The organism is Streptomyces echinoruber (genome assembly GCF_014651135.1).
In the GTDB taxonomy this organism is placed as follows: Bacteria; Actinomycetota; Actinomycetes; order Streptomycetales; family Streptomycetaceae; genus Streptomyces; species Streptomyces echinoruber.
In genome coordinates, this window is record NZ_BMWH01000020.1 from 1 (window position 1) to 108214 (window position 108214).

A 108214-nucleotide genomic window follows, 5' to 3' on the forward strand; every position below is an offset into this window, starting at 1 on the left:
ATCGTCGCCGCCCGGCACGGCGGCAGCGGCACACCGCTGACCGGCGGCACCGCACCCATCCACACCCCACACCACCCGGCCCTGTCCCACGTGTCGTAGCGGACGGCGGGGCCGGGCCGCTCCGGCTCAGCCGCGCGCGGCCTCGCGTCCGACCGACTCCACCAGGGGCAGCAGGCGGTGGGGGACCCGCTCGCGCAGGGCCACCTCGGTGCGGGTGCGGACCACTCCGGGCAGGCTGATCAGCTTCTGGATGACGTCCTCCAGGTGCGCGTTGTCCCGGGCCACGACCCGGGTGAGCAGGTCGCCGCCGCCCGTGATGGAGAACGCCTCCACGATCTCCGGCACCCCGGCCAGCGCGTCGCCGACCTCGTCCAGGTGCCCCTGGGTGACCTCGATGTGGACGAAGGCCAGCACCGGGTGGCCGAGCGCGGCGGGGGAGAGGACCGGCCCGGTGCCGGTGATCACGCCCTCCCGCTCCAGCCGGTCCAGGCGGGCCTGCAGCGTGCCGCGGGCGATGCCGAGGATGCGGGCGTACTCGCGCACGCTGGTGCGCGGCTGCTCCAGCAGCAGCCGCAGGATGCGGGTGTCGAGTTCGTCCACGGCCATGGTGCGCCGCCTCCTCGCACAGTAGTGATCATGAACGACTGTACCAATGGCTCATCCGAACGCATCCGTGCTGGGCCGGGCGAGGTGGTCCGTTGGCCCGTCGCCAGGGCCGGAAAAACCGGTGCCGTTGAGCCAATGGCACAGTGGAGCGGGCGAGACTTGAGCCAGTGACGGAAAAGATGCTGTCATGGGTGCATCGATGGCGCTGCGAAGACCGCGGCGCCTTTTTCATGCCGTGTTCGCACCGGTCCGCGCCGGTCCGCACCGACGATTTCACGCCATGAGCGGACCGGCGGACCGAGGACCTCCGAAGGGTGGGAGAGAGTGCTGAGGAAGGGGAGAGAGTGCTGCTGAAGAGGATGTTCACGGCTCCGGACCCGGGGCGGACCCGCCTCCGGTTCGCCGCCCGCGCCGTCCTCGGCATCGGCCTCGCGGTCGTCGTCTGCGGCCTGGCCGGGCACTCCCTCACGGGCGCCGTCACCGGCGGGCTCGCCGCGCTGCTCGCCCTGTTCACCGTCGCGGACGCCACCGTGCGCGGGCAGGCGGTCACCACGGCCCTGCTGCCTGCCGCCGGCCTGCCCGTGCTGACCGTCGCCACCGGGCTGCACACCCATCCGGTCGCCCGCGACCTGGCGTTCCTCGCCGTGGTCGGCGCGGGGGTGTACGCGCGCCGCTGGGGGCCGCGCGGGCACAGCCTCGGCGTGTTCGCGTTCATGATGTTCTTCGTCGCCCAGTTCCTGCAGGCCACGCCCGGGCACCTGCCCGAGCTGTACGCCGCCGTCCTGCTGTCCGTGCTCTCCGCCGCCGCGGTGCGGTTCGGGCTGTGGTGCTACGAACGGCGCCTCCCGCCGCCCGCCGCGCCCGCCCCGCCCGGCGGCACCGGCCTGGCCCGGGTGACCACCCGGCAGGCCGTCCAGGCCACCGCCGGTGCCGCCTTCGCGCTCGGCGTCGGCCACCTGGTGTCCGGGCAGCGCTGGTACTGGGCCGTCGGCGCCACCTGGTGGGTCTTCGTCAACACCACCTCCCGCGGCGAGGTCCTGGTGCGCGGCTTCCGCCGGGTCCTGGGCACCGCGCTCGGCATCGGCCTCGGCCTCGCCGTCGCCGTCCCGCTGCACGGCGCCCCCGTCCCCACCGCCGTCCTGCTCGCCGCCTGCGTCTTCGGGATCTTCTACACCGCCGCCGTGTCCTACACGTGGATGATGCTCTGCGTGACGCTCCTCGCCGAGCTGCTCTACGGCCTCCTCGGCGTCCTCCACCCCGGCCTGCTCGCGCTGCGGCTCGCGGAGACCGGCGTCGGCGCGCTCGGCGCCGCCCTCGCCGCGCTGCTCGTACTGCCCGTCACCACCCACGCCGTCACCGACGCCTGGATCCGGCGAGCCCTGCGCTGCGCGCACGCCTGCGCCGCCGAGGCCGCCGCCCGCCTGGCCGGTGACGTCCGGGCCGACCCGGCGCCCCGCGCCGCCGAACTGGAACAGCTGCTGCCCCGGGTCCGCCTCTCCGTCGCCCCGCTCGTGCACCCGCTCAACCCGCTGCGCGGCCGCGGGCGGCGCGCCCGCCGGGTGCTCGCCCTGCTCGACACGTGCGCCGACGAGATCCGCGGCCTCGTCGCCGCGGCCGCCGACCCCGGGGCCTGCCGCGACGACCGCCCGGCCGCCGGCCCCGAGGCCTCCCCCGATGGCGGCCCGGCCGCCGCCTGCCGGCGCCTCCGGGCCGCCGTCGAGGAGCTCACCGCACTGGTCGGCGACGTCCCGCCCGCCGACGGCACCGCCGCCGCGCCCCGGCCGACCGGCGAATCCGCCCCCGCCCACCCGCACGGCCACCCGCACGACCTGGAGCGGGCGCCGGCGGACCCGGCCGACCCCTCGCGCGCCCCCGCCCGGTCGCCGCTGGTGCGCGCCTGAGCGAACCTCCGTTGTGGTCTGGACCACCGGGGGAGCGGGTGGATAGCGTCCCCACGACAGGTGATCCGGCGAGGGGGCGGCGATGGCGGACGGCGGGGCGCGGCAGCGGACGGCGTACATCGGATCGATCACGGGCGCCGGCGGCCCCGGCGTGCTCGCCGCCGCCGTGGACCCCGGCAGCGGCGCCCTGACCCCGCGGGGCGCCGCCGGCGGGGTGCCCGATCCGTCGTACCTGGCGCTGTCGCCCGACGGGCGGATGCTGTACGCCGTCAGCGAGACGGCCGACGGCGCGGTCGCCGCCTACCGGGTGGACGGCGGCGCGCCGCGGCTCACCGGGCCGCCGGTGCCGGTCGGCGGCGACGGCCCCACGCACCTGAGCGTGCACGCCGGGCACGTCCTGACCGCCAACTACGGCTCCGGCAGCGTCACCGCCGTCCCGCTGCGCCCGGACGGCACCCTGGCGTCCTCCCGCTCCGGCGTCCTGCTCCACGGCGGCTCCGGCCCGCACCCGGAGCGCCAGCGCGGGCCGCACGTCCACCAGGTGCTGCCCGACCCGAGCGGCCGCTGGCTGACCGGCGTCGACCTGGGCACGGACACCGTCCGCGTCTACACCCTCGCGCACGGCCGCCCCGCGCGGCACGCCGTCTGCCGGCTGCGCCCCGGCACCGGACCCCGCCACCTCGCCTTCCACCCCGGCGGCGGATACGCCTACGTCCTGCACGAACTCGCCCCCGTCGTCACCGTCTGCCGCTGGGACGCGGCCACCGGCTCGCTGCGCCCGCTGGGCGAGACGCCCGTCCTGCCGGACGCGCCCGCCAAAGACGCCTACCCGTCGGGCATCGCCGTGTCGCCCGACGGCCGGTTCGTGTGGACCGCGACCCGCGGCCCGGACACGCTGTCCGTGTTCGCCGTGGAGGTGGGCGGGCGGCGGCTGCGGCTCGCCGGGACGGAGCCCTGCGGCGGCCGGTGGCCGCGCGCGCTCACCGCCGCGCACGGCTTCCTGTACGTCGCCCACGAGCGCTCCGGGGACGTCACCTGGTTCACGCCCGACCCGGAGACGGGGCGGCCCCGCCGCCGCGGGGCGATCGCGGTGCCGGGGGCGTCGTGCGTGGTGGTCGGCTGACCGCCGTCCCCGGCCGCCGGCTGCCGTCCGCCGCGTCCGGGCGCGGGCCCGGCAGGACGAAGGGCCCGCCCCTGCGCGAGGGGCGGGCCCGTGACGTACGGATGGTGCGGAAGGGGCGCGCGGTCAGCGGACCGGCGTGCCCTGCGGCTGCTGCGGGGTGATGCCCAGCGCCGTCGTGTACTTGGCGAGCGCCAGCTTGCCGATCGCCGGGTAGGGGCCGAGCGGCTCGGACGCGGGGCAGCCGGCCTCCTCGGCCGCCGCCTGCAGCAGTTCGGCGCTGATCTCCGGACCGATCAGGTACGGCGCGAGCGCCAGCTGCTGCGACCCGGCCGAGCGCAGCTGCTCGGCCACCGAGCTGATGGAACCCTCCTGGTCCAGGGCGGCCGCCATGACCGGCACGGCGAGCCGGGCGGCGAGCAGCATGCCGGTGATCCCGGCCGCCTGCACGGCCTCCTCGCCGCCCACCGCGGCGAGCAGGATGCCGTCGGCGGCGGTGGTCACCGTGAACAGGCGGGCGCGGTCGGCGCGCGCGAGGCCCGCCTCGGACAGGCGCACGTGCAGCGCCTCGGCGAGCAGCGGATGCGGCCCGAGCACGTCGGTCAGCTCGGCGGCGACACGGCTGTCCATGACGGCCTGGCGCACCTGCCGCAGCAGCGCGCTGTCGGGGCCGGCGAGCAGCGGCACCACGACGCCGACGGGACCCTCGGGCTCCTTGGCCTCCACACCGGCGGCGACCGCCTGCTCGTAGCGGGCGGTGCGCTCCTGCGCGGCGTTGGCGAGCACGGACCGGAGCGAGGGGAACTCCTCGTCGTCCCCGTCGAGGAACCCGATGCGGGCGTCGAGGCCGGGCAGCTCGGAGCGCGCGATGCTCACGACCTCCTCGGCGAGGCTGCGCGTGGTGGCGCTGGGCGTACCCGGGACCGCGAGGACGAGCGCGGGCGCGCCTTCGGGAGCCACCAGCGGTTCGGGGCGGCGGTGCCGCCCGGGCTGGCGGGGGCGCGGCATTCGTACGGGCAGGCCGGACGCGGGCCCAGTGGGGGAGCTCATGGCGCTGCATGTTAGTGGCTTTTGAGGCTTGCCTGTTCGGGGAGGGTGCAGGTGAGCGGTATCCGTCCGGTTTTGTCTGAGGAGTTACGGGTATCGCGTCGCCCCGCGGATCACCGCGCCTGTCCTCCTTGGGTTGTTATGCACTTTCGTGGGTGCGGTGTCGCTTTCGCGGTCATGGAGTCCCCGCCGTTCACGTCGCCCCCGTTGTCTCCGTCGCTCCCGTCGTCCCAGCCGTTCCCGTCGTGACGACGTGCAGCATCCGCTCGTCGACCGGCAGGGAGAGGGCGCCGTCGGCCAGGTCGAGCGCGAGACATACGGCGCCGTGCAGCGGGTCGCCCTCGGCGGGCGTCCGCCGCGCGTGCGGCAGCCGGGCCGTCAACTCCTCCTCCAGCGGTTCGAGGAGCGGTGCGCCGAGGCGCAGCAGGCCGCCGGTGAGCGCGAGGCCCGGCGCGCCGCCGGCCGGGCAGGCGGCGGCCGCGGACTCGGCGATGTGCCGGGCCGCCGCCCGCAGGATGCCCGCGGCGACCGGGTCGGTGCCGGCGCACGCGGCCACCTGCGGCGCGAAGGAGGCGAGCACCGCGGCGCGGTCGGCGCGCGGGTAGATCCGGCCGGGCAGCTCGGGCAGCGGGCCGAACCGCTCGCGCGCGCACGCCATGAGCGGTGCGGAACCGCCGTCCCGCCCGTCGTGGGCGCGCAGCGCGGCCTCCAGCCCCGCCCGGCCGATCCAGGCGCCGCCGCCGCAGTCGCCGAGCAGGTGGCCCCAGCCGTCCGCGCGCCGCCAGCCGGCCAGGTCCGTGCCGACGGCGATGAGGCCCGTCCCCGCGGCGACGACGACACCGGGCCGCGGGCCGAGCGCACCGACGTACGCGGTGACGGCGTCCGCCGCGAGCGCCACCCGGCGCACGCCGAACTCCCGGGCCAGGGCCCGCGGCAGCTCGGCCCGCAGCGCGTCGCCCAGCGTGGCGAAGCCGGCCGCCCCGACGACGGCGGTCGCCAGCCCCGCCGGATGGGCCGCGCCCGTCAGTCCCCGCACCAGCGGCACCAGTTGTTCCATCAGGTGACCCGGGTCGATGCCCCGCGGCCCGGTCCGCACCGCCTCCCGCGACGCGGCGTGGACCGGCCGGTCGCGGCCCGGGAGAACCACGGCGACGCGCAGTCCCGAGCCCCCGGAGTCGACGGCGAGGCAGCCGCCGGCCGGGGCGGGGGGCGCCGCGGACGGCCCGGCCCGCTGCGGCCGCCCGGGTCTCCCCCCGGTCACGGCAGGCGCCAGTCCACCGGCTGTCCGCCCTGCTGGACCAGCAGGTCGTTGGCGCGGCTGAACGGGCGCGAGCCGAAGAAGCCGCGGTCGGCCGACATGGGGGAGGGGTGGGCGGACTCGATGCAGGGGTAACCGTCCAGCAGCGGGCGCAGGTTGCGCGCGTCACGGCCCCACAGGATCGCCACCAGCGGCTTGCCGCGCGCCGCCAGCGCCCGGATGGCCTGCTCGGTGACCTCCTCCCAGCCCTTGCCGCGGTGCGCGCCGGGGCGGCGCGGGGCCGTGGTGAGCGCCCTGTTGAGCAGCAGCACGCCCTGCCGGGTCCACGGGGTCAGATCCCCGTTGGAGGGCTGGGGCAGGCCCAGGTCGCTGCCGAGCTCCCGGAAGATGTTGATCAGGCTGCCGGGCAGCGGACGCACGTCGGGCGCGACCGAGAAGGACAGGCCCACGGCGTGCCCCGGCGTCGGGTACGGGTCCTGTCCGACGATCAGCACCCGTACGTCGTCGAAGGGTTGCTGGAAGGCCCGCAGGACGTTGGGCCCGGCCGGCAGGTAGGTGCGCCCCGCGGCGATCTCGGCGCGCAGGAAGTCGCCCATCGCGGCGATCCGGCCGGCCACGGGTTCCAGGGCCTTCGCCCAGCCCGGTTCGACGATTTCATGCAACGGTCGTGGTGCCACGGGCGTCACCCTACTGCCGTACGCGGTACGGCGATCAACCGGTGACCGGGAGCGGGCGGCGACGACCGGATCGGTGCGGCGCCGACCGGATCCGGCCGGGCGGCGACCGAGTGCCGCGCCTCCTCCCCTCCTGTCCCCCCTGCCTCCCTCGCCTCTCTTGTCTTCCCTGTCTTCCCCGCCTTCCCCGCCTTCCCTGTCCTTCCCGTCTCCGCCGTGTCTCCCGCGCGCCGTGGGCCACCCGCGGGCGCCGGTGCGCTCATCCGATCACCGCGGCCCGTACGCACAGCACGTCCGGCAGGTGGGACGCCACCTGCCGCCAGCTGTCGCCGTCGTCGCCGGAGGCGTACACCTCGCCGTTGCGGTTGCCGAAGTACACGCCCGCCGGGTCCGCGCCGTCCGTGCACAGCGCGTCGCGCAGCACCGTGCCGTAGTGGTCCTCCTGCGGCAGCCCCGCCGCCAGCGGCTCCCAGCTCCGGCCGGCGTCGGACGTGCGGAAGACGCGGCAGCGCCGGCCGGCCGGGACGCGGTCGGAGTCGGCGTTGATCGGGAAGACGTAGGCGGTGTCCCCGCGGTGCGGGTGCGCGGCCGCGGCGAAACCGAACGTGGAGGGCAGGCCGGCGCCGATGTCGGTCCAGTGCGCGCCCGCGTCGTCGCTGCGGTACACCCCCCAGTGGTTCTGCAGGTACAGCCGGTCCGGGTCGGCCGCGTCCTGGGCGACCTTGTGGACGCACTGGCCGAACTCCGGGTACGGGTCGGGCAGGAAGACGGCGGAGACGCCGGCGTTGGACGGGCTCCAGCTCGCGCCGCCGTCCGTGGTGCGGAACACCCCGGCCGTCGAGACGGCGACCGTGACCGCACGCGGGTCGCGCGGGTCGGTCACCACGGTGTGCAGGCCCTCGCCCCCACCGCCGGGCATCCACTTCGAACGCGTCGGGTGCTCCCACAGCGGGCGGACCAGCTCGAAGCTCTCGCCGCGGTCCACCGAGCGGTACAGCGCGGCCGGCTCCGTGCCCGCGTACACCACGTCCTCCTCCGCCGCGGCCGGGTGCAGCTGCCACACCCGCTCCAGCGAGGCGCCCGTGTCCTTGGGGAACCTGACGGCCGGCCGGGACGGCTCGGTCCAGGTGCGGCCCAGGTCGTCCGAGTGGAACACGGACGGTCCCCAGTGCGCGCTGTCCGCGCCCGCCAGCAGCCGCGGGACGGCACCGCGGGTGTCGATGGCGACCGAGTAGACGGCCTGGGCGGGGAAACAGGGACTCTCGTAGAACTCCCAGGGGTCCCGGGCGCTCCCGCGCCGGCGCCCGATGAACAGGCCTTTGCGCGTGCCCACGGCGAGCAGTACCTCGGTCATGCCGATCACCTCCGCGACGTCCTTGTCACAGCTGGTCCTCAGATGTCGGCCAGTTTGCACCCCACCACTGACAGTCACCTCCCGCAACGGCGTCACCGCAGGTCACGGCGGTGACGTCGGCGGCCGGGCGGCGGTGGCGAGGGAGGATTCCCCCAGCGCGGTGCGCGGACGGCGGGGCCCGTGCGACCGCCGAGCCGGCGACTCGCCCTGAGCAGTGGGGTCGCCTTCCCCGTATGGGAGGGCGGTCCGGGCATGTCCGTGTGCGCGTGAGGAGGCTGCCTTCGATGGCGTTCCGTGGTCCGAAGGTGTGGCTGTGGCGATGGCGGCGCAACCCGCTCAGGCGCCGCGCCGATGCGGTGGAGGCCTGGGTGCTGCTGGGTGCCTGGCTGCTCACCGTGCTCGCCGGGTTCCTCGCCGGGGTGGCGGCGTTCCGCTCCGTGGAGCACGAACTGGCCCGGGAACGCCACGAGTGGCGCCAGGTCGTGGCCCGCCTGACGGACCGGGCGCCCGGCACCGCCGCGAGCGTCCGGAACCCCGACGCCCCGCGGGTCTGGGCGCAGGTCCGCTGGAGGGGGCCCGACGGCTCCCCGCACACCGGCCAGGTGCGCGTCCGGCCCGGCAGCGCCGCCGGCACGCCGGTCACCCTGTGGACCGACGCCCACGGCCGGCTCGTCACCCGGCCCGCCACCGTCTCCGAGGCCCGCCTGCGGGCCCTCCTCGTCGGCGGCCTCGTCGGCGTCACCGCCGCCTCCCTGCCCTACGCCGCGGGCCGCTTCGCCCGCGTCCGGCTGGAACGCCGGCGCCTGCGGCGGTGGGACATGGAGTGGGCGCGTTTCGGACCGCTGTGGGGACGCAAGACGGGCTGACGGCGAGGAAGGCGCACCGATCGCCGGTCGCGCCCCGGCACCGACCGCCGGCACCGACCGCCGGCACCGACCGCCGGCGGCGCCCCGGCAGCGGTCCGCCGAGCGGGACCGCGCAGAGGACGCGCGGGAAACACGCGGCCGGCCCGGCCGAGTTCAGCCGCGCCGCCCGGCCGAGTTCAGCCGCGCCCGCGCCGTACGGCCCCGGACGACCCCGGCGCCTCAGTCCTCGCCCGGCAGCGCCCGCTCGAGGATCGCGTCCACGTCGGCCGCGTCCGGCAGGGTCCCGAACGCGTACCCCCAGTCGCCGCCGAGCCGCGTGGCGCAGAAGGCGTCGGCGACCGCCGGCGGGGCGTGCCGGACGAGGAGGGACGCCTGGAGGGTGAGGGCCATCAGCTCGACCAGGCGGCGGGCGAGCGCCGGGGAGGCCGTGGTCAGCCGCTCTTTCAGGCGGGTCACGGCCGCGTCGAGGCGGGCGTCGGCGCCCTCGGCGAGGGCGAGCTCGGCGAACAGGGCGTCCGCGGTGGCGGGCTCGCGGCTCAGGGCGCGCAGTACGTCGAGGGCGTTGACGTTGCCGGAGCCCTCCCAGAGGGACAGCAGCGGTGCCTCACGGTAGTGGCGGGGCATGCCCGACTCCTCGACGTAGCCGTTGCCGCCCAGGCACTCCAGGGCCTCCGCGGTGAAGGCGGGGCCCCGCTTGGTGACCCAGTACTTGCCGACCGCGGTGGCGATCCGCCGGAACGCCGCCTCACCCGCGTCCCCGCGCCCGGCCCGGTCGGCGGCCCCGGCCAGCCGCAGGGTGAGCGTCGTGGCGGCCTCCGACTCCAGCGCCAGGTCGGCCAGGACGTTGCGCATCAGCGGCTGGTCGGCGAGCGGGGCGCCGAAGGCGCGGCGGTGCCGTGCGTGGTGCCCGGCCTCGACCAGGGTCTTGCGTATGAGCGCCGCGGAGGCCATCACGCAGTCCAGGCGCGTGCAGTTGACCATCTCGATGATCGTCTTGACGCCCTGTCCCTCCGGGCCCACCAGCCAGGCCACGGTGCCGTCGAACTCGGGCTCGCAGGAGGCGTTGGAGCGGTTGCCCAGTTTGTCCTTCAGTCGCTGGATGCGGAAGGGGTTGCGGCTGCCGTCGGGCAGGACGCGGGGCACCAGGAAGCACGACAGCCCGCCGGGCGCCTGCGCCAGCACCAGGAACACGTCGCACATCGGCGCCGACGTGAACCACTTGTGCCCGCGCAGGGTGTACAGGCCGGCCTCGGCGGTGGGCGTCGCGGCCGTCGTGTTGGTGCGCACGTCCGAGCCGCCCTGCTTCTCGGTCATGCCCATGCCTGCCAGCAGGCCCCGCTTCTCCGTCGGGACGCGCAGCCCGGGTTCGTAGACCCGGCTGGTCAGCAGCGGCTCGTAGACGGCGGCCAGCTCCGGCCGGCGGCGCAGCACGGGGACGGCGGCGTACGTCATCGAGACGGGGCAGCCGTGCCCGGCCTCGGTGTGGTTCCACACCAGCCCTCCCGCGGTGCGCGCCACGTGGGCGCCGGGCCGGTCCTCCGCCCAGGGCGCCCCGGCCAGGCCCTCGGCGACCGCGACCCGCATCAGGTGGTGCCAGCTCGGGTGGAACTCGACCTCGTCGATCCGGTGGCCGTACCGGTCGTGCGTGCGCAGCTCGGGCGGGTACCGGTTGGCCAGCTCGCCCCACTCCTGCGCCTCCGCGCTGCCGGCCCGCCTGCCGAGCCGCCGGATGTCCTCCTCGGCCCACCCGGCGCCCTCCCGGCGCAGCCCCTCCAGCAGGGCCGCGTCGGCGGAGGCGTCGTACGGCGCGAGCGGCGGCGGCTGATTGGTGACGTCGTGCGTGGCGTACGGCTGCGGCTGCGCGGGCGCGAGGATCGAGGTCATGCCGACCATGTTGCACTCGTGCTGCGGTCGCAGCAATAGTGCAGCACCGTGGGTGCACGTACAGTACGTGGCCATGCGCAGGAACGTGTCACCGCCGCGGCCCGACGAAACGGGCCTGCGGCCGCTGTCGGCCCGCTCGGTCGTGCTGAGCCTGCTGCTCGGCGCGGATCCGCCCGAGCTGCCGGCGCGCGACCTCGCGCGCGTGGTGGAGCCGTTCGGCGTCGGCGGCTCCACGCTGCGGGCCGCGCTCAGCCGGATGACGGCCGCCGGCGATCTGCGCCGCACGGACACCGGCTACCGCATCGGCGACCGCCTGCTGGAGCGCCGACGCCGCCAGGACGACGCCGTACGACCCCGCACGCGCGCCTGGCACGGCGACTGGGAGCTGGTGGTGATCACGGCGACGGGCCGCGGCCCGGCCGAACGCGCCGAGCTGCGCGCCCGGTTGGCGGGCCTGCGCCTGGCCGAGTTGCGCGAGGGTGTCTGGCTGCGGCCGGCCAACCTCGTCCGGCCCCTGCCCAAGGAGCTGCGGGCGGTCGCCCAGACCGGCACCGCCCGCCTCGACCGCTCGGACGGCGAACTGGCCGGGCTGCTGTGGCCGTTGGACGCCTGGTCGGCCACCGCACGCGCCCTGCTCGCCCAGGTCGCGGCCGCGCGGGACCCGGCCGGCCGCCTCGCCGCCTACGCCGCGATCGTCCGCCACCTGCTCGCCGACCCGGTCCTGCCCCCCGAACTCCTGCCCGCCGACTGGCCGGGCGCCGCCCTGCGGACCGCGTACGCCGAGTACCGGGCCGAACTGACGCGCGCGGTACGGCGGCGGCCGTGCGAGGAGGCGTGAAGTCCCCTTCGTGCGGCCGCCGTTCACCCGACCGCCGTTCACCGCGTCCGGATCACCCGGCCGCCCGCAGGATCACTCGGTCACCTGTGGGTGATGCCGGACGACGAGTACGTGCAGTGGGTGCCGTCCGGGCCGCTGCCGTACGTGGTCGGCTCCGCGCCCGTGTTGTTCCCGATGTACTTCTGGCACGGGACGATCTTCTTGCCGGTGTCTCCGACGCTCGTGATCGCCTTCAGGGTCGCGCTGTCGCCGTAGATTGGTGTTGATGCCGACGAGCCGGCTGCCCTTGTAGGTCGCCTCCACGGTGTTGAGGTTGATGGTCCGCTTGTCCTGCGTCTTGCAGTTGCCGCAGGAGCGGACGAAGGTGCCGAAGTTCCGCACCGCGAAGTCGGAGACGTTCAGCGTGTCCGCGCCGTTGACCTGGAAGACCTTGTCGCCGGCCTCCTTCGCGCCGCCGCCGGTGACCGTGCAGACGTGGGGCGACGAGGAGCCCAGGAAGCTCGCCGCGTCCTCGCCGACGTCCTCCCACCACACGTTCCGCAGCGTGCAACTGTCCAGGGGGCCCCGGCGGCCGGTACGCACCTCGTGGGGTTCCGGTGACCGCTGTGACGGACGGGCCGGGAGGCGGCGCGGTCGGTCGGTCGGGCGGAGCGGCATCGTCGCGCGCCGCCGGCCGTCCCGAACCCCCGTCCGAACCCCCGTCCGAGGCCCCGGCGACCCGCGGCCCGGCCGGCTTGCGGCGCCCGGCCCGGCACCTCGCGCTCCCGGGCCGGCGAAGCGCGGCGCGACCTACCTGAACGCGTGCGAAAACGTCGGGATGACCTGCGCGGACACGGGAACCCGGAGATGCCCGTGAAGTGAGGTCACCAACGCGAGGTGTGTCATGGCTGAGCAGAAGTCGTCGACGGCCCGGCCGCAGGAACCGAGGAGCGTGCCGCAGCCGTTGCGCGGCACGGCCTCGGTGTTGCGGCGGGTGCCGGGCGCGGGCCTGGTGGGCAGGGCCGCCGAGGGAACCCTGGACAAGGTCGGCGCGGTGTCGCCGCGGGGACGCCGGATCGCCGTGTACGCCGGCGCCGGGCTGCTCGGCGCGGCGGGCGTGGTCGAGTGGCCGGTCGCACTGACCGGCGCGGCCGTCGCGTGGCTGACGCAGCCGCGGCCGGCCAAGGAGGGCGCGGAGGCCGCGGGGAAGGCGCCGGAGGAAGCCCCGGCGGCCCCGGCGGCGGGCGCCCTGGGTGACGGCGGGGCCGCACCGGGCGCCGATGAGACCTCGCGGAACGAGAACGAGCCGTCCGGAGAGGCATCCGAGGGCGGCGCGGGATCCTCCGCGAAGGCATCGAAGTCGTCGAAGGCGACAAAGGCGACAAAGGGCTGAGGGCAGGAGCATGCTGCTTGAGTTGCTGACGAGTCCCACGGCCACCGCGGGCCGGCTGCTGGAGCGGGCGGCCCCGGTCGCCGTGGGAGCGGCCGCCGGAGCGGTGGCCGGCACGGTGCGGGCCGGGGTGCGCGGCGCGGACGGCGCGGTGCGCGCGGCCCGCGTCGCCCGGCACGCCCTGCCCGGCCCGTCGCGGCCCTGGCGTTCCGGGCCGCGTGCCCACCTCGCCCTGCGGCCCGCGTCGCCCGAGGCCGCCACGAAGACGAACCTCGCCCAGCGGGCGCGCAAGGTGGCCGCCGCGCTCGCCGAGCACCCCGACGTCGCGCTGGCCTACTGGGACGGCGGCCTGGCCCGTCTGGTGGTGACGGCGACGGAAGAGACCGCCACCGACCGGGTGATCGAGCACGCCACCGGCCTCGCCGAACGGCACGGCCTGGTCAGGGCCGACGACCTGCCCGAGGAGTTCCCGCACCCCGGTGACCCGGCCGGCGTGCGGGCCGCCGCCGCGGTCGTCGCGGCCGACGCCCTCGGCACCGCCGCCGCGCTCACCGCCTCCGCGCTGCGCCTGCCGCCCAGCCCCCGCCTGGTGACCGCGGTGGTGACGCTGCTGCGCGAGAACCCGCGGTTCCGCGCCTGGCTGAGCGCCCGTATCGGCCCCTCCCGCATGGACCTCGCCCTGGCCTGCGCCAACGCGGCCGCGCACGGCGTCGGCCAGACCTACACCGCACTCGTCCTCGACGGGACGCTGCGCACCTTCCAGCTCGCCGAGACCGTCGCCCGGGCCGCCGCCTTCGACGCCGTGCACGACCAGGTGTGCGCCCCCGACCGGATCAGCGTGCCCGCGGGCGGTGCCGAACGGCCCCCGCTGCGCACCTCCCCGGCCCAGGAGTACGCCACCCACGCCTCCGCCGGCAGCCTGCTGGGCGCGGCGGTGACCCTGCTGGTCAAGCGGAACGGCGCCGAGGCCGCGGAGGCGGTGCTCGCGGGCTCGCCCAAGGCCGCGCGCTACGGCCCCGCCGCCTTCCACGCCGTGCTGAGCGGCGCCCTGTCCCGCAAGGGCGTGCTGGTGCGCGACCCGGAGCGGCTGCGCCAGCTGGAGACGGCCGGCACGGTCGTCCTGCACCCGAGCGCCCTGTGCACCGAGGACGGGGAGGCCGATCCGTGGGTCGAGTCCGTCCTCGACGCGGCGCGCCGGGCCGGGCTGCGCGTGGTCGTCGTCGACGATCCCGCCCTGCAGGACTTCACCGGCCTCGCGGACCAGGTCGTCGATGCCCGGCGTCCCCTGGACGACGTGGTGTACGGGCTGCGCGACGACTCCGGCGGCGTCCTCACGGTCGCCCGGCCGCGCTCGGCCGACGACCACGCCGTGCTGGACGGCCTGCTCGCCGGCGACGTCGCCGTCGCGCTGGCCGACCGGGGCGGCGCGGTCGTGTGGGGGGCCGACGTGGTGGCCCTGCACGGCCTGCCCGACGTGTGGCGGCTGCTGACCGCCGTGCCCGCGGCCCGCGCCGTCGGCCGCAGGTCGCTGACCCTGGCCCGCTCGGGTGCCGCCCTGTCCGGACTGCTGGTGGCCATCGGCGAGTCCGGCCGCGGACGGCGCAGCGTCCTGCCCGGGCTGCGGCACATCCCCGTCGACATCGGCGCGGCCACCGCCCTGCTGTCCGGGGCCCGCACGGCCCTGGGCGTCGCCGCCGCCCGCGCCCCGCACCCGCGGGCCCGCGTGCCCTGGCACGAGCTGGCCCCCGAGGAGGCCAAGGAGCGCCTGGAGCACGAACCGGCCGAGCAGCAGGGCCCGGTCGAGCAGGCCACGGCCCGGATGCGCAAGGCGGTGCGGAAGGCCGGCCAACACCCCGCGGCGGCGCCGGTGCGCTGGACCTACCAGCTCGCCCGCGCCGTACGCGGCGAGCTCGACGACCCCCTCACCCCGGTGCTCGCCGTCGGCTCCACCGCGGAGGCGATCCTCGGCTCGGTCATGGACGCCCTGCTCGTCGTCGGCGCGCTCGACCTGAACGCGCTGGTCGGCGGCGTCCAGCGGCTGCGGGCCGAACGCGCGCTGTCCGGGCTGCTCGCCGAGCACAAGCAGAAGGCGCGCCTCGCACCCGGCGACGTCGGCCCGGTGGGCGAGACCCGCACCGTGGACGCCTCCCGGCTGCGGCCCGGCGACGTGATCGAGCTCAAGGGGGACGACGTCGTACCCGCCGACGCGCGCCTGCTGTGGCAGGAGGGCCTGGAGGTCGACGAGTCCGCGCTCACCGGCGAGTCCCTGCCGGTGGAGAAGCAGACCGACCCGACGCCGGGCGTCCCGGTCCCCGACCGCAGCTGCATGGTGTTCGAGGGCACCACCGTGGTCGCCGGCCACGCCCGCGCCGTCGTGGTGGACACCGGCGAGAGCACCGAGGCCGCCCGCGCGGTCGCGCTCGCCGCCCGCACCCCGCCCTCCGCCGGCGTGCAGGCCCGCCTGCAGGAGCTCACCCGCAAGGCACTGCCGCTCACCCTGGCGGGCGGCGCCGCGGTCACCGGCCTGGCGCTGCTGCGCGGCGCGCCCATCCGCGAGGCGGTCAGCGGCGGTGTCGCCGTCGCCGTGGCCGCCGTGCCCGAGGGGCTGCCGCTGGTCGCCACGGTCGCGCAGCTCGCGGCCGCCCGGCGGCTGAGCCGCCGCGGTGTCCTGGTACGCACCCCGCGCACCCTGGAGGCCCTGGGGCGCATGGACACCGTGTGCTTCGACAAGACCGGCACGCTCACCGAGAACCGGCTGCGCCTGGTGCGGGTGGCCGACGCCGACGGCACCCTCCACGGCGCTGGCGAGGCGGGCGCCGCCGCCGTCGTGCGGGACGCCGCGCGCGCCTGTCCGCGGCTCAACGGCGGCGGCCCGGACAAGCCGCGGCACGCCACCGACGCGGCCGTGCTGGACGCCGCGGGGGAGGACCCGGAGTGGCGGCAGACCGAGGGCCGGCCGTTCGAGGCGGCCCGCGGCTACGCCGCCGCCACCGGCCGGGCCGGCGACGGCCCGCACGTGCTGGTCCTCAAGGGCGCCCCCGAGACGGTCCTGCCCGCGTGCACCGGGCTGCCGGAGCACGTCGTCGAGACGGCCCACGCGCTCGCCAACGACGGCCTGCGCGTCCTGGCGGTGGCCCGGCGCGTGCTGGACGACGCCGACCAGGACGCCGACGTCCTGGACGACCCGCTGCGCGAGCTGGAGTTCGTGGGCCTGCTGGCGCTGGCGGACGTCGCGCGCGAGACGTCCACGGCCCTGGTGGCCGGACTGCAGGAGGCCGGCGTACGGCCGGTGATGCTGACCGGCGACCACCCGCACACCGCGCGGGCGATCGCCACCGACCTGGGCTGGCCGCAGGACACCGTCGTGGTCACCGGCGACGAACTGGCCGCCGCCGACCGCTCGGTGCGCGCCCGCATGCTGGCCGGCGCCGGCGTCGTGGCGCGGGTCGCGCCGGAGCAGAAGCTGCAGGTCGTCGAGGCCCTGCGGGACGCCGGCCGGGTCGTCGGCATGGTCGGCGACGGCGCCAACGACGCCGCCGCGATCCGCGCCGCCGACGTCGGCGTCGGCATCAACGCCCGCGGCTCCGCGGCCGCGCGCAACGCCGCCGACCTGGTCCTCACCCGCGACGACCTCACCGTCCTGGTGGAGGCGGTGCACGAGGGCCGCTCCCTGTGGAGCAGCGTCGCCGACGCCGTGTCCATCCTGATCGGCGGCAACGCGGGCGAGATCGGCTTCGGCGTCCTGGGCACCCTGCTCTCCGGGCGGGCGCCGCTGACGACCCGTCAGATGCTGCTGGTGAACCTGTTCACCGACCTGTTCCCGGCGATGGCGGTGGCGGTGACGCCGAAGCAGGGCGGCGAGACGGAGGAGCAGGAGGGGGTGCCCGGGACGACGGCTCGGCGGGCGGTGCCCAGCGTGCTCGGCGAGCCGCTGATCCGGCAGATCCGGCACCGCGCCCTGACCACCTGCCTGGGCGCGGTCGTCGCCTGGCTGATCGGCCGCTTCACGCCGGGCACGGCCCGCCGCTCCGGCACCATGGCGCTGTGCGGCGTGGTCGGCACCCAGCTCGCCCAGACCCTGCTGGACCGCCGCGACAGCCCGCTGGTCCAGGTCACGGCCCTCGGTTCGGCCGCCGCCCTCGTCGCCCTGATCCAGACCCCGGGCGCCAGCCACCTCTTCGGCTGCACCCCGCTGGGCCCGGGCGGCTGGCTCGGCGTCGTCGCGGCCATCGCCCTGGCCGTCGCGGGCCAGCGCGCCCTGCCCCGACTGGAGCGGACGGTGATCCGGCTGCTGCCGAAGACGGAGCAGCCGGCGGCGGCCTGACACCCGTAACCGGTCCCCGGCGGCCACCGCGGCCCGCCGGGGGCCGGGACCGAGGGCGCGCCCCGGGCCCGTCCGGGAGCCGCCCGGAGGCTCCAGGAGAACCAGGAGGTCCAGGAAAGCCAGGAGAACCAAGAGAAGGGGCCCTCCCCGTCGGCCGTTCCGGCCGTGGGAGGGCCCTTTCGGCCGTGCCCTCACACCGCCCGGTGGTACTGGTCCGGCATCCGGACCTCGCCGCCGAGCTCCCGCGCCGCCCGCCGCGCCCACGACGGGTCGCGCAGCAGTTCGCGGCCCAGCAGGACGGCGTCGGCCTCGCCGTTGACGAGGATCTTCTCGGCCTGCTCGGGCTCGGTGATGAGCCCGACCGCGGCGACCGGCATGGGTGTCTCGGCCTTCACGCGTGCGGCGAACGGCACCTGGTAGCCGGGCCCGGCGGGGATGCGGACGCCGGGGGCGTTGCCGCCGGTGGAGACGTCGAGCAGGTCGACGCCGTGGGCGCGCAGCTCGGTGGCGAAGCGGACGGTGTCCTCGGGCGTCCAGCCGCCCTCCGGAAGCCAGTCGGTGGCGGAGATGCGGAAGAACAGCGGCTTGTCCTGCGGCCACACCTCCCGTACGGCGTCGACGACCTCCAGCGCGAAGCGGGTGCGGTTCTCGTACGAGCCGCCGTAGGCGTCGGTGCGGTGGTTGGTGTGCGGCGAGAGGAACTCGTTGATCAGGTAGCCGTGGGCGCCGTGGATCTCGGCGACCTCGAAGCCGGCGTCCAGCGCGCGCCGCGCCGCCTGCGCGAACCGCCGGACGATCTCCTGGATCTGATCGACCGTCAGCTCGGTGGGCACCGGGTGCCGCTCGTCGAAGGGGAGCGGACTCGGCGCGACCGGCTGCCAGCCGTACGCCTCCGGGCCGACCGGCGCGCCGCCCTTCCAGGGCCGCTCGGTGGACGCCTTGCGGCCCGCGTGCGCCAGCTGGATGCCGGGCACGGTGCCCTGCTCGGTCAGGAACCGGGTGATCCGGCGGAACGCCTCGGCCTGCGTGTCGTTCCAGATCCCGAGGTCGTAGGGGGAGATGCGGCCCTCGGGGGTGACGGCGGTGGCCTCCACGATGATCAGCCCCGTGCCGCCGGTGGCGCGGGCCGCGTAGTGCGCGAAGTGCCAGTCGCCCGGGGCGCCGGTCAGCGGGCCCTCGGGGGCGGCCGAGTACTGGCACATCGGCGGCATCCAGACCCGGTTGGGGAAGGTCACGCTGCGCAGGGTGTACGGCTCGAAGAGTGCGCTCATGGCGAGCTGCTCCGTTCGTCGCGGGGCCGGGACAACGCTTCGTACGATATCCATCGTAGTACGGCAGGTGTCAAACTACGATGGACTTCGTACAATGGGAGTCCGTCCGCACGAACTGGAGCCACCGTGACCACCGCCCCCGCCGCCGGCAGCCGCGACCTCCCGCACCCGGCCCGTGACGAGATCCGGCTGGAGGCCGTGCTGCACGCGCTGTCCGACCCGGTGCGGCTGCGGATCGTGCAGGAACTCGCCGCCGACCGCGACGAGCTGGCCTGCTCGCAATTCGAGCTGCCGGTCACCAAGTCCACGACCACGCACCACTTCCGGGTGCTGCGCGAGAGCGGGGTCATCCGGCAGTGCTACCGGGGCACGGCCAAGATGAACGGCCTGCGCCGCGAGGACCTGGACGCCCTCTTCCCGGGGCTGCTCGACTGCCTGCTCGCCGCCGCCGGCCGGCAGGCCGCCCGGCTCGGGGACTGAACGCTCCCCGGCCGGCAGGCGGTTGAAGACCGGGGGCCCCGGGGGGCAGGGCGACCGCCGTCAGGCGGCCCGCGCCGACGCACCTGCTAGGACGCCGCCGTACGCGCCGCCGCCAGCAGCGACTCCCAGTCCGGCAGCTTGACCGTGCTCCGCCCGAGCGCGGCCCCCAGCTCCGCCTCGGCCCGCTCGATCGCACACCATCCGGCCCACTCCACCGGCTCGATCCCCGCGGCGCGCAGCGCCGCGAGCGCATCGTCCGGGACCGGCCTGCGCACGAGCGCCGGGGCGTCCGCGAGCAGCGAGGCCACCGTCTCCTTCGCGCACGGCCGGTTGGTGCCGATGACCCCGGTCGGGCCCCGCTTGATCCAGCCGGCCACGTACTCGCCCGGCGCCACCGATCCGTCCCGCAGCACGCGCCCCGCCTCGTGCGGCACCGTCCCGTGCTCGGCGTCGAACGGCAGGCCCGCCGGCGGCACTCCGCGGTACCCCACCGAACGCAGCACGAGCTGCGCCTCGATCTCCTCGTACCGGCCCGTGCCAATCACGCCGCCGTGCCCGTCCGGAGCGGTCCGCTCGAAGCGGACCGCGCCCACCCGTTTGCCGGAGGCGAGCAGTTCGACGGGCCGCAGGTAGAAACGCAGCCGGATGCGGCGGGCGGCCCCCCGGGCCGGCGCCTCGGCCCAGCCGCGCAGCACCTCCAGGTTGCGCCGCTGCGCCGCCGGCAGCCCCGACGGATCCCCGTACGCCGGATCCAGCGCCAACTCGGCCGGATCCACGACGACTTCGGCGTCCGGCAGGGTGCCCAGCTCGCGCAGTTCCTTGGTGGTGAAGCGGGCCTGCGAGGGACCGCGCCGGCCCACCATGTGGATCTCGCGCACCCGGCTCGCCGCCAGCGCGCGCAACGCCGCCTGCGGCATGTCGGTACGGCTCAGCTCCGCCGCCCCGCGCGCCAGCATCCGGGTGACGTCCACGGCCACGTTCCCCACACCGACGACCACCGCCGAGCGCGCCTCGCGCACGAAACCGGCGTCGACCGCGTCCGGGTGGGCGCTGTACCAGGAGACGAACTCCGTCGCCGACCAGCTGCCCGGCAGGTCCTCGCCGGGGATCCCCAGGTGGCGGTCGGTGGCGGCGCCCACGCAGTACACCACCGCGTGGTACAGCTCCCTGAGCCGGTCCACCGGCAGCCCGCCCGGCCCGCCGACCCGCACCCCGCCGAGGAACCGCACCCGGTCGTGCTCCAGCACCGTCCGCAGCGTCTGCTGCAGAGACTTGATCTTCTCGTGGTCCGGTGCGACCCCGTAGCGCACCAGGCCGTACGGGCACGGCAGCCGGTCCAGGACGTCCACGCGCACTGCGGGATCCTGCTCGACGAGACCCTGCGCGGTGTAGCAACCGCTCGGTCCCGACCCGACGACGGCGACACGCAGCACGGCGGAACTCCTCACCCCGGGGCCGCGGGACGGCCCGCTGCCAGGAGAGCGCTGACGCCTTCAGCATCGCACCGGCCGGGCTGCGCCGGGAGGGTGCCGCGCCGACCGGGCGCGCGTGTCCGTCCGTATGGAGTGTGATCGCGAGATTACGTTCCGTGTGTGCTCGAGGCTTCCTTTCTTCACCTTTCCGACCGGGGTCCACAGGAGGGCGCCGTGTCCGTGCGGCCCGCGTGGCGGGTGCGGGGGCGGGATGGCGTCACGGCATGGTTCACCGTCCGGCTGGACTTCCCCGACGGCGCGCGGATCGATGCGCTCGCGGTCGTCGCGGACGGCCGCGTCGGCCTGGAGGAGGTCCGCGCCAGTCCCGCGCTGACCCCGGAGGACCTGACCCTGCTCGCCGCCCGGGTCCGGGCCCGCCTCGGTGTGGCGCGCGGGACCCCGGGCGGGGAGGAGACCGCGCCCGGGCACGCGGGGGAGGACGCGCACGAGGCGGCGGGGCGGGCGGGGAACGGCGCGGAGGAGTTGACGGAGCGTACGGGAGAGGGCGCGGAGGGATCGACAGAGCGCGCGGGGGAGGGCGTGCACGGGCCGGCGGGACACGCCGGGGGAGTCGCGCAGCGCGCGCGGGAAGCCGCTCCCGGGGCGGCGCAGCGCGCAGGGGTGGCCGAGCCCAAGGCGGCGGGGCGCGCCGGAGAAACCGAACCCGAAGAAGCGGGACGCGCGGCGGGCACCGAGCCGGCGGGCGCGGACGGCGCGTCCGCCGGGGCGGGGCAACCACCGGGCGCGGACGGCGGAGCGGCGAAACCCGTGGCCGGCCGGTCCGTGACGGGTCGTTCCGTGGCCGGCGGCAGGCCCGCGGCAAGCCGGTCCGGGGCCGGCTCGCGCCGCTCCCGGGCCGGCCTGCCGCGCGGCATCGAGGGCTGTCGGCTCGTCGCCGCCGCGTACCGGGCGGCCCAGACCGCGGGCACCGACCCGGTGCTCGCGGTGATGGGCGCCACCGGCCGCAGCCGCCGCAAGTCCCTGCGGATGATCGCCCGCGCCAGGGACGCGGGCCTCCTCACCCCGCGTCACGCCCGGCGCCGCGCGGGCTGACCCCGGCGCCGGAGCCGGCGCGGCGCCGGAGCCGGCGCGGTGCCGGAACCGGCGCGGCACGGCACCGTACCCGCGCGGCCGGGGAGGCGTATCCCCGGCCACGGCGCCCGGCCCGGTCTACGGCCGCCCGGCGTCCCGCCCGGTCGCGAAGAACCGCGACAGGTCCGTGTCGCCGCCGCTGCCGGGGGGTTCCCGGTCCGGCGGCGACCCCATCTCCCAGTCGAGTCCGTAGCGTTCGAACAGTTCCGCCCGCAGCACCGGCAGCGGCATCGGCACCCCGGGCACCAGGGCCGCGTAGACCGCTCCCATGAGCAGCGCGCGCAGCCTGGGGTAGTCGGTGTCGACGTCCCGGGAGCCGTGCCGGGCGACGGTGTCGCGCAGCAGCTGGGCCAGGCGCTGCTGTTCCGGACACTGGACGAAGCCCTCGGCCTGCAGGATCCCGGCCATGTGCTGGCGCATCAGCACCGGCCGGTCGCGGGCGAGACCCAGGACGGCGTCGATGGCGCGGGCCAGCCGCTCCCGGCCGTCCTCGGTGCGCGGCTCGCGCTCCAGCGCCTCCTCCAGGGTGCGGTGCATCAGCCGGTGCACCGCCGATTGGACGAGCTGGCGCTTGCCGGGGAAGTAGTACGACACCAGTCCGCGTGCGGAACCGGCGCGGTCGGCGATGTCGGCCAGCGTCGTGGCGTCGTAGCCGCGCTCGCCGACCAGCTCGACCGCCGCCTGCAGGAGCCGCTCCCGCGATCTCCGCCGCAATTCTTCGTTGACCGAGGCGCTGCGCGGGGACATCCTGTAACTCCTTGCGTTGACTGGCTGCCAGCCAACTATACTCAGTGCGTCCGGACACGCCCCGAGCGGGCCTGTCCGGTCTGCCGTCCGCCTCGGGCGACGCGGGGGATCGTCCGGGGCGGACGTCCTTCGCTCCACAGGTTTCCTGAGGCTACTTCTTCGCCGGGTGCCCGGAGCCCTTCCGCGCGGCGACCGGGCCGGCTCCTCAGCCGCCCGATCCGCCCGCCCGGTCCACCAGGTCGAGCACCGGCCGCAGCCCGTCGGGCCGTTCGGCGGCCGGCCGGTGGTCCACGAAGTGCACCGCACAGCCCAGGTCCGCCGCACCGCCGTCCGCGTGCCGGTCGTCGCCGACCATGAGCACCTCCCGCGGGTCGGCGCCCAGCTCCGCGCAGGCGGTGGCGAACAGCCGCGGATCGGGCTTCTGGACGCCGTGCTCGTACGACAGGACGTACGTCTGCACGTACGCGTCGAGGCCGTGCGCGCGGAAGACCGGGCGCAGGTCCCAGCCGATGTTGCTGACCACGCCCACGCCGACGCCGCGCTCCCGCAGCGCGCGCAGCACCTCGGCGGCGTCGGGGTAGGGCGCCCACGCGGCCGGGGTGCGGTGCCGGTCGTAGAGGGCGTCGTGCAGCCGCGGGTCGGGGAGCGGCACCTGGCGGGAGAGGGCGGTGTAGGCGGCCCGGTGCAGCTCGGCGCTGCGGTCCCGCTCCGCCCACAGGGCGGCGAGCGGCTCCGGCACCCGCAGCGGGGGCGGCCCGCCGGGCAGCGCCCCCGCCTCCTCCAGCGCCCGCGCCTTCTCGGCCAACTCCCGCTCCGGCAGGGCGATTCCGGCCTCGTCCAGCACGGCGCGCAGCCAGGACTCGGTGGACTCGACGCGGAAGAGGGTTCCGGAGAAGTCGAAGAGGACGGCGGCCATGCGGTGATCCTAGTGATCCCGGGCGCGGCCGTGATCTCCCCGGCGGCGTACGCCGTATGCCGGACGCGGCCGCCCCCGCCCCCCTTCGTGTGCGCCGTGTGCCGGACACGGCCGCCCCGTCCGCGTGCCTCGTGCGCCGGACGCGGCCGCGGCGGTCACGTCCGCCACCGTCCGCGGGCCAGGACGGCCAGCGCCACCACCCAGGCGCCCAGCAGCCAGCCGCCGACGACGTCCGTGAGCCAGTGGACGCCCAGCCAGATCCGGGTGAACCCGACGCCCACCACACTGACCAGGGCCACCGCCAGGGCCGTGCGCCGCAGCACGGGCCCGGCGCCGTGCCGGCGCAGCAGCCACAGCAGCAGCCCGCACACCACGGTGGCGGTCAGGGCGTGCCCGGAGGGGAACGCGGCGAAGCGCGCGGAGTCCACGGGATCGGGCCACACCGGCCGGGGACGGTCGACGGCGCTCTTGAGCCCCTGCTGCAGCAGGGCGGCCAGCGCGCAGGTCGCGCCCAGCCACACCGCCGTCCCCCACTCCCCGCGCCGCCCGGCCAGCCACACCGCGACCGCCGCGCACACCAGCCGCATGGTCACCGGGTCCCACACCCAGTCGGTCAGAATCCGCAGGACCCGGGTAATCCCGGGCTCGCCGACCGCCCAGCGGTGCGTGGCGCGGGCCACGTCCCCGTCCGCGCCGACCAGGGGACCCCAGCGGACGGCGACCAGCGTCAGCAGCAGCACCGAGCAGCCGCCCAGCACCAGCGCGGCGCGGACCGCCGCGCGGTCGCCGGACGAGCGGGGCGGGGCGGGAACGTGCGGGGCGCGCATGGAGCGATCGTCCCCGACGGGCGGGGCGGGAGGCCACCACCGGGGCCCGTGAGGCCCACCGTGCCGGCGGCCGTTGTCCCAGCCAGCCCAACTATCCCGGCTATCCCAGCGCCCGCAGTCCCGGCACCAGCGCCACCAGGACCGGCAGCACCGGTACGAGGGCGGCCGCCGCGGTCAGTTGGAGACGGCGCAGGACGGGGAGGCGGTGCGGGGGAGTCAGGAGGCGGTGGACACGCTGCGGGAGGTGGGCGTGCGGGGTGGGGGCGGGGCCGAAGACGCCGCGGTCCTCGTTGAGTTCGACGAGGGCGAGGGCGGTGGTCAGGCGGCCGAAGCGGCGGGAGGCGACGTCGTCGGCGGCGAGTTCCACCAGGCGGTGCATCTCGTCGCGGAACGCCGCGAACACCGGCACCTGCGGGAACCCGGCGGCCAGCGCGGCCGAGCAGTGCAGCAGCCAGTCGTGGCGGGCCTGGGCGTGGCCCTGCTCGTGGGCGAGGACGGCGTCCAGCCGGTGTCCCCGCAGGCGGCGCAGCGCGGCCGTGGTGACCACGAGCCGCGGCGGCGTCCCGGGCAGCCACCAGGCGTCGGGCCGCTCCCCCTCCAGCACCACCAGCCGCCCGGCGCCGGGCTCCTCGCCCGGCAACAGCGGCGCCCGCAGGCGCAGTTCGGCCCGCCGCCGGCGGCGCCGGGCCTGCGCCCGGGCGACCTCGCGCACCAGCATCACCGCGCTCCACACCCCGCCGCAGGCGAGCGCCACCGCGGTGACGGCCGCCCACGGGCCGGGCGCAGCGGGCACGTAGGCCTTCACGACGGGCCGCGGCGCCGGCGCGAACACGTGGCCGCGCACCGCCTCCCAGGCGGCCGCCGCGCTCAGCGTCATCGACAGCGCGCAGCACAGCAGCACGGCCGCCACCACGCACTGCCACACCCACAGGGCCACCACCGGTTCGCGGTCCGGCCACTCGGCGCGCGCGAGCAGCCGGGGAGCGACGACGGCGGTCAGGGCGCCGAGCAGCAGCAGGACCGCGGGGACCATCATGGGCAGCAGCCTATGAGGGGCCGGCTACCCGCCGGTACGACCGGCTGCGGCAAAGTGACGCAGACCACGACGGCCCCAGCCGCGCCGCCTCACAGGGCCAGCAGCATCGCCACCGTCGCGATCCCCATCGACAGCCGGCACGCCCGCGCCAGTTCCGGCCGGTCGCCCCAGCGCACGCCGCCCCCGCCGGCCACCGCGGCGACCGGCACCAGCCGCGCCCCGGACAGCAGCACGTACCCCGAGAAGTACAGCAGCAGCACGCCCGTCAGGAGCGGGACGCCGGACGTGCCGGGCCCGTGGTGGTGGCCGGGGGAGACGGCCATCGCCACGGCCATGTAGGCCATCGCCGCCGCTCCCGCGAGGTGGTGCAGGTGGTGGGCCCCGCGCCGCGCCGACCACAGGGCGCGCAGCCCGGCCGCGCCGAACACCGCCGCGTAACCGGACCAGACCCACGCCGGCGGCGCGAACACACCCGCGGGGACGGCCATCACCGCCATCCCGAACCCCATCAGCGCCTCGCCGCCCGCGCTGCGGCGCTGCTCCTCCACACCGCTGCGCATCCGCAGCAGGCAGTACGCCCCGGTCGCCGCGCACAGCGCGACCAGCAGCCAGCCGGGTGAAGCCGGTCCGTGCACCCGTGCCCTCCTCGACGTCTCCCACGGCGGTCGGTCGGAGGGATGCCCGGGCGATGCGGCGGGCACGCGAGCGCAAGGGTGTACGCGGGGGGCTTGGAAGAGCACGGCGGAGCGCTGCGGGGTGCTGCGGAGCGCCGGCGACGGAATTTTACGTGTGAAACACCTGCTGATCTTCCTGTATGGGCAGCGCGACGATCCCTCCTTGGCTGACCGCGGACTCCGGATCCGCGGCTGACCGGACCCCGGCACGCCGGCCGCACCCTGCCTTCCTCGGGAGCCGACCGGACCACGACCCCCTCGGGAGCCACCCGGACCGCGGCCCTCTCAGATCCCCGGCCGGTACCGCAGCGGATGGTCCGCCGGGACCTCCACCAGGACGATTTGCGTGCCGTCCGGGTCGGCGATCCACATCTCGATCAGGCCCCAGGGCTCCTTCACCGGCGGCCGGACGATCTCCACGCCCTTCGCCCGCAGCTCCTCGTGGGCGGCGGTGACGTCCTCCACCTGGAGCCACAACCGCAGGGCCGGGCTCGGCGGGGTGTCGGAGCGGCCGGAGACCTCCAGGAAGCCGCCGCCGAGGAAGTAGACGGTGCCGCGCTCCGGCCCGGTGCCGAACTCGCGGTGGACGGCGAGGCCCAGCCGCTCGCCGTAGAAGACGCGGGAGCGCTCGGGGTCGGTGGGGCGGAGCAGGACGCGGCTGCTGAGTACGTGCACCATGCGGCGGAGCCTAATGGCCGCGTTAGGCTCGTCCTCGCCTCGCACGCGCCGTGAACCGCCTTGAACGGGAGAGCCGCCCCATGGACACCACCGCCACCGGACTGACCTTCCGCGACGCCACCGACGCCGACGTCGACGCGCTGGTCACGCTGATCGAGTCGGCGTACCGCGGGGAGTCCAGCCGCCGCGGCTGGACCACGGAGGCGGACATCCTCGACGGGCAGCGCACCGACCCGCAGGGCGTGCTGGAGGTCATCAAGGCGCCCGGCAGCCGGCTGCTGACGGCGGAGCGGGACGGCCGCCTGGTCGCCTGCTGCCAGCTCGAGCACCGCGGCGACCACGCCTACTTCGGCATGTTCGCGGTCAGCCCCACCGAGCAGGGCGCGGGCCTGGGCAAGGCGGTGCTGGCCGAGGCGGAGCGGCAGGCCCGCGAGAGCTGGGGCGCGGCGGAGATGCACATGACGGTGATCTCCGTCCGCGACGACCTCATCGCCTGGTACGAGCGGCGCGGCTACCGCCGCACGGGCCGCACGACCCCGTTCCCCTACGGCGACGAGCGCTTCGGCATCCCGCGCCGCCCCGACCTGCGGTTCGAACTGCTGGTCAAGGAACTCGCCTGAACGGCGGCTCACCCGAACGGCGGTCCGTCCGAACAGCGGCCCGCCCGGGCCCGGACGATGCCGATGCCGATGCCGACGCCGATGCCAACGCCGATGCCGATGTCGGTGCCGGTGCCGCCCGCGGTCACGCGGTCACGCGGTCACGCGGTGAGGCGGCCGATCCGCCTGATCTCCGGGTAGTCGGTGGTGACGCCGTCCAGTTCCAGGGCGCGGGCCAGCCGCAGGTGGTCCTGGGTGTTGACCACCCAGCCGATGATCCGCAGGTCCGCCTTGCGCGCGTACTCGGCGACCTCCAGGGTCAGCCGCCGGATGTTGAGGCACACCGTCGCCGCCCCGGCCTCGCGCGCCCGGTCGACCACGTCGGTGCCGTAGCGGCTCGCGACGAGCGCGGTGCGCACCCCGGGCACCAGCCGGGCGATCTCCGCGATCGCCTCGTCGTGGAAGGAGGACACCTCCACCCGCTCCACCAGGTCCCGTGCGCGCATCACCTCGGCCAGCGCCCGGGCCGCCGCCGTGTCCTTGATCTCCGCCTGCAGCGGGGTGCGCACCGCCTCCAGGACCTCCTCGAAGACCGGTACCCGCTCCCCGCGCCCCGCGTCCAGGGCGCGCAGCTCCTCCAGGGTCTTCTCGGCGATCGGCCCGCTGCCGTCGGTGGTGCGGTCCACCTCCGCGTCGTGCATGACGACGAGCGCGCCGTCCCGGCTCAGGTGGAGGTCCAGCTCGATGACGTCCATCCCGGCCGCCTCGGCGGCCACGAAGGAGCGCAGGGTGTTCTCCGGCTCGACACCCATCACCCCGCGGTGTCCGATGGTCAGGAAATGCAACGTTCGCCTCGCTTCCGTCGACGGCGGTGGGGGGAACACGCGATCCGGCCGCACCGCGGGCGGCGGTCCGCGCGCCGGGAGGCAGCCTAGACCCGCCGGTCCCGCCGCTCGCGCGCATCCGCCCCGCCGTGGCGCGCATACCTGTCGCCGCAACGGGGTACAGCAGGAAAAACCGCGGCTTTGGCCGGGGTGTGCAGGACGATTTCCCGATGATCCTCTTGCTGGCTGAAACCAGGGGACATACGGTGTCCTCGACGCGAGGTTCTCCCGTGGAGGATGGGACATGACGGAAATTCTTGTGCAGGAGCGCGCCGAGGGGCAGGTTTCTCCTGCGGCCAGGGTGGTGGAGCACCCGGCGTGGCCCGCGCTCAAGGATGCCGTGGAGCAGATCCGGCCGTGGCAGTCGAAGGACGGCTCCATCGACTTCGACGCCGAGGGAGCCCCCACCCGCGCCGAGGCCGAGGACGCCCTGCGCCGTGTCGTCGAGGCCGTCGAGCAGCTCTCCCCGCTGCTGCCGCACGACGCCGAGTACCACGCCGCGCTCGTGAAGGACCTGCGCCGCTGGGCCGCCGAGGGCTTCGGGGTGCCCGACTTCCTCGACTCGCTGCTCGCCTTCCAGCCCGCCGCCAACCGGCAGCACGGCCTGCAGCACCTGGTCGTCTTCCCGATGTACACGCAGAACGGCAACCCCGACCGCAACCTCGAGGCGGTCGTGCTGCGCATGGTCTGGCCGGACTGGCTGGCCGAACTGGAACGCACCCGCTACGACAACCCGCTGTTCTGCGGCATCACCTTCGAGGACTTCACCTCCGGCTACGACACCAACTCCGCCGTCCTCTTCCCGGAGACCATCGCCGTGCGCGAGGCGCCCGAGCGCTTCAGCTGGGGCGGCATCTTCTGCGACCGCGAGGCCGCCCGCTTCCGCCGGGTCACCGCCGCCGCCGTCGACATCCTGGGCCTGGAGCTGCCCGAGGACGTCGAGGCGATGATCCACGACCAGAAGCGGTGCGAGGAGGCCTTCGTGCTGTGGGACATGATCCACGACCGCACCCACAGCCACGGCGACCTGCCGTTCGACCCGTTCATGATCAAGCAGCGGCAGCCGTTCTGGATGTACGGCCTGGAGGAGCTGCGCTGCGACCTCACCGCCTTCAAGGAGGCCGTCCAGCTCGCCGCCGAGGGCGTGCCGCAGGCCCGTGACGTGCAGTACGCCGTCCTCTTCGACCGCATGTTCCGCTTCCCGGTCACCGGCGAGCGCGTGCGCAACTACGACGGCCTGGGCGGCCAGCTCCTCTTCGCCTACCTGCACCAGCACGACGTGGTGCGCTGGCGGGACAACAAGCTGTCCATCGACTTCGAGCGCGCACCGCAGGTCACCAACCAGCTGTGCGCCGAGATCGAGAAGCTGTACCGCGACGGCATCGACCGGCCCAAGCTGGTCCACTGGTTCGCCGGCTACGAGCTGGTCTCCCGCCACCTCGCCCCGCACCCCGCCTCCAAGTGGGCCAAGGGACCCGAGGCCCTCGACCTGAGCCAGCCGCCGCGCAAGCTCGTCGACGACGTGCTTCCCGACGAGTTTCCCCTGAGCATGTTCTATGAGGCGCTGCAGAAGAAGCTGAAGAAGGTGATCGCCTCCACCAAGGGCATCACCGCCGACAGCGCCGACCGGGTCGCCGCGTGAGCGACCGCGCCGGGAACACGGCTCAGGAGGAGAAGATGGCGAACGGCAACGGGGCGCTGAGCGGCGCGGTGATCGCGGTGGCCGGCGCGGGCGGGCCCGCCGGCCGCGCGACGCTGCGGCGGCTCGCGGAGGCGGGGGCGACCGTCGTCGGCTCCGACAACGATCCCGAGCGGCTCGCGGAGGCCGTCGACGCGGCGCGCTACGCCCGCGGCGGCGCCACCGTCACCGGCGACACCGTCGACCTGCTCGACCTCAGGGCGACCCGCGAGTGGGCCACCCGCGTCGAGAAGGACTTCGGCCGCGTCGACGGGCTCGTGCACCTCGTCGGCGGCTGGCGCGGCAGCGAGACCTTCACCAAGACCAGCCTCGACGACTGGGACTTCCTGGAGCTGCTGCTGATCCGCACCGTGCAGCACACCTCCCTCGCCTTCCACGAGGCCCTCCAGCGCAGCGACCGCGGCCGCTACGTCCTCATCAGCGCCCTGGGTGCGAGCAGGCCCACCGCGGGCAACGCCGCCTACGCCGCCGCCAAGGCCGCCGCCGAGGCGTGGACGCTGGCCATGGCGGACTACTTCCGCAAGGCGGGGGCCGCCGGGGAGCTCTCCTCCGCGGCTACGATCCTGGTCGTGAAGGCGTTGGTGCACGACGCGATGCGCGCCGACCGCCCCAACGCGAAGTTCGCGGGCTTCACCGACGTCAAGGACCTGGCCGAGGCCATCGCCGGAGTGTGGGAGAAGCCCGCCGCCGAAGTGAACGGGAAGCGCCTGTGGCTGACCGAGCAGCCGTGAACCCATCGAGAACCGACGCCCGTCGCCACCACGACCCCGAGGTACGGGGCTTCGCCAGCGACAACTACGCCGGCGCCCACCCGGAGGTGCTCGCCGCCCTGGCCCTGGCCAACGGCGGGCACCAGGTCGCCTACGGCGAGGACGCCTACACCGACAACCTCCAGCGGATCATCCGCAGCCACTTCGGCGCGACCGCCGAGGCGTACCCGGTCTTCAACGGCACCGGCGCCAACGTCGTCGCGCTGCAGGCGGTCACCGACCGCTGGGGCGCGGTGATCTGCGCGGAGAGCGCCCACATCAACGTCGACGAGTGCGGCGCGCCGGAGCGCATGGGCGGCCTGAAGCTGCTCACGGTGCCCACCCCGGACGGCAAGCTCACCCCCGAGCTGATCGACCGGCAGGCGTACGGCTTCGAGGACGAGCACCGCGCCATGCCGCAGGTGGTGTCGATCACCCAGAGCACCGAGCTCGGCACCGTCTACACCCCGGACGAGGTCCGCGCGATCTGCGAGCACGCGCACGCGCGCGGCATGTACGTCCACCTGGACGGCTCCCGGCTGGCCAACGCCGCCGCGTTTCTGGACGTGCCGATGCGCACGTTCACCAACGCGGTCGGCGTGGACATCCTCTCCCTGGGCGGCACGAAGAACGGCGCGATGTTCGGCGAGGCGGTCGTCGTCCTCAACCCCGACGCCGTGCGCCGGATGAAGCACCTGCGCAAGATGTCCATGCAACTGGCCTCGAAGATGCGCTTCGTGTCGGTGCAGCTGGAGGCACTGCTCGCCCGGGACCTGTGGCTGCGCAACGCCCGCCACGCCAACGAGATGGCCCAGCGCCTGGCCGAGGGCGTCCGGGCCGTGGGCGGCGTGGAGATCCTCCACCCCGTCCAGTCCAACGCCGTCTTCGCCCGGCTGCCGCAGGAGGTGAGCCGGCGGCTGCAGCGGCGGTTCCGCTTCTACTTCTGGGACGAGGCCGCCGGCGACGTGCGCTGGATGTGCTCCTTCGACACCACGGAGGACGACGTGGACGCGTTCGTGGCCGCGCTCAAGGAGGAGATGGCCCGGCAGTGACCGCCCCATGACCGGAGCACGAGCATGCGGCCACCCGGAAAGCCATTGCGACCGGGTGGCCGCATCCTTGGTGCTGCACGACGGCGGATTGCCGCACAACGACGGATTGCCGCACGACGACGGCTCCGGGCGGCGGCCGTCGTCACCGCCCGGAGCCCGGGCGGCGGGCTCCGGTCAGCGGGCCTTCGCCGCGCTCGGCTCCTCCGGGGCCGGCGCGGTGCCGCCGAGGTGGGCGGGCATCCACCAGGTGTCGTCCGGGCCCTTGGGGCGGCCCGGGTAGGCGCGCTGGGCCGCCTCGAGCAGCTCCTGGACGCGTTCGCGCAGGCGGGCGGTGAGGGCGCCGGCGTACTGGCCGCGCGGGGCCTCCAGAGGGGCGCCGACCCGGATGGTGACGGGCAGGTGGCTGCGGCGGAAGGTGCGCGGACGGCCCTTGGTCCACAGCCGCTGGGTGCCCCACAGGGCCATCGGAACCAGCGGCACGCCCGCCTCCTGGGCGAGGCGGACGGCACCCGACTTGAAGGTCTTCAGGGTGAACGACTGCGAGATCGTGGCCTCCGGGAAGACCCCGACGACCTCTCCCGACCGCAGCGAGTCCAGGGCGTGCGCGTAGGCCGCCTCGCCCTGCGCGCGGTCCACCGGGATGTGCTTCATGCCGCGCATCAGCGGACCGGCGACGCGGTGCCGGAACACGGACTCCTTCGCCATGAAGCGCACCAGGCGCTTCTGCGGGCGCGCCGCGAGGCCGTTGAAGACGAAGTCCAGGTAGCTGATGTGATTGCTCACCAGCACGGCACCGCCCGAGCGGGGGATGTTCTCCGAACCCCTGCAGTCGATCTTCAGGTCCCACACCCGGAACATCGCGAGGGCGAGACCGATCACGGGACGGTAGACAAGCTCAGCCATGGACGGGACGGACCCTTCCTGTTCTGCCTGGGAACCTTGGGAAGGGGACTCCCGGCGGGAAGTTACGCGGCCGTAGGTTTACGGCTCTCGCAGATCGTGCACGAAGAACGCCCGGCGGGCCAGTCCGGGTGCCCGCCGACGGCGAGATCCTCGTCACGTCGGTCGTGTGATCCCTCCCCGCCGCAGTCCCCGGCTGCTCCGCGCGCCCCTTGCGCGGCGCGGCAGCACGTACGTCTCACCCCGGGCAGTACCCCGGGACGGCGTTCGCGAACGCCGCGGCCGCCGCGGCCCCGGTCGCCCTTTTCCGGGGGCCGGGAATTCCCGCGGTCCCGTGGGCGCTGCACCTGCACGACGACCGGAATCGTGGTGGGTGCGGCGGCGCCGCCGGCGGCGACCGCCCGCAAAATGCCACAGCGGCGGCGGAAGGGGAGGGTGCGCGTGCGTGTGCGGGACGGGGACGAGCGGCTGGACGCGGCCGCGCTCGGCGCCGCCCTGGGCGAGCGCGCCACCCTGGTGCAGTTCTCCAGCGCCTTCTGCGCCCCCTGCCGGGCCACCCGCCGCGTCCTCGCCGAGGTGGCCGGCATGGTGCCCGGCGTCGCGCACGTCGAGATCGACGCCGAGGCGCATCTGGACCTCGTACGCCGGCTGGACGTCGTCAAAACGCCCACCGTGCTCGTCCTGGACGCCGGGGGCCGGGTGGTGCGGCGCGCCGCCGGGCAGCCGCGCAAGGCCGACGTGATCGCCGCGCTGGGCGAGGCGGTGTGAGACCCCCGGGCGGAGGTGTGAGCCGTCTCGCGGAACACCGGACGTACTTGACTGCGTGCACCACGCGTCGTCAGCCTGGCCGTATGCCTTCGGAACTCCTTCTCGTCGGGCGGCCGCACATCGATCCCGCCCGCGCCGCGAGCGCGCGCTGCCCGGCCCGGTGAGCAGCCGCCGGACCGCCCCCCGCCCCCGACGAAGGACAACTTCATGACGGCCTCGCCCGACCTGACCACGTTCCGCCTCGCCTCGCCCGACCTGCTGCGCTCCGTCTTCCGCCGGCACGCCGCCGGCGTGGCCGTGATCACCGCCCGCGGCGCACACGGCCCGGTCGGTTTCACCGCCACCTCCCTCACCTCCGTCTCCGCCGACCCGCCGATGCTGTCGTTCGGCGTCAGCACCGGCGGCTCCAGCTGGTCGGCGATCGCCGCCACGGACCACGTCGGCGTGCACATACTCGGCGAGCACCAGCAGGAGCTGGCCGCCACCTTCGCCCGCAGCGGCGCGGACCGCTTCGGCCCGGCCACCGCCTGGCGCGAGGGCCCGCACGGCGTCCCGCTGCTCGACGGCGTCCTCGCATGGGTGGTGGCACGCATCGTCACCCGGGTGCCCGCCGGGGACCACCGCGTGGTCCTCGCCGAGGTCGCCCTCGGCGACCCCGCCGGGCAGGGCCGGCCCCTGCTGTACCACCAGGGGCGTTTCACGGCCCTGCGGGACTGACGGCCCTCCGCTCCACCCGCTCCGCTTTCGTCCGCCCTCCTGCGCGGCCGTCCGGTTCCGGTTACGCTGCGTTGCACAGGTCACAGTTCAAAGCGCTTGCTTAGCGGGCAGGAACTGGATGTACTGGCGAGTAATATTTCGTTCGGAGTGCGGAGTCGCCCCGACCGGGATCGGCCGCTTCGGGCGCCTATGCTGCCTGCAAGAGGCAGCCCAGACATGACGATGCAGTAGGAGAGCCGGCGTGAGCTTGAGGATCGTTGTCACTGTGAAGTACGTGCCCGACGCCACTGGCGACCGGCACTTCGCCGATGACCTGACCGTCGACCGCGACGACGTGGACGGTCTGCTCTCCGAGCTGGACGAGTACGCGGTCGAGCAGGCCCTGCAGATCAAGGAGAACGCGGACGACGACGTCGAGGTCACCGTCCTGACCGTGGGCCCGGAGGACGCCAAGGACGCGCTGCGCAAGGCGCTGTCCATGGGCGCGGACAAGGCGATCCACGTCGAGGACGACGACCTGCACGGCACCGACGCCATCGGCACCTCCCTGGTCCTGGCCAAGGCGATCGAGAAGGCCGGCTACGACCTGGTGATCTCCGGCATGGCCTCCACCGACGGCACCATGGGCGTCGTGCCGGCGCTGCTGGCGGAGCGCCTGGGCGTACCGCAGGTGACCCTGCTCTCCGAGGTCTCCGTCGAGGACGGCACGGTCACCGGCCGCCGGGACGGCGACGCCGCCTCCGAGCAGCTCCAGGCCTCCCTGCCGGCGGTCGTGTCGGTGACCGACCAGTCGGGCGAGGCCCGCTACCCGTCCTTCAAGGGCATCATGGCGGCCAAGAAGAAGCCGGTGGAGTCCTGGGACCTGTCCGACCTGGACATCGACGCCGACGAGGTCGGTCTGGAGGGCGCCTGGACCAAGGTCGAGGAGGCGGCCGAGCGTCCGGCCCGCAGCGCGGGCACGATCGTCAAGGACGAGGGCGAGGGCGGCAAGCAGCTCGCCGAGTTCCTCGCGAGCCAGAAGTTCATCTGACCGGGAACTTCACCCCACCCCTCCTTTCCGCCCCCAGACTTCGCAATCCGCAGGAGATGCATTCCCATGGCTGAAGTTCTCGTCTACGTCGACCACGTGGACGGCGCCGTCCGCAAGCCCACCCTGGAACTGCTCACCCTCGCCCGCCGCCTGGGCACCCCGGTCGCCGTCGCCCTCGGCGCCGGCGCCGGGAACACCGCCGCCCAGCTCGGCGAGCACGGCGCGGAGAAGGTCCTCGTCCACGAGGCCGCCGAGTACGCCGAGTACCTGGTGGTGCCCAAGGTCGAGGCGCTGCAGGCCGCGGTCGAGGCCGTCTCCCCGGCCGCCGTGCTGGTGCCCTCCTCCGCCGAGGGCAAGGAGATCGCCGCCCGCCTGGCGCTGCGCATCGGCTCCGGCATCATCACCGACGCCGTCGACCTGGAGGCCGGTGACGAGGGCCCGGTGGTCACCCAGTCGGTGTTCGCCGCCTCCTACACCACCAAGTCCCGCGTCACCAAGGGCACCCCGGTCGTCACGGTCAAGCCGAACTCGGCGCCCGTCGAGGCCGCCCCGGCCGCCGGCGCGGTGGAGCAGCTGGCGGTGAGCTTCTCCGACAAGGCCACCGGCACGAAGATCACCTCGCGCACCCCGCGCGAGTCCACCGGCCGCCCGGAGCTGACCGAGGCCGCGATCGTGGTCTCCGGAGGCCGCGGCGTGGGCGGCGCGGAGAACTTCCGCCTGATCGAGGAGCTGGCCGACTCCCTCGGCGCGGCCGTCGGCGCCTCGCGCGCCGCCGTCGACGCCGGCTGGTACCCGCACACCAACCAGGTCGGCCAGACCGGCAAGACCGTCTCGCCGCAGCTGTACATCGCCACCGGCATCTCCGGCGCGATCCAGCACCGCGCCGGCATGCAGACCTCGAAGACCATCGTGGCCATCAACAAGGACCCCGAGGCCCCGATCTTCGACCTGGTCGACTACGGCGTGGTCGGCGACCTGTTCGAGGTCGTCCCGCAGCTCACCGAGCAGATCAAGGCCCGCAAGGGCTGAGCCCCGCAGGCCCGGCGAAGGCCCCCGCGACCGGCGAGGTCGCGGGGGCCTTCGCGCATGCCCGCCGCGGGACGGGCGCGCGGCCGCCCGGTGTTGACCGGGCGCGAGAGGCACGGATACCGTCCTTCTACGGATTGTTTATTCCGTAGAGCGGAAAAAGGGAGGGCGGGGATGGGGCAGAGCCGGCAGGAGAAGGTGGTGACGAGCCTCGCGGCCGGCGTCGGCGAGGAGATCGACACCTTGCTCGCGCGGGTCGACGCGGAACTCGCGCGCCGCTACCCGGGGGACCCCGGCACCCGCCAGCCCGTCCACACCGTCTACGTCCCCGGCGACGCCCTCACCGCCGGCACGGTCCGCGACTGGGGCCGGCAGGCCCGCGCCCTGCTCGACGCGCACGCCCCGGACGCCGCGGCCCTCGCCGCCGTCCTGGGCCTGGCCGACGACCTCGCCGAGCCGGTGTACGCGCGCGTGCGGGCCAAGCTGGAGCGCGAGCCGGTCGAAGACCTGCGCATCGACTTCGAGGACGGCTACGGCCTGCGCCCCGACGCCGAGGAGGACGAGCACGCCGCCCGCGCCGCCCGCCTCGTCGCCGAGGCGCACACGGCCGGCACCGCACCCCCGTACACGGGCATCCGCATGAAATGCCTGGAGGCCGCCGTCCGCGCCCGCGGCATCCGCACCCTCGACGTGTTCCTCACCGGCCTGATCGAACACGGCGGCCTGCCCGGCGGGCTGCTGCTGACCTTGCCGAAGGTGACCTGCCCCGAGCAGGTCACCGCCATGGTCCGGCTGCTGGAGGCCTTCGAGAGGACGCACGGCCTGCCGGCCGGGCGCCTCGGCTTCGAGATCCAGATCGAGACCAGCCAGGCCATCCTCGCCGCCGACGGCACCGCCACCGTCGCCCGTCTGATCCAGGCCGCCGAGGGCCGCGCCACCGGCCTGCACTACGGCACCTTCGACTACAGCGCCTGCCTCGGCGTCTCCGCCGCCCACCAGGCCGGCGACCACCCGGTCGCCGACCACGCCAAGGCGGTCATGCAGGTCGCCGCCGCCGGCACGGGCGTACGCGTGTCGGACGGCTCCACCAACGTCCTGCCGGTCGGGTCCACCCGGCAGGTGCACGACGCCTGGCGGCTGCACTACGGCCTCACCCGCCGCGCCCTGGCCCGCGCCTACTACCAGGGCTGGGACCTGCACCCCGGCCACCTGCCGACCCGGTACGCGGCCGTCTTCGCCTTCTACCGCGAGGGCTTCGAGCAGGCGGCGGACCGCCTCACCCGCTACGCCCACCGGTCGGGCGGCGCCGTCCTGGACGAACCCGCCACCGCCAGGGCCCTCAGCGGCCACCTGCTGCGCGGCCTGGACTGCGGCGCCCTCGACACCGCCGAGGTCGCCCGCCGCACCGGGCTGACCCGCGCCGACCTGGAGTCCTTCGCCGCCCCGCACCGCGGCACCCCCACCGCCTCCGCGCCCTGGCCGTCCTGACTCACCGCGTCGTGACCGGCGCCGCCCGGGGCCCGGTCACCGGCCGGCCCGGGACCCCCGGCAGGCGGCGTCCCGCAGGCCGGACAGCGTCCCGGTCGGGGTGAAGCCGGGCGCGCAGTGACGGTGGAGGGCGTAGGCGGGGCCCGTGGCCGGGCCGTCCGCCACCGGCTCCCGGACGGCGAGGACCGCGAACGTGCGCCACCGCTCGCCGGGGCCGGCGGCCCGCAGGCCGAAGACGAGCGGCCCGGCCGCCAGGGCCCGGCGCAGATGCGGCGGGCCGGCCCGCACGGGCCGCCGCGACCGGGGGAAGGCGGCCGGCACCCGCCTGCGGCCGCCGGTCCGGTACGACAGCAGCGCCGGGCAGGGCCCGCCCAGGGCGTTCGCCCGCATCCGCGGAATGTGCCGGGACAGGCGCCCCGCGCCGCTGCTGGTCAGCAGCAGGTCGACCGGCCGGCCCGGACCGGCGGCGTCCTCGACGCGCACGGCCGGCCCCAGCCCGTCCGGCAGCCGCCGCGGCAGTCCCGCCGCCCGGAACAGCCGCACCGTCGCCCGGTACGTGCCCGGGCCGTCCAGCCAGGGCACGCCCCCGGGCCGCCCGTCCGCCGGTACGACCTCGAACCGGTCGGCGCACAGCAGCCTCTCGGGATGCAGCGCGGGCGCGCGCCGCAGCCGGGCCGGCAGCCGGAACACCGCCCGAACGCCGGCGGCGAGCGCCGGCCGCAACGGCCGGGGCACGCCGGCACGGACCGGGTCCGCCGCGCGGGAATCGGTGCGCGGGAACCGGTGCGCGGGAAAGCGGTCATGGGCGCACGGGCCCCCAGAGGCGGGCGGTGACGAAACGGGGCGCCAGGGGCGGCGGGGCCGCTGCCCCCGGCCCGTGGTGCGGTGTCAGCCGCCGAGCGGCCGGGAGCGGCGTGCCGCCGCAGCTCGGCCCGGGCGTGTCCGCCGCGCCGGGGGCGGCCCCACACCGGCGCGACGACCCGGGCGCCGCGCCGCGTGACGCTGCCCCGGGCCGGGGCCGGAGCGCGCGGCCAGGGCGTCGGCGACGGCACCGGTGGCGAAGGCGTACACGGCCTTGTGCAGCAGGTCGACCGCCAGTTCCGCGCGCGGCCAGGTCTGCGGCGGGGCGCCGGCACCCGTGGCGTTCTCCAGGATCTGGTCGTTGGTCAGCCGCACCACCGCGAACTTCGCCGACGACCACGGCCCGCGCAGCCCCGCCTGCGCCATCACCGACCGCAGCACACCCAGCAGCGCTCCCTGGCCGAGGTGCATGGCCCGGTTGACCCCGGCCGGTTGCCGGCCCGCGCGCTCCCGCACCCCGGTCAGCCGTTCCAGCGTCCGGGCGGGCACGTGGGAGTCCGGCCGGCCGGTCAGCCGCTGCTCCGCCTTCTCGCCCAGCGTCATCACCAGCGTTCCGGCCGTACCGGCCACCAGCCCCTGCCACACCGCGTGCCTCATCATGGGCGGCAAGTACCCCCGGACCGGCCCGCCATCCGGCCGAGTGCTCTCCGACGAGGCGACGGGCACGTCGGGGACAGGCCCGAACCGGCACTGCGGCGCGGACGGCGGCGGGCCGGCCGGGGAGCCGGGACGCCCGCTCGCCGCGGCCGGTCCGCCGCGCCCCGGCCCCGGCGCCGGCTACGGCGGCGACGTCCCTCCCACGGGCGGCGAGGCTGCCGCGACGGCTGCCGAACGGACCACGTACTGCTCCAGCCCGCCGGCCGTCACCCACTTCTCCTCGGCGAACAGCCGGGTGCCCCGCGCGCACAGCCGGCGGTCGGCCCGGGCCCGCGCGCAGAACTCCTCCGGCGTGACGCCGAACAGCTCCCGCAACGGCCGGGAGGCGGCGAGGAACTCGGTCAGCAGGGCCCGCTGCCCCGGATGCCGGCGGGGAAGGCCGGTGCCGTCGTGCAGCACGCCGTGGCGGTTGACGTACGCGAACACGCCCGGCAGCCGTGTGCCGTCCTCCAGCTCGATGCGGAACTCGGGCGCGGGCAGCCACGCACGGTCGTAGTTGCCGCCCGGCACCGGCACGCCCTCGCTGGCGTCGATCACGGCGAGCTGCTCGGCGTCCAGCCACGTCACGAACAGCTCCCGTACCGCGTCGGGGGCGTCGAAGGGCGCGGCCGAGATGTAGCCGGCGCGGCTGACGTGCGCGGAGACGCCCACGTCGACGCCGGTCACCCGGGCCCGCACCATCGGCACGGGCGCGGTGATGCCGCACTCGTCCATCTTGTGCCGCAGTTGGCCGGGGCAGGCGTTGGAGCCGATGGCGAGGACCGGCACGCGGTCGTCGTGCACCAGGCGCTCCAGCGGCAGGTAGGCGTCGCCGGCCAGCAGCCCGGAGCGGGCCGGCCAGGCACCCGGGTAGCGCAGCGGATGGTCGCGCGGGGCCTCGGCGAGGCCGAGCGCGTGCAGGGAGTAGTCCGCCATGGGCCGCTCAGTCCGCCGGGGGCAGCTCGCCCGAGCCGCGGGTGATCAGCCGGGTCGGCAGTTCGATCCGCTCCGGGGCGGGCGGGGAGCCGTCCAGTCGGCGGAACAGGCGCTCGGCGGCGGTACGGCCGAGGGCGGCCGCGTCCTGCGCGACGACGGTGACGCCCGGCTTCAGCAGGTCGGCGAGTTCGAGGTCGTCGAAGCCGACCAGGGCGACCCGGCGGGGATGCTCGGCCAGGACGCGGATCACGGTGACCGTCACCCGGTTGTTGCCCGTGAAGATCGCGGTGACCGGGTGCGGGCCGGAGAGCATCTCCTCGGCGGCCCGCCGCACCCGCTCCGGATCGGTGGCGCCCAGCGACATCCACGACTCGGCGACGGGTATCCCCGCGTCCTCCATGGCGGCCCGGTAGCCGCGCAGCCGCTCGGCCGCGGTGTGGATGCGCGGCATGTCGCCGATGAAGCCGATGCGCCGATGGCCGTGGGCGATGAGGTGGGCGACCCCCGAGCGGGCACCGCCGTAGTTGTCCGACAGCACCACGTCGGCCTCGATCCGGCCGGGCGGGCGGTCCACGAACACCGTCGCCACGCCCGCCTTGATCTCCGGTTCCAGATAGCGGTGGTCGTCGCCGGCCGGGATCACCACCAGCCCGTCCACTCGGCGTGCGCACAGCGCCAGCGCCAGCTCCTGCTCGCGCTCGGGGTCCTCGGCGCTGGAGCCGTTGAACAGCAGCGTGCCGTGCGCCCGGGCCACCTCCTCCACGGCGCGGCTGAGCGGCCCGTAGAAGGGGTCGGCGAGGTCCTCCAGGACCAGCCCGATGCTGGAGGTGCGGCCCTTGCGCAGTACCCGCGCGCTGTCGTTGCGGCGGAAGCCGAGGGCCTCGATGGCCTCCTGGACGCGGCGCTCGGTCTCGGGGGTGACCCCCGGTTCTCCGTTGACCACGCGGGAGACGGTCTTCAGGCCCACGCCGGCGCGCGCGGCCACGTCCTTCATGGTCGGACGGTTGCCGTAGCGGGCGCCGGCGGGCTCCTCCGCTCGGCGGGCGGTGTCGGGCACGATGCGCTGTCCTGTCCTGTCGTCCATGGGTCCTGTCGTCCACGGGCCGGTCGTCCGCGAGCTCGACGGCCACGGGTCCTGCGCCCGGGGATGCGGCCGTCCATCGGGTTGTATGAGGATGTGGCGTCGAGCATAGAGGCTGGACAACGTTGTCAGATGGAGGAAAGACTGTCCAGCGCAATCTCCGGCCCTGCGCCCCCACCGCGAGAACGGCCGGTCCATCCGTACGGTTCCCATGGGGTTTCCCATGGCTGACGGGGAGATCCGACACTGATGCAGACCGACCTCGTGGCCGCGCTCGACATCGGCGGCACCAAGATCGCCGGGGCGCTGGTGGACGGCCACGGCCGCATCCTGGCGCGCGCCCAGCGTCCCACACCCGCCCAGGAGGACGGCGAGAGCGTGATGCGGGCCGTCGAGGAGGTGCTCGGGGAACTCGCCGCGTCCCCGCTGTGGACGCGCGCCTGCGCGCTCGGCATCGGCAGCGCGGGCCCGGTGGACGCCTCGGCCGGCACGGTCAGCCCGGTCAACGTACCCGGCTGGCGGGACTTCCCGCTGGTCGAGCGGGTGCGCGCGGTCACCGGGGACCTGCCCGTCGAGCTGATCGGCGACGGCGTCGCCATCACGGCCGCCGAGCACTGGCAGGGCGCCGCGCGCGGCCACGACAACGCGCTGTGCATGGTCGTCTCCACCGGTGTCGGCGGCGGCCTCGTCCTCGACGGCCGGCTGCATCCCGGGCCCACCGGCAACGCCGGTCACATCGGCCACATCAGCGTCGACCTGGACGGCGACCCCTGCCCGTGCGGTGCGCGCGGCTGCGTCGAGCGCATCGCCAGCGGGCCGAACATCGCCCGCCGCGCCCTGGACGGCGGCTGGCGGCCCGGCCCCGACGGCGACGCCTCCGCCGCCGCCGTGGCCGCCGCCGCGCGCGCCGGCGACCCGGTCGCCGTCGCCTCCTTCGAGCGGGCCGCCCGCGCCCTGGCCGCCGGCATCGCCGCCACCGCGACCCTCGTCGAGATCGACATCGCCGTCGTGGGCGGCGGCGTGGGCAAGGCGGGCGACGTCCTGTTCGCCCCGCTGCGCAGGGCCCTGGCCGAGTACGCCACGCTCTCGTTCGTGCGCGGCCTCACCGTGGTGCCGGCCCGCATGGGCACGGACGCCGGCCTGGTCGGCGCGGCGGCGGCCGCGCTGGCGCGGCGCGCCGATCCCACGGCGGCGGGGGTGTGACACGGGCCGGCCGGTGCGGGAACGTTCAGGCCGCACGGGTGGTGGCGGGGACCGGGGCGGGCGAAACCCCACCGCCCCGGCTGCCTTGGCTTTCCGCCCCGCGTCTCCCGCCGGCGGCCCCGGCCCCGGCTCAGCAGCTCAGCCGCGCGTCCGCCCAGTCCGCGTGGTCGGAGTCGATGCCGTCGCCGCCGTCGGTGACGACCAGGCGGACCACCTGCGCACCGGTGACGTCGGCGGTGAGCGGGCGGGCGGGAGCGGCGTTGGTGAGGACGCCGCTGGAGGCGACCCGAGTGTCGTCGGCCCAGACCTCGAACGCGACGGTGCCCCGGTCGCCCTTCTCGTCGTCCACGCCGATGTCGGCGGTCACCGAGGTGCAGGCCCGGCCGGTGTAGAACTCGACGGCGCTCTCGGCGTGCACGCCGAGCCCCTTGGCGTACACCGCGCCGCCGAGGGTGATCGGGCGGCCGTCGCCCGCGGCGCTCTCGCCGTTGCTGGTGTCGCGCTCGGCGGGCCCCCACCCGTTGGTGGCGGTGAGCCAGGGCAGGTCGCTCAGGTACGACGTCCCCGACGGCGGCGCCACCACCACGGAGGCCGTCAGCGGCAGCGTCTCCTCCACCCGCTCACCGGACGGGGAGGAGTAGCGGGCCCGCAGCGTCAGGCCGTGGGGGCCGGTGGGGGTGCCCGGGGGAGCGGTGACCGTCCAGCGGGTGCGCAGCGAGCCGCCCGGCGGGACGGCGACGGCGGTCGCCGGCGAGGCGGGGCGTACGGTCCAGCCCTCCGGCCCGGTCAGCGACACAAAGACGCGGGCGGCCGGGACGCGGCCCAGGTCGGTGAGGGCCGTGGTGAGGCCGGCGGGCCTGCCCGCCTGCACGAACGGGGCGTCGGCCAGGCCGAGTTCGACGGCGGGCGGGTGCGCCGCCCAGCGCCGGTCGGCGAAGACGCGGACCAGGACCGTGCCGTGGGCGGGGACGGCGGCCGCGATCGTGCCGGCGGTGTGGAGGGTTTCGTGGCGCCACAGGTCGCGCAGGCCGTACCCGGCGGCGGCGGGCAGGCCGACGGCCGCGGCGGTGGTGGCGATGCGCTGCGGCCGGCCCGACTCGTTGAAGAGGGCCACCGCCCGGCTGCCGTCCTTCATCTCCTTGGCGACGACCCAGCGCCCGCCCGCGGAGGAGACCACGGTGCCCTGCCGGCCGAGCGGGTCCTGGTCGACGGCGATGACCTCCTTGTTGCCCAGGATGTCGTACGTCGCCGCGGTGGCCCGGCGCAGGTCGGTGCCGATCAGCAGCGGCGCGGCCATGACCGCCCACAGCGAGAAGTGGCTGCGGTACTCGGTGTCCGTCATGCCGCCGTTGCCGACCTCCAGCATGTCGGGGTCGTTCCAGTGGCCCGGGCCGGCGTAGGGGGCGAGGGGCAGGTTCTGCTTCAGGATCGACAGCATCGAGCCCCAGGTGTCGCTGATGTCGCCGGTGGTGCGCCACAGGTGGCCCACGTCGGCCGCCCACTCCCAGGGCTTGTTCTGGCCCCACTCGCAGATGCTGTACACGAGGGGGCGGCCCGTCTCCCGGGCGGCGGCCTTCAGCGCGTCCCGCATGGTCGTGTAGCGCTGCCGGGCGTCGACGCCCTGGTTGTTGCAGTTGTCGTACTTGAGGTAGTCGACGCCCCAGCCGGCGAACTGCCGCGCGTCGTCGTACTCGTGGCCGAGGGCGCCCGGGAAGCCGGCGCTGTCGCAGGTCTTGGTGCCGGCGCTGGTGTAGATGCCGAGTTTGAGGCCCTTGGTGTGGACGTAGTCCGCGAGCGCCTTGATGCCGTGCGGGAAACGGGCCGGGTCCGGCACGAGCCGGCCCTCCGCGTCGCGGGACGGCAGGGCCCAGCAGTCGTCGAGGTTGACGTACTGGTAACCGGCGTCCTTCAGGCCCTTGTCGACGAACAGGTCGGCGATCCCCTTGACCATGTCCTCGTTGAACTCGGCACGGCAGTGCGTGGAGTTCCAGTTGTTGAAGCCCATGGGCGGGGTGAGGGCGAGCCCGTCGGCGAGCGCGGGGGCGGCCGAGGTCCGCGCAGGTGCCCCGGCGGCGGGGGCGGCCAGTCCTGTGGTGAGCCCCGACGCCAGCAGGAGCACGGCGGAGAGCGCTCCGGTGACTCTGGGGGTTCTTCCGGCCCTTCCGCTTCTTCCGAACCTTCCGGCTTTTTCGGTCCTTCCAGCCCTTTCGGCTTTTCGGTGGCCGAGGCCGGTGATACCGGGGAAGCCGGGCAGACCGGGGAGGCCGGGGAGGCTGCGCGGGTGACGCATGGTGGGTTCCTCCGGGCACGCGAGAGAGTGATGGCATGTGCATGCCACTTAGATCCACGGTAGAACCTGTCCGACTCTGTTGGGAACAGTCGGGAGAGACGTTCATTCATGTGCGTCTCTCGTCCGGTCGCCGGGAACACCCGCCCGGCCCGGGCGTGACCTCCGTGCCGGGCGGCCCGTTGGAGCGGGCATGAAGAAGCGCAGCATGCTCGCCATCGCCTCCCTCGCCGCCGGATTCGTCGTCGCGGCCGTCACCCCCTCCCACGCGCTGAGCGGAGAGGAACCGCCCGCCCCGCACGCCGGGGACGCCCTCAGCTCGCTCGACCACACGATCGTCGCCGACGACGGCCTGGTCACGGACGACGGCTCCGCGGACCAGCACGGCTGACGAACCGGCACGACCGGCGGACCGGCACGACCGGCGGACCGGCACGACCGGCGGACCGGCACGACCGGCGGACCGGCACGACCGGCGGACCGGCACGACCGGCGGACCGGCACGACCGGCGGACCGGCACGACCGGCGGACCGGCACGGCCGACCGGCCGAGGGCCGGGAAACACGGCGCCGGCGTCCCGCACCGCGCGGGGCGCCGGCGCCTTCGTACGCGCATTCTCCACGGGAACTGGTTTCCGGGGCAGGGTGGAGCGGGCAAGCCACAGGGGGCCAACAGAAGAGGGGGACCTGTGACCGTCGTCTGGATCAACGGCGCGTTCGGTGCGGGGAAGACCACCACCGCACAAGAACTGATCGAACTGATCCCGAACAGCACGCTCTTCGAACCCGAGGTCATCGACGCGGCACTCGCGCACCTGCTGCCGCCCAAACACCTCGCGGAGGCCGGCGACCTCCAGGACCTGCCGATCCGGCGCCGGCTGGTGATCGACACGGCGGCCGCGATGCTCGCCGAACTCGGCGGGACCCTCGTGGTGCCCATGACCCTGCTGCGCCAGGAGTACCGCGACGAGATCTTCGGCGGCCTCGCCGCCCGCCGGATCCCCGTCCTGCACTTTCTGCTCGCGCCGGCCGAAACGATCCTGCGCGAGCGGATCGCCCGACGCGGGACCCCGCCGGACCCACCGGAGGGTGAGATACGCATACGGCAGTGGTCCTTCGACCACATCGCGCCCTACCGCGCCGCCCTGGCCTCCTGGCTCACCGCCGACGCCCACCCGGTCGACACGAGCGCCCTCACCCCCCGCCAGGCGGCGGCCCGCATCGCCGAGGCCGTCGGCAGCGGCGCCGTCGCCCCGTGCGACATCGTGCAGACCCCCGAACCGACCGCGGAGACGCTGGCGGCCGGCGTGCTGCTCTTCGACGAGCAGGACCGGGTGCTGCTCGTCGACCCCACCTACAAGGCGGGCTGGGAGTTCCCCGGCGGAGTCGTCGAACCCGGCGAGGCGCCCGCCCGGGCCGGCATGCGGGAGGTCGCGGAGGAGACCGGCATCCGCCTCGACGCCGTACCCCGCCTCCTCGTCGTCGACTGGGAGCAGCCCCGCCCGCCCGGTTTCGGCGGCCTGCGCCTGCTCTTCGACGGCGGCCGCCTGGACGCCGCCGACACCGGGCGGGTGCTGCTGCCCGGACCCGAACTGCGCGCCTGGCGCTTCGTCACCGAGGAGGAGGCCGCCGACCTGCTGCCACCGGTGCGCTACGAACGGCTGCGCTGGGCGCTGCGCGCCCGGGAGCGCGGGGCGGCCCTGTACCTGGAGGCCGGAGTGCCGGTCGGCTGACCCGCCCCGGCCTCTCCGGCGGACACCGGTTCCTTCCGGCGGACACAGCTCTCCTCAGGATGACCCCGGTCCCCTCAGGAGGACCCCGGTCCCCTCCGGCGGACAGCAGGCCCGCTTCGACGGACACCGGTCGCACCCACCGCTCCCGCCGGGCCGTACGGTCACCACCGGTTCCCCACGGCCGTACGGCCACCACCGGCCCCCTACGGCCGTACCGCGCCGCCGGCCGCCCCGCGCAGCACCTCGCCGGCTCCCGCCAACACCGGGTCGCCGTGCCCGAAACAGGCCACCTCCACCGAGAGCCGCGCCAGCCGCCGGAAGGAGGCGAGCATCCGCGCCCGGTCAAGGTTGAACACCCCCGGCAGCACCGTGCCGTCCACCGGCGGGGCGGCGACCGCGTCTCCCGTGAACAGCACGCCGTGGCACGGAAGATGCAGCGCCACGCTGCCCTCGGTGTGTCCGGGGACGTGCACCACGCGCGCGCCGCCGCCGAAGCCGAGCACGTCCCCGTCACCGACCTCGACGACCCGCCGCGGCCGGACCGACTCGGCGTGCGGCAGCCGCCGCGCCCGCTCGAGCAGCGGCCGCTCCCCGTCCTGAAGCACCGGCGGCGGCCCCGGCGCCTCCCCGCGCACGTACGGCGCGTCCAGCCGGTGGGCGAGCACCGCCGCCCCGCTCAGCGCCGCGAACTCGCCCGCCCCGCCGGCGTGATCCTCGGGGAAGTGCGTCAGCACGATCCGCCGTACGCCGGCCGGCGCGTGCCCGAGCCGCCGCACCGCGTCGGCGATCGCACCCCCCCGCCCCCGGCGGTCCGGCGTCGACCAGCGTGAGTTCACCGCCGTCCCGCCCACAGGCAGGCCTGGCCGACCGGGAAACGGAGCAGGTGCAGACGGGGCGGAAGCGGTACGACGTCCATGTCCACGGGGCGACGGTAAGGGGGACGGACGGCGCGGGGCGAGGGGACTCTGCCCAGGGCAGAGGGCGGGGCGGGCGGGAGGCCGGCCCCTCAGCCCGCGTAGTTGCGCAGGAACAGCGCCTCCGCCACCGCGAGCCGCTCGAGTTCGTCGGGGGAGACGCTCTCGTCGACGGCGTGGATCTGCGCCTCGGGCTCGCTCAGGCCGATGAGGAGGATCTCGGCGGCGGGGTAGAGGGCGGCGAGCGTGTTGCACAGGGGGATGGAACCGCCCTGGCCGGCGTACTGCAGCTCCTGCCCGGGGTAGGCGACCGCCATGGCGTCGGACATGGCCCGGTAGGCGGGGCTGGTGGCGTCGGCGCGGAACGGCTGGCCCTGGCCGACCTGCTCGGTGCGTACCCGGGCGCCCCACGGGGTGTGCGACTCCAGATGGGCCTGCAGCAGCTTCGTCGCCTCGGCGGCGTCCACGCCCGGCGGCACCCGCAGGCTCACCAGGGCGCGGGCCCGGGCCTGCACGGAGGGGGTGGCGCCGACCACGGGCGGGCAGTCGATGCCGAGGACGGTCACGGCGGGGCGGGCCCAGATCCGGTCGGCCACCGTGCCGGAGCCGATCAGCCCGACGCCGTCCAGGACCTTGGCGTCCCGGCGGAACTCCTCCTCGTCGTACTGCAGCCCGTCCCACACGGCGTCGCAGGCCAGCCCGTCGACGGTGGTGGAGCCGTCCTCGGCGCGCAGCGAGTCCAGCGCGCGGATCAGCGCGGCCAGCGCGTCCGGCGCCGCACCGCCGAACTGGCCGGAGTGCAGGTTGCCGGCGAGCGTCTCGACCTCCACGCGCACCATGGTCATGCCGCGCAGCGTGGTGGTCACGGTCGGCAGGCCGGCCCGGAAGTTGCCCACGTCGCCGATCACGATCGCGTCGGCCCGCAGCAGGTCGGGATGCTCCTCGGCGTACCGCTCCAGACCGCCCGTGCCCTGCTCCTCGGACCCCTCCACGATCACCTTCACGTGCACCGGCAGCCCGCCGTTGGCCTTCAGCGCGCGCAACGCCAGCAGGTGCATGATGACACCGCCCTTGCAGTCGGCGGCACCGCGCCCGTACCAGCGGCCGTCGCGCTCCGTCAGCTCGAACGGCGGAGTGGTCCAGCCGGCCTCGTCCAGCGGCGGCTGCACGTCGTAGTGGGCGTAGAGCAGGACCGTCCTGGCGCCCTCGGGGCCGGGCAGGTAGCCGTACACCGACTGCGTGCCGTCCGGGGTGTCGAGCAGGGCCACGTCCGTGAAACCCTCGGCGCGCAGCGCGTCCGCGATCCACCGCGCGGCGCCCTCGCTCTCGCTCCTCGGGTACTGCTCGAAGTCTGCCACCGACCTGAACGCCACGAGCTCGGCGAGCTCCGCCCGCGCCCTGGGCATGAGCGAGGCGACGGTCTCGGCGACCGGATGCGACGACATGGGCACGCTCCTTGTGGGTGCGACATTGTACGGAACAGGGCGGACCGGCGCGGAGCACGGGCCCCGCGGGCCGCCCGGTGTGCGCAACGGCGCAGGAGATTGTCCTGCTTCCGGCTCTCCCCCGCCCCTTCCGGCCGATCCTCCCACAACGGCCTGCGAGGACGTCCGCCGTAGGATGCGGGGGACAGGTGCGGCAGGCGCCCTGATCGGACGTGATCGGAGCGGTGGACCAACGTGAGCGGCGAGAACTCTTCGGCGGACGACGAGCGGCACATCTGGGACGTCGTCGTGGTGGGCGCGGGACCCGCCGGGGCGTCCGCGGCCTATGCGGCGGCGGTGACCGGGCGGCGCGTGCTGCTGCTGGAGAAGGCGGAGCTGCCCCGCTACAAGACCTGCGGCGGCGGCATCATCGGCCCCTCGCGCGACGCGCTCCCGCCCGGCTTCGAACTGCCGCTGAAGGACCGGGTGCACGCGGTGACGTTCTCCCACAACGGCCGCTTCACCCGCACCCGCCGCTCCAAGCAGATGCTGTTCGCACTGGTGGAGCGGGCCGAGTTCGACCAGCGGCTGGTCGAGCACGCGCAGAAGGCGGGCGCCGAACTGCGCACCGGCGCCACGGTGGTACGGGTCGAGCAGCACGGGCCGGCGGTGCCGGACCGGCGCACGGTCGCCGTCGTGCTGCAGGGCGGCGAGACGCTGCTGGCGCGGGCCGTGGTCGGCGCGGACGGCAGCGCCAGCCGGATAGGAGCCCACGTCGGGGTGAAGCTGGAACAGGTCGACCTCGGCCTGGAGGCGGAGATCCCGGTGCCGGACACCGTCGCCGAGGACTGGCGGGGCCGGATCCTGATCGACTGGGGCCCGCTGCCCGGCAGTTACGGCTGGGTCTTCCCCAAGGGCGACACGCTCACCGTCGGCGTCATCTGCGCCCGCGGCGAAGGAGCGGGCACCAAGCGGTACTTGGAGGACTTCATCGGCCGACTGGGCCTGGCCGGCTTTGAACCCGCCCTGTCCTCCGGCCATCTGACCCGCTGTCGTACCGACGACTCGCCCCTGTCGCGCGGCCGGGTGCTGGTGTGCGGCGACGCGGCCGGCCTGCTGGAGCCGTGGACGCGGGAGGGCATCTCGTTCGCGCTGCGCTCGGGGCGGCTGGCCGGGGAGTGGGCGGTGCGCATCGCCGAGGCGCCCGACGCGGTGGACACCCGCCGCCAGGCCCTGAACTACGCGTTCGCCGTCAAGGCGGGCCTGGGCGTGGAGATGGGCGTCGGACGGCGGATGCTCGCGGTGTTCGAGCGGCGGCCCGGCCTGTTCCACGCCGCCCTCACCGGATTCCGGCCCGCGTGGAACGCCTTCCGGGACATCACCCGGGGCTCGACGTCCCTGGCCCAGCTCGTGCGCACCCACCCGATGGCCCAGCGCGCCCTGACGGCGCTGGACCGGCGGCCCGCCCAGGACGCCTGAGGGACTCCCCGGTACGGGCGACGATCAGGTGCGGGTGACGGTCAGGTGCGGGTGGCGGTCAGGTGAGAGCGGCGATCACTTGTCGTCGACCGTGATCCGGAACACCGGGTGGTCGGGGGCGACGGCCATGATCTCCTCGTCGGAGGAGGCGGCCGTGACGCCGTTGAAGAACCGGTCGACCTCCCAGCCCCAGCGCTGCAGGTAGGTGCGCAGGACGGGGAGCTTCTCGGCGTCGGGGAGCTCCACCGCGGTGAAGGTGCGCACCTTCCGCCCCACGCGCAGCTCGCCGCCGCCGGCCACGCGCATGTTGCGCACCCACTGCGAGTGGCCGCGGGCGGAGACCAGGTACTGCGCACCGGCGTACGTGTGCGGGTTGACCGGCAGGCGCTGCATCCGGCCGCTGGTGCGACCGCGCACGGACAGCTCCGCGGAACCGGCGAGGCTGATCCCGTGCCGGGCCAGCCAGCCGACGAGGCGGTTGAAGCGGGCGGTGAACGAGCCGGCCTGGGCGTAGTAGGACGACGACATGGTGACCTCCGGATGAGGGGGAGAGCGCTGCACTCCACGGCTTCGACGTGCTCTTCGAGAGCAGTGCTCTCGCTTGTTGTCAGTCTGAAGGAGGGCGGGAGGGAAATCAAGAGCAGTGCTCTCGTAAGTGTGCGCCAATCCGTTCTGCGTGCAGTGTGCTTATCCGAGTGCACCGATTCGCGACGCGTGCGCCGGTCTCTTCTGTGTGCACCGCTCGCATCCGTGGAACACTGTCACCCATGAGCAGCATCGCGCAGGGCGCCCGCGCCCGGGCCAGGAACGAGATCACCGCCGCCATCAAGGAGGAGGCGCGCCGGCAGCTCGCGGCACAGGGCGCCGCCCGGCTCTCGCTGCGGGCGGTGGCCCGCGAGCTGGGCATGGTCTCCTCCGCCCTCTACCGCTACTTCCCCAGCCGCGACGACCTGCTGACCGCGCTGATCGTGGACGCCTACAACTCCCTCGGCGAGGCCGCGGAGGCCGCCGCCGACGCGTCCGCCGACGCGGAACCGCTGGTCCGCTGGACGGCGGTCTGCGAGGCCGTCCGCCGCTGGGCGCTCGCGCACCCGCACGAGTACGCGCTCATCTACGGCTCCCCCGTCCCGGGCTACGAGGCCCCCGAGACCACCATCCCGGCCGCCGCCCGCGTCGGCAAGACCCTCATCGGCGTCGTCCGCGCCGCCCACCGCGGCCCCGGGCTGGCGCTGCTCAACCTGCCCGGCGAACTGCGCCCCGAGGCCGAGCGCATGGCCGCCGACTTCGCCCCCGACCTTCCGCCCGAGACCGTCGCCGCGCTCGTCGCGGCCTGGGCGCAGCTGTACGGGCTGGTCGGCTTCGAGCTGTTCGGCCAGTTCCACCGCGTGGTGGAGGACCGCGAGGCGTTCTTCCGGCACGCGGTGACACGGCTCGCGCAGGGAGTTGGCCTGCACTAGGCCGCAGGTCGCAGGCCGCACCGGCCGTCGGGACGGACCGCTCGGCCCGTACCGCACCGGCCGGCGGCGGCGTACTTCCCGGGGAGTACGTGTGATCACCCCGCCCGGTGGACGCCGGGCGGGGCGTCGGCGGTCTAGCGTGGCGGGCATGGAAGAGGAGCGCGGGCACCGGGACGGGCCGCCGCAGTGGTGGCGGTACGGTCCCCCGTGGCGCTCCGGTCCCTCGTGGAGCTCCGGGCTGCCCCCGTGGCGGGACCGCGCGCGCGAGCGGCGGTGGCCGTGGCCGTCCACCGCGCTGCTCACGGCGATGGTGCTGGCCGGTTCCCGGTTCGCGGCGCACGCGCAGCAGGGGGAGCGGGTGCAGCCGGACGCCTTCGCGCGGGTACTGCTGCTGCTCGCCGGGGTGCTGCTGCTGTGGCGGTGGCGGTTCCCGGTGGCGGTGGTCTTCGGCACGGCGGCCGTCACCGCCGTCTACCTGGGCGCCGGATACCCCTACGGGCCGGTCCTCCTCACCGTCGCCGTCGCCTGCTTCAGCGCCGTCGTCGCCGGGCACCGCCGGGCCGCCTGGTCGGCCGTGGGGATGCTGTGGGCGGCGCACGTGCTGGTGGCGCACTGGTTGTACCGGTGGCTGCCGCCGCGCGGGGACGGGCCGGCGCCGTACGCGCAGGAGATCGCCGTCGCCGCCTGGGTGGCGGCGATCGTGGCGGTGTCCGAGCTGGCCCGGGCGCGGAGCGAGCAGTGGGCCCGGGAGCGGGCCGAGCGCGCCCAGGCGGCCCGGCGGCGCGCCGACGAGGAACGGCTGCGCATCGCCCGCGAGCTGCACGACGTCCTCGCCCACAGCATCTCCGTCATCAACGTGCAGGCGGGCATGGGACTCGCCCTCCTCGACACCGACCCCGAACAGGCGCGCACCGCGCTGGCCACCATCAAGGCCAAGAGCAAGGAGGCGCTCGGCGAGGTGCGCCAGGTGCTCGACACGCTGCGCGCGCCCGGGGACGCGCCGCGTGCGCCGGCCCCTGGACTGGACCGGCTGCCGGAGCTGGTGGAGCAGGCCGCGGTCGCGGGGCTCACCGTGCACGTCGAGGGCGCGGCGCGCCGGCTCCCGCCCGGCGCGGACCTCGCCGCGTTCCGTATCGTCCAGGAGGCCCTGACCAACGTCGTACGGCACTCCGGTTCCCGGCAGGCGTGCGTGCACATCGAGGAACGCGACGGCGCGCTGCGGCTGCGCGTCGACGACGACGGGCCGCCGACCGGCGCGGACGCGGGCGGCAGCGGCAACGGGCTGGCCGGGATGCGGGAGCGGGCCGCCGCGCTCGGGGGCACGATCGAGGCGGGCCCGCGTCCCGACGGCGGCTTCCGCGTGCTCGCCGTCCTGCCGTTGGAGAACGCCCGGATCAGGGAGGAGGAGTGGTGATCCGCGTACTGCTCGCCGACGACCAGTCGCTGGTGCGGGCCGGGTTCCGCGCGCTGCTCGACGCGCAGCCGGACATCGAGGTCGCGGCGGAGGCCGCGGACGGGGAGGAGACCCTGCGCAGGGTCCGCGAGCTCAGGCCCGATGTCGTCCTCATGGACATCCGCATGCCCGTCCTGGACGGCCTGGCCGCCACCCGCCGCATCACCGGGGACACGGCGCTGGCGGACGTGAAGGTGGTCATGCTCACCACCTTCGAGCTCGACGAGTACGTCTTCGAGGCGATCCGCTCCGGCGCCTCCGGCTTCCTGGTGAAGGACACCGAGCCGGACGAACTCCTGCGCGCCGTACGGGCGGTGGTGCAGGGCGACGCGCTGCTGTCGCCCGGCGTGACCCGCCGTCTGATCGCCGAGTTCGCCGCCCGCTCCAAGCAGCCCGCGGCGGCCGGCGCGTTGTCCCGGCTCACCGAGCGGGAGCGGGAGGTGATGGCGCTGGTCGGCATCGGGCTGTCCAACGAGGAGATCGCCCGCCGCCTGGTCGTCAGCCCGCTCACCGCGAAGACCCACGTCAGCCGCACCATGGTGAAGCTCGGCGCGCGGGACCGGGCCCAACTCGTCGTCATGGCCTACGAGTCGGGGCTCGTACGCCCCGGCTGGCTCGGCTGATCCGGCCGGGGGCGGGAAGCCTCACCGGGGCGGCCGGCGGGAGTGGCTTCGCCGGGTCGGGGGGTGGAGGTGGCTTCGCCGGGCCGGCCGGCTCGGGACTTCACCGAGCCGGCCGCTTCGGACGGCCCGCGGGGCCGGCTACTCCGGGTGGCTCTCCCGGGCCCCGTCCCCGTGGTGGAAGCGGAGCAGCACGCTGACGACCCGGGCCAGGAACAGCACCGGTGCCACGACGGTGCCCGCCCCCAGCAGCGCCGACCGCACCGGGCGCGGCAGGTCGAACAGCAGCACCGGCCCGGCCACGGCCCCGAAGACGACGGCCGCCGCGAACGCGGCGCTGCACAGCGCGTACATGATCTCGACGGTCGCCGCGTCCTGTTCGGCTTTCGTGCGACGCCCCCGGCCGTTGGTCATGTGCCCCCCGTGACTGCTCGTGCGGCCTTCCCGACCGGTCGTACGAGCAGTCAAACAGCCCTGCGCCCGGCCGGGCAAGCGGCCCGCCGGACGCACCCGCCCGCCCCTCGCGCACCGGCACGGGCGTCGGTGGGAACTCCACCGGGTGACCGTGCGGCGCTCAGCCGGAGGCCGCCCGGCGCGTGGTGAGCGCGACGAGCGCGGCGAGGGCCGCCAGCGCGGCCACGCTGGTGAGCGCGGCGGGCAGGGAGAACCAGTCCGCCATGAAGCCGATCGCGGGCGGCCCGAGCAGCATGCCGCCGTAGCCGAAGGTGGAGGCGACCGCGACGCCGCCGGGTCCGGCGAGCGCACCGGCCCGCTCCACCGCGACGGGGAAGCTGTTGGCCAGGCCCAGGCCGGTGACGGCGAAGCCCAGCAGCACGGCCCACGTCGAGGGGGCCAGCGCACCCAGCAGCATCCCGGTCGCGGCGGTGGCGCCGCCGGCCGCCAGGGTGCGGGTGCGTCCCAGCCGCTCCAGCAGGGCCGTCCCGGTCAGCCGGCCCGCGGTCATGGCCAGCGCGAAGCACGAATAGCCGACCGCCGCCACACCCGGCGCGGCGTCCAGGTCCTGCCGCAGGTGCAGCGCGCCCCAGTCGGCCAGGGCGCCCTCGCCGTAGGAGGTGCACAGGGCGATCAGGCCGAAGGTGACCACCGGGCCGCGGGTGCCGGCGGCCATGCGGCGCACGGGCGGCGCGTCCCGTGGCACGTCTCGCGGGGTGCCCCGTGGTACGTCCTGCGGCGCGCCTCGCGGCGCGTCCCGTGGGGCGCGCTCCGGCGGGACCGGCGGCGCGTGCCGCAGCAGGGTCCGCCCCGCCGCGGCGGTGACCAGCAGCCCGATCACGGTGATCCCGAGCAGGTGCCGCACCGGCGACAGCGTGCCGGCGACCAGCGCGCCCAGCCCGGCGCCGGCCATGCCGCCGAGGCTGAAGGCGGCGTGGAAGCCCGGCATGACCGGGCGCCGCAGGGCGGCCACCAGATCGACGGCGGCGCTGTTAAAAGCGACGTTTATTCCACTCAACGTGTGCTAAACACCAATACATGCCTGTGGCCCCGCGCAGGGGCCCCACCACCGCCTGGCCTGTGCTGGAGGCCGCCATGACCTCGCTGATCCCTCAACGTCCCGCCCTGTACTGCCGCTTGTCCTACGCGCCCGACGGCTCCCTGGAGAAAGTCGAGCGGCAGGAGGAGGACGGCCGCGCCATGGGCGCGCGCCTGAAGTGGCCGGACTTCTGCTGCGTCTACGTCGACAACTCGCGCTCCGCCTGGCAGCGCAACCGCAAGCGCCCCGACTGGGACCGCATGCTGATCACCCTGGACAGCGACAGCAGCCGGCTCATCCCGTCCGACCCGAAGGCCAACCACCACCACGACGGGATCATGACCTACCACGGCGACCGGCTCATCCGGCAGCCGTACGACCTGGAGCTCCTGCTCAACATCGCCGACACCCGGCGCATTCCCCTGGCCTCCGTCTCCGGCGTCCGCGACCTGTCCAACCCCGACGACCGGTTCATCCTGCGCATCGAGGCCGCCCAGGCGTGCCGCGAGTCCGACAACACCAGCCGCCGGGTGCGCGTCGGCGTCAGGTCCCGGATGACGGGCAAGGGCGGCAAGACCCTGGCGCGTTCCCGCCCGGGAGGCCGGCGTCCCTTCGGCTGGGGAGTACCCACGGGGAAGATGCGCACCAAGGTGGACCGCCGCACGGGCGAGGAGATCGAAGTCCCCGTCCTCGACTTCGACAAGACGGTCCCCGAGGAGACCGAGCTGCTGGCGGAAGTGGCGGAGCGCATCCTCGCCGGGCTCAGCAAGAGGGGTGCGGTTCGGTGGATGAACCAGCGCAGCCGCACCTCGATGGGCAACCTCTGGACTGAGACCACGCTGACCCGCGCGCTGACCGCGTGGCGCATGGCCGGGCTCGTGGAGTACGAGGGCGTCCTGTACAAGGCGGCATGGGACGAGGTCATCCCCCTGGAGATGCTGGAGGACCTGCGGACCCTGTTCGCCGAGAAGGCCAGCGCGCACGGCTATCACGGCCGAGCGCGCAAGTATCTGCTGAGCGGGCACGCCATCTGCTCGACGTGCCACGATCCGAAGGCCGGCCCGACGGTGCCCGCCGTGTGCAGCATCCCGCTGCGGCTGTGCAAGTACCCGCACGTCAGGCTGTCGACCAAGCCGATCGGCAAGTCCCGTCTCTACTACTGCCGTTTGTGCGGCAAGGGCCGTAACCAGGCCTATCTGGACGCCTACGTGGTAGGCAGGACGCTGCGTCTGCTCGCCGATCCGCGGCTGGTCAGCGAGATGCGCGCGGCCGAGACCGACGGGCAGTCCGACGTCCGCCGGAAGATCGCCGCTCTGGAGCAGCGCAAGGCGGCCCTCAAGCAGCAGATCGAGAACGCCGCTGACGATCCGGACATCGACCCGATCCTCGCGATGAAGTCGGTGGCCAGCTACGACCGCAAACTCACCGAGTTGCGTGCGCAGTTGTCCGCCAGCAGACGGCACCGGCGCCTGGACCGCATGATCGGCATCACGCGTGAGGCATGGGAGGCTGAGCACGTCGACGTCCGTGCGGCCACCATCCAGACGCTGTGGCACGTCGCCATCCTTCCCGCGAAGCAGGGCCCTGGCTTCGATCCGGCGTCGGTGAAGATGTGGCGGCGGACGCTGGCCTCCGAGTAGCAGCGGGCATGGCCCGGGGCTTCCGGCCCGTGTGGTGCACCGGAGCCCTGGGCCGTGCTGGAGAGCCCTCAGACGGCCAGCCTCAGGCACAGGCGCAGCTCGGCGACCGTGCGCATGTGGAGGCACGGGGGCGCGGGCGCGGTGGCCGGGGGAGCCGTCGAGGAGGCGGACGCCGACGGCCGGGGTGGCGGCGCCGACGGGACGGGCGTCATCGCTGTGCGGCTGCCGCCCTGGTCCGGAGGCCGCCTGCCCGGAGGCGTGCTGCCGGACGGCTCCGGGCTTCTGGGAGGCGCCAGCGCTCCCAGGGGCTGCCCTGTATCCGTCACCGTCATGACCTGCTGGCCGCCGCCGTCCCCGGAGCCGCCGCCGGGCCCGGGAGGCTGGCCTCCCGGCGGACCGGTGGACGACGGCGACGGCCGCGGCGTGGGTCCCGCGGTGTGTGTCGGGGCGGGCGAGGTATACCGGGGCACAGGGCCTTGCCGCCCCGATGGCGGCGTCAGATCTCCGCTGAGGATCAGCGCCATGCTCACAGCCGCAGCGGCTGCCGCGGTGACTGCGCCGCCGGCGACGAGCGTTCGGCGATGGCGGCGGGCCAGGTCGCGCAGTCCGAGCAGGGGGGCGGAGAAGCCGCCGAGATAGAGAGCGAGATGGCGCTTCTTCCGTACGGGTTCGGGCTGGTCTGCTGGATCCGTGATCGGTGCTGGCTCAAGACCTCCTAGTCCGATGTCGCGCAGAATCCTTTCGCTGTCGCGCTCGACGCGTAGCTGTGTGAGCTGCCAGCTGAGTTCCCTCAGCTGCCGGAAGAGCAGAAACACGACGATGCCGACGACGCCGAGTGCGCCCGCGAGAATGATGATCGTCATTCCATCCCCTACGAGCAGCACACGGTTCAACTTTTTGTGCGGTACAGGCGATGAGAATGCGCCAAAGCTGAACGGTCAACAGTTGCGTATGTGCGGATCGTGACTGACCCGTTACCGAGCCCTGGCCAGGGGTTCACGAAGCGCTGCGGGTAGGGGCCTGCGTCGCATTGTCTTCCGCCCGCTGCTCCTCCCTGGCGGCCTGCGCCTCGATCTTGGCCGCCAGGGTGCGCAGCAGCAGCGCCTTCTCCCGGGCGCTGCGCGGGCGCTCGTCGAGCGCGTTCAGAATCACCTGCTGCTGCCACTCTTCGAGTTCGGCGAGCGGCCCCTGGCCGGCAGCCTCGGGGGATGCCGGCGCCTTCGAGCGCTCCATCTCGCGCAGGATCGCCACGGCGTCTTCCCGTCCGGCTTCGGCGAGCCGTTCGGAGGTGATGCCGAGCGTCCAGGCCATGTGGGCGAGGGTGGCCGCGGGAGCGATAACCGGCCCGTTCAAGTCCGCGCGCCAGCCGCGCTCGATCTGCCGCCACCGGCTGCCGCTGAACTTGATCTCCATGCGGGCTGCCGCGCTCTCCGGGCTGAGCCCGGCCGCTTCGCGCGCGAGGCGGATGAGCGTCGCCTCCGGCGGGGGGGATGTCGCCGGTGCTCCCATGACCGTCTGCCCCGTCCCTCCTGGTGCTGGACTTTCTTGGACTGTACCGGACCGGGCAGGCCCCCCGCCTAGGGCTCCCCACACAACCTCCACACTCGGAACCCTCTCGGTATAACCACAACGGGCCAAGTCAAAAAAAGTCACAGCCGCATGTTGTAGAGGCTTGTACTGTTCGATTGAGTCTCATACAGTCTCTGACATGAGAACCCCCATCGACCCCCAGCGACTCACGCGCCGCAGGGTGGAAGCAGGTCTGAGCCAGAACGCACTGGCCAAGGCCATCGGGGTCAGCAAGCAGCTCGTGAGCGCCGTCTCCAATGGCAAGGCGAACTTCTCCCCCGAAACCCTCGCCAAGGCCGCTCAAGTCCTGGGCTGCGAGATCGTCGACCTGCTCCCCCCGAACGAGGTCCAAAGCCGCCTCCAGCAGCTCACGGACCTCGTGTCTCTGGGCCTGGTCACCGTCGGCCCCCACGACGTGGACAAGGTCACCGAGATGCTGGGCTGCGAGATCTCTGAGCTCACCCCCGACGACCAGGCGAAGGTCGCCGAGATCCTGGGCTGCGAGGTGGCAGACCTGCTCCCCGCTGATGCAGCCAAGGAGCCGGCCTGATGCCCGGGCGGATATGCCGCACCGTGGACGAGGCCTTCCAGGCTGGCTGGAACGAGTCGTGCGACCACGGCACCGATCCAGGCGAGTGCCCCCAGTGCAGCCTGACCGACGGGGAGATCGCCCGGCTCGTGATCCTGCTCAGCCCCATGGCCACCCGGGAACCGCCCATCCAGGCAGCGGCCTGATGCGCGTCCCCGCCGTCACCTGCTCCTGGCTCTGCGGCGCCTGCGGTCACCACAACCCCGTCTGGCGGTTCGAATGCCGCCGCTGCCGTACCCCCCGCCCCTGACAGCAGTGAGGGCCCGTCGGGGCGCATCCGACGAGCCCTCGGCCCACCAGCCACGCATCCCGAGAAGACGGAAGAGGTGGACCCGATGCACACCAGCATCGCACACACCGACCTGCCGGCGGCCCCGACGTTCGTACCGCCGCTCGACATCGCCCGGGCCCAGGCCCGCCGCACGCTCGACGAGGCCAACGCGCTCGACCTGGACACCGCCGACTCCTGCGCCATCGCCCGCCACTTCGGCGGCGTGTGCGAGGTCCTCCGCGAGGTCCTGGCCGCCCTCGACGCCGAGGACGGCCGCCGTGCCTGACCCGCTCTCCGACACCTACCTGCGCCAGGTCCAGCAGCGGATCACCGCCGCCACTCGCGGGCCGTGGCCGGTGCACCTCGGCGACGACGGCCTGCCCTGCGGCTTCGGCCCCTTCACCTGGGTCGAGCACACCGACACCGACCCCGCCCAGATGGTCGCGGACATCGAGCTTTCCGCCCACGCGCGCACCGACGTCCGCAACCTGTACGGCGAGGTCGCCCGGCTCAAGGACGAAGTCGCCGCGCTGCACCGCCGCCTCGCCACGCTGTCCGGTCGCGGCACGCCGGGGGTGAGCACGCGATGACCGCCCGCACCCGACGGCCCGCCTTCCCCTGGGCACGCCACCTCAGCGCCGACCAGCTCGCCGCGTTCCTCGAAGAGCTGTGGGGCGCCGCCGGCGGCGACAACACCCTCGCCACGCTCGACGCCGTGGAGAGCGTCATCCACACGTGGCGCCAGACCACCGGCGCCACGCACGACGATCCGTCGCCGTGCCCGCTCACCGAGCGGGAACTCGACATCCTGACGCAGATCGCCAACGGCGCGACGTACCAGATCGTCGCCCACAGCCTGGGCATCTCCACAGTCACGGTGCGCACCCACGTGTCGAAGATCATCGACCGGCTGGAGGTGCAGAACGCGACCCAGGCCGTGGCCGTGGCGACCAGGGCCGGCTGGCTGACCGGTCTGCGCATCCCGCAGCCCAGTACGAAACCGCCGAGCGGCGGCGCCATCTCGGGACTGGCCCGCCACCGCACGCGTGCCGCCGAACTGCGCGCGGCGCCGGGCAGTGAAGCGGTCGTCGGGACGTACGGCACACGCCACACCGCCCGCAGCACCGCCAGCGGCATCCGCCGCGGACAGCTCAGCCCCTACCAGCCCGCCGGGGCGTACACCGCCTGGTACTCCCGCAAGGCCGCTGGCATGTGGGTCGTCCACGCCCGCTACCTCGGCGAGCCCACCACCACAGAAGGAACACCCTCATGACGGCGCTGCGCTATGCCGTGATCACCCCCGACGGCAACCTCACCCACCACGACGGCCCGCTCGCCTGGGACACGCTCCTCGGCCCCGAAGGGCGCGCCCGCGTACACCTCCCGGGCCTGGCCGTGGCCGGCTGGGTCAACGACATCGGCCTGCTGTACCCCGAGCGGTACCCGCGCAACATCACCGGCTCCTGCGTGCTCGCCACGCTCGGCGCCAACATCCAGCCGTACGCCGGGCCGGTCGTGTTCACCGGCTGGAACCCGGCCAACACCGCGCGCGGCCTGCTGGAGATCCAGTCGCTGCCCCAGCCCGTCGAGCACCTCGACTTCGCGCACGGCGCCGTCCTCAAGGCCCTGGCCGGGCAGACGCCGCGCGAGCTGTCCCCGAGCTGGGCCGAGCAGATCCGCGAGATCGCCGAGCACGCCCGCACCGCGCCCACCCCCGGCATCACGATCCGGACGGTGAGGCTGCCGTGAAGACCACCCGTCCGGCGTCAACGCCGTCCGCCGCCCTGGGCACGGGGGCCGCTGCGGAAGCCAAGGCAGGAGAGGAGCACGCTCGTTCCTCTGCTCCGGTGACCCCGCCTGCGCCGGGCGGGTCCCCGACCACCCAGGCCGCCGGCGAGCTGAGCGGGACCAAGCCCGTCTTCGACATCACCGTGCACGGCACCCCGGGCCCGCAGGGTTCGAAGACCCGCAACCCTTCCGGTGCGCTGTACGAGTCGTCGGCGAAGGTGAAGCCGTGGCGTGAGGCCGTGAAGTCGGCCGCCCTCGACGCCCTGGCCTACGACGAGGCGTGGCGGCCCCTCCGCGAGGCCGTGCGGCTGGAGGTCGTGTTCACGCTGCGGCGGCCGAGGAGCCACTACGGCACCGGCCGCAACGCGGGAGTGGTGAAGCCGTCCGCGCCGCAGTTCCCGATCGGCAAGCCCGACACGGACAAGCTGCTCCGCTCGACCCAGGACGCCTTGAAGGACGCCGGCGTGCTGCTCGACGACAGCGTCGTCACGGACACGGTCGCCGCCAAGCGGTACGTGCTCACGGGCGTCGACGCCCTCTCTCATCCCGGCGCCGTCATCCGCGTGTGGCGCCTGACCAAGCCCAAGGAGCCCGAGTCGTGACGCAGTTGAAGTTTGACGCCAAGGTGTCGGCGTCGGCGCAGGAGGCGTTGGAGCCGCACGTGCGGCCGATGTACGACCAGCCCGGCGCCCGCCGCATGGCCATCATCGAGTTCGCCGCGATCGAGCGGACCGAGCCCGCCCCGGGCACCGAGAAGGAGCCCAGCGTCAAGGTCCGCATCGTCGGCCTGGAGCTGCCGAACCGCGAGCAGGAACCGGCGGTCCGCGAGGCGCAGCGCTTCCTCCACCTCCAGCGCACCGCGCACGGCACCTTCGACGACGACGGCCAGCTGGAGCTGTCCGACAACACGCTGCGGCTGACCGGCGGAATGCTCGCCTACCTGGAGACCGCGCGGCTCCGCGCCGGCCTTGAGCACTGGCGGGAGTACGCGCAGCGGCTGATGCGCGGCCCGGACCTGACGGTCACCGAGATGCGGCACGAGATGCAGGCCCTGGCCGACGGCCTCACCGCCCTGCTGAACACCGCCCGCAACCACGACAGCGAGGACTGACCGATGCCCGTCTTCTTCGCCGGCCTGCTGCTGGGCGCCCTGTCGGGCGGCATCACGTACGGCATGAGCCTCGACGTGCAGCTCGCCGCCATCGCGGGCGGTGCGGCGGTCGTCCTCACGTGGCTCGGCTGCGCCTTCCTGGCTTTCGAGGCCCACCGCGACCGCTGACCTGCCCCTGACCCCACCCGCACTGCTCCCGAAGGGAGGTGACCCCGATGCCTCAGCGCGTTCGCGTTCCGCTGCGCGTGATCCTCGGCTCCTACAGCGACGCCACCGTGTCCGTGTACGTGAAGATCGCCGCCCTCGACCGGCGAGACACCGGCTGCGAGGCGGGGGTCGCCTACCTCTCCAGCCTGCTCGGACTGGCGCGCTCCACCGTCGAGAAGGCGCTCACACAGCTCATGCGGCCGGACCCGGCCGACGACGTGGTGGAGCTGACCAGCCGGCGGCGCACGTGGGAGAAGAGCGGCACCGGGCGTACGGCGGTGCGCCGGATCCGCGCCACCGACTGGCGGCGCGAGCACGGCGCCTGGGTGCCGTCGCGCGCCGCCGAGAGCCTCAGCCCGCGCCAACTGCGCGCGTACGCCGCCCTGGCGTACGCCACCGCCACCGGCCACCACATCACCCTGGCCGAGCTGGCGCGCATCCTGCGTCACCGCTCCGGCCAGCGCGCCGGCGAACCCCTCGACGTCCGCTCGGTGCGGCGCATCCTGCGCGAGCTGGAGCGGCTCGGCTGGATCAGCGTCGAGCGGCGCGCCGGATACCGCGGTCGCCACCTCTACACGGTGCACGACGAGCCCACCCAGGCCGCGCTCACTGCGGACACTGGAGAGGGGTCGGGTGGGGATCATGGATGCGGATCCCTCGCGTATGAGGAAGACCAGCAGACTGACTCACCCGAAGAACCGCGGGCCGTCTCTGGTATCCGCCGTAGGCGAGGCTCAGGTAGTAGCGCGCGGGCCGACCTCGTTCCGCTTCCGCCGTCGCTGCGCCGCCCGTACGCGGGGCCGCAGCTGACGCTCGCTCCGCGGATCTGGCGAGTCCTCGAACCCGTCAAGCCGCTGCTGCCGGGCCTGTCCCCGTGGGTGGTGCGCGAGCTGGCGCGGGAGATCGGCCGCCAGCTCGACCAGGGCCAGGAGCCCGAACGCATCCGCGCCCGCCTGGAGTTCCGGGTCGCCTCGACGCAGGAGATCCGCGACCCGGGCCGGTGGCTGCTCGGCGCCGCGGTGGTCCGCCACGGCTGCGGGCTCACCGCGTGCGAGTCCGGCCGGATCTGGCACACCGGCGCCCCCTGCGACGTGTGCGCCGAACTGCGCGCCGCCGACGGCCAGAGACCGCCCGGCAAGCCCTCCGGTCCCCAGCGGCCCGCGTACCCGCGTCCGCCCGGCCGCTGGCACGAGTGCGAGGCCTGCGGCGCCCCGTCCCGCCAGCCGCTGCCCGACGGCCTGTGCCGTCCCTGCCGGCCACCCGCCGACCTGCTGAGGAGGTGGCGATGACCGACCTGCCGCAGCCCGCGCCCCCCCAACTCCTCGCCCTGGCCGCAGCCTCTCGGCCCGACTGGTCCATCGACCAGCTGCGCGACGTCCTCGCCCAGGCCCACACCGAGGGCCTCACCTGGCCCCGCGCCCTGGTCATCGTCGCCCAGCTGATCGCCGACCCCGAGGCCGAGCCGCCGGACCTGCTCGCCGCACGACCGGAGCCGTGGCGCCACCGCCGGCGCCCGCCCGGACCCGAGACCTACCAGCGCGGAGCCGCCGCCGCACGCGCGGCCCTGCACCCCAACCACACCACCGACTGAACCCGAAGGGAGGCGATGGCGATGACCGCAACGCTGCACATCGCCCGCGCCCCGTACCACCCGCTCGCCACGTTCACCCGCTGGCTGGCCAGCCGCCTGCGCCCCCGCCGCCCGGCCGCGGTCACGGTCGACTTCGAGGCGCTGCGGCGCACCTACCCGGTCAGCCACGAGCAGGACTACCGGCACCTGCTGGACGACCCGGCCCTCGAGGACGCCTTCGCCCGCCTGGCGGCCGACCACCCGCAGGCGGTCACCCCGGCCGACGGCGGCCCGGCCGCGCGCACCGCCGACCGCGAGCAGCTGCTGCTCGCGGTGTGCGACCGCTGGTTCCGCGAGGCCCACCCGGCGCCCGAGCACCGCTGGCCCCCCGCCACCGTCGCCGCCTACCAGCGGCTCATGGCCGACGTCCACGCCTGCTTCCACCCGGGCGGGGGTGCGGCATGACACGCCTCGCCTTCATCGACTGCGAGACCACCGGCCTCAACCCCGCGGACCACGTGCCGTGGGAGATCGCCTACATCCTGCGCGAGCCCGGACAGCCGGACCGGGAAACGGTCCTGCACTTCGAGCCGACGGCGACGGAGATGGCCCACGCTGACGCCAAGGGCCTGGAGATCTGCCGCTTCCACGAGCGCACCACCGCGCCCGGCTTCGCCTGGACCGAGAGGACTGGAGGACTGGACCGGCTGAAGCGCGATCTGGCCGGCGCCCACATGGCCGGCAACGTGGTCAGCTTCGACGCCGAGATGATCGCGCGTGGCCTGCTGGGCGAGTGGCCGCCCCCGTGGCACTACCACCTCATCGACGTCGAGGCGCTCGCCGTCGGCGCGCTGGCCGCCCGCGGGGACACCGTCAGCCTGCCGTGGGACTCCGAGGAGATCTCCGCCCGGCTCGGCGTGACCCCGCCACGCGGCGACGACCGGCACACCGCGCTCGCCGACGCCCGCTGGGCCCGCGACCTGTACGACGCAGTGATGCGCGGGGGTGCGGCATGAGCACCAAGACTGCAACCGAGCATGCCGCGCCGGAGGCCACGCGGCTGGCGTTGCGGGACAGCCTGCGGCGTATCACCGGCCGGCACCTCGCCGAGGTCCGGATCACCTGCGTGCGCTGGGAGGACGGCCTGCGCTGGGTCGCGCTGGCGCTCACCGTCGACCGCCGGCCGCCGTTCGGGCACCGCGAAGTGCCGCTCAACGGCGACCAGCACCGGAAGATCACCCGGCTGCTACGCGACGCGTTCCCCCTCGCCACGTGGGACCGCGCCCAGGACTACGACGTCGAGACCGGCATCCTGCGCGAGCACGTCCCGCAGCTGCCCGACTGCCTGCGGGGTGAGCAGCTGTGACCCCCGACGACTACGGCCGGCCCGCGTTCTTCAAGGGGAAGCGGCGCGGTGGCCGCAGGCCGATTCCACCGCAGATCCGCTTCTGGGCGAAGGTCGTGGAGGGACCCGTGCCTGAGCACTCTCCTGAACTCGGCCCGTGCTGGCTCTGGACTGGACGGCCGAACCAGCACGGTTACGGCAGGTTCCGGAGCGGAGGCCAGGGATCGCAGACTGTCCCCGCGCATCGCTGGTCATACGAGGGCTTGGTCGCCGAGATTCCAGACGGCTTGGTACTGGATCACCTGTGCCGCACCCGGCACTGCGTGAACCCATACCACCTGGACCCGGTCCCCAACGCCGTCAACGTCCTTCGCGGCGAGTCCTTCTCCGCAGCCAATGCGGCCAAGACCGAGTGCCCTGAGGGCCATCCGTACTCGCAGGAGAACACCTACGTCCACCCCACGACTGGGGGCCGTCTGTGCCTGACCTGTAAGCGGATGACCGACCGGGCGAGCCAGGCACGCCACCGCGCGGCGCAGCGAGCAGGGAGGAACGCCCGCTGATGCGCACTTATGACGAGGCCCTCGCAGCCGCACGCGACGAGTCCACCTTCTCCAACTCCAGCCAGTGGGAGGCCTGGTCGGCGAAGAACTGCAACCGCTGCTTCTGGGACAAGCCGGCCCGGCAGGGCGACGCTGTCAACGAATGCCCGCTGATCCTCATTGCCTTGGAGGGCAAGAGGCCAGCCGAGTGGCTGACGGAGACAGAGCAGCAGGAAATCCACGCCGACTACACGTGCACCGAGTTCCGCGGCGAGGACGACCCCGACCCGGAGCCGCGGCCGGTCCCGACGCCGCCCGGCCAGGGAGAGCTGCTGCCGCGCGAGCCGTTCGAGGGGCACCGCATGCTCACGCCGCTCCAGCCGGCCGCCACCGCAGCCGCATCCCAGCGGGGTGACGTCCGGTGAGCGGGATCAAGGGCCAGCCGCGCGTCGACCACAAGCACGCCGCCCAGCAGGCCCGGGAGATGCCCGGCCAGTGGGTCCTCGCCGGGACGTACGGCAGCAGCGTCAGCGCCAAGCACGCGGCCAACCAGGTCCGCACCGGCGAGCGGCTGCCCGCCTACCGCCCGGCCCGGTCCTTCCGGGCCCGCACGGAGGTCACGCAGAACGGCGTCGACCTGTGGGTCTGCTACGTCGCCCCGAGCGACCAGCACACCCGCGACTTCCACGAGTCCATCACCTCCGGCCTGACCGAGGACCTGGACGCCTTCTCCCGCCGCCTCGAGCAGCGCGGCACCGAACCAACTGCGAGGCCCGCATGACCACTCCGAGCATCATCCGCCGCTGGCGCGCCCGCATCAACGACGCCCAGGCCAACCGGCTGCGCGGCCAGCTCGCTGCCGAACGCGCCCGGGCCCGTGCCCTGGAGCAGCGCGTGGCCGACCTGCAGGCCGCCAACGAGGGCGCCACCCACGAGCTGTCCATCGCGCGCGGGGCCGGCTGCCTCACGGCGTACTGCCCGTGGTGCCCGCCGAAGAAGGAGAAGGACGCGTGATCGCCTATGTGTTCCTGTCCGTCGGCGTGGTCGGGGCCGGCGCGGCCGTGTACTTCGCGGCCCCGGCCGGCCGCGGCGCGCACCGGCTCGTGCAGCCCCGCTCGGCGCTCCGCAAGGACATTGCCCGGCTCGAGGCCGAGGCCGACAGGCTCGCCTGCCAGCTGATGAGCGCGCTGGCCGGCCGGCAGGAAGCCCTCCGTGAGCGGGACGACGCCCTGAAGGCCCTGGCCGAGGCGTCGCGGCAGATCGCCGACCTGCAGAAGCAGCTCGGCGCGTTCGACCAGCTGTGCGCGGAGAACACCGAGCTGCGCGCCGAGCTGGCCAACGCGACCGCCATGCGGCAGCTGCGGCGCGACTCGTCCCCGGCTGGCGACGCGAGCGCCCTGCCCGATGCCGCGCAGGAGTTCACCGACACCACGGCCACCGCCTGGCGCGCCAGCGCCTGAACCCCCGAAGCCCCGCCCGCCGCCCGGATGACACCGGCCGGGCGGCGGGCGGCACCACCACCGCAAGGAGAAGTACCCATGTTCGGACGTTTCAAGAAGGCCCCGCCCGCGCCCGTGGAGCCTGCATCCGCCCAGGCGCCGTCGCTCACCGGCGTCCCCGCCGGGCTCGTCTCGCTCGTCAAGACCGCCGGGGTGTCCCTGGCCAAGGCCGGCGTTCCCGCCGGGCAGCGCGCGGCCGTGTACCTGGTCGTCGACCGCTCCTGGTCGATGCGCGACTACTTCGCCGACGGCAGCGTGCAGAACCTCGCCGACCAGGCGCTCGGCCTGTCCGCCAACCTGGACGACGACGGCACCGTCCCGCTCGTGATGTTCGACAGCGCGCCGTACCCGGTCGTCGACATCAGCCTGGACCGCTACCAGGGCGTGGTCGCCCAGCAGCACCAGCGGTACGGCGGCGAATCCACGATGGGCGGCACCCAGTACGCGCCCGCGATGCGCGCCGTCATCGAGCACTACCGCGGCAGCAGGGCCACCGACCCGGCCCTGGTCATCTTCCAGACCGACGGCGACCCGCAGGACCGGGACGACGCCCGGCTCCAGCTCTCGCAGGCCTCCAAGCTGCCGATCTTCTGGAGCTTTGTCGGGTTCGGCCCCAGCGAGGTCCGCTTCCTGCAGCAGCTCGACACCCTCGGCGGGCGCCTCGTCGACAACGCCTCGTACTTCCACGCCGGCGCCCGGCCGTCCGGCCTGCCCGACAGCGTGCTCTACGACGGTCTCACCCGCGAGTTCGGCACCTGGCTGACCGCGGCCCGCGCGAAGGGACTCCTGCCGTGAGCCGCGTGCCCGTCTGCCCGTTCTGCCAGCGCGTCCGCTGCATCTGCCCGCCGCGCGCGGCCAAGGCGCCCCGCAGCCTCTTGGCGGCCGTCGCGGCTGCGGGGTTGCTGCTGCTCGCCGGCTGCGGGTCGAGCCAGCCGCACGGCACCGTCACCGGCAAGGACTACGAGGCCGCGCGCACCACCTGGCACACGGTGACGACGACGAAGCGCGTGTGCACCACGTCGTCCCGCCGTGTCGGCAAGTCCACGTCCACCGTCCGCTCCTGCCGCACCGTGCCGACCGGCATCCGGCGCGTCGCCGGCTACCGGCCGGCGTGCTGGCAGCTGGAGCTGAGCACCGGCGACGAGGTGTGCGTCAGCGAGCACACCTGGCGCACCACCCACGTCGGCGACCACTACTGACCCCGGCGCGGGGCCGACCGGCCCCGCGCCCCGCCTGGAGCATCCCGTGAAGAAGAAGCACCCCACCCCGATCACCGGGCGGCTGACCACGACCAAGCTCATCGCCGTCGTGGCCGCCGACCTCGGCACCGAGCCCAAGCAGGTGCGCGACACCGTCCTGGCAACCTTCGACGCCATCGCCCGCGCCGCCGCGTCCGGGCACGACGTCGCCGTCACCAACTTCGGCACCTGGTTGGCATACCGCACCAAGCGGCGCCCGGCCCGCAACCCGCAGACCGGTGAGGTGACCACGCTCGCCGCGCACCGCGCCGTGCGGTTCCGCGTGTCGCCGGCCCTGGCCGGCGCCGTGCGCCGCCGCGACCGCAAGTTCAGCATCCGCAAGGCCCCCAAGGGCGCCCGGACGGCACCGGCCGCGGAGTGAGCCATGAACCACACCGGATCCGTCCCCGACACCGCGGGCCACCGCTACGACTGGATGGCGCACGCCGCCTGCCGGGACCAGCGGGATGTCTTCGACACACCGAAGCGCGAGCACGAGGCGCGCACCATCTGCGTGGCACGCTGCCCCGTCCGTTCCCAGTGCCTGGCGTACACGAAGGAGACCGAGCGCGGCCTGCACCGCGACGACCGGGACGGTGTCGCCGCCGGCCTCACCTACGACGAGCGTCACCGCCTCGACAGCACGGCCAGGCGCCGCAATGAGGACGCCCCGCTCATCCAGTTCACCGGCGCCGAGCGCTGCGGCACCCACCTCGCGCTGCTGCGGCACCTGTGGCTGGACGAGCCGATCGACCCCAAGTGCTGGAGCGGCGAGGTCTACCGCGACCACGAGAACCGCAACTGGCGGCAGCGCAACACCCCCCAGCCGGAACCGGCGCAGGAGACACCAGCGCAGGAGACCAAACCGCGGACACCCCGCGAATGGTGCGTCTACACCCTGTGGTCGTCCGGGCTGAGCGACCCCGCCATCGCCCACCGCATGGCCATCAGCCTCGACTCCGTGCAGCAGGTGCGCAAGCGGCTGGGTCTGCTCGCCAACCTGCATGTGGAGCAGGCGTCGTGAAAGCCCGCGCCGATGTCGTTGAGCTGCTGCGAGCGGGCCTGCCCGACAACGCGATTGCCCGCCGGCTGCACATGGACTCCAGAACCGTCGCCAAGCACCGCGCCGCACTCGGCCTGCCCAAGCACAAGCGCGGACCGCGCCCCGCGGCGAGCCCGGAAGACCTGTTCCGGCGCCGCACCACGCCCACCGGCGATGGCCACCTGCTGTGGAAGGGCCACGTCACCAACAGCGGCGTGCCCGCCCTGCGGCACGGCGGGCGGGTCCACAGCGCCTACCGGATCGCCTTCCGCCTGCACCACGGCCGCGACCCGGTCGGCCGTGTCACCCGCACCTGCGACACGCCGGGCTGCGTCGCGGGCGGCCACCTCGCCGACCGGTTCACGGCCGCGGCGAGCCCGGAAGACCTGTTCCGGTGCCGCACCACGCCCACCGGCGATGGCCACCTGCTGTGGAAGGGCCACGTCACCAGCAGCGGTACCCCTGTCCTGCGGCACGGGGGGCGGGTCCACAGCGCCTACCGGATCGCCTTCCGCCTGCACCACGGCCGCGACCCGGTCGGCCGTGTCACCCGCACCTGCGACACGCCGGGCTGCGTCGCAGGCGGCCACCTCGCCGACCACCGGATGCGGGTGGCCAACCAGCGGGCCGACGCCGCCTACAAACGGATCTTCGGCAGCGGGCCGTGACCGCCCAACTGGCCCTGGCCGCTTGCCCGCACCGCACCCACCACCGTCTGAAAGGCACCACCACCATGTCCCTGCTCACCTGGGCCGCGCTCGCGGTCGGCATCCTTGCCATGCTGGGGTTGGCGATCGGCCTGTCCGACTCCTGGTTCTTCGCCCTGCTCGCGATGGCCTGCCTGCTCGGCAGCGCTGATGCCGCATACCGCGAACTGCGGCTCTGGGCCATCGCCTTCCTCGCCCTGGGCGCCGTCCTCACCACTGCCTCCGGCCGCGCCATCTACATCACCAGCCGCGAGAGGCGGCGCCAATGACCCCCCTGCAGACCTTCGTCGTCGCCGCCCTCGGCGGCCTGGCCGCCCTGCTCGCCCTCGTCCTCGCCGCCGCCCTCGGCAGCGCCCTCTACATCGCCCTCTCCCGCCTGCACGAGGCCTGCGCCGCCCACCGCGAGCGCCGCGCCGCCCGCCGCCAGGCACGCGACGACCTCAAGACCATCCGCGCGATCGACGCGCGCGGCATCACCAACCACCCGAAGGAATAAATCCGTGTACATCGGACTCGCCCACACCGGCATCGGCGCCGCCATCCTCACAGTCGTCGCCATCGGCTCCGTCATCACCGGCTTCGTCACCAAGCAGGCCGCCAAGCGCGCCGCCCGCAAGGGGGACGGACAGTGAGCCTCACCGTCACCGTGCTGGTCCCCGCCCACAACGAGGCGGACACCATCACCAGATGCATAGCCGCGGTGCGCGCCAGCACCTACCCCGTCGAGCAGATCATCGTCGTCGCGGACGCCTGCACCGACAACACCGCCCAGCTCGCCCGCGACGCCGGCGCCGACCTGGTGCTGGAGACCGACTTCCAGGACAAGGCAGCCGCGCAGAACGCCGCCCTGTGGAGCATCACCACTGACCTGGTGATCGGCTTTGACGGCGACACGTGGCCGGATGCCGACTGCATCCGCCTCATGGTGGAGCACATCGAACGCGACGGCCTGGACGCCACCTGCTCCACCATCCTGCCCGCGCAGGGCGCCGTCGTCCCGTACTCGAAGACCGGCTTGCTCGGCCGCGCGCAAGCCGCGTTCTTCACCCGAAGCCGCCGGTTCGCCTACGCCCTCGGCCGCCGCTGGTGGCGGCTGTGCCAGGCCAAGGTCGGCCGCATCCAGGTCCTCACCGGCGCCTGCTACGCCTTCAAGACGGCCGCGATCCAGGGCATCGGCGGCTTCCCCAACGGGCTCATCACCGCCGACATGGACGCCACCTGGGCGCTGCACGGCGCCGGCTACCGGCTCGACTACACCGGCGATGCCCTCGCCTGGACCCTCGACCCGGAGGACTTCCGCACCTACCGCAACCAGATGCGCCGCTGGTCGTCCGGCTACTACCAGAACATGGCCAAGCACCGCCGCCAGCTCAAGAACTGGCGGAGCCTGCTGGTCGTCGGCGGCGCCATCTTCGACCTCGTCAGCCTGTTCTTCACCGAGGGCTACCTGATCTGGTCCGCCGTCACCGGCACGCACCCGGCCCTGCTGAAGGCCTTCGTGTTCTGGACGGCCGTGCACACCGTCGTCTCCACGGCGCTGGTCGCCACCGTCGTCGGTGTCCGCGAGGCCGTCCTCGGCGTCATCCCCTACACGCTGGTCAACTACTACAACAAGTGGCTGTACCTGTGCGGCTTCGTCCGCGAGTGGGTGTTGGGTCGGCATTACGCCTGCGTCGATGAGAAGACCGAGGCTCTCACGCCGTACGGCTGGCGCCGCCACAGTGAGCTCAAGGACGGCGACCTGATCGCCGCATACGACGCGGAGATCGACAGGCTCTACTGGGAGCCCGCGAAGTTCGTCCGCTACGACGTGGTCGAGCAGCTGGTCGCCATCGAGCAGACGTCGACGAGCCAGCGCCTCACGGAGACGCACCGGGTATTCGTGGACACCGAGAAGCGGGGACGCCACGTCAAGCTCGCTGGGGACGTGAGCAAGGGGTGCAAGGTCCCACTCTCAGCCCCATGGGAGCCGCTGGAGCTCACAGGGCCCGGCGAGAAGCGCGCCGCCTTGCTCGGCTGGTTCATCGCTGAGGGGTGGCGGGACGGCAACCAGGCCGTGATCAGCCAGTCCGAGACGGTCAACCCGCACAAGTGCCAGGCGATCCGAGACCTGCTCGACGCTGTGGGCGCGGACTGGCGGGAGCGCCGCCGCGACCGGCCCGCCGGCGCCTCGCTCGCTCCCGGCGAGCGGGTGCAGATCGAGTTCGTCATCCAGGGCGAGATCGCCGAGTGGCTCACCTCGGTCGTGCCGCCCAAGAGCCTGACGCCCGACGTCGTGTTCGGCTGGCCGGAAGCCGAGTGCCGGGCACTGCTGGATGCCCTGGTCGACGGCGATGGCCACCGACGTGAGGGCAACAGGCTCGCCTTCGTGCAGAAGGACCGCGGCACTGCGGAGATGTTCCAGTGCCTGGCGATCCGATGCGGCTTGCACGCCACCATCCGGCAGCGCGAGAGCGACGGCGTCTGGTGGGTGTACGTCAACACGAAGCGCTGGGTGAGCCTCAGAGGCCGGAACGGCGAAGGCTCCGGTCCTCTGCCCCGCGAGCCGTACGAGGGCGTCGTCTGGTGCCCGATGGTCCGCACTGGCTTCTGGATGGCCCGCCGCAACGGCAAGCCGTTCATCACCGGCAACTCGTGGACCGGCCGCCAGGGCCGCAAGACGGTCATCACCCCGATGACCCTCCGGCGCCGCTGGGCGCTCGGCCAGATCAGCGTCGTCGCCGGCGCGCTCGCCATGGCCGGTGGCGGCTACCTCGGCAGTGGGCTGCTGTTCGCCCTGGGCGCCGCCCTGGCGGTTGTCGTGCCGCTCGCTCTTGTGCCCTGGCGCGGCACCGGCAAGCGCCGCGCCGACCGTCACCCCGCTCCCGCCGCGGCCCCGGCCGTCGACCTGCCCGACGACGACACCGTCCGCCTGCGCATCCCCCTCGCGAAATTGCTCGACCCCGAGACAGAGCAGACCCTCACCCTGCCCATCCCGCACCAGCGCACCGCCGCGCACCAGCCCGATGGGATCATCCGATGACGAAACCGACCTTCCCCCGGGTCTTCGTCGCCCAGCGCGACGAGGACGTGTCCGGCGTCTCCGGCGAGGGCGTGATCGTCGAAGGCGTCATGTTCTCGGACGGATGGGTCGTCACCCACTGGCTCGACCAGCCGCCCATGCACGAGCCGAAGACCGACGTCTGGCACAACAAGGGCAGCCGGCCCTTCGAGCGCATCCACGGCCACGGCGGCAGCACCCGCATCCTGTGGGCCGACGAGGTGGAGGCCGCGCGCCGCGAGCTCGCGGCCGACATCATCGAGGCCTTCGACGTGCCCGGCTGGGTGGGAGGCCCGGACGCTGAGCGGGAGGTCCTCCGCAGGCAGGTCGAGCGCGCGATCCAGGCAGTCCAGGACGGTCAGGCGGCCCCGGTCGAGGTCGGAGACGAGCGGATCGTCCAGGCCGTCATGCCGATCGTCGACCAGCTCCTGAAGCAGCGCGACCGCGCCCGGGCCGCCGCCGGGCGCGCGTACAAGCTCGCGGACCGTTGGGAGGCCGCGCACGGCTCGTCCGCGTTCCTCGTACGGGTCGCCGGCGCCGAGCTGCGCGACGAGCTGGACGGAGAACAGCCCGCCCCGAGCACGTCAGCGACCGAGCACACCCGCACCAGCGCCTGCGAGGGCGTCACCGGCACCCGCGGCCTGCTGGAGCACGTCGGCATCGACACCTGCGGCCGGGACATCACCGTCGACGGGCGGGTCGTCGACCCGGCCCCGACTGGCGGCGGCCAGGACGACGACCCGCCCGTGCAGTGCTGGCACACCGAGCCCGGCAGCCCCTGCGACTGGAACGTCTGCCGCCAGCCGGAGCGTCTCGCCGCCGGCGACCGCGGAACCGACCCCGCCGACCGCGCGCAGGCTGTCCGGACCATCGCGCACCACGTGCCTACCGAGGCGTACACCGGATGGACCGACCAGGCGCCGGCCGACGACGAGGATGCGCAGCGCACCGCCCGCCGCACGAGCATGCGCACCCTCCTCGACCGCGCCGAGCACAGACTCATCGACACCCTCGGCGTCAGCGGGGCCGCCCTGCTGCGGCAACACGTCGAGACCGAGATCCGCGACGCCGACCAGGCGCGCGCCCTCGCCGCGCAGGCCCAGGACCTCCTCGGCGTGGCGCACGAGACGTCCAACAGGGCGGAGAAGGAACGCGCCGCCGCGGTCGCCGAACTGGAACGCATGCGCGGCCTGCTCACCGCCGAGAACAAGCGCGCCAACGACGCCATCGACCGGGAAGAGGCCGCCGACCGGGCCCGGGCCGAGGCACAACGCGACCGGGACCAACACGCCGTCACCCTCGCCGAGGTGCTGCGGCACTTCACCGAACACGGGCACCCCGGCGAGCCCTGCGTGAGAACGGGATGGATCCAAACCGAAACGGTGGACCGCTGGCGTGCCGTCATCGCCCCCACCGTGGAGCGGCCATGGTGGAAGCAGCTCGCCGACGCGGTCGCCGAACTGGAGCAGACGCAGGCCGTCATCGACCGCGTGCGCGAGGTCGCCGAACGGTGGGCGCCGCAGCTCCTGCCGCGCTCCGAGGCGCACCGCCTACTGACCGACCTGCGCGACGCCCTCCAACAGCCCACCACGGAGCAGTGACCATGGCGCAGCGCATCAAGGCCGCCGATGTCGAACGCTTCCTTCGCGCCCAGGGCCACGAGTTCAGCCGGTTCGAGAGCGGCGACTGGGATCCCGGTGTCCGCGTCGCCCAGGCCGGGAGGCGCGCCGTCCACGTCTTCTGGGACGGGCCCGGCGAGGCCGACCAGCTCGCCGCCATCACCACCGAGCTGCGCGACGCGGGATTCCACGTCGTCGCCACCCAGCAGGAGCGCGGCGGCCGGCGGCGCCTGGAGGTGACCCGGCCGTGAGCACGCTCGCCCCCGAGCAGACGGCCGCGGCCACGCAGCCCGGCGACGACCTGACGCACACGGTGTGCGACTGCAGCCCGGACATCGCCCTGTGCGGCACCGACGTCACCAACGAGCCGTGGGCGGACGGTTCCGAAGAGGCCACCTGCGTCGTCTGCCGTGACCTCGAAGACCAGGGCTGCCCGAAGTGCAGCCGATGAGCCCCCAAGGACCCACCATGCACCCCACCTTCACCCGCGGCTTCCGCCTGCACCACAACGGCCGGCTCCTCCACGGCGCCCAGTTCCCCACCGGGCACGTCCTGGTCGCCGACGACCCGCAGTACGGACTCGCCACAGCCGCCGCCTCGCTGGAGGACCTCCTGAAGGGCTACCACGGCGCCCGCGTCGAGTGGCCCGGCGACCAGCTGGTACCCACCGCGCTGCTCCTGGACCTGGCGCACATCGCCGCCAGGGTCGCCGACTCGGACGACCGGGCCCGCGCCGTCCTCGCCCAGCTCACCAGGTACCTGGGCTACGACGTCGCCGAACGCGCCGCGAAGCAGGAAACCGCCCGGGCGCTCGCACGAGGGGACACGCACCTGTGACCCCGCACCCCGGCGACGTGATCCTCCAGCACCCGACCGCCATCGAGGCCGCGCTCGCCGCCGCGGACGCCGAGCTGCGCGACCGGCACGGTCTCGAGAACGCCGTCCAGCCCTGGTACTTCGCCCCGACGGGCGTGACCGATCACATCTATCCGCACTGCCCCCACCTGCGCCGCTCCCTCGCCGGGGCCGACCCCCAGCAGGGTCAGGGCGCCCTGTACCCCGACGCCGGCGACGTGTGCGGCTGGTGCCGCCGCGTCTGGCGCGCACGACGAAGCAAGGAGAACACCGATGAACGCTGAGAAGCGCGTCATCACCGTCGACCGCCACCAATGGACACTGAAGGCTCCGGCCCACCACACCGAGGTGGAACAGGCGGTGGCGGTCGCCGAGAAGGACCGGGCCCGACTCGCAGCGAAGGGCATCCACACCGGCGACGTCCACGTGCACGGCACCGACGACCAGCTAGTCATCTCGTTCGAGGCCGAGCGTCCGAAGATCGCCACGCGGCATGGCTCCCGCGGACTCGTGGCCGAGGACGCGGAGGCCGCCGATGGCTGACGTCAAGGCCGAGATCATGATTCGCGAGTGCGCGGATCACAGCTGGTTCGACCGGTGTGTCATGGGCGAGGCCTGGTGGTGGCAGGCGTACATCCCGCACAGGGGCCAGCGCAGCGGTTTCGCACGCACCAAGGAGAAGGCGCGCGTCAAGGCGGAAGCGCCGGCACGTGATCTGGCCGGCGCAGAGAGGCCGTTCGAGCGGTACACGTACGAGGTGACCGATGCAGACGCTTGACGATCTGGTCGCCGACCTCGTGGACCGCTACACCGGCGACAAGGAGCACCCCGGCGACGGCGGCCCCGGGCTCATCCACCGGCTCGACACGCTCGGCTTGCGCACGCGGCAGCCCGCGGCGGCCGTGCACGCTCCGCCCGGGTCCCGGCCGCCGACGTCGCTGGAGGCCGTGTCGTGGTCGCAGCGCATCAAGGCGGAGGCCGTGGCCCTCGACGCGGAGCTGCGCGGCTCGCCGCACACGCAGCCCTGGTACCGGGCGCTCAGGGCGATCCCGCCGGGCGCGGAGACCGCCGGCCGCGAGGCCGAGGTGCGGCGGATCGTGGGCCGCTGGCACGGCACCGTCCTGACCGTGCTCGGCCTGCGCGGGCCGAGCGTGCACTTCCGGCACGCCCTGTGCCTGGTGTGCGGGGAGCGGACCGTGTACGGGCGCGCCGACGAGGACCGGCCCCGGGCCTGGTGCGTGAACGACCAGTGCGAGGACGGCGATACGGGCGCACCGGCCCGCTACGAGGGCCCGCGGCTGTACCTGCTCACGGAGAACCGGGTCTCATGACCGCCGACACGCCGGTCGCGCACGGCTACACCCTGCGCGACCTCGAGCAGCTCACCCGCACGGTGCTGCGCATGGACCGCTGGTACGTCGCCGGCGACCTCGACGAGCGCTACAACGCGGTGTGGTGCGGGATCGTCGAGCGGCTGCTGACGGCCGAGGAGCTGCCGACGCGCCGGGAGTTGCTGAACGCCGGCACCCGGGCCAACGACGCCCGGGTCCTGGACGAGATGCGCACCCACGGCCGCTCCACCCACGTCTTCGGGCAGCCCATGCCCCGCTTCCACGCCTACTGGTGCCCGGCGAACCCGCCCTCTCCGGAGACGGGGGTGGTCGAGCGGCTCGCCACGCAGCAGATCTGGCCCCGGCTGACACCGCGCCAGCAGCAGGCCCTTGCCGCGCTCGCCGCGCTCGAGGACTACCAGGCCGCCGCCGACCACCTGGGCGTGACGCCCGGCACCTACAACGTGCTCGTGTCCACAGCCCGCCGCCGCTTCCTCGCGTGGTGGCACGAGGGAGAGGCGCCGTCCCGCGTGTGGGGCAGGGACGGCAGGGTCGGCCGCCGCACGGCGGCCACGGCTCCCGCAAGGAAACGGCGCCCCGCGACCCGGGCCGTCGTACGCCGCACCGGACGGCCGAAGCGCGAGCTCGTGCACGGCCGCGCCTCCACCTACACCAACCACGGCTGCCGGTGCGGCCCTTGCACCCAGGCCGCCACCGACGATGCGCGCGAGCGCAGCCACGCCGGCGGCACGACACCGCGGCGGAGGATCACCGTCTCCCAGCTCACCCACATCCGCACCCGCAAGGAGAACGGCGAGACGCTCACGTCGATCGCCGCGGACCTCGGGTTCACCGACTCCTACATCTCCCGGCTCCTGTCCGGCAAGCGCCGCCCTGCCCCGGATCCCATATGAACGACGCCACCATCCAGGCCCTCGCCGCCGAAGCGCCAGGCATCCACGGCCACCAGCAGGTCGTACGCCTCGCCGTCAACACCATCGCCGCCGCGCGCGGCCTTCCCGAGCCCTGGCCCATCGACCTGCCAGGCGATGCAGCCCAGCGCGTGGTCGCACTCCTCGCCGGCCTCGGCGAGCTCAGCCAGTGGGGTGCGGCCGAACTGGGCGCCCTGCGCGAGCAGCTCCTGGCGAGCGAGGACCGCAGCGCATCCGGCGCCTGGTACACGCCGCCCGAGATCGCGGGGCCGCTGACCCGCGCGGCCCTGAGCGAGATCACCGACCTGCACCTGGACGACGACCCGTCCGACGTCCTGAACGTGTCCGTCCTCGACCCGGCCTGCGGCGGCGGTGTGTTCCTCATCGCCGCCGCACGTCTGCTGGCCTCCGCGTACGCGGGCGTCCTGTACCGCACACAGGCGCCGGCGCCGCTCACCGTCCGCGCCGTCATGGCCGACGTCCTCAAGGCCTGCGTGTACGGCATCGACACGGACCCGGTCGCCGTCGACATCGCCAAATCGGTCTGCTGGCTGGAGACCTCCGGGTTCGTGCCGATCGACTGGCTCGACAGCAACATCGTCGTCGGCGATGCCCTCGCCGGTGACACACCCCCGGCCCTGGCCGGCCGGCTCAGCGCGGCCGGCCCGCTCGCGATCGTCGGCAATCCGCCCTACCGGGACAAGGCCAAGGGCGCCGCACCGTGGATCGAGGCGCGGCGCCCGGGCCCGCGAGACGAGCGGGCCCCGGATGAGCTGTGGCGGCCGAGCCTGGATGAGTTCCGGCTGCCCGGCCAGGGCCGCATCGAATACGTGCTGTGCAACCTGTACGTCTACTTCTGGCGGTGGGCGCTGTGGCGGGCCTTCGAGACCCGTCTCGGCGCGGCGGCCGTCGCGTTCCTCACGCCCAGCGCGTGGCTGAAGAGTCCCGCGTTCGCGGGGATGCGGGCCGCCATGCGCGCAGCTGCCGACCGCGGGTTCATCGTCGATCTGACGCCGGAGGGCAAGGCTCCTGCGGTGCAGACCCGCATTTTCCCGGGCGTCACCCTGCCTTTGTGCGCGGCCGTGTTCGCGCGTCGCCGCGGACCGTGCCCGCAGACGCCGGCGCTCGTACGCGTCGCCACGGTGACGGGCAGCCGTGAGGAGAAGTTCCAGCAGATCGAGCAGCTCCTGGGCGCCGGGTCCTGCCGGGCGAGTCCACGGCCGGCGGAGCCGGCTCGGCACGGCCGGTGATCAACACCGTGGGCTGCGGGAGGAGTTGTAAAAGAAAGTACGGCCTGAGTCTTGTACTTGCTCATACTTCCTCGTACTATTTTTGACAGGGGTTGGGGATCGGCCCCCATCGCTCCACTCGTGAGGAGGTGGCCATGGACACGCTGTTCCGCTCCATCGGCCTGATCGGGCCCGGCGACCTGGTCATCTACCACGGCTCCATCCAGGAGCTGCACGGCCTGTGGCTGGCCATCCCCTGCCCGTGCAACACGTGCCGCGCGTTCGACCGGCTCGGCCTCCCCGAGACCCGCTTCGCCCTGGCCGACCCGTGGGGCGAGCTGCCCGGCCCGCTCCACGTCCGCCGCCAGTCCATCACCCGCTCCACCGCCTGCGCCTGAAGGGAGGCCCCCGTGAACACGCTGCTGACCCGCAGGATCACCGTCGCCGACTACCTCACGCAGCGCGGCCTCCCGGCCGACTGGCGCTACGCTTCCCCGCTCGGCCGGGCCGCCGCCGCGATCTACCGCCAGCTCTACCGGCGCGAGCCCGCGCGGGCCCTGCGGTGGATCAACGGCCACGTCCGCCAGGTCTGCGCCTACGACCCGTCCGAGGCGCACGTGCTGACGGCCGCGTGGGAGCAGTACGGCTGCACCGCCGGACTGCGGCCCGTTCCGACCGCCCGGTTCGGCTGGGCCCCGGTGGACTGGGTGGTCGGCATCGACGCCATGCGGTGGCGGCCCACCGACGGCCCCATGCGCAGCCACCCCTAGACCGGCGGCCGGGCTCACCCCCCCCGGCCCGGCCGCCCTCCCAGGGCCGCGCCCCGACTTCCCCCCGGCGGGGCGCGGTCCACCAAGCCTCCGTAGCTCAGTGGCAGAGCAGCGGTCTTATACCCCGCAGCGCGTCGGTTCGAGTCCGACCGGAGGTACGTCACCAGCCGCCCGGCGGCCGGACATGCGACCCGCGCCCGTGGCGCACCGACTCGCTTCCGCGCCGCCGGGCCCCACCACCAGGAGACACAGATGCCCGACACCTCCGGCATCCCCACCGCCCCCGTCGACACCGAGCCCATCGGTTTCTACGCCCGCGACGCGCAGGCCGCCGCCCTCCGCGACACCCTGACCGCCGCCGGCGTCGAACTCGGCGCCTACGACACGCGGATCGTGAACTGGCTCGCCGGATTGGAATGGTCGACGCTCGCCGTCATCGCCTCGTGGGTGGCGCGCGCCGCCCAGATCCGCGAGCCGGCCCCGGCGATCGCCCTGCCGTCCCGCTTCGACGCGACCCCGACCGAGATCGACCAGCACCTGCGCCGCATCCTCGCCGAGGACACCTACCTGCGCTACCAGCAGGCCATCGGCAACCAGGCCGCGCAGGACGTGCGGGCGACCGTCCGGCCGGAGATGAAGGGCATCGACCAGACCGCCCGCTACGTCTCCGCCGACGAGATCGACCCGCTCAAGGGCGGCGGCCCGTACCCGTCGCAGCTCCTGTGCTCCCAGCACGACGGCTTCGGCCCCTGCCCCAGCGCGCCCGCCTGCACCTCGCACGACACCCCGAAGGACCCGCAGTGAGCCTCTTCATCAACCCCGGCTCCGGGCCGGTGCTCGGCGCCAGCGAAGAACACGCCGCCGCCAACATCACCGTCTTCGCCGACGACCTCCGGCGGGCCGGCCTCGGCGTCGACGACTGCACCCGGACCCCGGACGCCGACGGCGAGGGCCGCTACGCCTTCACGCTCACCATGACGGACGGCCGCAGCATCGAGATCCAGATGCCCGGCCTGCCCGTCGACCGGGTGCGCTACCTCGGCACCGACGGTCAGAACATCTGGCACTTCCCGCGCCTCTACGTCGGCGGCTCCTCCTGGGTGTGGAAGTTCGCCCTGGAGATCTGCGCACCGAAGACCGAAAGCGGCGGCACCCGGTGAGGGCCCCCAAGCCGCTGCTCCTGCTGGACGTGGACGGAGTCCTCAACCCGTGCGAGGCGCTCCCGCACCGGCGCCCGCCCGGTTACCAGACGCACCGGCTCAAGCCCGACTGCTGGATCGCCCAGCACGACGGTCTGCCCGAACACCTCGTCAAGCCGCTGCGGGTGTGGCTCAACCCGGCCCACGGGCCCGCGCTGATGCGGCTGCCGTACGAGCTGGTGTGGGCCACGACATGGGAGCACGACGCCAACGAATGGATCGGCTGGCGCATCGGCCTGCCCCGCACCGAGGACCTGCCCGTCATCGAGTTCGGCGACCAGGACGTGATCCGCCCGGACGGCACGTACGTCAAGACCTGGCGCATCGTCGAGTACGCCGCCGGCCGGCCGTTCGCGTGGGTCGACGACCAGATCGGCGACGCCGACCGCGCGTACGTCGCCCGCCACCACACCGGGCCCGCACTTCTGCACTACGTCGACCCCCGCAAGGGCCTCACCGACGACGACTTCACCGTGCTCGCCGACTGGGCGGCACAGATCAGCACCGACACCACGAAGGGAGCCGACGCCTGATGGCCACCGGACCCGAGCACTACCGCGAGGCGGAGCGCCTCGCCGAACAGGCCGACAGCTGGATGGACGCCGACATCGGCTGGAAGGCCCACCTGCCCACCGAGGAGCGCATCGCCCGCCGCCGCGCGGACCTGGACGCCGCGCAGGTGCACGCCACGCTCGCCCTCGCCGCGGCGACCGCCCTCGCCACCATGTCCAGCCGCGCGGCGGTCCGCACCGTCAACGAGTGGTGGGCCGCCGCCGGCCCCCAGCAGCCGAAGGACGACGACACCAGTGAGTGACCTGCTGCTCCCCGAGTCCTTCACCCGGGTCACCGCGGTCCAGCGCGTCGTCCCGGTCACGGGCCGCCCGGACCTCACGGACCCCATCACCGGGCGCATCGTCATCCCCACGATGGTCGACCTGTACCTGCGCCGTGACGAAGGCGTCCCGGGCGGGACCCGCGAGTACGCCTACGTCGGTGTCACCGGCCCCCGCCGCCTGAAGTCCCGCCGACCCGGCAAGCAGATCACCTCGTACGGCTGGCAGCACGCCCGCGGTGATGAATACCGGCGCGGAGCGCTCCGCCCCGACTGGCTGACCGAGGTCCTGGCCGACCTGCTGCCGGACGGCTGGAGCCCGGCCCTGCTCGACCTGCCGGGCGGTGGCGCCTGATGGCCTTCGACCCGAGCGACTACTGCTCCAACCCGAAGTGCGGCGGCGCCGCGGGCGCCTGCGGCTGCCCCGCCGACCACAACACGCAGGACCTGATGCGCTGCCCGCACTGCGGCGGCCAGTGGTGGCGCGCGCACAGCGCCCCGTCCACCACCTGCCTGCACACGCAGTGCGGCCGTGACGGCTCCGTCGTCGTGCGGCCCGCGCGGTACGCGCCGACCCACGACAAGGACGGCAACCTGCTCGACGACGCCCAGGGCGGTGAGAGCCGGTGAGCGCCCACGACCAGCTGACACCGCAGCAGCGAGCCACGCTCGCCGAGCAACTCGGCGACGCCCAGCCCGCGACCGCCGGCCTGCTGATGTCCTTCGGCAAGTCCATCCAGGACCGCCGCGAGCACGACCACACCACGCAGCTCGAGGACTGGTACTGCCTGAACCTCGCCGCCTACATGGGCGAACGCGTGGCCGCCGTGCTGCGGCGCCTGCTCGACGCCGAGGCCCGCGCCGAGCGCCGCCTCACCGCGTGGAAGCTGTGCCGGACCCGCGCCCGCGCGCTCGCCGACGCCGCCGACCGGTACGCCGCGCGCGCCCGCCAGGGGCAGACCGCGCTGCAGGACGCGCTCGTCGCCATCATCGGCGCGCAGATGGAACGTGACGCGGCCCGCTCCGCGACGCTGCGCGAAGTCGACGAGCGACTCGCCGCGATGCAGCTCCCCGAGCACCTGAAGGGCACGCTGAACGCCGGGTCGTACGCCGACGCGTGGCGCCGGTGCCGGGACATCGTCCAGGCCATGGCCGACGAAGCGGAACGGGAGAAGGACACCAGCGGCGGTGGCCAGCCGCACGAGGGCGAGTCCACTCCCTTCGCCGGCCTGCCGGCACACGTGACCGTCTTCGAGCTCCCGTGGACCGGCTCCACGCTGCCCCTCCAGTTGCGGCGCAGCACCGCCGGCGGCGACCGGTTGATGATCTGCGACCGCGAGGGCCGCCGCTGGCACCGCGACCACGGCTTCGTGTACGAGCGCGACGACGACGAGCGCACCCGCACCGACACCCGGTTCCCACTCGCCGAGGCGTGGCCGCTCGCGCAGCGGATCGCCGCCGGAGAGGCAGGCCCGTGATGGCGATCGGATACGCCCACACCCTGTTCTGCGACCGGCTCGGCTGCCGCGCCAAGGTCACCATCGAGGCCACCCGCAACGCGGCGCACGCGCGCCGGCTGGCGCGCATGCGGCACGGCTGGCGCAGCGACGACACCGGCGACTGGTGCCCCACCGACAAGACGGCGCGCGCCACGGCGCACGCCACCCAGACCCGAGGACCGAGCCAGTGAACATGCCCGCGCCACTCACGATCGCCGCGCGCCGCGCCATGGTCGAGGAACTCCTGCGCCAGGAGCCAGGCATCAGCGCCCGCAAAATCGCTGCTCGGCTCGGGGTCGGCAAGGACACGATCCTCCGCGACATCGACGCGATCGAGACGGAGCAGAGGCAGCGCGCCGCGGCCTCCGGCCAGGAGACGCCGGAGCCCGCGCCGCCCGCGCCGGACGGTGCGCCGGCGGGCGACAGGCTCGTGCTGATCCTCGACGAGCCGTTGCGCCAGGCCCTCGCCGTGCTGCGCGCCACCCGCGGCCGACCCGACACCCCTGCCGAGAACGTGGCCGCCGCCCGCGCCGCGATCCGCGCTACCGCCGACATCGTCCTCGAAGCCCAGCAGCACGCCCAGGAAGGCGCCACCCCGTGACCCCACGTCCCGAAGCTGTCGCCGCCGCCGACTGGTGGGCGGCGAAGCTCGCCGAACAGCCCCGGCACGACGTCGGCGCGGCACAGCCGAACGCGCTCGCCAACGCGGTGTCCGCGCTCGTACGGCGCCAGCGCACCCAGGCCCAGATCGAGGCCTTCCGCGAGGCCCTGGCCGAGGAGATCAACCGGCACGTCGAGCGGTACGGCTGGCGCCCGGACGAGCCGGACTTCGGCTCCTACATGCGCACCATCGCGGTCGACTACGGGCCGGACCCCGTCCTCGCCGACGCCGCGGAGAAGGCCGGCTTCGAGCTGCAGATGCTCGACCTGCCGGTGAAGACCGTCATGTGGATCAACCCGGGCGTAGTGAAGGTCGCCGAGGGCTACGGTGCACGCCCCGTCGTCATCTGGAGGGCCGACCGGTGAACTACCGCCCGTACCCCGACGCCGATCGCGCCCTGCGCCAGCTGCAGCGCGGCCGAGTCCCCGAACCGCCGCAGCCGCCGATCATCACCTCGTTCGCGCAGTTCCAGGCTTACGTGAAGTCTGGCGAGTTCGCGCGGCGCATGCAGGCCCTCAACGAGACCATCTCCGCCATCCTCAACCGGCGCGCCGGGGGAGGGGAGATCATCACGCCCGACGTGCTCGCCGAGCAGCAGCCGATCGTCCTCGCCCGCGTCGTCCGCACCTGCGTGGCCGTCCCCTCGCAGTGGAACGCCTGGACCACCACCGGCCAGTACCTCTACCTGCGCTACCGGTCCGGGATCGGCACCGTCGACGCCTACGACAACCCCGACTCCGAGACGTGGACGCGCACGCCCGACGGCGCCGTGGCCCGCTTCGACACCGGCGACCGCCTCGACGGCGAGATGACCATCGAAGAGTTCTGCGAGCGCGCCGGCCTTGAGCTGGCCGTCGCGGAGGTGACCGGCGAGCCGCAGGACAACATGCAGGAGCACGACACCGAGGCGTGGGACGTCCCAGACGCGCGGCCCGGCACCACCGACCACACCCTCACCCAGCGCGCCGAACCACACGACGACGCGGAGGTGACCGGCGAGTGAGCGCACTCGATCTGTTCGCCGAACCTCGGCCGATCGTTCTGGGATGTGTCCGCCCCAGCCCTATCGCCCGCCCGCCGCATTGGGACGTTTGGACCACCGATCGCCAATACCTCAACCTGCGCTACGAGCGCGGTGTTGGGACCGTGTGGACCGAGGACGGACGGAGACGACCTCGATGGTCCTACATCCGACGCTTCGACACTGGTGACCCGCACAGCGACGACATGACCCTGACCGAGTTCTGCGAGCGCGCTGGGCTGCAGCTCGCCGATGACGCTGAGGTGATTGGCGAATGACCGAGGAGCGGCGCGCCCTGTACGGCAACAGCGGTGGACGCTGGCTGCTGGCCCAGTTCTCGGGGGCACCGTCCGAGCTGCCCGCCCGCATCGGGGACATGTCCCTGCTGGGCGAGCCCGAGGCCGTCCTCGCTCGCCTCTACGCGCGACTACGGCAGCAGCAGGAGGAGGAGATCACGGAAGGCCGCAAGGCCCGGGCCGCTCACGGCAGGGCACTGGCCGCTTGGGAGGCCGCGGACCCGGCCACGCGCGGTCCGGCTCCGCAGCCGCCGGACGGCCGGCAGTCCACCAAGCCGGGGCCGTGGCCCGGTGTGCAGCGGCAGCTCGCCGTACGGATCGGTGTCGGTCAGCAGGCGGTTTCCCGCTACCTCAGCCGCAGGTCCCGGATGGTCCTGGACGACGCCGGATGGGCCGCCCTGGTGCGCGCCTCGTACGAACTGGGGGTGACCGACGGATGATCAAGGCACTTCTGCGCGAGTCCACTGGCGCCCCGGTCGTCGTCCTCGGCCTGTCCGCGGAGAACATGACCCGGCTCATGGCCGACGAGCCGATCGTGGTGCAGCTCGCCGAGCTCGGCCTGAAGCCCATGAAGGTCCTGATCGTGGGAGGCCGCACCGAGGCCGACATCGCCGCGATGCTCGCCGAGAAGTTCGGGCCGCCGCGGCAGACGATCCACCAGGAGCCGGACCGGTGACCGCGCCGATACGCCGGCCGCAGCGGAAGCTCACACAGGCGGACCTCGAGGCCGTCTGGGACACCAAGCTGCTGAACCTGCACGGGGCGCTGATCCTCGGCCTCGTCGACCCCGTGCCCAACCCGTCACCGATGTCGGAGGCGGAGGGCGCGTGGGTGCGCGAGCACGTGTGGCCGGAGTTCCTCCGCGAGGTCGACCGCCGGTATCCGTTCGGGTTCTGGCGGTGGTCGGCCTGCGAGCGCGGCACCTGCTGGAACTGCCTGTCGGGGCGCTGCGACTGGTGCGTGCACCGGCAGCAGGGCGGCCCGCACGTCGACGACACCACCGACTGGGTGCACAACCAGCACGGCCGCGCCGTGGCCCGCCTCATCCCGCGGCCCGGCGGTGAGCCGTGCGTGTGGTGGTGCCGCTGCCCCTGTCCGAAGGCCGGCCCGTTCCCCACGCCACCGGCCCCGGCCGGGCAGGAAGCCGCCCAGGAGCCACCACAGCCCCGTGCGGCGCCGCCCGCCGCACGGCGAGCACCACAGACACACCCGACCCTGTTCGACCCGGAGGCGATACCCCAGTGAGCGCACGCGACGAGAACTTCGGCCCGACAGAGGAGAAGTTGCGCTGGGCGGGCGTGGAACTGCGGGCCGCGCGTATGCTCGGCGAGCTGGAGAACCAGCTGTCGGCGACATGGCGCGGACGCCTGGCACCGCGGCTCGCCCGCTGGTACGCCCGGAGGAAGCGATGAGCGCGCCCCTGCAGGTCCGGCCAGCTGAGTTCCCGCCCGTCGGCTTCAGCACCGCGCCGCCCGCGCGCGCCTGGGCCGCCTGGTGCGGCCCCTGCGGACGCGACGGCCTGCCCCTGCTCGTCGCCCGCTCCGGCCGCCTCGACCGCGCCGGCTGGGACGCCTGCATGACGGCCGCGCACGCCCACATCACCCAGCACAAGAACGGCGGCCGACTGTGAAGCTTCTCGACGCCCCCAAGCCCGATCCACTGTGGCAGGGCCTGGTCATCGCTCACGCGGCTGGCTGCCGGTGGATCGCCGTCCGCATGCTCTTCAACCACCGGCTCGTGTGCGTGCCCGACGGAGACCCGTACGGGTGCGCCGCGTATGGCTGGTGCTACCGCAGCCTCGCCGCCCTCATCACCTCCGCCGCAGTGTTCGCCCCGGACACCCAGGACGAACCGCTCGGCTGGCACAAGCGCGCCGGCGCCGACGTCCGTCGCGCGCCCCACCGCGATCAGGACCCCGAGCACAACCGGCCGCGCTGCGTCCACGGCAGCTACCTCGACACCGGGCGGTGCGAGCACGTCGACGTCTGCCACCAGGTCCTGCGCCGCGACGAGAGGATGAGCTCATGACCAGTGTGGACGACTTGGTGCGCTGGCTGGACGAGCAGCTCAAAGAGGACGAGCGGATCGCGCGGGCGGCTTTCTGGGACGAGCAGTCTGACGTGTGGACAGCCCGCCCACCTCAGGCGAGTTACGAGCGGTACACCGTCGTGGACTACCTCGACGATGGCGTCGTAGCCGTCACCCCAGAGAACGCCGACGCCGACGGCGTGGGCCAGCACGTCGCAGAGTTGGATCCGGCTCGGGTGCTGCGCGAGATCGACGCCAAGCGGCAGCTCCTCGACGAGCACCAGGACGTGAACGACGGCTCATGCGGAACCTGCGTCGACGGCCAATGGGGCTACCCCACCCACGGCGGCAGCAGCCCCCAGCGATACCCGTGCCGCACGCTGCGCCTGCTCGCGCTGCCCTACGCGGACCGGACCGGCTACCGCCAGGAATGGCGGCCGTGACCGACCCGAGCACCGACGTCGCCGACTGGCGCACCCGCACGGTGCGCCAGTGCGCCACCCTGTGCGACACCTGCATCTACCGCCCCGGCAACCGGGCGCGCCTGGCGCCCGGCCGCGTCCAGGAGATGACCCGGGCCGCCATCGCCACCGAGGAACACGTCATCTGCCACGCCACCATCGGCACGCCGGCGCCCGCCATCTGCGCCGGCTTCGCACGCCACCCCATCGGCCAGCTGCGTTCCCTCGCGCTCCGTATGGTCCGCGTCGGCGCCGTCCGGCTCCAGCTCGTCAACCCGCCGTCCAAGGAAGGATGACCCCTATGACCACTGTGACTGTCCAGGTCCTGCTGCTGTTCGGTGACCAGGCCGAGATCGTCGCCGCCGACGTCCCGCCGGAGGAGCGCGCCCAGCCGGAGCGCTACCCGGCTGCCGAGATCGCCGCGGCCGTCGGCGTGCCCGTGAGCGACCTGCCCGGGATGCGGCTGGTGGCCGACGTCGGCGACGACGGCCGGCTGTCCGGCTGGCGCCTGGCTTGACCTCGGCGAACGGCCTCAGCTTCTGCGGAAGTTGGGGCCGTTTTCCCGCCCGGAAGTGTTGCAAAACGGTGCGCGAATGGTCCATAATGGAGACAGAAGGAACGAGGGGCCGGAAACCCCCGGAACCTTCACCAACCATCACAACTCCAGAGAGGACGGACACCATGTCTGACGAGTCCGAGCGGGAGATCCAGACCCTGGGGATCGCACTCCTCACCGTCTACACCCTGATCGGCAGGGTGTGCGAACTCCTCCCCATCCCGATCACTCTCCCCGACTTCGACGGCGATGTGCTCCACGGCCCGGAGATGATCTCCGCGGTCACCCGGGTCACCGAACTCGTCGAGGACGAACCGATCAGCGAGGACCTTCAGGCGGGACTGTGGGGAGGATGCCTCCACTGGCTCTCCGCAGCGCACCTGTTCAGCCGGTTCATGCAGACCGGTGAACACGTGGTGAGCCTGGAAATCCGGATCAACCTGGTCACCGGCGCGGACGCCCTCCACATCGTCGCCCACCAGTTGACCGGCAACCAGGACGAGTGACAGACCGCGGCCCCCGGCAACCAGCCGGGGGCCGCACCCGCAAGACCAGAAGACGACCAGTGGGGGCCGGGCCGAAGCCCACGAGCACACAGGGTGCCCGCCGGAAAACCCCCACCGGTCACCAACCATCCACGAAGGGACGGACACTGCCATGGTAGACACGCAGCCCGGCGAGACGTACGCCGAGATCGCCGCCCGCCACGGCCGCAGCGAAGCCACCGTGCGGAACCGCTGGGCACGCCACCCCGCCTGGCCGCCGCCGGTCGGCAAACGCGGCAGGAACCTGATCTTCGACCCGGCCGCCGTAGACCAGGCGATCGCCAAGCACATCGAGCGGCCCGCCGCCGAGCTGGAGCCCCGCCGCCTCTACACCGCCCGCGAGATCGAGGCTCTGACCGGCATCGCGGCCGCCACCATCCGCGCAGACCGCTCCAAGGGGCGCTGGCCGGAACCCGACGACCGCTCCGGCCGCGCGCACCGCTGGTACGGCGCCACCGTCGCTAAGACCGTCGAGGGACGCCGCGGCTACCGCCGAGACGGCGGCTCGGGCGAGCAGCCCGCGCCCAGCCCCCCGGCTGTCAGTGGGGTCCGGCATGATGCGCACATGGAACCCGCCCACAAGATCACCGGCCTTGACGCGACCTGGAAGCCCGGCGACGTCGTCCTGGACGCCGCAGGAAACATCCGCGTCCGCTCGAACCACCCCAAGTGGGTGTGGGACTACGCCAGCGAAGGCAGCACCCGCGACCGCTTCACCGGCGGGGCGTCCGTACCGGAAGGCGCCCTCGAGGACCACGACGTGCCCCGGCCGCTGATCCTGCTCGTACGCGACGGCCAGGCCGTCAGCGGTCGACCGATCCAGGAATGACGGCAGTCTGCCGGCCTCATGCCGCCAACCGCGCCGGGTAGACGAGCAGCATGAGCATCTCCGAGATCGGCTTCGCCCTCATCGTCGGCATCTTCGTCATGGTGCTGCTCCAGGTCCTCGGTGTCCTCCCGCGCTGAGCGGTACGGTCGGCGTGGCGCGCTTCCCAACGGCAACGGCCCGAGACGCTACGGCGTCTCGGGCCGTTCCAGTTCAGTTCGCGTGGCCAATGCGTGCGCTGGCGCCGAGCTCTCAAGGGGCGGGCGTCTCGGGCGGCCGTACACCACCCGCGTTAGTGGCAGGCCGCGCGAACCCGTGCGCCCTGGGGCAGCAGCGGCATCCGTCACAGGTCTGTCGCACTTCGCCGCGCCCACCGCTGGTACGGCGCCACCGTCGCGCAGGTCCTAGCCTCGTGCTTTCACGGAGCGGGCTGTCCGGCTGGTGGTCAAAAAAGCAGAAAGTGCCTCTGACCAGCGAGAATGAGGATTGCTGAGGTCCTTGTTCCCGCCACCGACGGAGGCACTTTCCAGGTGAAGAAGCGTATCGGGTCCTACCCGCGTGTCCGCGTCGAGGGCGGCGGTCGCGGAGCGATTTCGCAGGCCGGGGCGGTGCTGCTGGTCGAGACGGTCCGCAAGACCGGTCTGGATGCGGCGATATCGGCGGCGCTTGAGCCATGGCGCAAGCCGCGGGCGGTGCACGATCCGGGCAAGATCCTGCTGGATGTCGCGCTCGCCGTCGCGCTGGGCGGGGACTGCCTGGCCGATGTGGCCCTGCTGCGGGCCGAGCCGGCCGTGTTCGGGCCGGTGGCCTCCGATCCCACGGTCTCCCGGCTGATCAGCAAGCTGGCGTCGGGCGGGCAGCGGGCCCTGGCCGCACTCCGCACCGCCCGCGCTGAAGTACGCGAACATGTATGGCGGTTGGCCGGTGCCGCGGCACCGGATGCGGGCGGGCAGGTGATTGTGGACATCGACGGGGTCCTCGTCCTGGCGCACTCCGAGAAGCAGGACGCCGCCGCGACCTGGAAGAAGACGTTCGGGCACCACCCGCTGATGGGATTCGTCGACCACGGCCGCGGCGGGTCCGGCGAGCCGGTCTCGGGTTTGCTGCGGCCCGGCAACGCGGGCTCCAACACCGCCGCCGACCACATCGACGCCACCAAGCTGGCCCTGGCCCAGCTGCCGAAGATGCACCGGCGCGGACGCCGCACCCTCATCCGGTGTGATTCCGGTGGCGGCACCCATGAGTTCGTCGACTGGCTGTCCGCCAGGGGCCGGTGGCTGTCGTACTCGGTCGGCATGACCATCACCGACGCCATCCACCACGCGGTCCTGCAGATCCCGGCCTCGGCCTGGACACCCGCCGTCGAACCAAACGACGACATCCGCGACGGCGCCTGGGTCGCCGAGATCGACGCCGGCAGCGACTGTCTCAAGGGCTGGCCGGCTGACATGCGGCTGATCGTCCGCAAGGAACGCCCGCACCCGGGCGCCCAGTTGCGCTTCACCGACGCCGACGGCATGAGGCTGACCTGCTTCGCCACCAACACCAAGCACGTCGCGATCGCCCAGCTGGAACTGCGCCACCGCCAGCGGGCCCGAGCCGAGGACCGCATCCGCGCCGCCCGCGCCACCGGTCTGCGCAACCTGCCCCTGCACGACGCCGCGCAGAACCAGATCTGGCTGGAGATCATCCAGATCGCCCTGGACCTGCTGGCCTGGATGCCGATGCTCGCCCTCACCGGCGCCGCCCGCCTGTGGGAACCCCGCCGCCTGCGGCTACGGCTGTTCTCCGCAGCGGCCCAGCTCGTCACCAGCGGACGCCGCCGCATCCTCCGCCTCGCCAGGCACTGGCCCTGGACCGACCTGATCACCCATGCCCTGCAACGGCTCGCGACCCTACCGAACCCCGGCTGACCAGCAGCTTCCCACCCCTACGAACAGCACCACCCCACCGGAGCCGTGGAACCCGGCGCCCACCCGACGCGACAGCCGGGCCACCCACATGCCCACCTGCAGAAATCACCGCCCCGAACGAGCCGAAAGGGCCCGCCAGCAAGCTGACGGACCCTCATGCAAGATCGAGGCTAGGGGATGCGGCGCTGGAAGTTCACCAGTACGAAGAGAACAGCGGTGAGTGGCAGACAGCCATGGATGCAATGATGGAATTGAGAAACGCCATGCTTCGCAAACACGCTGAGTTCATGCGTGCCGGCTCTCTGGCGCTCAACATGGATGGAGTAGGAAATTACGCCAACGAGCTGCCCTGGCGGGACGACGATGGGGAGTAATAGGATCCGGAGTATTCCACCTGTCGCACCGAGTGAGAAATTCTGCCCATGAGAACCCGATTTCTCGGCGCGCTGCCCGCGCTCCTGATTTCCCTTTTCGTCTTGAGTGGCTGTTCATCAACGAAGCCGACGCAGACGGCTCCTTCGCCGTCAAGCCCACGGCACTACCAGCATCCGACCCGTGACCTGCGGCGGGTCACGGCGGACTGCGACTCCGACCACCAGCCGTACGTGACGCTCTGGATCACCAACCACTCAGCTCACGCTGTGGCCTACGACATCAAGTACAACCTTGTCGACGCACATGGGAAGACCGTTGGATCAGCCAGCGGGGTCTTCAGTCTCGCGGCGCACCAAGCCCTCGGTGACACGCGGCTCTTCAATACCACCGGACACTGCGGGACCATCGCGCGGCTCGCATACGTCAACGCCTACAACAACGACGGCCACGGCGACGAACAGCCCAGTTTCTGATCACCCGAGTCCTGGCCCTGCCGCGTTGAGGCCATACGCTGGGCCGGAGCCCTCGAACGGGGCAGGCGTACTGGGCGGCTGTACACCGCCCGCGTCATGGCAGGCCGCGCGAACTCGTGTGCTCGGGAGGAGCGGAACCCCGGCCCGCCCACAAGCAGGTCAGACGAAGCGGCGGGTCCTGGGGTCCACCTTCCCGAGGGTGCACATCCAGAACATCATGTCGATCATCCCGAAGCAGAGCCGCAGAGACAGCCGGACGAGGGAGACGGCAAGACCAATCATCGAGTCCCTTTCGGAGCATGCTGGAGATCAAGTGTCGCCCGGCCACGCGATCCGCTGGCTGGGCGGTTCGTTACCTCCCACCTACGGAGTGGGCCTACCTGTAGAAGACGGCCACGCCTCCGTGATGAGAGCAGGCGCCCTGATGATGCGCGGCGTACGAGTAGGTGCCGTCGTTGCAGAGCGCGGTCGCACCGTTCCCAGTGCTCACGGAGCCGCCCGACGAGCCGGAGCTCCCGCTCCCGGACGACCCGCCCGACGAACTCCCGCCGCTGCTCCCCGAGTCCGCGGCCGCTGCGTGCGCGGTGACGGTCACCTTCACCTTGACCGTCTTCGTCGCCGTCACCGTCGGCGCCGGCTCCGGCGTCGCGGTCTCCGTGGCCGTTGCCGTCGCGGTGACCGTGGCCGTCGGGCGCACCTTGTCGGCCGTCGGCTTCGCGTCGCTGCCCTGACCCTGGTCGCCAGCCCCGGCGCCGACGCCAAGGAAGAAGGCGAGACCGATCGCAGGCAGCACGTACCGCTTCCGCGCCCACCTCGGGGCCGTTCTGGCAGGCTGCTGCGGCGGCATGGTGTACGGATTCGTCATGTGTCCCCCCAGGACGTGTGAGCGGCGTTGACCGTAGCGCCAGGTGTGACCTCTATGTGCAACTTTCTTGCAGCAGTCACCCATTCGTGACACACCCTGACCGGCAGTCGACGATCCGCTCACAACTTGGCGCACGCCAGCCCGAAGCTTTCGATGGCCCCCTGCGACAGGGCGGTGTGGAATCGCCGGGGTCAGGCCTCGCCGTCGTGCAGCGCCCAGAACAACTGGTGGGCGACGGTACCCGTGTAGGCCATCGCGCGCTCCACCTACCACGGCTGGACTCGCTCGTGTCACAGCTGCGCCACGAAGCGCGCACACGCCGCCAGCAATCCTCGCATCCTCCCCACAATGACGGGCAGTCGGCACCGTCCTTGGGGGGACCATGCAAGCCAGAACCGCGCTCACCGCCATCGCCATCCTCGCCGCCACCCTCAGCGCCTGCGGCAGCAGTGACAGCGACTCGAAGAGTGTGCCGACGAAGGCCGCCACGACGGAAGCCACGGAAGCGCCGGTCCCATCCTCCGCAGCGCCGGAAACTACCGCACCCGCAGAAGAGGCCCCAAAGCTCAGTCCCACGACGGAGAAGCCTGACAAGTACGAGCAGACCTGGAAGAGGCCGTACTCGAACACGACGTGCGGCGACTTCCTCAGCGGCATGAACGGCCACGAGCGGTGGGTGACTGCCGCCGACATGCTCAGCGCAGCACGCAGGAGCGACGGCGGATCCGGCCTGCCCGCCGACTCGGAGATCACCCGGTTCCAGAAGGACATGAGCGCAGCCTGCGAGGGAAGCGCAGACGCGAAGGTCACCGAAATCGGCGCGGCCTTGTACTTGATGGATCCGACGTACAAGCCCTGATCAATCCAGCTCACCGTCGCTCACCGCCGTAGCCGGACGCGGCAAAGGTCTCTCGGGGCCCGTGTAGGAACTTCCGGCCGCCGGCGGCCGGGACGACCGGCGGCAGGGCGCGTACGCCGCTCCTTCGGGACAACAAGGCTCTCCGGGCCCGCGTAGACGCCCCTCCTTCGCGAGGGGCGTCCTGCTGAGACCGCCCGCGTGCCGCCTCGTCCGCTGCTGGGTTCGAACGCCGCGTCACCGCGCTACGCCTAGACCGTCACGTCTCCGCAACAGGCCCACCGGCAGGCCGAGCCTGGGCCACGATGCCCCGGTGAACCTCGATCTCAATGCGCTCGTCGCGCCCATCGTCGGCCGTGCCGCTCGGTGCATGGCTCAACGCCCGCACCACAGCCAGCGCCGAAGCCAAGGCCGAACGCGACAACCTGGGCGCCCAGTTCGACGCCATGCTCCTCGCCGTCACCCAGCTGCGCGCCGCCGTCGACGAAGACCGCATCCTCTGGAGCAACTGGCGCGAGAAGCTCAGCGCCATAGCCCTCGCGGCCATGTCCGGCGCCGGCCTCGCCGCGTTCATCCGAGGATCGGACCACCGGCAGATCGCAGCCGCCATGGGCGGAGCCAGCTGGTTCCTCACGCAGGAACGAGCGCAGCAGAAGACGGCGTCCTCCAGCATTACTCCGAAGATCGCCGCCGTTGCCCAAGCAGCCGCGCCCCTGCTGCGCCATTCCGACCGCGACGTGCAGGACGCGACGAAGCAGCTCATGACCGCCGCCTTCCGCTACCACGAGGCAGGCCCTGCCGAGCTGGACACGGCGATGGACGCCTTCGGAACCGCCCTGCGCGCCGCCATGCAGCACCCGGCACAACCGAGGAGGGCGGCCCGCGCACGACGTACGACGCCGGGCGAACAGTGAACTACCAGCCCGAACGGGAATGGCAGATCGGCTGGTAGCACTGGCGGCTGGGCACACTGGTCACGTGATCACCGCACGCACCGGACGTGACGGCCGGCCCCTCGTCACCACTACCCAGGCCGCCTACAGCCTCGGCATGGAGCCCAAGCAGTTCCGCGACTGGGCGCGCCGCCGCTGCATCACCCCGGCCGGCTCCCGACCGAACCCCAGCCGCGGCCAGGCCCTCGCCCTGTGGGACCTCGCCGACATCGCCGATGCCGTACGCCGCCAGAAGACCAAGCAGCCCGTCTGCCAAGGCACCTGACCAGGCGTGTACTTGACAGAAGATCGCCCCGCGCTCATTCTGTGAGACGGTGGCACCGCTGTCGGCAAGGTCTCAACCGCCCAACCTGCCACCACAGCACAGCATCCGAGCCCGGCCCAAGTGGCCGGGCTTTCGCATGCGGGCCAGCCGCACCACAGCCCACGACATCCACCGCTGAGGAGCCATGCGCCGCACCCTCACCGCCGCCAGCGCCCTGGCGCTGCTGCTCGCCCTGACCGCCTGCACCCACCGCGAGCAGCCCGCCCCGGCACCCACCACCACACGGCCTACGCCCACGGTGCGCCCCAGCACGCAGCCCACCACGCCTGTACCCACGGCCTCCACCACGGCACCCGCTCCCAGCCCCACCACGCCGGCACCCGCCACCCCTGCCCCCACCTCCACGGCCTGACCCCACACCCCTCGGCCATGCCCCAGCTCAGCCCGCAGGAGATCGCCCGCCGCACCAGGCAGGCCCGCAGCGGCCGGCCCTGGCTGCGCCTCCAGGCACAGGTCTACGCCGAGGAGACCCACTGCTGGATCTGCCACCGCTGGGTAGACCAGTCCCTGCCCGGCACCACCCACCCCATGGGACGCACCGTGGACCACGTGCATCCGCTCTGGCTCGGTGGTGACCCTCTCGACCGGGCCAACTGCCGGCTCGCCCACCGAAGGTGCAACACCGCCCGGAACAACCAGCTGCGCGCCGCGCAGCGGCCACGTCCCAGCTTCACCGTCGACACGGCGAGCCTCTAACCTGCACATATGCCTCTGACCTGCGGAAACGCCCAAGTTGATCAAATGCGGCGTCAAGATCGGCTTTTTTTGATCACGAGGCGGACGACCCCGCGCCCGACTGAAAAAAATATCCCCCCGCTGAAATCGGCAGGGGGCTTCCCGGGGTGGTGAGCGGTGGCTGAGGGGGTCGAGGAGCCGGCCGGGCTGGGGGAGCGGGGCCGCCGGATGTGGCGGGAGTCGCTGGCGATCTGGTCTCTGACTCCGGCGCATCTGGTGCTGCTGGAGGAGGCTTGTCGGATCGCTGACCGGCTTGACCTTCTGAACTCCATATTGCGCGCGTCCACTGGGGGTGTCAACCCCAATATCGAGCAATTCGGCGATATTTCGGGACTGTTGGCGGAGTCTCGGCAGCAATCCAGTGCTCTGAAGCTGCTGTTGGCGGAGATTCGCCAAGGTCAGACGGGATCTGGGCCGGCCAAGCCGGAGCCGTCGGGAGGTGTGGGTGTCCACGACCTCACGAAGCGGATCGCTGAGCGCCGCCGCCAAGCCGAGGGTTGAGGTCCACCCCCCGTACGCGTGGTCGTACGGCGAGGAGGCGTGCGATCTCGCCGCGCGCGCCGGCCTCGTCGCGGATCCGTGGCAGCGGGACGCGGTCACCCTGCTGCTCGCGTGCCGGGAGGACGGCAAGTGGGCGTGCTTCGAGTACGCCGAGCTCGTCGCCCGCCAGAATGGCAAGGGCGGCATCCTCGAGATCCGCGCGCTCGCCGGGTTCCTGCTCCTGGGCGAGCAGTTGATCCTGTGGTCCGCCCACGAGTACAAGACGGCAATGGAGGCGTTCCGGCGCTTCCGGACGCTGCTGCGGCGGCTGGGCAAGCAGGTCGGGAACAACGAGAACCTCATCGAGATCGACGGCGTTCGCATCAAGATCTCGAACACCAACGGGGAAGAGGGCTTCGAGCGGCTCGACACCGAGGCCCGCATCAAGTTCGTCGCCCGCAGCAAGGGCTCCGGCCGCGGCTTCTCCGGTGACCTGGTCATCATCGACGAGGCGTTCGCGTACACGCTGCTCCAGCAGGAAGCGCTGATGCCGACGATGCGGGCCCGGCCGAACCCGCAGATCATCTACACCTCCAGCCCGCCCCTGGACGGCGAGTCCGGCGACGTGCTGTTCATGCTGCGCGAGCGAGCCGAGGCAGGAGGGGACGACTCGCTCGGCTACCGCGACTGGGGCGCCGCCGGCGATCTCGACCACCTCGACGAGATCGACCTCGACGACCGGGCGCTGTGGGCCGCGACGAACCCGGCCTGGGGCACCCGGGTCACCGAGCAGGCCACGCTGCGGGACCGGCGCGGCATGTCACCGAAGGGCTTCGCCCGGGAGATCCTCGGCATCTGGCCGCGCCGCACGCAGGGCAACGTCGTCATCGACCCGCGGCTGTGGGCGGCCATGGCCGACGAGCAGTCGCGGCGCACGGCGGAGGGCGGCGTCGGGATCGGCGTCGACGTCTCGCCGCTGCGGGACTATGCCGCGGTGTGCGTGTACGGCGTGCGCGACGACGGCCTGGGGCACGCGCAGCTCGCCGACTACCGGCCAGGCACCAAGTGGCTCGTGCCGCGCCTGGTCGAGCTGCGCGACGCGCTGGAGCCGATCACGGTCGCGATGGGCCGCGGGACCTTCGCGTTCCTGAAGACCGCCCTCGACAAGGAAGGCTTCCAGCTCCCGGAGGACCCGGAGGGGCCGGCGCCCGGCGACTTGGCGGTGACGAACGCGGTGGACATGGCCGCTGCCGCGGGCCAGATCCTCGAAGCCGTGCGGGAGCAGGCGTTCCGCTACATCCCGAACCAGCACCTGGACACCGCGGTGGCCGGCGCGAAGACCAAGCAGTCCGGGGACACCGTCGCCTGGACGTCGAACGGCACCGACACCGACATCAGCCCGCTCGTCGCCATGACGCTCGCCCGCTGGTCGTACGTGGCTCGCTCGCACCTGCTCGACGGCCGGCAATACGACGTCCTCGACTCGATCTTCTGACCCGCTGATCGCCCGCAGGGGCAAGCCCGGATGCCTGGAAGGGGGCCGCATGCGCAACCCTTTCCGCCGCTGGGGCTGGACGCGGCGAGGCGCCGACACACCCGAGCAGCGGCGCATCGGCGTCGGCGACGTCTCCTGGCCCGTCGACGACCTCGCCTCCCCGGCCGCGGTCAGCGTCGAGGGGGCGGTGCGGCTGGCGCCGGTGTTCGCCGCCGGCCGGCTGCTGTCGCAGTCGGTGGCGTCGACGCCGATCAAGCAGTACCGCAAGGTGGGGGAGACCCGCACCCGGTTGCCGCTGGCGCCGCTGTTCCAGCGGCCGTCGGCGCAGGGCACGATCGACGACTGGCTCGGCCGGGCGATGCTGTCGCTGGTCTACCGGGGCAACGCGGTCGGCCTGGTCACCGAGCGGGACTGGCTGGAGTACCCCACCCGGATCGAGTGGCTCAACCCGGCGGATGTGTCCGTGCAGGACACCAACGCGCTCGGCACGCGGGGCTCGTTCACGGATCCGGTGTGGTCGTACTGCGGGGTGGAGCTGCCCTCCGAGGACGTCGTGCATATCCCGTGGATGACGTACCCGGGCCGGGTGTGGGGCCTGTCGCCGATGGCCGCGTTCGCGGTGACCGTGTCCACGGGGCTGGCGGCGCAGAAGTTCCTCGACGACTACTTCCGGAGCGGCGGCACCCCGCCCGGGCGGTTCCGCAACACGCAGCAGACCGTCGACCAGCAGCAGGCGACCGTCATCAAGCGGCGGCTGGTGCAGGCGATCCGCTCCCACGAGCCGATCGTGTTCGGCAAGGACTGGGAGTACGACCCGATCACGGTGTCGGTGCAGGAGGCCCAGTTCGTCGAGGTGGCCCGGCTCGGCGCCACCCAGATCGCGTCGATCTACGGCATCCCGCCGGAGAAGATCGGCGGCGAGACCGGCGGCTCCTACACCTACAGCTCCCCGGAGCAGCGGCAGATCGAGTTCATCCAGGACGCGCTCCTGCCCTACCTGGTGAAGATCGAGAATCACCTGTCGGCTCTGCTCCCCAGGGGCCAGTACATCAAGTTCAACGCCGACGCGCTGATCCGCGTGGACATCCTCACCCGCCACACCGTGTACGAGAAGCAGCGCCTCATCGGCAAGAACAGCCTCGACGAGATCCGCGCCGTCGAGGACGAGGCCCCGCTGCCCGACGGCAAGGGCGCCGACTACACGCCGCTGCCGATCCAGGCCGGCGCCAACGTCACCGTTCCGCAGGTCCGCGGCCACCGCACCAGCGATCCGGGACTGCACCTCATCAAAACCCCGAGGGAGAGCCATGGTTGACCGGCGACAGCTCCGGGACTCCCCGGAGCGGCGTGCCATCGCCTCCGGGCAGTTCGAACTGTGTGAGTTGGCGGGCGGGCAGCTGCTGCTGACCGGCTACGCGTCCGTCTTCAACTCCCCGTACGAGGTGTACGGGGGACCACCCGCCGGCTGGACCGAGGTCGTCGACCCGCACGCGTTCGACACCACCCTCGCGGCTCGGGCTGACACGCATCTGCTGATCAACCACACCGGCATGCCGCTCGCGCGCACCAAGTCCGGCACGCTGAAGCTGTCCGCCGACTCGACTGGCCTGCACGTTGAAGCCGGGCTCGACCCGTCCGACCCGGACGTCCAGGCGCTCGTGCCGAAAATGCGCCGCGGCGACATGGATGAGATGAGTTTCGGGTTCCGGGTGAAGCAGGACGAATGGAACGAGGACTACACCGAGCGCCGTCTCCTAGAGGTCTCCCTGCACAAGGGCGACGTGTCCGTGGTGAATTTCGGCGCCAACCCGGCTACGTCGGCACAGCTGAACAGCTACTCGGAGGCGTTGGAGCTGCTCGCCGAGCTCGACCCTGATGCGGCCATGGCCGAGCTGCGCGCCGACGGCGTCGACCTGGAGCGGCTGACCCGGGCCCGCGACAACGTCCTCGCCCTGCACCGGCAGATGCGGCCGGAGCAGAAACGTTCCGGCAGGCTGAGCCTGGCCGAGGCCCGCGCCATCGAGGACGGCGAGGTCCAGGTGGGGCTGAGCGCGCAGATCCCCGCGCACACCACGGCCGTCACAGACGACCCCCTCGACCGGCGCGCGGCCGCCGGCGCCGCCTCGGGCAGCCAGATCGTCCTGCGGTACGTGCACGCCTGGGTCGACCCCGACGGCGACCCCACGGCGGCCGAGGCGTACCGATTCCCGCACCACGAGCCGCGCATCGGCTCCCCGGCGTCGCTGCCCGCCGTCCGGCACGCGCTGTCGCTGCTGCCGCAGGCCGACATGCCCGCCGAGGCGAAGACCGCCGCCGAGCGGCACCTGCGCCGGCACCTCGAAGACGCCGACTGACCCCGGCGCACCCCCTCGAGTTTCCCGCGATCCGGCACGGACCGCGGTCGCTGTCGCACGCCTGGCACTGGTGCTCGACGGCTCATTTCGGCCTGGCACTGGCCGTTGTCATGATCCGTAACGCCAGAAAGGCACGCTCATGGATGAGCGATTCCGGCGGCTCGTCGCACGCCGCGAGCAGACCGCCCGGGAGCGCGAGGAGATCCTCGCCAAGCGCAAGGCCATCACCGACCTCGCCGAGGAGGAGGCCCGCGAGGACCTCCTCCCCGAGGAGGACGCCGAGTTCCGCGAGCTGACCGCGCAGATCGCCGCGAAGGACGACGAGCTGCGCCAGCTCGACGAGCGCATCAAGGAACTGTCCGACGAGGCCGAGCGCAACCGTACGATCACCGAAGGCGCGAAGGCCGTGCAGCGGGCCAAGGCCCGCGTCCAGCACGTCAACGAGGCCCGCACCTACGAGCGCGGCAACGGCCGGTCCTACCTGCAGGACCTGGCCCGGGTGCAGCTGAACATGGACGGCGACGGCAGCGCGCGGGAGCGGCTGCAGCGGCACGCCATGGAGGTCGAGTCCGACCGTGAGTTCCGCGACCTGAACCGCACCGACGGCACCGGCGGCTACTTCGTGCCGCCGCTGTGGCTCATGGGCCAGTTCGTGGAGCTGGCGCGCGCCGGTCGCGCGTACGCGAACGTCGTTACCTCGCAGCCGCTGCCCCCGGGCACCGACTCGATCAACATCCCGAAGGTCGCCACCGGTACCGCCACCGCGGTGCAGACCGCGGACAACGCGGCCGTGCAGGAGACTGACCTGTCGGACGACTTCGTGACGGCCCCGGTCCGCACGATCGCCGGCCAGCAGGACGTCGCGATCCAGCTCCTGGACCAGAGCCCCGTCTCCTTCGACGAGGTCATCTTCCGGGACCTGGTGGCCGACTACGCCACCAAGGCGGACGTGCAGGTCATCTCCGGCTCCGGCAGCGCCGGGCAGGTCACCGGTGTCCGCAACACGCCGAACATCGTGACCATCTCCGCTTCCACAGCGACCGTCCAGGCGATCTACTCGAAGATCGCGGACGCGGTGCAGAGGGTGCACACCGGCCGCTTCATGCCGCCAACCGTGATCATCATGCACCCGCGGCGCTGGGCATGGTTCCTGGCGGCGGTCGACTCGCAGAACCGGCCGCTCGTGGTGCCGGACGCCGGCAACCCGCAGAACGCCATGGCCACCCTCGGCGCGGTCGCCGCTGAGCAGGTCGTCGGCCAGATGCACGGCCTGCCGGTCGTTACCGACCCGTCGATGCCGACCACGCTCGGCACCGGCACCAACGAGGACGTCATCCACGTGATCCGCGCCTCGGACTTGCTGCTGTACGAGTCGGGCATCCGCTCCCGTGTCCTGCCCGAGGTCGGCTCCGGCAACCTCACCGTCCGGCTCCAGGTGTACGGCTACATCGCTTTCACCGCGGGCCGCTACCCCAAGTCGGTCGTCGAGATCGGCGGCGCCGGTCTCGCGGCGCCGTCGTTCTGAGCCATGGCCAACTACCGTCACGGCACGGTCACCGTCGGGACAACGGCAACGCTGCTCGTCAGCACGTCGTTTCCCGGCGGTGTCCTGGTCCAGAACAACGGAACGGCCCCCGTCTTCCTCGGGGGCCCCAACGTGACGGCCAACACCGCGGCGACCGGCGGCATCCAAGTCGCCGCCGGCGCCACCATCACGATCCCGACAGTCGGCGGCACCACCGCGGACCTGTACGCCGTCATCGCCACCGGCACGGCCAGCGTGGCATGGCTCGCAGCCGAGTAGGAGAACCCCCTTGCCGAGCTTCGCCCATGGAACCGCCACGGTCACGGCGACGCGGACGGTCCTGCTGACGTCCGGCCCGGAGAACGCCGGTGTCCTCTCGTGGATCGCGGTTGTGTGAGCCCGTGGGACTGCCGGTGCAAGACGAGCAGGCATTCACCCCGCACGCGGAGGCGGGCTGGCTCGCGTGGGATTCCTACTCGCCTGAGCAGGATTTCTGCCGGTTCGCGGGCATGCTCCAGCGCATGCTTCGGCCGGCGGTCGTGCTGGAGACCGGTGTCGGTGTCGGACGGCTCACCGAACACCTCAACCTCGGCGCCTGCACCTACCTGGGCTTCGAGGCAGACCCAAAGTGGCGGCGACCACCGGCTGACCCGGTCCAAGGCACCCCCACGGCCGGGCACATGGCCGCCGCGGACCTGGTGATCCTCGACAGTGCGCCGGAGTATCGCTTCCGGGAATTGGCGCGGTGGGTGGAGCGCGGCAAGCCGGGCTCGGTGTGCCTCGTGCACGACTGCGGCAACGGTCACGCCGAGGACACTTTCCACCACAAGATGCGGCGCGCTGTGGAGGCGGCGGGCCTGCCGGGGGTGTTCCTGCGCAACCCGCGCGGCGGCTGGCTGGGGATCCACGCATGAGGATCATCGGCCTGCTGTCCTGGTACGAAGAGCCCGCCTCGTGGCTGGCCGAGTGCGTCGCCTCCGCGGCCAAGCTGTGCGATCACCTCATCGCCATCGACGGCCCGTACGCCCTCTTCCCCGGTAGCACGCGGCGCCCGGCCTCCGGCAGCGAGCAGGCCGACACCATCGCTCGCACCGCGGCCGGCGCCGGGATCGGCTGCACGATCCACGTCCCGCGGCAGCCGTGGTGGGGCGGCGAGGTCGAGAAGCGGGACTTCATGTTCCGGCTCGCCGCGCCGATGACGACGGCGGCGGACTGGCTGCTGCGCATCGACGCCGACGAGGTCCTCACCGACGTGCCGCCAGACACGCGCGAGCTGCTCGCCGCGAGCCGCCTGGACGTTGCCGAGGTGACGATCTGGGACCGCGACGACGGCAGCCAGCACCCGTTCCGCTGCCTGTTCCGCGCGCTGCCCGGGCTGGCCATCGAACAGGCCCACTACGTCGTCACCGCCCCTGGCGAGCACGGGAAGCGGGTCCTGGTCGGGAACAGCACCGTACACACGCCGGAGCCCGCCGAAGCCCTCTGGGATGTGCGGCTGGAGCACCGGACACGGCAGCGCCCCCAGCACCGTCAGCAGCAGAAGCAGAGGTACTACAAGGAGGTGGCCGACCTTGGCTGTGAGCAGGTCGCAGAAATCAGGTAAGAGCGGCGAGCTGCGGGACGTCGATGCGGACTACAAGGCCGCCTACGTCGATGAGTACCGCAGCTACAAGCAGGCCGGCCGGCACGAGGACGCGGCTCGGGTCGCTGCGATCCTCCGCGACCGCTACGGCGTCGACGTCGACGCCGACGAGGCCGAGGCGCCCGTGCAGCGGCCGGAGCCGGGCGAGGCGGAGACGACGGCCGCCGCCCCTCCGCCGGAGGCGGCCGTCGAACCGAAGCCGGCCGCGCAGAAGGCTCCGGCGCGGAAGACCGCGGCGAAGAAGACGGCCCCCGCGAAGCCGCAGGAGTGACGTGCCCGCGCTCGGCACGCTCGTCGACGACTTCGACGACGGTGTACGCGACCCGGCCAAGTGGCCCGGGTCGTACGGCGATGTCACCGAGGCAGGCGGCCGGGCCCGGGTGCCCTGCACCACGGACTACTCCGCCTACGCGTCCGCACCCGTCTACACCCTGGCCGGCTCCCAGGCCGCCTGCCGCATGTACGCCCCGGCGGCCGGCGGCGCCGCGGTCGAGGCACTGGCGGAGGTCCTCGTGTTGAGCAGCGTGGGCGGCACCGACGCCGGGTTCAGCCTCAACGCCGTCACCGGCGTGCTGCACCTGATCGCGCGGACCGGCTACACCGACCCGAACGAGGTCACGCTGCCGTACTCGCCCAGCACGCACGCGTGGGTGCGGCTGCGCGAGACGGCAGGGACGCTCGCCTGGGACACCTCCGCGGACGGCGCCACCTGGACGACGCGCCGCACCGCACCGTCACCGGCCTGGACGGCGGACACCAACCTGGTGGTGATCCTGGCCGGGCACCGCGACAGCGGTACCGGCGACTACTGCGAGTTCGACAACTTCAACCTCCTGCGCAAGGCGCGCCTGGCGGCCACCGAGCGGACCGCACCGACCCTGACCCACCTTGCCCGCACCGGGCCCGGCATGAGCGGGGGCTGACATGGCGTACGACCTCGGCGACGTCGTGCCGCTCGCCGTCACCGTCACCGACGCCGGCGGGACCCCCGTCAACGCCGGATCCATGGCGCTGACGATCACACTGCCGGACGACTCCACGGTCACTGTCTCGCCGATCCCCCCGACCAGCCCCGGCACCTACACCTACGACTACGCCACCACGCAGGCCGGCCGTCACCTGGTGCGCTGGGTGGCCACCGGTGTCTACGCCAACGCCTACAGCGACGTGTTCGACGTGCGCGACCAGACTCCGGTCGCGATCGTGTCGCTGGCCGACGCGAAGAAGCAGCTCGGCCTCGCGGCCTCCGACACTGCGGACGACGAGAAGCTGCGCGGGTTCATCACCGGCGCCAGCCTCGCCGTGGAGCGGCACCTCGGCCGGATCGTCGCACGCCGCACCTTCACCGAGCGGCGCACCGCCCGCGGCGGGCGGGTGCTGCTCAGCCACGTGCCCGTCCTCACGGTGACGAGCGCGGTCAGCGCGGACGGCGCGACCACGTGGACGGCCGACGACCTCGACGTGGACACCGACAGCGGCCTGGTCACCGCCCGGCCCGGCGCGGCCCCGCTGGTCGGCGACATCGACTTCATCTACACGGCCGGCCTGCGGATCGTGCCGGACGACTACCAGCTGGCCACGCTCATCATCACTCAGCACCTGTGGGAGACCCAGCGCGGCCGCATGGGTGCCGTGCCGGGCGGCAGCGACGAGCCGGAGTACCTCTCCGGCCGCGGCTTCGCCCTGCCCCGGCGCGCCCTGGAGCTGCTCGATGCGCCCCTGCCGGGGGTGGCGTAGATGGCGAGCCCGTCCCGGGTGCCGGAGCTGATCGACGCGTTCGTGGCCGTGCTGCAGGCCGCGCCCGGCCTGACCGGTGTGCAGGTCGTCGACGGGCCCCTCGTCACCGCGAGCGCGGCCAGCGAGTGGGTGTTCGTCGGCTACGACGCCGACCCCGAGGGCGAGTTCCAGACCGCGCAGACGAGCCAGCAGTGGGCCGGGCTCGGCGCGCACGCCAAGAACGAGGACATCCTCCTCACCTGCGTCGTCCTGGTCCGCCCCGGCAACACCGACGTGCGCGCCTGCCGCATCCGCACGTTCGAGATCTTCGCCGAGGTGGAGGCCGCCGTGCGCGCCAACCCGTCGCTCGGCCTGCCGCCGCCCACCGTGTGCGGCATCTCCGAGACCGCCTTCCACACCGAGCAGACCGACCGCGGGGTGCAGGGCCGCATGCCCTTCACCCTGACCTGCACCACCCGCATCTGACCGCCTGAGCGAGGAGAGAGCCGATGGGCGCCGTACGCCTGCGCAACCTCGGGGAGGCCGTGCACCTGTACGCGCCCCCGGACAGCCCCAACAGCCTCCCGGTGGACGCCGGGCAGATCATCACCGTCGCCGGGCCCCTGAAGGAGACCGACGACGCCTACGTGTGCGGCGAGGGCGACCAGGCCCGCGCCTTCCCCAAGTCCCGCTGGGCCGTCGAGAAGCCCAGCACCAAGAAGGCCGCCACGGAGGCCGCGCAGGAGAAGGGTGGTGACAGCTGATGCCGACTGGATCGGGCCTCGACGCACAGCTGATGGTCGGGGCGGAGACGACGTGGGGCACCGCGGTGACCCCCGACCACGCGTACGAGTTCAACGAGGAAGGCATCAAGCTCGACCCCTCGTTCCTGGAGCCGACCGGGCTGCGCGTGGGCACCAAGTACAAGCGGGCCAGCCGGGTCAGCATCTCCCGCAGGTCGGTGGCGGGTGACGTCACCCTGGAGCACGCCACCCGGGGCATGGGCCTGCTGTGGAAGCACGCCCTGGGCTCCGCGCTGACGGCGCCGACCGCGCTCACGACGCCGGCGTATGAGCAGGTGCACGTCCCCGGTGACTTCCGGGGCAAGGGGCTCACCGTCCAGGTCGGCCGGCCCGAGCCGTCGACGGGCATCGTGCGGCCGTTCACCTACACCGGCTGCAAGATCACGCAGTGGGAGTTCAGCGTCTCCGACAACGCGATCCCCACCCTGAAGCTCACCTTCGACGGGCGCAACGAGGACACGGGGACCGCGCTCGCCGCCCCGTCGTACCTGTCCGGCTCGAAGGTGTTCTCCTTCGCGGGCGCCACGCTGAAGCTCGGCGGCACCGTCTCCACCACGAGCGGCAAGACGAGCGTGAGCGGCAACACCGCGGTGGCGACCGTCGTCACTGAGGTGAGCGTGCAGGGCCAGGCGCCCATGGCGGCCGACCGGTACGGCATCGGCAACGGCGGCCTGAAGGCCGAGCAGCTGGAGAACGACACCCCCACCATCACCGGCAGCCTGAACGCCGAGTTCAACAAGGCCGAGCTGTACGACCTGTTCACGAACAATGCCACCACGGCGCTGGTGCTCACCCTCACCGGCGACCCGATCGGTGCGTCCGGCAGCAACGACCTGCTGGAGATCATCCTCCCGGCGGTGAAGCTGAAGTCCGCGGCGCCGAACGTCGGCGGCCCCGACATCGTGCAGATGAACACGGACTTCGAGGCCTACAGCGACGAGACCAACCCGCCCATCCAGGTCCGCATCGTCTCGGGAGACTCCACACTGTGATCGTCAAGCTGACCGTCGAGGGCACCCAGTACGAGTACGACGGAGACCGGCTGCTCGTCGCCGAGGCCCGCGAGCTCAAGGCGCACACCGGGTTCACACCGCCGAAGTGGTTCGCCGCGCTCGACGAAAGTGACCCGGACGCGATCGCCTTCCTGATCTACCTGGCGAAGAAACGCGCTGGCGAGACGCTGCGCTTCTCCGACCTGGACAGCCTCGACTACGCCGACTTCGAGTTCGAGATGGAGTTCGTCGCCCCCGAAGCCGAGCAGGCCGCTGACCAGGCCGAGGTGCAGTCGGAGCCGGACCCTACGCCCGCCTCTGGCGAGACTGGGACGACCCCGACGCCAGATACTTCAGCTACCTCGGAGCCTTCGCCTACCACTTCAAGTACACCCCCGCCGACATCGGCGCCCTGACCCTCGACGAGTTCGACATCCTCGCCGACGTCTCCGACCAGCTCGCCAAGGAGGCGGGCCTGCCGGAGTAGTCAGCGCTGCACGGAGCCGCCGAGCGCCTGGGCGATCCTGGGGGCCAGGCGCTGGCTGTCGGCGCGCGCCTGGTCGCTGCCGGTCGCGAGGCTGACCGCCCACGTGTCCCCGGTGACCGCGATGCCCCCCATCGACTTGGACAGCTCGGCCCAGGCCGCGAGCGCCTGCTGGTTGGGGAACATGTTGATGCCGCTGTCCCCGGCGGCAGGCTGGCCGGCCTTGTCGGTGACGGTGAAGTCGTAGGCGGTGCCGCCGACTTGTGTGATGTAGGTGCTCTCGGTGTCCTTGTGCAGCATGGACACCGTGAAGCCGGCCTTGTCCAAGGCGTCGGCGATGTCCTGCGCTGACGCGTAGTGGCGGGCGCCGGCCGTGGTCGCGGGACGCTTGGCCGGGCTGGCGTGGACGGCCGGGCTGGTGCGCGTGTCGGCGGTCTTCTCGGGGCCGAACACAGCCCACCCGGCGGCTCCGACCGCGATCCCGACCA

At 73.5% G+C, this 108214-nt stretch carries 139 protein-coding genes, 1 tRNA gene and 3 pseudogenes (1 of these 143 cut by a window edge); 111 read left to right on the top strand and 32 right to left on the bottom strand.

The genetic code is table 11. The annotated features are described in order from the left end of the window. Positions 1 to 126: 126 nt before the first annotated feature. Entirely contained in the window at positions 127 to 606 is a 480-nt protein-coding gene (locus IE225_RS21600) for an Lrp/AsnC family transcriptional regulator (protein WP_190059250.1), read from the bottom strand. A gap of 347 nt (positions 607 to 953) precedes the next feature. Here IE225_RS21600 and IE225_RS21605 point away from each other — a divergent pair, with 347 nt between their 5' ends. Together IE225_RS21605 and IE225_RS21610 are read left to right on the top strand one after the other, a co-directional pair. Then, the gene (locus tag IE225_RS21605; protein ID WP_190059404.1) at positions 954 to 2507 is read left to right on the top strand and encodes an FUSC family protein; all 1554 of its coding nucleotides are present in this window, start codon (positions 954 to 956) and stop codon (positions 2505 to 2507) included. 82 nt (positions 2508 to 2589) lie between these two features. Further along, the gene (locus IE225_RS21610) at positions 2590 to 3630 is read left to right on the top strand and encodes a lactonase family protein (RefSeq protein WP_190059251.1); all 1041 of its coding nucleotides are present in this window, start codon (positions 2590 to 2592) and stop codon (positions 3628 to 3630) included. A gap of 123 nt (positions 3631 to 3753) precedes the next feature. Here IE225_RS21610 and IE225_RS21615 read toward each other — a convergent pair whose 3' ends face one another. The 4 genes from IE225_RS21615 to IE225_RS21630 all read right to left on the bottom strand — a co-directional run bounded on the left by IE225_RS21615 (position 3754) and on the right by IE225_RS21630 (position 7960). Continuing rightward, on the bottom strand, positions 3754 to 4677 hold the full coding sequence (locus IE225_RS21615) for a sirohydrochlorin chelatase (protein WP_190059252.1): 924 nt from the start codon (positions 4675 to 4677) through the stop codon (positions 3754 to 3756). 190 nt (positions 4678 to 4867) lie between these two features. Further along, complete coding sequence (locus IE225_RS21620) at positions 4868 to 5833, bottom strand: N-acetylglucosamine kinase (protein WP_229879890.1); 966 nt, start codon at positions 5831 to 5833, stop codon at positions 4868 to 4870. 98 nt (positions 5834 to 5931) lie between these two features. Further along, positions 5932 to 6609 carry a uracil-DNA glycosylase gene (locus tag IE225_RS21625; protein ID WP_190059254.1) on the bottom strand — a complete coding sequence of 226 codons (678 nt, stop codon included), beginning with the start codon at positions 6607 to 6609 and terminating at the stop codon, positions 5932 to 5934. 256 nt (positions 6610 to 6865) lie between these two features. Continuing rightward, positions 6866 to 7960: a WD40/YVTN/BNR-like repeat-containing protein gene (locus IE225_RS21630; protein ID WP_229879878.1), complete on the bottom strand. Its 1095-nt coding sequence runs from the start codon at positions 7958 to 7960 to the stop codon at positions 6866 to 6868. A 284-nt stretch (positions 7961 to 8244) separates the two neighbouring features. Between IE225_RS21630 and IE225_RS21635 the strand changes: the two genes are divergently transcribed. Beyond that, positions 8245 to 8826, top strand: a complete 582-nt coding sequence (locus IE225_RS21635; RefSeq protein WP_190059256.1) for an Rv1733c family protein — start codon at positions 8245 to 8247, stop codon at positions 8824 to 8826. Between the two features lie 219 nt (positions 8827 to 9045). Here IE225_RS21635 and IE225_RS21640 read toward each other — a convergent pair whose 3' ends face one another. After that, positions 9046 to 10710 (bottom strand): acyl-CoA dehydrogenase family protein, encoded by a 1665-nt coding sequence (locus tag IE225_RS21640; protein ID WP_190059257.1) that lies wholly within the window; start codon positions 10708 to 10710, stop codon positions 9046 to 9048. Positions 10711 to 10783: 73 nt separating this feature from the next. Here IE225_RS21640 and IE225_RS21645 point away from each other — a divergent pair, with 73 nt between their 5' ends. Next, positions 10784 to 11548, top strand: a complete 765-nt coding sequence (locus IE225_RS21645; RefSeq protein WP_190059258.1) for a PaaX family transcriptional regulator C-terminal domain-containing protein — start codon at positions 10784 to 10786, stop codon at positions 11546 to 11548. Between the two features lie 80 nt (positions 11549 to 11628). Here the strand turns inward: IE225_RS21645 and IE225_RS21650 are convergent. Then, positions 11629 to 12100 (bottom strand): annotated as a pseudogene (locus IE225_RS21650) (pectate lyase); the annotation flags it as partial. Positions 12101 to 12431: 331 nt separating this feature from the next. On the opposite strand from IE225_RS21650, the gene IE225_RS33360 reads away from it, so the two are divergent. Both IE225_RS33360 and IE225_RS21660 read left to right on the top strand, forming a co-directional pair. Then, the gene (locus IE225_RS33360; protein ID WP_229879880.1) at positions 12432 to 12920 is read left to right on the top strand and encodes a hypothetical protein; all 489 of its coding nucleotides are present in this window, start codon (positions 12432 to 12434) and stop codon (positions 12918 to 12920) included. A 10-nt stretch (positions 12921 to 12930) separates the two neighbouring features. Then, entirely contained in the window at positions 12931 to 17241 is a 4311-nt protein-coding gene (locus IE225_RS21660; RefSeq protein ID WP_190059259.1) for a cation-translocating P-type ATPase, read from the top strand. 191 nt (positions 17242 to 17432) lie between these two features. Here IE225_RS21660 and IE225_RS21665 read toward each other — a convergent pair whose 3' ends face one another. Continuing rightward, on the bottom strand, positions 17433 to 18512 hold the full coding sequence (locus IE225_RS21665; protein WP_190059260.1) for an NADH:flavin oxidoreductase/NADH oxidase: 1080 nt from the start codon (positions 18510 to 18512) through the stop codon (positions 17433 to 17435). Positions 18513 to 18638: 126 nt separating this feature from the next. Between IE225_RS21665 and IE225_RS21670 the strand changes: the two genes are divergently transcribed. Continuing rightward, positions 18639 to 18992, top strand: coding sequence for an ArsR/SmtB family transcription factor (locus IE225_RS21670; protein ID WP_190059261.1), 354 nt, complete (start codon positions 18639 to 18641; stop codon positions 18990 to 18992). Between the two features lie 86 nt (positions 18993 to 19078). Here IE225_RS21670 and IE225_RS21675 read toward each other — a convergent pair whose 3' ends face one another. Then, positions 19079 to 20425, bottom strand: coding sequence for an FAD-dependent oxidoreductase (locus IE225_RS21675; RefSeq protein ID WP_190059262.1), 1347 nt, complete (start codon positions 20423 to 20425; stop codon positions 19079 to 19081). Between the two features lie 219 nt (positions 20426 to 20644). Between IE225_RS21675 and IE225_RS34280 the strand changes: the two genes are divergently transcribed. Next, positions 20645 to 21517: a DUF6214 family protein gene (locus IE225_RS34280; RefSeq protein WP_506004984.1), complete on the top strand. Its 873-nt coding sequence runs from the start codon at positions 20645 to 20647 to the stop codon at positions 21515 to 21517. A 117-nt stretch (positions 21518 to 21634) separates the two neighbouring features. Here IE225_RS34280 and IE225_RS21685 read toward each other — a convergent pair whose 3' ends face one another. The 6 genes from IE225_RS21685 to IE225_RS21710 form a co-directional block, all read right to left on the bottom strand. Further along, positions 21635 to 22303 (bottom strand): TetR/AcrR family transcriptional regulator, encoded by a 669-nt coding sequence (locus tag IE225_RS21685; protein ID WP_190059263.1) that lies wholly within the window; start codon positions 22301 to 22303, stop codon positions 21635 to 21637. Between the two features lie 205 nt (positions 22304 to 22508). After that, positions 22509 to 23219 carry an HAD family hydrolase gene (locus tag IE225_RS21690; protein ID WP_190059264.1) on the bottom strand — a complete coding sequence of 237 codons (711 nt, stop codon included), beginning with the start codon at positions 23217 to 23219 and terminating at the stop codon, positions 22509 to 22511. A gap of 155 nt (positions 23220 to 23374) precedes the next feature. Then, positions 23375 to 24046: a phosphatase PAP2 family protein gene (locus IE225_RS21695; protein ID WP_190059265.1), complete on the bottom strand. Its 672-nt coding sequence runs from the start codon at positions 24044 to 24046 to the stop codon at positions 23375 to 23377. Positions 24047 to 24146: 100 nt separating this feature from the next. Continuing rightward, the gene (locus tag IE225_RS21700; RefSeq protein WP_190059266.1) at positions 24147 to 25082 is read right to left on the bottom strand and encodes a M56 family metallopeptidase; all 936 of its coding nucleotides are present in this window, start codon (positions 25080 to 25082) and stop codon (positions 24147 to 24149) included. Between the two features lie 89 nt (positions 25083 to 25171). Further along, positions 25172 to 25717: a DUF5134 domain-containing protein gene (locus IE225_RS21705; protein ID WP_190059267.1), complete on the bottom strand. Its 546-nt coding sequence runs from the start codon at positions 25715 to 25717 to the stop codon at positions 25172 to 25174. 324 nt (positions 25718 to 26041) lie between these two features. Beyond that, positions 26042 to 26434: a VOC family protein gene (locus tag IE225_RS21710; protein ID WP_190059268.1), complete on the bottom strand. Its 393-nt coding sequence runs from the start codon at positions 26432 to 26434 to the stop codon at positions 26042 to 26044. A gap of 80 nt (positions 26435 to 26514) precedes the next feature. Between IE225_RS21710 and IE225_RS21715 the strand changes: the two genes are divergently transcribed. Then, complete coding sequence (locus IE225_RS21715; RefSeq protein WP_190059269.1) at positions 26515 to 27054, top strand: GNAT family N-acetyltransferase; 540 nt, start codon at positions 26515 to 26517, stop codon at positions 27052 to 27054. Between the two features lie 140 nt (positions 27055 to 27194). Here IE225_RS21715 and IE225_RS21720 read toward each other — a convergent pair whose 3' ends face one another. After that, a complete protein-coding gene (locus tag IE225_RS21720) occupies positions 27195 to 27878 on the bottom strand; it encodes a glycerophosphodiester phosphodiesterase (protein WP_190059270.1) in 684 nt (227 codons plus the stop codon). 283 nt (positions 27879 to 28161) lie between these two features. Between IE225_RS21720 and IE225_RS21725 the strand changes: the two genes are divergently transcribed. The 3 genes from IE225_RS21725 to IE225_RS21735 are packed head-to-tail and all read left to right on the top strand — an operon-like array spanning position 28162 to position 31417. Then, the gene (locus IE225_RS21725) at positions 28162 to 29559 is read left to right on the top strand and encodes a DUF6421 family protein (RefSeq protein WP_190059271.1); all 1398 of its coding nucleotides are present in this window, start codon (positions 28162 to 28164) and stop codon (positions 29557 to 29559) included. A gap of 35 nt (positions 29560 to 29594) precedes the next feature. Further along, positions 29595 to 30347: an SDR family NAD(P)-dependent oxidoreductase gene (locus IE225_RS21730; RefSeq protein WP_190059272.1), complete on the top strand. Its 753-nt coding sequence runs from the start codon at positions 29595 to 29597 to the stop codon at positions 30345 to 30347. Then, entirely contained in the window at positions 30344 to 31417 is a 1074-nt protein-coding gene (locus tag IE225_RS21735; RefSeq protein WP_190059273.1) for a threonine aldolase family protein, read from the top strand. Before IE225_RS21730 ends, IE225_RS21735 begins: the two co-directional genes overlap by 4 nt. Positions 31418 to 31591: 174 nt before the next feature. Here the strand turns inward: IE225_RS21735 and IE225_RS21740 are convergent, their stop codons facing one another. Continuing rightward, positions 31592 to 32320: a lysophospholipid acyltransferase family protein gene (locus IE225_RS21740; protein ID WP_190059274.1), complete on the bottom strand. Its 729-nt coding sequence runs from the start codon at positions 32318 to 32320 to the stop codon at positions 31592 to 31594. A gap of 405 nt (positions 32321 to 32725) precedes the next feature. Here IE225_RS21740 and IE225_RS21745 point away from each other — a divergent pair, with 405 nt between their 5' ends. From IE225_RS21745 to IE225_RS21765, 5 genes are all read left to right on the top strand, one after another. Beyond that, entirely contained in the window at positions 32726 to 33085 is a 360-nt protein-coding gene (locus IE225_RS21745) for a thioredoxin family protein (protein WP_190059275.1), read from the top strand. A 207-nt stretch (positions 33086 to 33292) separates the two neighbouring features. Then, a complete protein-coding gene (locus IE225_RS21750) occupies positions 33293 to 33802 on the top strand; it encodes a flavin reductase family protein (RefSeq protein WP_190059276.1) in 510 nt (169 codons plus the stop codon). Positions 33803 to 34043: 241 nt separating this feature from the next. Further along, entirely contained in the window at positions 34044 to 34832 is a 789-nt protein-coding gene (locus IE225_RS21755; protein ID WP_190059277.1) for an electron transfer flavoprotein subunit beta/FixA family protein, read from the top strand. Between the two features lie 66 nt (positions 34833 to 34898). Further along, positions 34899 to 35861 carry an electron transfer flavoprotein subunit alpha/FixB family protein gene (locus IE225_RS21760; protein WP_190059278.1) on the top strand — a complete coding sequence of 321 codons (963 nt, stop codon included), beginning with the start codon at positions 34899 to 34901 and terminating at the stop codon, positions 35859 to 35861. Between the two features lie 171 nt (positions 35862 to 36032). Further along, positions 36033 to 37346, top strand: a complete 1314-nt coding sequence (locus tag IE225_RS21765; protein WP_190059279.1) for a DUF6986 family protein — start codon at positions 36033 to 36035, stop codon at positions 37344 to 37346. 36 nt (positions 37347 to 37382) lie between these two features. Here the strand turns inward: IE225_RS21765 and IE225_RS21770 are convergent, their stop codons facing one another. From IE225_RS21770 to IE225_RS21785, 4 genes are all read right to left on the bottom strand, one after another. Beyond that, positions 37383 to 38081: a phosphodiesterase gene (locus IE225_RS21770; RefSeq protein ID WP_229879885.1), complete on the bottom strand. Its 699-nt coding sequence runs from the start codon at positions 38079 to 38081 to the stop codon at positions 37383 to 37385. Positions 38082 to 38234: 153 nt separating this feature from the next. Further along, entirely contained in the window at positions 38235 to 38807 is a 573-nt protein-coding gene (locus IE225_RS21775; RefSeq protein ID WP_190059280.1) for a hypothetical protein, read from the bottom strand. A gap of 177 nt (positions 38808 to 38984) precedes the next feature. Continuing rightward, the gene (locus IE225_RS21780) at positions 38985 to 39779 is read right to left on the bottom strand and encodes a hypothetical protein (RefSeq protein ID WP_190059281.1); all 795 of its coding nucleotides are present in this window, start codon (positions 39777 to 39779) and stop codon (positions 38985 to 38987) included. 7 nt (positions 39780 to 39786) lie between these two features. Further along, positions 39787 to 40863, bottom strand: coding sequence for a LacI family DNA-binding transcriptional regulator (locus IE225_RS21785; RefSeq protein ID WP_190059282.1), 1077 nt, complete (start codon positions 40861 to 40863; stop codon positions 39787 to 39789). A 246-nt stretch (positions 40864 to 41109) separates the two neighbouring features. Between IE225_RS21785 and IE225_RS21790 the strand changes: the two genes are divergently transcribed. Beyond that, positions 41110 to 42063 (top strand): ROK family protein, encoded by a 954-nt coding sequence (locus tag IE225_RS21790; protein ID WP_190059283.1) that lies wholly within the window; start codon positions 41110 to 41112, stop codon positions 42061 to 42063. A gap of 130 nt (positions 42064 to 42193) precedes the next feature. Here IE225_RS21790 and IE225_RS21795 read toward each other — a convergent pair whose 3' ends face one another. Then, positions 42194 to 44068 carry an NPCBM/NEW2 domain-containing protein gene (locus tag IE225_RS21795; protein ID WP_190059406.1) on the bottom strand — a complete coding sequence of 625 codons (1875 nt, stop codon included), beginning with the start codon at positions 44066 to 44068 and terminating at the stop codon, positions 42194 to 42196. A gap of 475 nt (positions 44069 to 44543) precedes the next feature. On the opposite strand from IE225_RS21795, the gene IE225_RS21800 reads away from it, so the two are divergent. Both IE225_RS21800 and IE225_RS21805 read left to right on the top strand, forming a co-directional pair. Next, a complete protein-coding gene (locus IE225_RS21800; protein WP_190059284.1) occupies positions 44544 to 44741 on the top strand; it encodes a hypothetical protein in 198 nt (65 codons plus the stop codon). Positions 44742 to 45039: 298 nt separating this feature from the next. Beyond that, positions 45040 to 46083, top strand: a complete 1044-nt coding sequence (locus IE225_RS21805) for an NUDIX hydrolase (protein ID WP_190059285.1) — start codon at positions 45040 to 45042, stop codon at positions 46081 to 46083. 203 nt (positions 46084 to 46286) lie between these two features. On the opposite strand, the pseudogene IE225_RS21810 reads toward IE225_RS21805, so the two are convergent. Beyond that, a pseudogene (locus IE225_RS21810) lies at positions 46287 to 46999 on the bottom strand (MBL fold metallo-hydrolase). A 90-nt stretch (positions 47000 to 47089) separates the two neighbouring features. Beyond that, positions 47090 to 48442: a dipeptidase gene (locus IE225_RS21815; RefSeq protein ID WP_190059286.1), complete on the bottom strand. Its 1353-nt coding sequence runs from the start codon at positions 48440 to 48442 to the stop codon at positions 47090 to 47092. 234 nt (positions 48443 to 48676) lie between these two features. Here IE225_RS21815 and IE225_RS21820 point away from each other — a divergent pair, with 234 nt between their 5' ends. Then, on the top strand, positions 48677 to 49900 hold the full coding sequence (locus IE225_RS21820; protein ID WP_190059287.1) for a geranylgeranyl reductase family protein: 1224 nt from the start codon (positions 48677 to 48679) through the stop codon (positions 49898 to 49900). A gap of 75 nt (positions 49901 to 49975) precedes the next feature. Here IE225_RS21820 and IE225_RS21825 read toward each other — a convergent pair whose 3' ends face one another. Further along, positions 49976 to 50428, bottom strand: a complete 453-nt coding sequence (locus IE225_RS21825) for a nitroreductase/quinone reductase family protein (protein WP_190059288.1) — start codon at positions 50426 to 50428, stop codon at positions 49976 to 49978. A gap of 239 nt (positions 50429 to 50667) precedes the next feature. Here IE225_RS21825 and IE225_RS21830 point away from each other — a divergent pair, with 239 nt between their 5' ends. The 3 genes from IE225_RS21830 (at position 50668) to IE225_RS21840 (ending at position 53433) form a co-directional block, all read left to right on the top strand. Then, positions 50668 to 51357 carry a TetR/AcrR family transcriptional regulator gene (locus IE225_RS21830; protein ID WP_190059289.1) on the top strand — a complete coding sequence of 230 codons (690 nt, stop codon included), beginning with the start codon at positions 50668 to 50670 and terminating at the stop codon, positions 51355 to 51357. 148 nt (positions 51358 to 51505) lie between these two features. Then, positions 51506 to 52771, top strand: a complete 1266-nt coding sequence (locus IE225_RS21835) for a sensor histidine kinase (protein WP_190059290.1) — start codon at positions 51506 to 51508, stop codon at positions 52769 to 52771. Then, positions 52768 to 53433 carry a response regulator transcription factor gene (locus IE225_RS21840; protein WP_190059291.1) on the top strand — a complete coding sequence of 222 codons (666 nt, stop codon included), beginning with the start codon at positions 52768 to 52770 and terminating at the stop codon, positions 53431 to 53433. Before IE225_RS21835 ends, IE225_RS21840 begins: the two co-directional genes overlap by 4 nt. Before the next feature lie 138 nt (positions 53434 to 53571). On the opposite strand, the gene IE225_RS21845 is transcribed toward IE225_RS21840, so the two are convergent. Both IE225_RS21845 and IE225_RS21850 read right to left on the bottom strand, forming a co-directional pair. Next, positions 53572 to 53844 carry a DUF6332 family protein gene (locus IE225_RS21845; protein WP_190059292.1) on the bottom strand — a complete coding sequence of 91 codons (273 nt, stop codon included), beginning with the start codon at positions 53842 to 53844 and terminating at the stop codon, positions 53572 to 53574. Positions 53845 to 54004: 160 nt separating this feature from the next. Beyond that, positions 54005 to 54895, bottom strand: a pseudogene (locus IE225_RS21850) (MFS transporter); the annotation flags it as partial. Positions 54896 to 54921: 26 nt separating this feature from the next. On the opposite strand from IE225_RS21850, the gene IE225_RS21855 reads away from it, so the two are divergent. Next, complete coding sequence (locus tag IE225_RS21855; RefSeq protein ID WP_229879886.1) at positions 54922 to 56562, top strand: recombinase family protein; 1641 nt, start codon at positions 54922 to 54924, stop codon at positions 56560 to 56562. A 68-nt stretch (positions 56563 to 56630) separates the two neighbouring features. On the opposite strand, the gene IE225_RS21860 is transcribed toward IE225_RS21855, so the two are convergent. Together IE225_RS21860 and IE225_RS21865 are read right to left on the bottom strand one after the other, a co-directional pair. Then, complete coding sequence (locus IE225_RS21860; protein ID WP_190059293.1) at positions 56631 to 57425, bottom strand: hypothetical protein; 795 nt, start codon at positions 57423 to 57425, stop codon at positions 56631 to 56633. A gap of 133 nt (positions 57426 to 57558) precedes the next feature. Beyond that, entirely contained in the window at positions 57559 to 57975 is a 417-nt protein-coding gene (locus IE225_RS21865; RefSeq protein WP_190059294.1) for a hypothetical protein, read from the bottom strand. Between the two features lie 295 nt (positions 57976 to 58270). On the opposite strand from IE225_RS21865, the gene IE225_RS21870 reads away from it, so the two are divergent. From IE225_RS21870 to IE225_RS22190, 66 genes are all read left to right on the top strand, one after another. Further along, complete coding sequence (locus IE225_RS21870; protein WP_190059295.1) at positions 58271 to 58681, top strand: helix-turn-helix transcriptional regulator; 411 nt, start codon at positions 58271 to 58273, stop codon at positions 58679 to 58681. Beyond that, a complete protein-coding gene (locus IE225_RS21875; protein ID WP_190059296.1) occupies positions 58681 to 58866 on the top strand; it encodes a hypothetical protein in 186 nt (61 codons plus the stop codon). Before IE225_RS21870 ends, IE225_RS21875 begins: the two co-directional genes overlap by 1 nt. Positions 58867 to 59055: 189 nt before the next feature. Beyond that, a complete protein-coding gene (locus IE225_RS21880) occupies positions 59056 to 59277 on the top strand; it encodes a hypothetical protein (protein WP_190059297.1) in 222 nt (73 codons plus the stop codon). After that, on the top strand, positions 59270 to 59581 hold the full coding sequence (locus IE225_RS21885) for a hypothetical protein (RefSeq protein WP_190059298.1): 312 nt from the start codon (positions 59270 to 59272) through the stop codon (positions 59579 to 59581). Before IE225_RS21880 ends, IE225_RS21885 begins: the two co-directional genes overlap by 8 nt. Continuing rightward, complete coding sequence (locus IE225_RS21890; protein WP_190059299.1) at positions 59578 to 60264, top strand: helix-turn-helix transcriptional regulator; 687 nt, start codon at positions 59578 to 59580, stop codon at positions 60262 to 60264. Before IE225_RS21885 ends, IE225_RS21890 begins: the two co-directional genes overlap by 4 nt. Then, positions 60261 to 60740, top strand: a complete 480-nt coding sequence (locus tag IE225_RS21895; protein ID WP_190059300.1) for a hypothetical protein — start codon at positions 60261 to 60263, stop codon at positions 60738 to 60740. Before IE225_RS21890 ends, IE225_RS21895 begins: the two co-directional genes overlap by 4 nt. 98 nt (positions 60741 to 60838) lie before the next feature. Continuing rightward, complete coding sequence (locus tag IE225_RS21900) at positions 60839 to 61381, top strand: RusA family crossover junction endodeoxyribonuclease (RefSeq protein WP_190059301.1); 543 nt, start codon at positions 60839 to 60841, stop codon at positions 61379 to 61381. After that, positions 61378 to 61890, top strand: a complete 513-nt coding sequence (locus tag IE225_RS21905; RefSeq protein WP_190059302.1) for a hypothetical protein — start codon at positions 61378 to 61380, stop codon at positions 61888 to 61890. The genes IE225_RS21900 and IE225_RS21905 overlap by 4 nt, the downstream gene beginning before the upstream one ends. A 3-nt stretch (positions 61891 to 61893) precedes the next feature. Continuing rightward, positions 61894 to 62058 carry a hypothetical protein gene (locus IE225_RS21910; RefSeq protein ID WP_190059303.1) on the top strand — a complete coding sequence of 55 codons (165 nt, stop codon included), beginning with the start codon at positions 61894 to 61896 and terminating at the stop codon, positions 62056 to 62058. 47 nt (positions 62059 to 62105) lie between these two features. Further along, complete coding sequence (locus tag IE225_RS21915; protein ID WP_190059304.1) at positions 62106 to 63386, top strand: hypothetical protein; 1281 nt, start codon at positions 62106 to 62108, stop codon at positions 63384 to 63386. Beyond that, positions 63383 to 63688, top strand: a complete 306-nt coding sequence (locus IE225_RS21920; protein WP_190059305.1) for a hypothetical protein — start codon at positions 63383 to 63385, stop codon at positions 63686 to 63688. Before IE225_RS21915 ends, IE225_RS21920 begins: the two co-directional genes overlap by 4 nt. A gap of 21 nt (positions 63689 to 63709) precedes the next feature. Beyond that, positions 63710 to 64132, top strand: coding sequence for a hypothetical protein (locus tag IE225_RS21925; RefSeq protein ID WP_190059306.1), 423 nt, complete (start codon positions 63710 to 63712; stop codon positions 64130 to 64132). After that, on the top strand, positions 64129 to 64683 hold the full coding sequence (locus tag IE225_RS21930; RefSeq protein ID WP_190059307.1) for a 3'-5' exonuclease: 555 nt from the start codon (positions 64129 to 64131) through the stop codon (positions 64681 to 64683). Before IE225_RS21925 ends, IE225_RS21930 begins: the two co-directional genes overlap by 4 nt. Next, the gene (locus IE225_RS21935) at positions 64680 to 65033 is read left to right on the top strand and encodes a hypothetical protein (protein ID WP_190059308.1); all 354 of its coding nucleotides are present in this window, start codon (positions 64680 to 64682) and stop codon (positions 65031 to 65033) included. The genes IE225_RS21930 and IE225_RS21935 overlap by 4 nt, the downstream gene beginning before the upstream one ends. Positions 65034 to 65335: 302 nt before the next feature. Then, on the top strand, positions 65336 to 65575 hold the full coding sequence (locus IE225_RS34110; RefSeq protein WP_190059309.1) for a hypothetical protein: 240 nt from the start codon (positions 65336 to 65338) through the stop codon (positions 65573 to 65575). Beyond that, on the top strand, positions 65575 to 65979 hold the full coding sequence (locus IE225_RS21945; protein WP_190059310.1) for a hypothetical protein: 405 nt from the start codon (positions 65575 to 65577) through the stop codon (positions 65977 to 65979). The genes IE225_RS34110 and IE225_RS21945 overlap by 1 nt, the downstream gene beginning before the upstream one ends. Beyond that, a complete protein-coding gene (locus IE225_RS21950; protein WP_190059311.1) occupies positions 65976 to 66335 on the top strand; it encodes a hypothetical protein in 360 nt (119 codons plus the stop codon). Before IE225_RS21945 ends, IE225_RS21950 begins: the two co-directional genes overlap by 4 nt. Next, the gene (locus IE225_RS21955) at positions 66332 to 66568 is read left to right on the top strand and encodes a hypothetical protein (protein ID WP_190059312.1); all 237 of its coding nucleotides are present in this window, start codon (positions 66332 to 66334) and stop codon (positions 66566 to 66568) included. Before IE225_RS21950 ends, IE225_RS21955 begins: the two co-directional genes overlap by 4 nt. Beyond that, a complete protein-coding gene (locus tag IE225_RS21960; RefSeq protein WP_190059313.1) occupies positions 66565 to 67014 on the top strand; it encodes a hypothetical protein in 450 nt (149 codons plus the stop codon). The genes IE225_RS21955 and IE225_RS21960 overlap by 4 nt, the downstream gene beginning before the upstream one ends. Before the next feature lie 78 nt (positions 67015 to 67092). Further along, on the top strand, positions 67093 to 67848 hold the full coding sequence (locus IE225_RS21965) for a VWA domain-containing protein (RefSeq protein ID WP_190059314.1): 756 nt from the start codon (positions 67093 to 67095) through the stop codon (positions 67846 to 67848). Continuing rightward, positions 67845 to 68252: a hypothetical protein gene (locus IE225_RS21970; protein WP_190059315.1), complete on the top strand. Its 408-nt coding sequence runs from the start codon at positions 67845 to 67847 to the stop codon at positions 68250 to 68252. Before IE225_RS21965 ends, IE225_RS21970 begins: the two co-directional genes overlap by 4 nt. A gap of 46 nt (positions 68253 to 68298) precedes the next feature. Further along, positions 68299 to 68673, top strand: coding sequence for an HU family DNA-binding protein (locus tag IE225_RS21975; protein ID WP_190059316.1), 375 nt, complete (start codon positions 68299 to 68301; stop codon positions 68671 to 68673). A gap of 3 nt (positions 68674 to 68676) precedes the next feature. Further along, entirely contained in the window at positions 68677 to 69315 is a 639-nt protein-coding gene (locus tag IE225_RS21980) for a WhiB family transcriptional regulator (RefSeq protein ID WP_190059317.1), read from the top strand. Further along, positions 69312 to 70001, top strand: coding sequence for a hypothetical protein (locus tag IE225_RS21985; protein WP_190059318.1), 690 nt, complete (start codon positions 69312 to 69314; stop codon positions 69999 to 70001). The genes IE225_RS21980 and IE225_RS21985 overlap by 4 nt, the downstream gene beginning before the upstream one ends. Continuing rightward, on the top strand, positions 69998 to 70309 hold the full coding sequence (locus IE225_RS21990) for a hypothetical protein (protein ID WP_190059319.1): 312 nt from the start codon (positions 69998 to 70000) through the stop codon (positions 70307 to 70309). Before IE225_RS21985 ends, IE225_RS21990 begins: the two co-directional genes overlap by 4 nt. Beyond that, positions 70306 to 70536 (top strand): hypothetical protein, encoded by a 231-nt coding sequence (locus tag IE225_RS21995; protein WP_190059320.1) that lies wholly within the window; start codon positions 70306 to 70308, stop codon positions 70534 to 70536. Before IE225_RS21990 ends, IE225_RS21995 begins: the two co-directional genes overlap by 4 nt. A gap of 4 nt (positions 70537 to 70540) precedes the next feature. Further along, positions 70541 to 70672 (top strand): hypothetical protein, encoded by a 132-nt coding sequence (locus IE225_RS33800; protein WP_268250011.1) that lies wholly within the window; start codon positions 70541 to 70543, stop codon positions 70670 to 70672. After that, positions 70669 to 73062, top strand: coding sequence for a glycosyltransferase (locus tag IE225_RS22000; protein WP_190059321.1), 2394 nt, complete (start codon positions 70669 to 70671; stop codon positions 73060 to 73062). The genes IE225_RS33800 and IE225_RS22000 overlap by 4 nt, the downstream gene beginning before the upstream one ends. Continuing rightward, positions 73059 to 74681 (top strand): hypothetical protein, encoded by a 1623-nt coding sequence (locus tag IE225_RS22005; protein ID WP_190059322.1) that lies wholly within the window; start codon positions 73059 to 73061, stop codon positions 74679 to 74681. The genes IE225_RS22000 and IE225_RS22005 overlap by 4 nt, the downstream gene beginning before the upstream one ends. 2 nt (positions 74682 to 74683) lie before the next feature. Continuing rightward, positions 74684 to 74950 (top strand): hypothetical protein, encoded by a 267-nt coding sequence (locus tag IE225_RS22010; protein WP_190059323.1) that lies wholly within the window; start codon positions 74684 to 74686, stop codon positions 74948 to 74950. Next, complete coding sequence (locus IE225_RS22015; protein ID WP_190059324.1) at positions 74947 to 75150, top strand: hypothetical protein; 204 nt, start codon at positions 74947 to 74949, stop codon at positions 75148 to 75150. Before IE225_RS22010 ends, IE225_RS22015 begins: the two co-directional genes overlap by 4 nt. A 17-nt stretch (positions 75151 to 75167) precedes the next feature. Then, positions 75168 to 75536, top strand: coding sequence for a hypothetical protein (locus tag IE225_RS22020; RefSeq protein ID WP_190059325.1), 369 nt, complete (start codon positions 75168 to 75170; stop codon positions 75534 to 75536). Continuing rightward, positions 75533 to 75838: a hypothetical protein gene (locus IE225_RS22025; protein ID WP_190059326.1), complete on the top strand. Its 306-nt coding sequence runs from the start codon at positions 75533 to 75535 to the stop codon at positions 75836 to 75838. The genes IE225_RS22020 and IE225_RS22025 overlap by 4 nt, the downstream gene beginning before the upstream one ends. Beyond that, positions 75828 to 76097 carry a hypothetical protein gene (locus tag IE225_RS22030; protein WP_190059327.1) on the top strand — a complete coding sequence of 90 codons (270 nt, stop codon included), beginning with the start codon at positions 75828 to 75830 and terminating at the stop codon, positions 76095 to 76097. Before IE225_RS22025 ends, IE225_RS22030 begins: the two co-directional genes overlap by 11 nt. Then, positions 76090 to 76332, top strand: a complete 243-nt coding sequence (locus IE225_RS22035) for a hypothetical protein (RefSeq protein ID WP_190059328.1) — start codon at positions 76090 to 76092, stop codon at positions 76330 to 76332. Before IE225_RS22030 ends, IE225_RS22035 begins: the two co-directional genes overlap by 8 nt. Then, positions 76319 to 76885, top strand: coding sequence for a hypothetical protein (locus IE225_RS22040; protein ID WP_190059329.1), 567 nt, complete (start codon positions 76319 to 76321; stop codon positions 76883 to 76885). Before IE225_RS22035 ends, IE225_RS22040 begins: the two co-directional genes overlap by 14 nt. Beyond that, the gene (locus IE225_RS22045) at positions 76882 to 77799 is read left to right on the top strand and encodes a helix-turn-helix domain-containing protein (RefSeq protein ID WP_190059330.1); all 918 of its coding nucleotides are present in this window, start codon (positions 76882 to 76884) and stop codon (positions 77797 to 77799) included. The genes IE225_RS22040 and IE225_RS22045 overlap by 4 nt, the downstream gene beginning before the upstream one ends. Continuing rightward, entirely contained in the window at positions 77796 to 79067 is a 1272-nt protein-coding gene (locus IE225_RS22050) for an N-6 DNA methylase (RefSeq protein ID WP_190059331.1), read from the top strand. Before IE225_RS22045 ends, IE225_RS22050 begins: the two co-directional genes overlap by 4 nt. A gap of 134 nt (positions 79068 to 79201) precedes the next feature. After that, positions 79202 to 79444 carry a hypothetical protein gene (locus IE225_RS22055; protein WP_190059332.1) on the top strand — a complete coding sequence of 81 codons (243 nt, stop codon included), beginning with the start codon at positions 79202 to 79204 and terminating at the stop codon, positions 79442 to 79444. A gap of 12 nt (positions 79445 to 79456) precedes the next feature. After that, on the top strand, positions 79457 to 79816 hold the full coding sequence (locus IE225_RS22060; RefSeq protein ID WP_190059333.1) for a hypothetical protein: 360 nt from the start codon (positions 79457 to 79459) through the stop codon (positions 79814 to 79816). A gap of 86 nt (positions 79817 to 79902) precedes the next feature. Next, a tRNA-Ile gene (locus tag IE225_RS22065) sits at positions 79903 to 79974 on the top strand. A gap of 94 nt (positions 79975 to 80068) precedes the next feature. Then, the gene (locus IE225_RS22070; protein ID WP_190059334.1) at positions 80069 to 80620 is read left to right on the top strand and encodes a hypothetical protein; all 552 of its coding nucleotides are present in this window, start codon (positions 80069 to 80071) and stop codon (positions 80618 to 80620) included. Further along, the gene (locus tag IE225_RS22075; protein WP_190059335.1) at positions 80617 to 80976 is read left to right on the top strand and encodes a hypothetical protein; all 360 of its coding nucleotides are present in this window, start codon (positions 80617 to 80619) and stop codon (positions 80974 to 80976) included. The genes IE225_RS22070 and IE225_RS22075 overlap by 4 nt, the downstream gene beginning before the upstream one ends. Then, complete coding sequence (locus IE225_RS22080; protein ID WP_190059336.1) at positions 80973 to 81548, top strand: HAD domain-containing protein; 576 nt, start codon at positions 80973 to 80975, stop codon at positions 81546 to 81548. The genes IE225_RS22075 and IE225_RS22080 overlap by 4 nt, the downstream gene beginning before the upstream one ends. Continuing rightward, entirely contained in the window at positions 81548 to 81829 is a 282-nt protein-coding gene (locus IE225_RS22085) for a hypothetical protein (RefSeq protein ID WP_190059337.1), read from the top strand. Before IE225_RS22080 ends, IE225_RS22085 begins: the two co-directional genes overlap by 1 nt. Further along, positions 81822 to 82202, top strand: coding sequence for a hypothetical protein (locus IE225_RS22090; protein ID WP_190059338.1), 381 nt, complete (start codon positions 81822 to 81824; stop codon positions 82200 to 82202). The genes IE225_RS22085 and IE225_RS22090 overlap by 8 nt, the downstream gene beginning before the upstream one ends. Continuing rightward, positions 82202 to 82477 (top strand): hypothetical protein, encoded by a 276-nt coding sequence (locus tag IE225_RS22095; protein ID WP_190059339.1) that lies wholly within the window; start codon positions 82202 to 82204, stop codon positions 82475 to 82477. Before IE225_RS22090 ends, IE225_RS22095 begins: the two co-directional genes overlap by 1 nt. Next, a complete protein-coding gene (locus tag IE225_RS22100; protein WP_190059340.1) occupies positions 82474 to 83325 on the top strand; it encodes a hypothetical protein in 852 nt (283 codons plus the stop codon). The genes IE225_RS22095 and IE225_RS22100 overlap by 4 nt, the downstream gene beginning before the upstream one ends. Further along, positions 83325 to 83537, top strand: coding sequence for a hypothetical protein (locus IE225_RS22105; RefSeq protein ID WP_190059341.1), 213 nt, complete (start codon positions 83325 to 83327; stop codon positions 83535 to 83537). The genes IE225_RS22100 and IE225_RS22105 overlap by 1 nt, the downstream gene beginning before the upstream one ends. Before the next feature lie 2 nt (positions 83538 to 83539). Continuing rightward, positions 83540 to 83947 carry an HTH domain-containing protein gene (locus IE225_RS22110; protein ID WP_190059342.1) on the top strand — a complete coding sequence of 136 codons (408 nt, stop codon included), beginning with the start codon at positions 83540 to 83542 and terminating at the stop codon, positions 83945 to 83947. Continuing rightward, a complete protein-coding gene (locus IE225_RS22115) occupies positions 83944 to 84372 on the top strand; it encodes a hypothetical protein (RefSeq protein WP_190059343.1) in 429 nt (142 codons plus the stop codon). The genes IE225_RS22110 and IE225_RS22115 overlap by 4 nt, the downstream gene beginning before the upstream one ends. Next, positions 84369 to 85010, top strand: coding sequence for a hypothetical protein (locus tag IE225_RS22120; RefSeq protein WP_190059344.1), 642 nt, complete (start codon positions 84369 to 84371; stop codon positions 85008 to 85010). Before IE225_RS22115 ends, IE225_RS22120 begins: the two co-directional genes overlap by 4 nt. Then, positions 85007 to 85306, top strand: a complete 300-nt coding sequence (locus tag IE225_RS22125; RefSeq protein ID WP_190059345.1) for a hypothetical protein — start codon at positions 85007 to 85009, stop codon at positions 85304 to 85306. Before IE225_RS22120 ends, IE225_RS22125 begins: the two co-directional genes overlap by 4 nt. After that, entirely contained in the window at positions 85303 to 85764 is a 462-nt protein-coding gene (locus IE225_RS22130) for a hypothetical protein (RefSeq protein ID WP_190059346.1), read from the top strand. The genes IE225_RS22125 and IE225_RS22130 overlap by 4 nt, the downstream gene beginning before the upstream one ends. Continuing rightward, positions 85761 to 86000, top strand: a complete 240-nt coding sequence (locus IE225_RS22135) for an ElyC/SanA/YdcF family protein (protein ID WP_190059347.1) — start codon at positions 85761 to 85763, stop codon at positions 85998 to 86000. The genes IE225_RS22130 and IE225_RS22135 overlap by 4 nt, the downstream gene beginning before the upstream one ends. Then, positions 85997 to 86569: a DUF6248 family natural product biosynthesis protein gene (locus IE225_RS22140; RefSeq protein WP_190059348.1), complete on the top strand. Its 573-nt coding sequence runs from the start codon at positions 85997 to 85999 to the stop codon at positions 86567 to 86569. Before IE225_RS22135 ends, IE225_RS22140 begins: the two co-directional genes overlap by 4 nt. Beyond that, the gene (locus tag IE225_RS22145) at positions 86566 to 86736 is read left to right on the top strand and encodes a hypothetical protein (RefSeq protein ID WP_190059349.1); all 171 of its coding nucleotides are present in this window, start codon (positions 86566 to 86568) and stop codon (positions 86734 to 86736) included. Before IE225_RS22140 ends, IE225_RS22145 begins: the two co-directional genes overlap by 4 nt. Beyond that, a complete protein-coding gene (locus IE225_RS22150; RefSeq protein WP_190059350.1) occupies positions 86733 to 86954 on the top strand; it encodes a hypothetical protein in 222 nt (73 codons plus the stop codon). Before IE225_RS22145 ends, IE225_RS22150 begins: the two co-directional genes overlap by 4 nt. After that, complete coding sequence (locus tag IE225_RS22155; RefSeq protein ID WP_190059351.1) at positions 86951 to 87352, top strand: hypothetical protein; 402 nt, start codon at positions 86951 to 86953, stop codon at positions 87350 to 87352. The genes IE225_RS22150 and IE225_RS22155 overlap by 4 nt, the downstream gene beginning before the upstream one ends. Further along, entirely contained in the window at positions 87349 to 87795 is a 447-nt protein-coding gene (locus IE225_RS22160) for a DUF6221 family protein (RefSeq protein WP_229879887.1), read from the top strand. The genes IE225_RS22155 and IE225_RS22160 overlap by 4 nt, the downstream gene beginning before the upstream one ends. Continuing rightward, entirely contained in the window at positions 87792 to 88109 is a 318-nt protein-coding gene (locus IE225_RS22165) for a hypothetical protein (RefSeq protein ID WP_190059352.1), read from the top strand. The genes IE225_RS22160 and IE225_RS22165 overlap by 4 nt, the downstream gene beginning before the upstream one ends. Positions 88110 to 88114: 5 nt before the next feature. After that, the gene (locus tag IE225_RS22170) at positions 88115 to 88330 is read left to right on the top strand and encodes a hypothetical protein (protein WP_190059353.1); all 216 of its coding nucleotides are present in this window, start codon (positions 88115 to 88117) and stop codon (positions 88328 to 88330) included. Positions 88331 to 88494: 164 nt separating this feature from the next. Continuing rightward, positions 88495 to 88875, top strand: coding sequence for a hypothetical protein (locus IE225_RS22175; RefSeq protein WP_190059354.1), 381 nt, complete (start codon positions 88495 to 88497; stop codon positions 88873 to 88875). Positions 88876 to 89026: 151 nt separating this feature from the next. Next, on the top strand, positions 89027 to 89743 hold the full coding sequence (locus tag IE225_RS22180; RefSeq protein WP_190059355.1) for a helix-turn-helix transcriptional regulator: 717 nt from the start codon (positions 89027 to 89029) through the stop codon (positions 89741 to 89743). A 527-nt stretch (positions 89744 to 90270) separates the two neighbouring features. Beyond that, positions 90271 to 91653, top strand: a complete 1383-nt coding sequence (locus tag IE225_RS22185) for an IS1380 family transposase (protein ID WP_190059356.1) — start codon at positions 90271 to 90273, stop codon at positions 91651 to 91653. Positions 91654 to 92075: 422 nt separating this feature from the next. Beyond that, positions 92076 to 92501: a hypothetical protein gene (locus tag IE225_RS22190; protein ID WP_190059357.1), complete on the top strand. Its 426-nt coding sequence runs from the start codon at positions 92076 to 92078 to the stop codon at positions 92499 to 92501. Positions 92502 to 92660: 159 nt separating this feature from the next. Here the strand turns inward: IE225_RS22190 and IE225_RS33805 are convergent, their stop codons facing one another. Both IE225_RS33805 and IE225_RS22195 read right to left on the bottom strand, forming a co-directional pair. After that, entirely contained in the window at positions 92661 to 92783 is a 123-nt protein-coding gene (locus IE225_RS33805) for a hypothetical protein (RefSeq protein WP_268250012.1), read from the bottom strand. A 94-nt stretch (positions 92784 to 92877) separates the two neighbouring features. Next, complete coding sequence (locus tag IE225_RS22195; protein WP_190059358.1) at positions 92878 to 93366, bottom strand: DUF3761 domain-containing protein; 489 nt, start codon at positions 93364 to 93366, stop codon at positions 92878 to 92880. A 382-nt stretch (positions 93367 to 93748) separates the two neighbouring features. On the opposite strand from IE225_RS22195, the gene IE225_RS22200 reads away from it, so the two are divergent. The 20 genes from IE225_RS22200 (at position 93749) to IE225_RS22295 (ending at position 107658) form a co-directional block, all read left to right on the top strand. Beyond that, positions 93749 to 94225, top strand: a complete 477-nt coding sequence (locus tag IE225_RS22200; RefSeq protein WP_190059359.1) for a hypothetical protein — start codon at positions 93749 to 93751, stop codon at positions 94223 to 94225. Positions 94226 to 94578: 353 nt separating this feature from the next. After that, on the top strand, positions 94579 to 95136 hold the full coding sequence (locus tag IE225_RS22205; RefSeq protein WP_190059360.1) for a hypothetical protein: 558 nt from the start codon (positions 94579 to 94581) through the stop codon (positions 95134 to 95136). A gap of 64 nt (positions 95137 to 95200) precedes the next feature. Continuing rightward, a complete protein-coding gene (locus IE225_RS22210; RefSeq protein ID WP_190059361.1) occupies positions 95201 to 95440 on the top strand; it encodes a phage regulatory CII family protein in 240 nt (79 codons plus the stop codon). A gap of 184 nt (positions 95441 to 95624) precedes the next feature. Then, positions 95625 to 95852: a hypothetical protein gene (locus IE225_RS22215; protein ID WP_190059362.1), complete on the top strand. Its 228-nt coding sequence runs from the start codon at positions 95625 to 95627 to the stop codon at positions 95850 to 95852. 17 nt (positions 95853 to 95869) lie between these two features. Then, positions 95870 to 96196, top strand: a complete 327-nt coding sequence (locus tag IE225_RS22220) for an HNH endonuclease (protein WP_190059363.1) — start codon at positions 95870 to 95872, stop codon at positions 96194 to 96196. A 156-nt stretch (positions 96197 to 96352) separates the two neighbouring features. After that, the gene (locus IE225_RS22225; protein ID WP_190059364.1) at positions 96353 to 96736 is read left to right on the top strand and encodes a hypothetical protein; all 384 of its coding nucleotides are present in this window, start codon (positions 96353 to 96355) and stop codon (positions 96734 to 96736) included. Further along, positions 96681 to 98210 (top strand): terminase large subunit domain-containing protein, encoded by a 1530-nt coding sequence (locus IE225_RS22230; protein ID WP_190059365.1) that lies wholly within the window; start codon positions 96681 to 96683, stop codon positions 98208 to 98210. Before IE225_RS22225 ends, IE225_RS22230 begins: the two co-directional genes overlap by 56 nt. A gap of 49 nt (positions 98211 to 98259) precedes the next feature. After that, complete coding sequence (locus tag IE225_RS22235) at positions 98260 to 99525, top strand: phage portal protein (RefSeq protein ID WP_190059366.1); 1266 nt, start codon at positions 98260 to 98262, stop codon at positions 99523 to 99525. Beyond that, positions 99518 to 100564 carry an HK97 family phage prohead protease gene (locus tag IE225_RS22240; RefSeq protein WP_190059367.1) on the top strand — a complete coding sequence of 349 codons (1047 nt, stop codon included), beginning with the start codon at positions 99518 to 99520 and terminating at the stop codon, positions 100562 to 100564. The genes IE225_RS22235 and IE225_RS22240 overlap by 8 nt, the downstream gene beginning before the upstream one ends. A 139-nt stretch (positions 100565 to 100703) precedes the next feature. Then, on the top strand, positions 100704 to 102089 hold the full coding sequence (locus tag IE225_RS22245; protein WP_190059368.1) for a phage major capsid protein: 1386 nt from the start codon (positions 100704 to 100706) through the stop codon (positions 102087 to 102089). Positions 102090 to 102092: 3 nt separating this feature from the next. Continuing rightward, positions 102093 to 102368 (top strand): hypothetical protein, encoded by a 276-nt coding sequence (locus IE225_RS22250; RefSeq protein WP_190059369.1) that lies wholly within the window; start codon positions 102093 to 102095, stop codon positions 102366 to 102368. 122 nt (positions 102369 to 102490) lie between these two features. Next, positions 102491 to 103003: a hypothetical protein gene (locus IE225_RS22255; protein WP_190059370.1), complete on the top strand. Its 513-nt coding sequence runs from the start codon at positions 102491 to 102493 to the stop codon at positions 103001 to 103003. Then, on the top strand, positions 103000 to 103692 hold the full coding sequence (locus IE225_RS22260) for a glycosyltransferase family protein (protein ID WP_190059371.1): 693 nt from the start codon (positions 103000 to 103002) through the stop codon (positions 103690 to 103692). Before IE225_RS22255 ends, IE225_RS22260 begins: the two co-directional genes overlap by 4 nt. Further along, on the top strand, positions 103661 to 104002 hold the full coding sequence (locus IE225_RS22265; RefSeq protein ID WP_190059372.1) for a hypothetical protein: 342 nt from the start codon (positions 103661 to 103663) through the stop codon (positions 104000 to 104002). Before IE225_RS22260 ends, IE225_RS22265 begins: the two co-directional genes overlap by 32 nt. Position 104003: 1 nt before the next feature. Further along, complete coding sequence (locus tag IE225_RS22270) at positions 104004 to 104654, top strand: hypothetical protein (protein ID WP_190059373.1); 651 nt, start codon at positions 104004 to 104006, stop codon at positions 104652 to 104654. Position 104655: 1 nt separating this feature from the next. Further along, on the top strand, positions 104656 to 105468 hold the full coding sequence (locus IE225_RS22275) for a head-tail connector protein (protein WP_190059374.1): 813 nt from the start codon (positions 104656 to 104658) through the stop codon (positions 105466 to 105468). After that, entirely contained in the window at positions 105469 to 105933 is a 465-nt protein-coding gene (locus tag IE225_RS22280) for a hypothetical protein (RefSeq protein WP_190059375.1), read from the top strand. It begins immediately after the preceding gene. A gap of 23 nt (positions 105934 to 105956) precedes the next feature. Further along, the gene (locus IE225_RS22285; protein WP_190059376.1) at positions 105957 to 106211 is read left to right on the top strand and encodes a hypothetical protein; all 255 of its coding nucleotides are present in this window, start codon (positions 105957 to 105959) and stop codon (positions 106209 to 106211) included. Next, on the top strand, positions 106211 to 107242 hold the full coding sequence (locus tag IE225_RS22290; RefSeq protein ID WP_190059377.1) for a phage tail tube protein: 1032 nt from the start codon (positions 106211 to 106213) through the stop codon (positions 107240 to 107242). The genes IE225_RS22285 and IE225_RS22290 overlap by 1 nt, the downstream gene beginning before the upstream one ends. Continuing rightward, positions 107239 to 107658 carry a hypothetical protein gene (locus IE225_RS22295; protein WP_190059378.1) on the top strand — a complete coding sequence of 140 codons (420 nt, stop codon included), beginning with the start codon at positions 107239 to 107241 and terminating at the stop codon, positions 107656 to 107658. The genes IE225_RS22290 and IE225_RS22295 overlap by 4 nt, the downstream gene beginning before the upstream one ends. Before the next feature lie 71 nt (positions 107659 to 107729). Here IE225_RS22295 and IE225_RS22300 read toward each other — a convergent pair whose 3' ends face one another. Beyond that, on the bottom strand, positions 107730 to 108214 hold the 3' portion of the coding sequence (locus IE225_RS22300; RefSeq protein WP_190059379.1) for a hypothetical protein. Its footprint extends 34 nt past the window's final position; the window shows 485 of its 519 coding nt (coding positions 35–519); its start codon lies off the right edge, out of view; its stop codon occupies positions 107730 to 107732.

Coding starts and splice junctions, on each gene's coding strand:
- IE225_RS21765 (WP_190059279.1), top strand. CDS start 36,033: ATGGGGCAGAGCCGGCAGGAGAAGGTGGTGACGAGCCTCGCGGCCGGC.
- IE225_RS21725 (WP_190059271.1), top strand. CDS start 28,162: ATGACGGAAATTCTTGTGCAGGAGCGCGCCGAGGGGCAGGTTTCTCCT.
- IE225_RS22235 (WP_190059366.1), top strand. CDS start 98,260: ATGCGCAACCCTTTCCGCCGCTGGGGCTGGACGCGGCGAGGCGCCGAC.
- IE225_RS21600 (WP_190059250.1), bottom strand. CDS start 606: ATGGCCGTGGACGAACTCGACACCCGCATCCTGCGGCTGCTGCTGGAG.
- IE225_RS21660 (WP_190059259.1), top strand. CDS start 12,931: ATGCTGCTTGAGTTGCTGACGAGTCCCACGGCCACCGCGGGCCGGCTG.
- IE225_RS22215 (WP_190059362.1), top strand. CDS start 95,625: ATGCGCCGCACCCTCACCGCCGCCAGCGCCCTGGCGCTGCTGCTCGCC.
- IE225_RS21690 (WP_190059264.1), bottom strand. CDS start 23,219: ATGGCCGCCGTCCTCTTCGACTTCTCCGGAACCCTCTTCCGCGTCGAG.
- IE225_RS22085 (WP_190059337.1), top strand. CDS start 81,548: ATGGCCACCGGACCCGAGCACTACCGCGAGGCGGAGCGCCTCGCCGAA.
- IE225_RS21920 (WP_190059305.1), top strand. CDS start 63,383: ATGACCGACCTGCCGCAGCCCGCGCCCCCCCAACTCCTCGCCCTGGCC.
- IE225_RS21925 (WP_190059306.1), top strand. CDS start 63,710: ATGACCGCAACGCTGCACATCGCCCGCGCCCCGTACCACCCGCTCGCC.
- IE225_RS22035 (WP_190059328.1), top strand. CDS start 76,090: ATGGCTGACGTCAAGGCCGAGATCATGATTCGCGAGTGCGCGGATCAC.
- IE225_RS21845 (WP_190059292.1), bottom strand. CDS start 53,844: ATGACCAACGGCCGGGGGCGTCGCACGAAAGCCGAACAGGACGCGGCG.
- IE225_RS21865 (WP_190059294.1), bottom strand. CDS start 57,975: ATGGAGATCAAGTTCAGCGGCAGCCGGTGGCGGCAGATCGAGCGCGGC.
- IE225_RS22030 (WP_190059327.1), top strand. CDS start 75,828: ATGAACGCTGAGAAGCGCGTCATCACCGTCGACCGCCACCAATGGACA.
- IE225_RS21830 (WP_190059289.1), top strand. CDS start 50,668: ATGAGCAGCATCGCGCAGGGCGCCCGCGCCCGGGCCAGGAACGAGATC.
- IE225_RS21780 (WP_190059281.1), bottom strand. CDS start 39,779: ATGGCGGACTACTCCCTGCACGCGCTCGGCCTCGCCGAGGCCCCGCGC.
- IE225_RS22160 (WP_229879887.1), top strand. CDS start 87,349: ATGACCAGTGTGGACGACTTGGTGCGCTGGCTGGACGAGCAGCTCAAA.
- IE225_RS21825 (WP_190059288.1), bottom strand. CDS start 50,428: ATGTCGTCGTCCTACTACGCCCAGGCCGGCTCGTTCACCGCCCGCTTC.
- IE225_RS21730 (WP_190059272.1), top strand. CDS start 29,595: ATGGCGAACGGCAACGGGGCGCTGAGCGGCGCGGTGATCGCGGTGGCC.
- IE225_RS21700 (WP_190059266.1), bottom strand. CDS start 25,082: ATGATGGTCCCCGCGGTCCTGCTGCTGCTCGGCGCCCTGACCGCCGTC.
- IE225_RS21835 (WP_190059290.1), top strand. CDS start 51,506: ATGGAAGAGGAGCGCGGGCACCGGGACGGGCCGCCGCAGTGGTGGCGG.
- IE225_RS22010 (WP_190059323.1), top strand. CDS start 74,684: ATGGCGCAGCGCATCAAGGCCGCCGATGTCGAACGCTTCCTTCGCGCC.
- IE225_RS33805 (WP_268250012.1), bottom strand. CDS start 92,783: ATGATTGGTCTTGCCGTCTCCCTCGTCCGGCTGTCTCTGCGGCTCTGC.
- IE225_RS21875 (WP_190059296.1), top strand. CDS start 58,681: ATGCCCGGGCGGATATGCCGCACCGTGGACGAGGCCTTCCAGGCTGGC.
- IE225_RS21995 (WP_190059320.1), top strand. CDS start 70,306: ATGACCCCCCTGCAGACCTTCGTCGTCGCCGCCCTCGGCGGCCTGGCC.
- IE225_RS22095 (WP_190059339.1), top strand. CDS start 82,202: ATGGCCTTCGACCCGAGCGACTACTGCTCCAACCCGAAGTGCGGCGGC.
- IE225_RS21870 (WP_190059295.1), top strand. CDS start 58,271: ATGAGAACCCCCATCGACCCCCAGCGACTCACGCGCCGCAGGGTGGAA.
- IE225_RS21910 (WP_190059303.1), top strand. CDS start 61,894: ATGCCCGTCTTCTTCGCCGGCCTGCTGCTGGGCGCCCTGTCGGGCGGC.
- IE225_RS21890 (WP_190059299.1), top strand. CDS start 59,578: ATGACCGCCCGCACCCGACGGCCCGCCTTCCCCTGGGCACGCCACCTC.
- IE225_RS21815 (WP_190059286.1), bottom strand. CDS start 48,442: ATGTCGTCGCATCCGGTCGCCGAGACCGTCGCCTCGCTCATGCCCAGG.
- IE225_RS33360 (WP_229879880.1), top strand. CDS start 12,432: ATGGCTGAGCAGAAGTCGTCGACGGCCCGGCCGCAGGAACCGAGGAGC.
- IE225_RS22190 (WP_190059357.1), top strand. CDS start 92,076: ATGAGAACCCGATTTCTCGGCGCGCTGCCCGCGCTCCTGATTTCCCTT.
- IE225_RS21665 (WP_190059260.1), bottom strand. CDS start 18,512: ATGAGCGCACTCTTCGAGCCGTACACCCTGCGCAGCGTGACCTTCCCC.
- IE225_RS21610 (WP_190059251.1), top strand. CDS start 2,590: ATGGCGGACGGCGGGGCGCGGCAGCGGACGGCGTACATCGGATCGATC.
- IE225_RS21795 (WP_190059406.1), bottom strand. CDS start 44,068: ATGGGCTTCAACAACTGGAACTCCACGCACTGCCGTGCCGAGTTCAAC.
- IE225_RS22195 (WP_190059358.1), bottom strand. CDS start 93,366: ATGACGAATCCGTACACCATGCCGCCGCAGCAGCCTGCCAGAACGGCC.
- IE225_RS22280 (WP_190059375.1), top strand. CDS start 105,469: ATGGCGAGCCCGTCCCGGGTGCCGGAGCTGATCGACGCGTTCGTGGCC.
- IE225_RS21640 (WP_190059257.1), bottom strand. CDS start 10,710: ATGACCTCGATCCTCGCGCCCGCGCAGCCGCAGCCGTACGCCACGCAC.
- IE225_RS22260 (WP_190059371.1), top strand. CDS start 103,000: ATGAGGATCATCGGCCTGCTGTCCTGGTACGAAGAGCCCGCCTCGTGG.
- IE225_RS22200 (WP_190059359.1), top strand. CDS start 93,749: ATGCAAGCCAGAACCGCGCTCACCGCCATCGCCATCCTCGCCGCCACC.
- IE225_RS22005 (WP_190059322.1), top strand. CDS start 73,059: ATGACGAAACCGACCTTCCCCCGGGTCTTCGTCGCCCAGCGCGACGAG.
- IE225_RS21710 (WP_190059268.1), bottom strand. CDS start 26,434: ATGGTGCACGTACTCAGCAGCCGCGTCCTGCTCCGCCCCACCGACCCC.
- IE225_RS22040 (WP_190059329.1), top strand. CDS start 76,319: ATGCAGACGCTTGACGATCTGGTCGCCGACCTCGTGGACCGCTACACC.
- IE225_RS22050 (WP_190059331.1), top strand. CDS start 77,796: ATGAACGACGCCACCATCCAGGCCCTCGCCGCCGAAGCGCCAGGCATC.
- IE225_RS21740 (WP_190059274.1), bottom strand. CDS start 32,320: ATGGCTGAGCTTGTCTACCGTCCCGTGATCGGTCTCGCCCTCGCGATG.
- IE225_RS22175 (WP_190059354.1), top strand. CDS start 88,495: ATGTCTGACGAGTCCGAGCGGGAGATCCAGACCCTGGGGATCGCACTC.
- IE225_RS21855 (WP_229879886.1), top strand. CDS start 54,922: ATGCCTGTGGCCCCGCGCAGGGGCCCCACCACCGCCTGGCCTGTGCTG.
- IE225_RS21750 (WP_190059276.1), top strand. CDS start 33,293: ATGACGGCCTCGCCCGACCTGACCACGTTCCGCCTCGCCTCGCCCGAC.
- IE225_RS21695 (WP_190059265.1), bottom strand. CDS start 24,046: ATGCGCGCCCCGCACGTTCCCGCCCCGCCCCGCTCGTCCGGCGACCGC.
- IE225_RS22220 (WP_190059363.1), top strand. CDS start 95,870: ATGCCCCAGCTCAGCCCGCAGGAGATCGCCCGCCGCACCAGGCAGGCC.
- IE225_RS22020 (WP_190059325.1), top strand. CDS start 75,168: ATGCACCCCACCTTCACCCGCGGCTTCCGCCTGCACCACAACGGCCGG.
- IE225_RS21775 (WP_190059280.1), bottom strand. CDS start 38,807: ATGATGAGGCACGCGGTGTGGCAGGGGCTGGTGGCCGGTACGGCCGGA.
- IE225_RS22130 (WP_190059346.1), top strand. CDS start 85,303: ATGACCGAGGAGCGGCGCGCCCTGTACGGCAACAGCGGTGGACGCTGG.
- IE225_RS21635 (WP_190059256.1), top strand. CDS start 8,245: ATGGCGTTCCGTGGTCCGAAGGTGTGGCTGTGGCGATGGCGGCGCAAC.
- IE225_RS22240 (WP_190059367.1), top strand. CDS start 99,518: ATGGTTGACCGGCGACAGCTCCGGGACTCCCCGGAGCGGCGTGCCATC.
- IE225_RS22150 (WP_190059350.1), top strand. CDS start 86,733: ATGAGCGCGCCCCTGCAGGTCCGGCCAGCTGAGTTCCCGCCCGTCGGC.
- IE225_RS21965 (WP_190059314.1), top strand. CDS start 67,093: ATGTTCGGACGTTTCAAGAAGGCCCCGCCCGCGCCCGTGGAGCCTGCA.
- IE225_RS21980 (WP_190059317.1), top strand. CDS start 68,677: ATGAACCACACCGGATCCGTCCCCGACACCGCGGGCCACCGCTACGAC.
- IE225_RS22275 (WP_190059374.1), top strand. CDS start 104,656: ATGGCGTACGACCTCGGCGACGTCGTGCCGCTCGCCGTCACCGTCACC.
- IE225_RS21895 (WP_190059300.1), top strand. CDS start 60,261: ATGACGGCGCTGCGCTATGCCGTGATCACCCCCGACGGCAACCTCACC.
- IE225_RS21630 (WP_229879878.1), bottom strand. CDS start 7,960: ATGACCGAGGTACTGCTCGCCGTGGGCACGCGCAAAGGCCTGTTCATC.
- IE225_RS21615 (WP_190059252.1), bottom strand. CDS start 4,677: ATGAGCTCCCCCACTGGGCCCGCGTCCGGCCTGCCCGTACGAATGCCG.
- IE225_RS22135 (WP_190059347.1), top strand. CDS start 85,761: ATGATCAAGGCACTTCTGCGCGAGTCCACTGGCGCCCCGGTCGTCGTC.
- IE225_RS21880 (WP_190059297.1), top strand. CDS start 59,056: ATGCACACCAGCATCGCACACACCGACCTGCCGGCGGCCCCGACGTTC.
- IE225_RS21955 (WP_190059312.1), top strand. CDS start 66,332: ATGACCACTCCGAGCATCATCCGCCGCTGGCGCGCCCGCATCAACGAC.
- IE225_RS22285 (WP_190059376.1), top strand. CDS start 105,957: ATGGGCGCCGTACGCCTGCGCAACCTCGGGGAGGCCGTGCACCTGTAC.
- IE225_RS22105 (WP_190059341.1), top strand. CDS start 83,325: ATGGCGATCGGATACGCCCACACCCTGTTCTGCGACCGGCTCGGCTGC.
- IE225_RS21715 (WP_190059269.1), top strand. CDS start 26,515: ATGGACACCACCGCCACCGGACTGACCTTCCGCGACGCCACCGACGCC.
- IE225_RS22045 (WP_190059330.1), top strand. CDS start 76,882: ATGACCGCCGACACGCCGGTCGCGCACGGCTACACCCTGCGCGACCTC.
- IE225_RS22055 (WP_190059332.1), top strand. CDS start 79,202: ATGGACACGCTGTTCCGCTCCATCGGCCTGATCGGGCCCGGCGACCTG.
- IE225_RS21745 (WP_190059275.1), top strand. CDS start 32,726: ATGCCACAGCGGCGGCGGAAGGGGAGGGTGCGCGTGCGTGTGCGGGAC.
- IE225_RS22290 (WP_190059377.1), top strand. CDS start 106,211: ATGCCGACTGGATCGGGCCTCGACGCACAGCTGATGGTCGGGGCGGAG.
- IE225_RS21645 (WP_190059258.1), top strand. CDS start 10,784: ATGCGCAGGAACGTGTCACCGCCGCGGCCCGACGAAACGGGCCTGCGG.
- IE225_RS21945 (WP_190059310.1), top strand. CDS start 65,575: ATGCGCACTTATGACGAGGCCCTCGCAGCCGCACGCGACGAGTCCACC.
- IE225_RS22245 (WP_190059368.1), top strand. CDS start 100,704: ATGGATGAGCGATTCCGGCGGCTCGTCGCACGCCGCGAGCAGACCGCC.
- IE225_RS22110 (WP_190059342.1), top strand. CDS start 83,540: ATGCCCGCGCCACTCACGATCGCCGCGCGCCGCGCCATGGTCGAGGAA.
- IE225_RS21915 (WP_190059304.1), top strand. CDS start 62,106: ATGCCTCAGCGCGTTCGCGTTCCGCTGCGCGTGATCCTCGGCTCCTAC.
- IE225_RS21930 (WP_190059307.1), top strand. CDS start 64,129: ATGACACGCCTCGCCTTCATCGACTGCGAGACCACCGGCCTCAACCCC.
- IE225_RS22180 (WP_190059355.1), top strand. CDS start 89,027: ATGGTAGACACGCAGCCCGGCGAGACGTACGCCGAGATCGCCGCCCGC.
- IE225_RS21790 (WP_190059283.1), top strand. CDS start 41,110: ATGCAGACCGACCTCGTGGCCGCGCTCGACATCGGCGGCACCAAGATC.
- IE225_RS21860 (WP_190059293.1), bottom strand. CDS start 57,425: ATGACGATCATCATTCTCGCGGGCGCACTCGGCGTCGTCGGCATCGTC.
- IE225_RS22250 (WP_190059369.1), top strand. CDS start 102,093: ATGGCCAACTACCGTCACGGCACGGTCACCGTCGGGACAACGGCAACG.
- IE225_RS22070 (WP_190059334.1), top strand. CDS start 80,069: ATGCCCGACACCTCCGGCATCCCCACCGCCCCCGTCGACACCGAGCCC.
- IE225_RS21685 (WP_190059263.1), bottom strand. CDS start 22,303: ATGTCCCCGCGCAGCGCCTCGGTCAACGAAGAATTGCGGCGGAGATCG.
- IE225_RS21935 (WP_190059308.1), top strand. CDS start 64,680: ATGAGCACCAAGACTGCAACCGAGCATGCCGCGCCGGAGGCCACGCGG.
- IE225_RS21785 (WP_190059282.1), bottom strand. CDS start 40,863: ATGGACGACAGGACAGGACAGCGCATCGTGCCCGACACCGCCCGCCGA.
- IE225_RS22170 (WP_190059353.1), top strand. CDS start 88,115: ATGACCACTGTGACTGTCCAGGTCCTGCTGCTGTTCGGTGACCAGGCC.
- IE225_RS21760 (WP_190059278.1), top strand. CDS start 34,899: ATGGCTGAAGTTCTCGTCTACGTCGACCACGTGGACGGCGCCGTCCGC.
- IE225_RS21800 (WP_190059284.1), top strand. CDS start 44,544: ATGAAGAAGCGCAGCATGCTCGCCATCGCCTCCCTCGCCGCCGGATTC.